The organism is Oerskovia sp. Root918, from assembly GCF_001428945.1.
In the GTDB taxonomy this organism is placed as follows: domain Bacteria; phylum Actinomycetota; class Actinomycetes; order Actinomycetales; family Cellulomonadaceae; genus Oerskovia; species Oerskovia enterophila.
The window spans coordinates 1-115,343 of record NZ_LMJG01000012.1 but is presented as its reverse complement, the minus strand read 5'-3'; the positions used below and the strand labels follow the sequence as shown (position 1 = coordinate 115,343).

The following is a 115,343-nucleotide window of genomic DNA, read 5'->3' as shown; positions in this document are numbered from 1 at the left end:
TCTCGCGATCGCCCAGGCCGTGGTCCAGGCGCACGGCGGAGACATCTCGGTGCGCGGCGCGGGCCCGGCTCCGTCGTCGGGCACGACGTTCGAGGTCCGCCTGCCACGCGGCTGACCTTCCTCGGCGAACATGCGGTTGGCGTCCGCCGAACATGTGGTTGGCGTCCGGAAAGGGACGAAACCGAACGCCAACCGCATGCTCGGCACCCGAGCGAACGGCTCAGAGCGCCGCGTGCGCCTCCTTCTCGGCCTGGTACTCCTCGATCGTCAGCGTCCGCAGCCGCGAGTTGCGGCCCGTCGGGTTGTCGACGTACCCCACGGCCGAGATGTACGGCTCGATCACGTGGATCTTCTGCAGCGGCGTCACGATGAGCAGCTGGAGGCCCAGGCTCTTGAAGAGCTCGAGCGCGAACCGCGTCGACTCGTCCGACCCGCGACCGAACGCCTCGTCGATCACGACGAAGCGGAACGCCTTGGACCGCACCGCGCCCCAGTCGAGCTTGAACTGGTACGCGAGCGAGGCCGCGAGGATCGTGTAGGCGAGCTTCTCCTTCTGGCCACCGGACTTTCCACCCGAGTCGGAGTAGTGCTCGTGCTCGACGTCGTCCTCGCGCGACCGCTCCGACGCCGAGAGCACGAACCAGCTCCGCACGTCGGTCACGCGACGCTTCCACGCCTCGTCGCCCTCGGCCTGGCCCTCGCGCCCACGGAACCGCTCGACGATCGCCTTGACCCGCAGGAACCGCTCCTCCGAGTAGTACGCGACGGTCTCCTCGCCCGTGTCCTCGTCGCGCCTCCCCTCGAGGTCGAGCCCCAGGACCCCGTCGGTGCACGCCCGCAGGTCCGCCCGGAACTCGCGCACCTCGGTGTTGGGCGTGGGCGCCATCTCGAGGCGGATGTACCGGCCGGGGTTGTAGTCGATCGCGCGCAGCGAGTCGTTGATGATCTCGACGCGCTCGCGGATGAGGTCGGCCTGCTTGGACAGCTCGGCGTGGAAGCCCGCGATGTCGCGGATCGTGTTGGTGTTCAAGTAGGTCTTGAAGTCGCCCTCGAAGCGCGGCAGGTCGTCGCGCGTGAGGCGCTCGTGCAGCGCCCGGTACTCGGGCGCCGAGCGCACGTCGTTGTCGAGCTCCGTGGTCTCGACCGGGTACGCGGCCCGGAACGCCGTCATCTGTGCGGCGATGCGCGTGCCGAGCTGCCCCTGCCGGGTCTGGGCCTCCTCGACCTGGCTCGTGAGCCGGGTCCGCAGGGCGGCCTCGACCGCGTCGGGGTCCACGTCGCTGCGCGAGCCGGGCTGCGTGCCGGCCTGCTCGCCGGCCTGTGCTGCGGTCTCGGCGTCGAAGAGCCCGGCGAGCTCCTCGGCCAGCCCCGCATCGGCGGGCCCCTGCTCGGCCAGCACCCGGGCCGAGCGCTCCCGCTGGTCGCGTGCCGTCGCCAGCGCGTGCTGGTCCGCCCCGGCGGCCGAGAGCAGCGCGTCGCGGTCGCTCGCGAGTCCCGCGGCCCGGCGCGACAGGTCGCGGAGCTGGTCGGCGATGCGGCTCAGCTCGGTCGACGCGCCCTCGATGCGCCGCTTCTCGTCGTGCAGCTCGGCGATGGCCCGGACGGGCTCCTCCCAGTCGAGCTCGCGCCACTCGCGGAACACGTCGAGCCGGTTGAGCGCGCCCGAGCGCGAGATCGCGGCGCTCTTCTCGCGCCCGACCTCGTCACGCCGCTCCTCGAGCACCGCGCGACGTCCGGCGACGTCGGTCGCCTGCTCGAGCAGCGCGTCGATCTTGGCCTGGTTGCTCCAGCCGAGCACGTAGCCGCTGCGGTCGCGGACGGAGCGCCGGTCGTCCTTCTCGTGGTGGCTGGCCGAGTGCTTGACCTGCCCCTCGCGCGTCACGGCGCGGGGCACGCGCTGGAAGTCGGCGAGCGTCGCGGCGCACACGTAGTCCGCGCGACGTTCGAGCTCGTCGGTCAGCCAGGCGGCGAGGTCGCCGTCCTTGACCTCGAGGAGGTCAGCGAGCAGCGGCCCGTCCTCGCGGCTCGCGGGCGGGGTCCCGACGCCGCCGCGCACCTTCCGCGTGCGGCCCGCGGCGGGCGCGGGGACGCGGTGGTAGACGAGCCGGGTGCCCAGGTCCTGCGCGTTGATCCAGGCCGAGACCGCGTCGTAGTGCTGGGCGGGCACGAGCAGCGAGAGCGCGAAGCCGCGCAGCACACGCTCGGCCGCGCCCTCCCACTCGGCGTGCTCGGCGCGCACGCCGAGCAGCTCGCCCGCGAAGGGCAGGTCGGCGTCCGTGAGCCCGACGTCGGAGCACAGGCGGGTGCGCAGGTCCAGGCTCGTGCGGGGCAGGTTGGACTCGCGGTCGGCGAGCGAGCGGAGCTCCGCGTTGATCTCGCGGGCCTCCGCCTCGACCGCGCGCAACTCGGCCGCGACCTCCCCCGCGCGGCCCTCGATCTCCCCCAGGGCGTCCTGCGCGTCCGACTGCAGCGCGCCCGTGCGCTCGCGCAGCGCCGCGAACTCGTCGCGCGACGCGACCGGCTCGAGGCCTGCCGCGGCCAGGTAGCGCGCGTACTCGTCGGCCTTGGCCCGACGCTCGGCGCGCTCGACCTCGCGGCGCGCGACCTCGCCCTCGATCTGCGCGAGGCGGTCGCCGCCGTGCCCGGCCCGCTCGACCTCGAGGCGCTGGCGCTCCGCGTCGAGCAGCGCGAGCTCCTCCTTGAGGCGGTCCAGGCCGTCGGCGCGTGCCGTGATCGACGCCTCGAGCTCTCCGATGCGTGCGTCGAGCGCCTCGACGCGCCGGCCCGCGGTGAACCCGCGCAACGCCTCGCGCTGGGCGACGAGCCCGCGGGCCCGCTCCCCCACGGCGTCGTACGCGTCGGCATCGGCCAGCAGGGGCGCGAGCTGGTCGATCTGCGCGCGGGCCTTGACCACGGCGTCGTGCGCGCTCGTGAGGTCGTCGAAGTGCGCGACGAGCTTCTCGGTCCAGCGGGCCGCGTCGAACGGTTCGAGCATGTGCTCGCGCACGAACTCGTTGAGGTCGCCCACCGACTTCATGGACACCGTCTGGTGGAAGAGCTCCATGGCCTGCTCGGACTCGATGCCCAGCAGGCGCCGGAAGTCGCGCCCGTACTCCGGGAAGTGGTCGCGGATCTGCGCGCCGGACTCGCGCAGTCGACGGCGCAGGACGTTGATGTCCCCGTCGAAGCCCGCGAAGTCGTCGGCGATCGTCATGGGCGAGGTGCTCGTGACGTAGAAGCGCTCGGGCTGCCCCTGCGCGCCGTCCTTGAGCCAGAACACCTGGGCCAGCACGGCGCGCGAGTCGAACCCGCGGTTGGCGAACTCGCCCAGGATGACCGAGTAGGTGTGGCCGCGGCGCAGTCCCACGTGCCGCGAGGCGCCCGTGACCTCGTTGCGCTCGGACTTGTAGTGCCCCGCGACGTAGGAGCGCAGCGTGCGCTCGCGCGTGTCGGCGCCCGCCGCCTTGTTGTAGCTGATGCGGTTCGCAGGGAGCAGGAGCGTCGTGATGGCGTCGACGATGGTCGACTTGCCCGAGCCGATGTCCCCCGTCAGGAGCGCGTTACGCCCCTCGAGCTCGAAGCTCCATGCGTACTTGTCGAACGTCCCCCAGTTGAGGACCTCGAGCCGGTCGAGGCGATACCCCGACCGCTGGTCCAGGTCCGCTGCCGCGTCGTGCAGCTCGACCGCGCTGAACAGTGCCTCGGCCATCAGGCCTCCTCGTGGGTCGGGCGCTCGGTGCCGAGCATGCGGTTGTCGTCCGATTCAGGCCCGTTCTCGACGCCAACCGCATGCTCGGCGGACGTCAACCGCATGGTCGGCGCAGCCCCCGTGCCAGCACCTGCCGCAGCCTGTCCGCCCGCGGGTGCTCCGCCGTCGGGCAGGAGCGCTCCCCCGTCGCGCGACGCGAGCTCGGCCGCGTACTCCGCGAGGCGCGCGTCGAAGTCCGCGAGCCACTGGCCGTCGACGAACGCCTTGAGGATGCGGCGCACCTCGTACGTGTCCGGGGTGTCCGGCACGGGGCGCAGGAAGCCCAGCTCGACCACGCGGCGCACGTTGGCCTCGACGCGGTCGCGCGCGCGGGCCTCGTTGCTCGACTCGGGCAGGAACACGCGGACCAGGTCCACGATCTCGTCGCGCGTCAGGACCAGGCGGGTGTCACCGCCCTCGGAGTCGAACTGCGCGAGCCGCTTGCGCAGCAGCGCGAGCAGCAGGCTCACGTCGAACGACAGCTCGCGCCGCGCGACGAGGCGCGGGATGAACGTGCCGTCGCCCTCGTCCTCGGGCTGCGCACGCAGGTACGCGTACCCCTCGGACTCGTCGATCACGATCTCGAGGCCGAGCGTCGCGACGAAGTCCCGCGCCTGCGCCTCGAGCGCGAGCAGGTCGCGCCACGTGCGCGTGCCGGCCTCCCGGTAGACGACGCCCTTGACGAGCGAGGTCACGACGAGCGACAGCTCGGGGCTCTGGCCGCCGGTCTGCCCGGGGCGTTCGGTCCGGACGGGCTGCTGGCTCACGGGGTTCCCTCCTGAGGAGACGGCTGGGGAGACGGCTGGACTGTCGGTGCGGGCGGAACGGGCGGGTCCTGCGCGAGCGACCGGGCCACGGCCCCCGCGAGGTCCTTGGCCCCTGTGCGGGCGAAGGTCACACGTGGCACGCGCGCGACCCGGACGCGCGGGCCGGCGGGCCGCTCGTCGACCGCGACGACCTCGACGCCGCCCGCCACCGGCAGGTCCGGCACGTGGTCGTCGACGACCCACCGCACCTCGTCCGTGTGCGCCGGGTCGTGCACCACGTCGAAGCGCGGGTCGTCGAGCGACAGGTACGTCACGAGCTCCGCGAGGCCCTGCTCGAGCGCGTTCTCCTCGACGAGCTGCGCGAGCGAGACCTGGCCCCGACGGCGCAGCGCGTCCCGGACCGTCCGGCTCAGACGCTCGGGATCCACGTGGACCTGCGTGAACAGGGCCGACGCGTCGAAGTCCGCGACCCCCGCGGTCACGCCCTCGCTCGCGAGGGGCTCCTGGTGCTGGGGCCGGTAGAGCGGGCGCTCGGTCGGCAGGTGCACGTCGACCGAGGTCGAGTCCATGGTCGTCGCGAGCGGCCCGGTGTCCGCGGCGCCCAGGCGCAGCCGGTCGGGGGCGTCGCGCAGCGCGAGGGCGCGCGACTCGATGCTGCGCAGGATGTCGATCACGCGACGGTTCTCGAGCCACACCTGGTCGTCGAGGAACCGGCGCAGCTGCTCGGACAGTACGCGCACGGTCGACTGCGTGCGCTCGCCCGCGTCGAGCCAGTCGTAGTGGATGCGGCGCAGACGTCGCCCGGCCGCGCGGCCCGTGATGCCAGGGGCCGCCTCGTCGTCGTCCCCGACCTGCTCCTCGAGCGCAGGCAGGGCCTGGACCTTCTCGACGAGCCCGGCGAACTCCTCCTGACGCTGGCGGTCCAGGAGGAAGTCGTAGAACGCGTGGAAGCTGCGACCCTGGTCCGAATCGGCGATCGCCGAGCGGCTCCCGACGACCGCGTCCAGCAGGTCACCCTTGGCGCCGTCCCAGCCCGTGATGCGCTCGCGCATCTCGCGGTCGAGCGTGCGGAAGTTCGCCTCGACCTCGCGGAAGTCCGCCAGCAGGTCCGCGGCCGTGCCCGTGAGCTGCTGATAGCGGTCGCGCTGGGCGGCCGCGTCGAGCAGCGAGAGCTGGCCCGCTCGCACGCGCTCGATCTCCTCGTCGATCCGCGCCCGACGCGCCTCGAGCTCGCGCAGGCGCGCGTCGGCGTCGGACTCGGTGCCGACCGTGAGCTGGCGCAGCAGCTCGAAGACCGTGTTGAGGCGCGACTCGGTGCCCACGAAGCTGCGCTCGCGCAGCGCCGAGACCCACCCGACGGCCTTCTCGACGGCCGGGGTCGCGTCGTAGTGCGCCTCCTCCGAGCCCGTCGGGTAGAACTTCCGCAGCCAGCCCTGCTCGGGCGCCGACCAGTGGTCGAGGTAGGCCTTGGGCGAGCGCGGGTAGCGGCGGGCCTCGGTCGGGTGGTCCGCGGGCACCCCAGGTGCGTGGGCATCGCGGGCGTGGGTATCGCGTGCGTCGGTATCGCGTGCGTGGGCATCGTCCGGCCCGACGGCGTCGCTCGCCGCGGCGGGCTCGTCGCCCTCCGCGACGGGTCGGGGCCGCGCGCGGGCGGGCCGGTCCGGTCCGTCGATCGCGTAGAGCGCGTCGTCGAGGAGCGAGACCAGCTCGGCCTCCCCGATCGAGCGGACGTTCTGCTCGACGAAGACCGTGCCGAGGAAGCTCAGGGCGAGCGGTGCGTTGTCCGAGCGCAGGAGGCGCCAGGCCGGGGTGCGCCGCAAGGCGTCGATGTCGTCGTGCTGCACTCAGGCCCTCTCGCGTGTCTGTGGTTCGTGCTGCGTGCTGGGTCGTGCTGCGGTCGTGCTGTGCGATGGACCGGCGCCGGTCACGGGTCCGGTCCGAGGGCCCGTACCCAGACGCCCGCCGGTCCGGTCGAACCCGTCCCAGCGGTTACCCCCGCGGTCCCGCCGCACGCTCGGCACGTGCCGTGCACCCCACCTGCCGCACCGAGCATCCTAGGCGCCGGGTCCCACGTTCCCGGGATCGGCACGGCCACCCAGCGCCCCCGGTGCTCACCGGCCCCGTCCCTCCCTCGAACGATGTACGCGCGGCGAGCGAAGATCGGCGACGTGGGCGACGCCGTCGGGCAGCGTCCCGACCAGCATGGACACCATGCCCACCCTCCTGGAGACCCCGCTCGTCCTGCTGATCCTCGCGTGCGAGATCGGCTTCTGGGTCGTGCTCGCCGCGGGTCTGATCGCCCGGTACGTGCTGCACCACCGTCGGCTCAGCACGATCCTGCTGGTCAGCGTGCCCCTGATCGACCTGCTGCTCGTGAGCGTGTCGATCGCGGACGTCGCGGGCGGGTCGCCGCCCGAGGCCGTGCACGGGCTCGCGGCCGTCTACCTGGGGTTCACGGTGGCGTTCGGGCACTCGATCGTCCGGTGGGCCGACGCTCGCGCCGCGTACCACCTCGGTGGTGGACCGAAGCCCGTCAAGCCGCCGAAGGACGGCCTCGCGGGGCTCGTCCACGAGACGAAAGAGCTCGGCAAGGCAGCGGTCGCCGCGGCGATCGCGCTCGGCGTGATCGCGACCATGTCGACCGTCGCCGGGACCGGGCTCATGGCTCCGGCCCAGTGGCCGGGCGACCCGCTGTGGGTGTGGGCGCTGCGCGTCGCGGTCGTGCTCGGCGCATGGGTCGTGCTCGGGCCCGTCTGGGTGCTGCTGGGGTTCGGAGGCGGGTCCCGGCAGACGCAGGACTCGCGGCCCGCGCACGCCGACCGGGTGGCTCCGGCGGACCCTCCCGTCGGGTCGGCGGCTCCGACGGCTCCCTGGGGCCGCTAGCCGTCGGAGGGTACGAACGGCGCGAACGGCGGGCGGTCGCCGAACCGGTCGAACGCGCCGAGGTAGCGCGACCCCCACGAGACACGGGTGATCTCGCCGAGCCCGAACCACCTCGGAGCCGCTTCCCAGCGCCCGGCCGTGTCGATGAACCGCAGCCCCAGGCCCTCGTCCGTCAGGATCCCCACGGCTCCAGGGAAGTACTCGCCGGGAGACTCTGCCTCGGCGTGCACGGCGAGCAGGCGGCTCGTGCGGGCGACCGACCGCACGACGTCCTCGACGGACGTGAGGTCGACGGCGAGGTCCGGGCGCGGGAGCGGCCAGGACCCGAGCCCCGCAGCAGCGCGCTCGACGAAGCGCTGGTTCGCGCGTCGCAACCGGCGGACCTTCGTGACGTCCTCGGTCCGGATCACCTCGTAGCCGTCGGCGTGAGCCCAGTCCGCCAGCGACCCGACGAGCGTCCACACCCCCGTCGCGAGCACCACACCGTCCAGGAGGCCGGTGTCGGGGCCCAGGGTGCGGCGGTGGATCGTGACGACGGCGCCGGTCGTGCGGGCCTCGTCGAGCGAGAGGGTGCGAGACATGGCCGGAGCGTAGCGCCTGAGGACTCCGACTCAGGACTGGATTTCCGTCCTGGTCGTCGAGAGCGGGACGGCTGCGCGATGTGGTCGAGGCGACGCTGGTCGAGCATGCGGTTGACGTCTGCCGAGCATGCGGTTGAGGTCCGTTCCGAGCGGGATCCTGACGACAACCGCATGCTCGGCCGAGAGCCTCGAGCCCGACGTCAACCGTCCAACCAGTCCTTCGCAGCCGCCAGCAGCTCCGCGTCGTCGAGCGAGGCGTCGAGCCGCAGCCGGGGGCCGGACCAGTCCGCGAGCGCCCGGGCGCGCGCGGCGAGCGAGTCCCAGCCTGGCTCGGGCAGCGCCGGGTAGCGCGAGCCTCGGGCCACGAGACGCTCGCGGTGCAGCCGCTCGTCCGCGAGGTAGACCTCGACGAACCAGAGACGGGACGCGGTCCGCGCGGCGAGGTCGATCCACTGCTGCCGGGCTGCGGGGTGGTCGTTGACCGCGTCGACGATGACCGCGTTGCCCAGGAGCAGGTTCTCCTGGGCGACCGACTCGACGGCGAGGTACGCACCCAGGCCCGTGACGTCGTCGTGCACCGCTCCTGCGCGCAGGAACGCGTCCTCGACGGGGTCGACGCTGAGCATCACCGCGCCCAGGTCGCGCGCGAGCAGGCGCGCAAGTCGGCTCTTACCGGTTCCGGGCAGTCCAGCCATGGCGATCAGCACGATCGCGAGGATAGGCCTGTCATGTTTCGGGACGGGGTCGAACGTCGGAACGGAGTCGAACATGTGGTTGCCGTCCAGGTGACCATGTTCACTGCCGGCGGTGCGGCTCCCGCGCGTCGCGAGCCTGGATGACGACGACCGCACGCTGGGCACCGAGCCCTGCCGAACACGAGGTTCCGCCCGGTCGAGCACGAGGTTGTGGTCGCTGTCACCGGGACAACGACCGCAACCTCGTGCTCGACCGCTGCCAGGTGGCACACCCACGACGGACCGCGAGGTCTCAGCCGCCCTAGGCCGCGACCTCGGCGTCGCTGCGCAGGATGCAGAACTCGTTGCCCTCGGGGTCCGCGAGCGTGAACCATCCCGAGCCGTCGGGACGGCGGTGGTCGGCGAGCTGCGAGGCTCCCAGGCCGAGGAGCCTCTCGGTCTCCTGCTCACGGGTCCCGTCGACGGGGCGCAGGTCGAGGTGGAGCCGGTTCTTGAGCTCCTTGCCCTCGGGCACCTCGATGAACAGCAGGCGCCCACGGCTCTCCGCGGGTGCGTCGCCGCCGGCCGGCGGGAAGATCATGCACTCCTCGTGGCCGGGCAGGTTGGGGTCGTCGGGGTCCTCGACATATCCGAGGACCCCGCTCCACCAGACCGACCGGGCGTAGGCGTCGCGGGCGTCGATCGTCGTGTGCTGGATGCGAGAGGTCATGGCCTCAACCTAGGGACGTCGCGTCCCGGTCGCAGCAGGTTTTCCGGAGCGCCGTCGCCGAGCACGGGGTTGCGCGCGGTCGACCACAGGGTTGCGATCACCAAGGTCCGGACAACGACCGCAACCTCGTGCTCGGCACCCCACGCCCCCACGGCACCGGGACGGCACCGACCACGCCCCGGACCTCACGGCACCAGGAAGCCGTCCCGCACGAGTCCCCGCACCGCAGGCAGCAGCTCGCCCGCGAGCTCCCCGGCCGGCACCTCGAACAGCGACGCGATGGCCCCGATCAGCTGCCCCACGGTCAGCTCGCCATCGCTCGCTCCCACGAGCGCCGCCAGCCCGGTCGACGCCTGGATCCCGCGGCCCAGGCCGTCGCCCTGCCGGACGATCACGACGTTCGGGTCCTCGGCGCCGGGCGTCAGGTAGCGCTCCTCGGTCACGTCGGGCGCCACGGACAGCCGCGACGACGCGAGCGCGGCGTCGTCGCGCGCCTCGAGCCAGTCGTGGGCCGCGAGCGAGGCCGCGAGGTGCCCGCCGAGCGGCTGGCGCACCGACCCCGTGTGCTCCTCGAGGCGGCGCAGGCTCACGCCGCGGCCCGCGGCGGGCTTGCGGAGCGTCACGATCCCGAACCCCACGGCCTCGACGTCGCGCGTCGCGAAGTCGTCGAGCCACGCCTCGTACGACGCGGCCCAGGCCCCGGGCTCGCGCTCGGGGGTCGTGCCGCCGTCGCGGATCCACGTCTCGGCGTACTCGGCCGGGTCGAGGACCTCGCGCTGGATGATCCAGCCGTCGAGCCCGGCCTCCTCGAGCCAGGCCCCGACGCGCTCGGTCCACGGCTCGCCCCGCCGGTGCTCCCAGTTGCCGAGCATCTGCGCGACGCCGCCCGATGCGAGCACGTCCCCGACGCCCACGATCAGGTCGCGCACCAGGTCGTCGCCCGCACGGCCGCCGTCGCGGTACTCGTACTCGGGAATGGTGCTGCTCGTCCCGCCCGGCACACCGCGGGGCGTGATGACGAACGGCGGGTTGGAGACCACGAGGTCGAACGCCTCGCCCGCGACGGGGTCGAGCATCGAGCCCTCGCGCAGGTCCAGGCGCACGCCGTCGAGGGCCGCGTTGAACTCGGCGAACCGCAGCGCACGCCGGGAGATGTCGGTCGCGACGACCGACTGTGCATGCCGCGAGGCGTGCAGCGCCTGGATGCCGCAGCCCGTCCCGAGGTCGAGCACCCGTCCCACGGGCGTGCGCATGGTCACCTGCGCGAGCGTGATCGAGGCCCCGCCCGCGCCGAGCACGTGGTCGCCCGCGAGGCGTCGCCCGGTCGCGAGCTCGCCCAGGTCCGAGGCCAACCACCAGGTGACCGGGCCCGCCGCGTCGGCCGCGGCGTAGGGGCGCAGGTCCGCCAGGGCGCGCACGCCGTCGTCGGGCCCGTTGCCGGCCGCGGCCACGAGGCCGAGGCGAGCGGCGCCGTCGGTCCCCACCCCGGGCAGGGCCGCGTCGAGGTCCGCGCGGCGGACCTCGAGGCCCAGCAGGAAGAGCGCGGCGAGCACGGCCCGCGGGTCCTTCCGGCCCGACGACGTCGCCCCCGTCGCGTTGTCGAGCGCGGCCCGGGCGACACGCAGCGCGGGCACGGCCTGCTCGCGGTGCAGGGCTGCCGCAGCGAGCGGACCGAGGAAGTCCTCGACGCCGTCGACCGTGTAGCCGGCCGCCTCGAGGTCGGTGCGCAGGAGCGGCAGGAGGCGTGGGTCGATAGTGGGTTCACCGAGGGACATGCGCCTATCCTCCCCCGGTGAACCGGCGCGGCGCGCGACCGCACGGGAGGACGACGAAGGGGCGGTCCCGCAGCGCGAGCTGCGGGACCGCCCCTCCGGGACAGCCGGACGTCAGGCCGTGCAGTTCTCGGTCGTCCACTTCTGGACGTTGTCGGCGGCCGCCTGGAAGTCGGTCGACTGGAGCGAGTCGGAGAGCTCGGTGGCCTTCTCCATGTAGTCGTCGGCCGTGGGGTCGAGCTCGGAGAGCTCCGTGAGCGTGTCCCCCATCTTCTCGAAGCCCTCGGTCAGCGTGGTCCAGTCGGCCGCGATGGCCTCGGGGGCCTTGGCGGCCTTGAGCTCGGTGACGAGCTTGTCGAACGCCTCGCCCGCGGCCGCGGGGTCGCTCGCGTCGACGTCGTTCATCGAGTCCTCGAAGCCCTCGCCCGTCTCGCAGAAGGCCTTGACGTCGGCGTCGCCGCTGCAGGCCGCGAGGGAGAAGGTCAGCAGGACGGCGGTCGCGAGGCCGCCGACGGTCTTGGTCACGTTCTTTCGGTTGGTCATGCACACCATCCTGGAGCATTCCTGTGAGGATTGCCGACGAGATGGCGCCTCGCGGGGACTTCTCCCCATCGGATTCACCCGGTGCAGGTCGTGTCCAGGTACGTCGTCACACGTCCCGAGGCCGCCGTCATGGCGTCCGTGTCGAGGTCCTTGCCCGCGTCGTCGAGCGCGCCGACGATGGACTTCGCGGAGTCGATGTCGGCCTTGGACAGCGCCTCGGCCGCGGTCGCGACATAGGACGTGACGGTCTTCCAGTCGCCCGCGATCTCTGCCGGCGGCTCGACGCTCGTGAGCGCGACGCGCGCGTTCTCGAAGCCGGTCACCAGGGTGCGCGGGTGCTCGACGCTCATCGACACCTGGGCCGTGTTGGCGGCGGCCCAGGCCGCCTCGGTCGTGGCGCAGAACGACGTGTCGACGGCCGGGTCCGCCTCTCCGCCCGCGGCTGCGCCGGCCTCCGCGTCGGCGTCTGCGGCCGAGGCGGCATCGGTCGCTGCGTCGACGGCCGCGCTGTCCTCGGCCGCCGAGGACTCGGTCGCAGCGGGCTTCGGCGACTGCTCGGCCGGGTCGGCGTCGCCGCCCCCCGAGCACGCCCCCAGGGCGAGGAGCGCGACGACGGCGAGCGCCGCCGTCGGGCGCAGGAACGAGTTGCTCATGCGTCCATCATCCTTGCTCGGGGCCGTCCTCCGAAACTCCCTGGTCACAGCGGCGACGCCCACGACACGGGTCCCGAGGGCGCGGACCCGGCACCCGAGCGGACGCCCCGTCACCGCGCGCACGGCGCCGCCGCGCCGGAATGTGCCTTTTCTCCCTAGGATGGGCCGGTGAGTGCGACACAGCGAGGACCGGTCGACCGGCCCGACGACGGTCGAGGCAGCGAGGGCCACCCTTCGGGTGCCCCCACGCCCCCGCCCGCCCCCGTGCCACCGCTGCGACGGCGCACCGAGGCGCGCACGCCCGTCCAGGACCGGAGCAACCTTCGCCAGCGGGCCATGGTCGAGGCCGCGGCCCGCCTGCTCATCGCCGAGGGGTTCCCCGCGGTGACCCACCGCCGCGTCGCGAAGGCCGCCGGGGTGCCGCAGGGTTCGGCCTCCTACTACTTCCCGTCGAGCTCGTCGCTCGTGACCGCCGCGGTCGCGGCCGCCGAGGAGCTCCGAGGCACCGCGGCCGCCGAGCGGGCCGAGGCCCTCCCCCGGCGCGAACGCTCGACGACCCGCACGGCTCGCCTGCTCATCGAGACGTTCTACGCGCCCTCGGTCGACGACTCGGTCGTCGACGTCCGGCTCGACCCCATGCTGACCGCGATGCGCGACCCCGCGCTCCGGCCCATCATGCGCGCCTCGCGCCCGCGCCTCCTGGCCGCCCTGCGGACCGTCCTCGACGCGAGCGGGTACGAGCACGTGACCGACGTGGACCTCCTGGGCCACTTCGTCGACGCGTCGCTCATGTCCGCGGCCTCCGACGGCACCGAGCAGGTCCTGGACCGGGCCACCGCGACCACGGCGAGGCTGCTCGAGCACTGGCGCTGAGGTCGGTCGGGGGCCGGGACCGCTCCCCGGCGGCCCGGCCGCCCGACCCGAGCCTCAGCTCGTCACAGCCCGCGCAGCAGCGCCCGGTAGAACACGACCCCGCGCCCGAGCGCGTCGATCGTCACGTGCTCGTCGACGCCGTGGATCGACTCGCGCTGCTCGCGCGTCATCGCGAACGGGCTGAACCGGTAGACGTGCTCGGAGATCTCGCAGAAGTGCCGCGAGTCGGAGGCGCCGAGCATGACGTAGGGCGTCACGACCGCGTCCGGGTACGCGGCGCCGATCGACCCGCGGACCAGCGCGAACTGCTCGCCGTCGGTCGGGGACACGGGCGAGGGGTCCTCGCCCGAGACCACGCGCAGCTCGACCGTGGGGTCGTCGATCACGCGGCGGAGGCGCTCGACGACCGACGCGACCGTCTCGCCCGTCGCGATCCGCACGTTCGCGTTGGCCCTCGCGGACGCCGCGAGCACGTTGGCACCGGGGCTGCCCTGGAGCTGGGTGATCGCGACGGTCGTGCGGACCATGGCGTTGGTCTCGGGGCTCACGTTCCCCAAGACCCGCGCGAGCGCGGGGCGGAGCTGGCGGGCGCTCGCGAACAGCAGCCGGAGCCCGAACGGCGAGTGGCGCCCGAGCGTGTCGATCATCTCGAGCGTCGGCTCGGGCAGGTGCGGGGGGAACGGGTGGGCGTCGATGCGCGTGATCGCGCGTGCGAGCCGGGCCGTGGCGCCGCCGCGCACGGGCGTCGAGGCGTGCCCACCGAGCGACTGCGTGCTGATCTCGAGGTCGAGGATGCCCTTCTCCGCGACGCCGACGACGGCCGTGGGCGCGGTCACGCCCGGGAACGCCCCCTCGACCACGGCCCCGCCCTCGTCGACCACGAGCCACGGGCTGATCTTGCGCTCTCGCAGCACGGCCACGGCCGCGCGCGCCGCGTCCCCGGCGGTCTCCTCGTTGTGCCCGAACGACAGGTAGACGTCGCGGTCGGGCGTGAAGCGCTGGCCCAGCAGCGACTCGACCGCCTCCAGGAGCACGACGAGCGACCCCTTGTCGTCGAGCGTGCCGCGCCCCCACACCGCGCCGTCGCGGATCGCGCCGGAGAACGGGTCGCCCGACCAGTCCTCGGCCTCGACGGGCACGACGTCGTAGTGCGCCATGAGCACCGCGGGGGCAGCCGGGGCCGCGCCCTGCCGGCCGCGCCACCTGAAGAGCAGGCCGTGGCCCGCGACGCGCTCGAGCGTGAGCCGCTCGTGCACGCGCGGGTAGAGCTCGGCGAGCCGTTCGACGAACGCCTCGAGGACCGCGGGGTCCTCGTCGCCGGGCACGCGCGAGGACACGGTCGGGATGCGCACGAGCGCGCTCAGGCGCTCGGCCGTCCCGACGGCGTAGCTCGCCGGGTCGTCGCGCGCCCCCTCGTCCTGGGGTCGGGTCGCGCGGGCCCCGCTGCCCACGAACCGGCCCGTGCGCTCGTCCTGGCCCTGCGGGGTGAACCGCGCGGCCCGGGCGACCCCGGCCCCGACCAGGGCGACCACCCCGGCGGTGAGGGCGCCCGCGACGGCGCGTGCCGCCGTCGGGCCCTGTCCTGTGCTCCTGCTGCTCACTGCTGCGCCTCCTGGACGACGACGGGTGCTTGCTGGGGGGTGAGGGGCTGGGTGGGGTCGACGGGCTGGGCCTCGGCGTCCGCGAACGCGAGCCGCGGGACGAACGCGAGCACCACGGCCGCCACGACCGCCGTGACCCCGCAGATCGTCCAGACGATCATGTAGCCGCTGAGCGAACCGGCCGTGGCCTCGGACCCGTCGAGGGTCGCGTGCGTGCCCGAGATCAGGGCGAGCGCGAACACGCACGACGCGAACGTGCCGCCGATGGTCTTGGTCGTGTTCGTCAGGCCCGTCGCGACGGCCGTGCGCCCCACCGGGGCCGCGGCCGCGGCAGCCGCCGGCAGGGCCGCCACGAGCGCCCCCGAGCCCAGCCCCGCGACGACCATGTTCGTCAGCAGGTTCGCGGTGGTCTCGTGGAACGGCAGGAAGAGCAGGTAGCCGACCGCGACGAGCGACGCCGCGAGGATCAGCGTGCGCCGGGGCGTGAGCAGACGGGTGATGCGCGAGAACGCGAGCGCCCCCAGCAGGCACGAGACCACGTACCCGCCCACGAGCAGCGAGACCGTCATGGACGACGCGCCCAGACCGTAGCCGTAGACCTCCGGGTCGGTGCGCGCGAACGTCGACAGCGGGCCCTGAGCACCCAGGATGCTGACGCCGAACAGGGCCGCGGTGACCATGATGGGCCACATGGTCGGGCGGCGCAGGACCCGCAGGTCGACGAGCGGGTCGGCCTGGCGCAGCTCGTAGCGGCCCAGGGGCCACAGCGACGCGACCCCCGCCACGACGAGCGCCCACGCCCACCAGGTGCCCAGGCCGTTGGTGCGCATGAACGTGAGCCCCGCGCTGACGAGCAGCAGGGTCAGGCTCAGCAGGACCACGCCACCGCGGTCGAGCGTGCCCTCGCCCTTCTCGGGCGACTCGGGGATACGGAACCACACCACGAAGAACACGGCCGTCACGGCCGCGGCGGGGATGCTCAGGGCCAGCCAGAGCCGGTCCTGGGCCAGCGCGCCCGCCTGCCCGCCGGCCAGCGCCCCGACGATCGCGCCCGCCTGGAGCGCGGCCACGATCACGCCGGTCGCCCGGCGGGTCAGCGACGGGCCGTCCGCACGGCCGCGCGAGCGCGCGTAGATGAGCGCGACCTGGAGCGGCAGCCACACGACGTAGAACCCCTGGAGGGACCACGCCACGAGGAACACCCAGAAGGTCGGGGAGAACGCCACGGCCCACGAGGCCGCGGCCGTCAGGGCCGTCGTGACGAGCAGCATCCGGCGGTAGCCGTGGATGTCGCCGAGCTTGGCGAAGACCGGCACGACCATGGCCGAGAGCAGGAGCTGGGCCGCCTCGAACCAGTTGACGTCGGCGTCGTGGATGTTCAGGTGGCGGGCGATGTCCGTCAGGAGCGGGGTGTAGAAGCCCTGGAGGATGCCGCTCGTGAACTCGACGAAGAACAGGTAGCCGACGATCCCGCCCGCGATCCCGCCGACCTTGAGCGCCGTGCCGTTGACGGCCCTGTCCACGCGTCCTGGAACGCCTCGCACCATGTTCGCCTCCGCAGGGCCGGGTGGGACCGGCCTGTACCTGGCCCGCCGTTGGACCGCTCGGCAGGATACTAGGTACTTCACGTTTCACGTAGATGTCGAGGTCGGGGCCCCGGCCGGCCGTCCGCTAACCTGGCGAGCCACGTCCGAACCACGTTCACCAAGGGGCCCTCGTGCGACGACCACCTCGACGGGCAGGCGCCCTCGTCACGGCCCTGTGCCTCGTGCTCGTCGCCGGCGGCTGCGCGGTCAACGCGGGCAGCGCCAAGGCCGACGCCTTCGAGCGCCACTTCGAAGACGTCCCCGACGTCGCGGCGGCCTCCGCGGGCGGCACCAACGACCTCCCGTTCGTGGGCAGCGCGACGGCCACGGTCGAGATCGCGCCCGGGACCTCGCGCGAGCGCGTCGCCGAGATCGTGCACCTGGTCGGCGAGTACCAGCACGACCACTCGGGCGTCGTGTCGACCGTCGAGTTCGACGGCTCGTCGATCGCCGTGGCGGACAAGGCCGCGACCAACGACGCGGACCTCGCCCTCGTCCACACGCTCGTCGACACACCCGAGGTCGGGACCGTCCGGCTCCTGGCCCGCGAGACCGTGGTCACCGCGGCGCCCGGCGTCTCGTTCACGACGCTCCTCGAGGACCTCCTGCGTGCCGACGGCCCGTACCCGGCGCTGCCGGACGTCGAGCTGTCGGTCCTGGACAGCTCCGGCACGCTCGAGGTCGTCTCGGAGGACGGGACGGTCCCCGTCGAGTCCCTCGCCGCGTTCCACGCGATCGCGGCCACGTTCCCTCCGGTCGGAGCCGAGATCTCGGCCGACCGGCTGCGCGTGCGCGTCGCCCACGACGCCGACCGCCTCGCGGCACGCGACCTCGCCCTGGCCGCGGCGCCGTCGGTCGCAGAGGGGCTCCGGGTCGACGGCGGGAACGTCGAGCGGTTCGGTGCGTCCGAGGAGACGGACGCGACGGCCGACCTGATCGTCCTCGCGCTCGACGGCCGACCCGGCATCGAGTGGATCAAGGCCTACGGGGACGAGGTCGTCGTGACCGTCGACTCGCTCGAGACCGCGCAGAGCGTCGCCGGAGGGCTCACCGCGCTCGCGGGGGGCACCACGGTGCGCATCGTCTCGCCCGGCACCTGGGCCGACGAGGGCGGCGAGTCCGGGTACACCGGTCCCTCGTTCGACGTCATGGCCCACCAGGGCGAACCCACGCTCCTCTCGGTCGACCAGGTCGCCACGCTGTTCTCCGAGCACCCCCTGCTGGACGAGGTCGAGTCAGGTGCCGCCCGACTGGTCCTCGACATCGACGAGGCGACCACGAGGGACCGCGCAGCTCTCGCGACCGCCGTCGCCCCCCTCGTCGCGCCCGGTACCGACGTCTCCGTGAGGTCGGGCTCGCTGTGGTTCAGCTTCGTCGCAGGTCAGCCGCTCGCCGACGAGCACCTCGACGACCGCGGTGAACGGCGCGCGGCACAGGACTTCGTCGACGCCTGGGACGCCGCGGCCCGCTGAGTCGCGCGGGCGACGCCTGCCGCCCGGACACGCGCGAGGCCCGGGTGAGGTGCCCCCGGCGGTGCGCGCCGCCGTCGGGCACCTCACGCCAGCGGCGGCCCGACCGTCGACCCGCGCACCACGAGGCGCGGCGCGAGCACCTCGTGCCGGTCCTCGACGCGACCGCCCAGCCGTTCGAGCAGCAGCTCGACCGCGAGCCCCCCCATGCGCCCGCGCGGCTGGTGGACGCTCGTGAGGCGGGGGCGGGCGCGCCGGGCGAGCGCCGAGTCGTCGTACCCGACGACCGCGAGCTCCTCGGGCACGCGCAGGCCCTGGTCGTGCGCGCGGTCCAGGAGGTCGAACGCCTCGACGTCGTTGCGCGCGAACACGCCCCCGTAGCCGTCCGCGACGAGTTCGGCGACCGCCACGTCGGGGCCGACGACGCGGATCTCCTCGGCCAGGCCGTGACGGCGCATGGCCGCCTCGTACCCGACCCGGCGCGCGAGGCCCGCCGGGCGGGCGCTCCCGCTCACGTGCGCGATCCGCGAGCGTCCGAGGCCCACGAGGTGGTCGACCGCGAGCGCCGCGCCCCGGGCGTCGTCGTTGGTCACGGTGTCGACGCCGTCGACCGCGCCGAGCGGGCGTCCGACCATGACGACGGGCGCGCGGCGGGCCGCGGCACGCAGGTGCTCCTCCTCGAGCCAGGAGCTGATGACGACGAGCCCGTCGACGTTGAGGCCCAGCAGGGTGTCGAGGTGGCGCGCGAGGTGCCCGCGGTCGCGCGACCCGTGGACGAGCAGCACCGAGAAGCCCGCGGTGCCGGCAGCCTCCTCGACCCCTGTCACGATCTCGGTGTGGTACGGGTTGTCGAGGCTCGACAGGACGGCCCCGATGAGCATGGTCCGCCCCTGCTTGAGGCTGCGCGCGAGGGCGTTGGAGCGGTAGCCGAGGTCGTCGGCCGCGCGCCGGATGCGTTCGCGCGTGCGTTCGCTGACGCCCGGGTCACCGCGCAGGGCGAGCGAGACGAGCGACTTGGAGACGCCTGCGTGGGCGGCGACGTCGAGGAGGGTCGGGCGGGGGTTCACGGGTCCATTCTCCCCTCTCGCCGGCCCGGAACTGGAACGTTCCAGGAGTTCGAGCGTGGTTCGCCTCCCGGACACCGGACGGACGCCGGGCCGTCGCTTCCCGTACCTACCGTCCCACTGTGACCACGACCGATCTCACCCGCCCCGCGCCGCTCCCCGGCGCCACCTCCCGCCTCACGCCGCCCGGCCTGGGCGTGCGCCCCGACGCGCTGCTCCTCGACTTCGGCGGCGTGATCTTCCAGACGACCAAGCGCCCCGAGGGCTATGGCGAGCTCGCGACCCACCTCAGCGAGGTGCTCGGGCGCGCGGGCCACCGCTTCTCCCCCGAGACGCTCGAACCCGTGCTGCGCGGCGGCGTCAAGGCGCTCAAGGACTGGAAGAACGCGTCGAGCCGACGCCTCGCGCCGCTCGAGCTGGACCATCGGACCATCTGGCACGACTTCCTCGCCTCGCCCTTGCCCCTGGCCGCGCGCGAGGTCCTTGCGGGCAGCGCGGGCACGCTCCTCGCCCGCCTGACCGCGACCCTGAGCGAGCACACCGTGCGCCCCGGGATCCCCGAGCTGCTCGCGACCGCGGACGAGCTCGGCGTCCCGGTCGGGATCGTGTCCAACGCGCACTCGGGCCGCGCGCACCGCTCGCTCCTGGCCGCGCACGGCCTCGACGAGGCGTTCGGCGTGCAGGTCTACTCGGACGAGGTCGGCCTCCGCAAGCCCCACCCCGGCATCATCGCGATGGCGGCCCGCGCGCTCCGCACGACGCCCGAGCGGACCTGGTACGTGGGCGACACGCTCGACCGCGACGTGGTCGCCGGTCGCCGCGCCGGCGTCGGGGCCGTGATCCTCACGCGCCACCACAGCGACGTCCCGCCCTACCCCGTGACCGACACGGCGGACGCCGTGCTCGACACCCCCGAGGGCATCGGGGACCTGCTGCGTGCCGCGGACCGTCCTGCGACGCCTCTCGCGGACTCCGCGTCAGCGGTGCTCGGGGGCCCCGAGGCGCCCGTGAGCGCGGGACGCCCGTCGGCCCTCCTGCTGGACCACGGGGGCGTCGTCGTGACCTCGGTGCCCGACGACGCAGCGCGCCTCGCGTTCGCCCGTCACCTCTCGCAGCGGCTCGCGGTCGCGGGACACGACCTCTCGCCCGAGGAGGCCGCGGGCGCCGTGGCCGGTGCCCGCGTGCGGCACCGCGCCTGGAAGGACCGGCACGAGGGGGCGCCCGCCGGTCGTGCGGCCGGGCTCGTCGAGGACGTCGAGGAGATCGACGCGACGACGTTCTGGGTCGACCTGGTCGGCCCGGCCCTGGCCCACCTCGGGGACGGGATCGAGGACTGGCTGCGCGCCGAGGCCCACGCGCTCGTGCTCGAGTACGCGCGCTCCAAGAGCGTGGCGACCCTGCGCCCAGGGGTGCGCGAGGTGCTCGAGGCCGCCCGAGCGGGCGGCGTCCCCGTCGCGATCGTGTCCAACACGGTCTGCGGGCGCGCGGTCCGCGAGGAGCTCGAGGCGTTCGGGATCGACCACCTCGTGGGCGTGCACGTCTACTCGGACGAGCTCGGCTACCGCAAGCCCGACCCGGTCACGGCCCGCACGGCCCTGACCGCGCTCGACGCCGACCCCCGGGCCGCCTGGTTCGTCGGGGACAAGCCTCACCGCGACGTCCTGGCCGCGCGCGGCGCGGGCGTCGGGACCGTCGTGCTCGTGCGGGGCGGGTCGAGCAACGACGCGACCCTCGACTCGGCCGACGGCGCCCTCACGCCCGACCACGTGATCGACGAGGTCGGGGACCTCCTGGCTCTCTGGGCACCCGCTTCTCCCGTGGCGCCTGCAGCGCACCTGCCGCACGACCGCTGACCGCCGCACCCCGCGCTCTCTTCTCCCACCGCCACCCGCTCCTCACCACCGACCGCCCCAGGAAGGCACACCATGAACGGCTCCGCGAGCTCGACCGCCCCGGCCCGTCAGTCCCCGCCCACCTCGTCCCCCCGGAAGCCGACCACGCCCGTGAGCGCGCTGCGCCGCCGCCTGCACGACCCGGACGGCATCAGCAGCTCCCAGAAGCTCATGATCCTCGTGCTCTCGATGACGCTGTTCGGGGTCTCCGACATCGTCACCGGGATCGTGCCGAGCATCGAGGTCGGCCCGTTCGAGCTCGAGGTCGCGTACTTCGCGTTCATCCCCGTGGTCCTCGCCGCGCTGTTCTGCCCCTTGTGGGTCGCGATCGGTGCACCGCTCGGCGAGATGGTCTTCTCCGACATGCTCCTGGGCGACTTCGGCGGGCTCGGCGAGCTCGAGGGCTTCCTCCAGCTCCTGCTGGGCATCTACGTCGCGGGCTGCATCGTGCGCGACCCGCGCAACCGCCGCCAGCTCTTCGCCGCGGCGCTCGCCCTGGTCTCGATCGACAAGATCTCCTCGGGCCTCATCGACCTCGCCAAGGTCGGGATCGGGATCGACCCGGAGACGCTCGAGGAGTCGGACGGGCTCTTCCAGGCCGTGCTGGTGTCCGAGTCGATCGAGCTCGTCATGGCGCTGCTCATCACGGGTGTCCTGTTCGGCGCCCTGCCGGCCATGTGGCTCGCGCCGCGCCTGTACGGGAAGATCGAGCCGCTCATGGGCCTGCGTCCGCGCGACCCCCAGAACCCGCCGCGGCTCGTCGGTCCGCGCGGCACCCCGTTCTGGCTCATCGGAGTCCTGGCCCTGCTCGGGGCCGTGGCGATCGGCGTGGTCTCCCAGTGGGAGGAGTTCGTGGGCCGCGAGGGCGGCATCATGACGCTCGGCGCCTTCCAGCCCGACTTCGTCGACGAGTACGGCACCGCCTACCTCTGGGTGGCCCTCACGGTGGCCGCCCTGGCGGTCGCCGGGGCGTGCGTGCTGGTCGCGGTCCTGCGTGCCCGACGGCGCCGCGACGCAGGTGCGCCGCTCACCTCGTCCTCGCAGCAGCAGACGGCGGACCGGGGCGAGGCCTGATGCCCGCGCCGGCCATGGCGATCGAGGTCCGCGGGCTCACGTTCCGCTACCCGGGCGCCGAGGTGGACACGCTGCGCGGGGTCGACCTGCGGATCGAGGCGGGCGACTTCGTCGCCGTGGTCGGCGGCAACGGGTCCGGCAAGACGACGCTGTGCAAGACGTTCAACGGCCTGGTGCCGCACTTCTGGTCCGGAGACCTCACGGGCTCGGTCCACGTCCTGGGCCAGGACACGGCCGAGGTCGGGGTCGCCGAGCTCTCGCACAGCGTCGGGTACGTCTTCCAGGACTTCGGGAACCAGCTCGTGCGCCCCACGGTGCGCGACGACGTCTCGTTCGCGCCCGTGAACTTCGGTCTGACCGACTGGGAGGAACGCACCACGACCGCGCTCGAGACCCTCGACATCACGTCGCTGGCCGACCGGTTCACCTGGCAGCTCTCGGGTGGCCAGCAGCACCTCACGGCCATCGCGGGGGCGATCGCCCTGACCCCCTCGGTGCTCGTGGTCGACGAGCCAGTGGCCGAGGTCGACCCCCACCGCGCCCAGGAGATCTACGAGCACCTGTCGCGCCTCAACCGGGAGCTCGGCATCACGATCGTCGTGGTCGAGCACCACGCCGAGTTCGTGGCCCGCTACGCCCGGTCCGTGGTCCTCATGGCCGACGGGCTCCCCCGCTGGCACCTGCCCGTGGCCGACGCCCTGGCCCGGACCGAGGACCTCGAGGCCGCGAACATCCCCGTGCCCCAGGTCACCGCGGTCGCGCGGGCCTTCGAGCCGCACGGCCCCGTGCCGTCCACGGTCCCCGCGGCGATCGGATGGCTGCGGGAGCGACGGCTCGCCGAGCCGGCTCCGGGGTCGACCGCCGGATCGGCCGCGGCCCGGGGCGGGACGGCGGACGGCCAGGTCTCCGACGGGACCGCGACCGCTGTTCCGGGCCCGGCCGCCGACATGAGGGCTCCCGCCCTGCCCGGCTCCCGTCGCGGCTCGGTCATCGCCCGCGTCGAGCGGGTCACCCGGGCGTACCGCACGCTCGCCGGACCCCGGTCGGTCGTGATCGACGGGCTCGACCTCGATCTGCACGAGGGCGAGCGCGTAGCCCTGGTCGGATCGAACGGTGCCGGGAAGTCGACCCTCCTCAAGCTCCTGTCGGGGCTGGACGTCCCGGACGCCGGCAGCGTGAGCGTCGACGGGACCGACACCCGGACCGTCTCGGCCGCCGAGCTCGCCGACACGGTCTGCTACCTGTGCCAGCGCCCCGAGGAGATGTTCCTCAAGGACTCCGTCCGGGCCGACGTCGCGATGCACCCGGCCGGACGCCGCGTGCCCGGGACCGCAGCGCTCGTGACCGAGGTCCTCGACCGCGTCGACCTGACCTCGCTCGCCGACCGTGACGGGCGGCTGCTGTCCGGCGGCCAGCAACGGCGGGCGACGCTCGCCGTCGGGCTCGCGATGCGGCCCCGCCTGCTGCTGCTCGACGAACCCACGTCGAGCCTCGACCTGCGCAGCCGTGACGACGTGATCGACATGCTCGCGGCGCTCGCCGAGCACATCCGCTGCACCGTGATCGCGACCCACGACATGCACCTGGTCGCCGAGTGGGCCGACCGGGTGATCGTCCTCGACCAGGGGCAGGTCATCGCCGACACCGACCCCCAGACCCTGTTCTCCCGGCAGGACCTCCTGCGACGGGCCCGGCTCGTGCCGCCGCAGGTCGTCCAGCTCGGCGCTGCCCTCGGCCTGGCCCCCGTGCCGCTCTCGGTGCCCGAGCTCGTGGCCCGGCTGAACCTGCGCCCCACGGCCGCCGACTCGACCGCACGCACCAACGGGAGGCTCTCGTGAGCAGCACCACCAGCGTCTCGACCGCGCTGTCCGCGGACGTTCCCCCGCGCTCGGCCCCGCGCGGCGGCTCCCCCGCACCGGTGGGTGACGGGCACTCGCGGCCCTCGCGACTGCGCCGGGCCGACAGCGAGCGCCTGTCGCTCGAGTGGATCAAGCTCGAGCTCATGCGCGTCGCCTACGCGACGCGCGGCGGGTTCCTCGCCCGGCGCGACCCCCGCGCGGTGCTCTTCTGGTACGCGCTGTGCGGGCTCGCGCCGTGGTTCACGTACGACCTGACGGTGCTCGCGATCCTGTTCGTGATCGCGGCGGGCACCGCGCTCGCGGCGAGGATCGGGCCGCTCCTGCTCGGGGTCTTCGCGCTCGGGATCGCGGGACAGTGCCTCTACCTGCTGGCGCTCGTCTGGTTCCTCCAGGGCGACGCGACCGCGATCCAGGGGCTCGCGGTCATCACGCTCAAGCTCGGCACGGTCTCGCTCGTGAGCATGGCCGCGTTCGTCTCGCTCGACCCCGAGAAGCTCTCGGACGCGCTCCTGGCGCTGCGTGCCCCCGCGATGCTGGGGTTCGGGGTCAGCTACGGCTACCGGATGCTGCCGCTGCTGATCGACGAGTTCCACACGATCGTCGACGGGCACCGCCTGCGCGGGCCGCGCGCGACCAGGCACGGCCTGCTCGGCTGGCGCACCGCGCGGCGGGTCTCGCTCATCGTCGTCGAGTCGTTCTACCCGCTCATGCTCAACACGGCCAAGCGGACGCGGACCACGGTCGAAGCCCTCGAGACCAAGGGGTTCACGACCGAGCGGCGCGACGACGCCGGTCGCCGCATCCGCCTCGCGCACCTGACGTTCGGGGCCGGGGACGTCGCGCTGCTCGCGACGTCGCTCGTCGTCGTGGTCGCGGCGTTCGCGGTGGGCACGGCCTGGCCGGTGCTGGGCTGAGCCGGTGAGCCGGTGGTCGCCGGCCTGAGCCGCTGAGCCGAAGGTCGGCCCGAGCCACCGACGGCCCTGCCAGCCTCCTCGGCGCCAGGTACGCGCAGCACGCTCTCCAGACCGGCCTTGTTGTCAGAAGTGGGCCGGGCGACAGCCCGGCCCACTTCTGACAGCTCGTCGGTGAACGAACCTCAGCTCGTCCGTACCGCCTGCGGCTCCTCCGACATCTGCTCGCGGTCGACGCGCGCCGCACGCAGCCTCGAGAGGATGACCGCCCCGAACGCGATGCCCGCCGCAACCACCGCGATGCCGATGCGCAGCGTGTGGTTGGCGTCCTCGGGGACGCTCAGGAGCACGACAGCGGGGGCGATGAGCACCGAGACCAGGTTCATGACCTTGAGCAGCGGGTTGATCGCCGGCCCGGCCGTGTCCTTGAACGGGTCGCCCACGGTGTCGCCGACGACGGTCGCCTCGTGCGCCGGGGACCCCTTGCCGCCGTACGCACCGTCCTCGACGATCTTCTTCGCGTTGTCCCACGCCCCGCCGGAGTTCGCCAGGAAGACCGCCATGAGCACGCCCGCGCCGATGGCCCCCGCGAGGAAGCCCGCGAGCGGGCCCACCCCCAGGCCGAAGCCCACGGCGATGGGCGCGAACGCGGCCAGCAGGCCGGGCGTCGCGAGCTCGCGCAACGAGTCACGCGTGCAGATGTCGACGACCTTGCCGTACTCGGGCCGCTCGTCGTACGTCATGATCCCGGGGTGCTCGCGGAACTGGCGACGCACCTCGTAGACGATCGCACCGGCCGCCCGGGTCACGGCGTCGATCGCGAGGCCCGAGAACAGGAACACGGTCGCCGCCCCGAGGATCACGCCGACCAGGGTGATGGGCGAGATGATCGAGTAGTCGAGCATCGAGACCACGAGCCCGCCCGCCGGGTTCGTGATGTCCGCGAGCGCTCCGCCCACCGCGTCCGCGTAGGACCCGAACAGCGCGGTCGCCGCGAGGACCGCGGTCGCGATCGCGATGCCCTTGGTGATGGCCTTGGTCGTGTTGCCCACGGCGTCGAGGTCGGTGAGGATCTGCGCGGCCTCCGGGTCGCCGTCGCCCGCCTCGCCGACGGACATCTCGTAGATCCCCTGCGCGTTGTCGGAGACCGGTCCGAACGTGTCCATCGCGACGATCACGCCCACGGTCGTCAGGAGCCCGCAGCCCGCGAGCGCGATGAGGAACAGCGACAACCAGACCGAGCCGCCCGCGATGAGGAAGACGCCGCAGATCGCGGCAGCGATGATGCCCGCGGTGTACACCGCGGACTCGAACCCGACCCCGATGCCGGACAGGACGACCGTGGCCGCCCCCGTGCGCGAGGTGGCGGCGACGTGGAGGGTGGGCTTCGACGTCGTGCCCGTGAAGTAGCCCGTGACCCACAGGATGATGCCCGCCAGGACCACGCCGATGAGGACCGCGAGCGCCGCGACCACGCGCGGGTCGCTCGTGACGTCGCCCAGGTCCGCGGTGCCCGACAGCTCCGAGAACGACGACGGCAGGTACGCGAACGCCGCGACGCCCGCCAGGACCGCACCGAGCAGCGCCGAGAGGTAGAACCCGCGGTAGATGGCCCGCAGGCCGTTCTCCTCGCCGCGGATTCGCGTGATGAACACGCCCAGCACCGCGACGAACGCGCCGATCGCCGTGACGATCAGCGGGAAGACGAGCCCCTGCTCGCCCATCGCGGCCTTGCCCAGGATGAGGGCCGCGACGAGCATGACGGCGTAGGACTCGAACAGGTCCGCGGCCATGCCCGCGCAGTCCCCCACGTTGTCGCCCACGTTGTCCGCGATGGTCGCCGCGTTGCGCGGGTCATCCTCGGGGATCCCCTGCTCGACCTTGCCCACCAGGTCGGCACCGACGTCCGCCGCCTTGGTGAAGATCCCGCCACCCACGCGCATGAACATCGCGAGCAGAGCAGCCCCGAACCCGAACCCCTCGAGCACAGCCGGCGCGTCCCCTCGGTACAGCAGGACGACCCCTGCCGCACCGAGCAGCCCTAAACCCACGACGGACATCCCCACCACGCCTCCGGTGCGGAAGGCCACGCGGGCCCCCTCAGCACGGCCGCCGGGTCTGGTCGCGGCCGACGCGACGCGCACGTTCGCGCGCACCGCGAGCCACATCCCCAGGTAGCCGATGCACGCCGAGAATCCGGCCCCCACGAGGAACGCGACCGACCGACCGACCTTGATGCCTGCGTCCCCCGGCAGCAGGAACAGGAGACCGAACACGATCACCGCGAACAGGGCGAGCGTGCGGAACTGCCGGTTGAGGTAGGCCGACGCACCTTCCTGGATCGCTTGCGCGATGTCCTGCATCTTCGCGGTCCCCTCAGGTGCCGCGAGGACCTGGCGTCTGAGCACGAAGGCGAAGACCAGCGCGGCGAGCCCGATGGCCCCGATCACCGCGACGATCGTGAGACTGGTGGAGCTGAGCGTGAGCATCCGTCCTCCTTGACGACTGCTGGACCGGGGTCACCGGCTGGCCTCCGGCACCCCCGGAGGATGCGCCCGAGTCTAGCCATGTGTGGCGCACGTCACGCGACGTCGTGCAGGTCTTCACGAGCGAGCACCCCAACGATCCGGCGCGGTCGCCCGTCATGATCAGTGACACCACCCACCACGGGTGGTCCGGTACACGACGAAGGGGGACCGGTGGCCACCTGGGACGACGAGCTCGCCGCGCTGACAGCACAGCGCGGGCAAGCGCTCACGGGGTACGCCTACCTGCTCTGCGGGAACAGGCGCGATGCGGAGGACGTGGTGCAGGACGCACTCGTCAAGGTCTTCTCACGGCTTCGCGGAAGGGGCCCGACGGCGCCTCGACAGACCGCGTCCACGTCACCCGCGGGCGAGACGAGACTCTTCACGCTCGACGACGCATCCGGCAGCGAGGGCGACCGCCCCGTTGCGCACCTCGAGGGGTACGTACGACGAGCGATCCTCACGCTCTACCTCGACGGCTACCGCCGGCGACGGAGCTGGCTCGGGCTGCGGCACCTCGTCGGGCAGCGAGAGACCGTCCCCGGGCCGGAGGCACCTGCGTCCGCCCGCGCGGACACGGCCAAGGCGCTCGCGGGACTGACGCCGCGGCAGCGCGCGTGCGTCGTGCTCCGGTACTACGAGGACCTGACCGTGCCCCGCATCGCCGAGGAGCTCGGGTGCGCCGAGGGGACCGTCAAGCGGCACCTGTCCGACGCGATGGCCGTGATGCAGCAGGCCCTCGGGGCCGTCGCCGCACCGACGCCCGTCACAGGGACACCGGCGCCCGCCGGACCGGCCGGACCGGCCGGTCCGGCCAGGAAGGCGGAGTCGAAGGCGGTTCCGGTCTCGCTGACCGGCGCGAACGCACCCACGGCACCGGCGCAGGCCCTGCCGACCCCAGCAGCGACGAACGGGAGGAACACCCAGTGAGCGCCACCGACCACAGATCCTCGAACCACGACGACGAGCTGAGCCGCGCCCTGCGCGACCTGGTCGACGACGCGTCCCTCCCCGGGCTCGACACCCACCTCGACGTCGTCCGCGGACGGACGCGACGCCGTCGGGCAGCGAAGAAGGTCGCCCTCGGGGCGACGACGCTGTGCGTCGCCGGGGCGCTCGGCGTCGCGGCGATCGCGCTCCCGCAGGACGTGCGGCCCGAGCCGATCGCACCGGCGGAGTCCCCGTCGCCGACTCCCTCGGTCTCACCTGAGCCGATCCCCACGTTCCCCGCCGGGATCGACGCCGCGGCGCTCGCATGCCTGCAGCCCGCCCCGACCCCGACGGGCGACGACCTGCCCGCCCACCTGAGCGTCGGGGTGCCGGACCTCACGGTGCAGACCGCCGGCTCCGCGACCGCACCGACCCTCCTGCGGTTCGACGGCGACGCACGCCTCCGGTACGCCGACTCGGCGACGGGCGCGTACGTGGTCGCCCAGGGCGGGGTCATCGTCAGCTCGGCGCTCCCTGCTGCCGAGACGACAGGTGAGGCCACGCCGGCCCCCGGCTCCTCGGCGGCCTGGGAGCTCGACCTCGCGTCGTCCGCGTCGTGCGACCCGACCAGCACGCAGCCGTCGCCGCTCCCGGCGGGTGACTACGAGGTGTTCGCGCTGCACCGGTTCCCGCTCACGGGCTACTCGGCCCTCCAAGCGGACGGGACCTGGGGCGAGGAGACGACCGGGGCGCTGTTCGACGGGTGGCTCGTCGCCGACCCGGTCCCGCTGACCATCGCTCCCGAGCCGGACCCTGTAGAGGTCCGGGACGCGCTCGTCGATGACACGTCCATGGTGTTCGAGACCCTTCGCGGAGCCTCGAGCACGGGTGCACCAGTCACGGTCGACCTCACCTTCGAGTCCGTGATCGACCCGATCGCCCAACTAGTCGACAAGGGCAACGGGAACCGGACGCTTACCGTGCTGAGAAACTCCGATGTCGCCCCTCGAGAACGGACAACGAGCGACGACGGCTGGAAGGTGGAGGTTCACGGCGGCACCGTCTTCGCCGAAGCCGAGATCTTCTCACGCCTCGTCGGGAGCTACGCGGTCACCATGACCAGCTCGGCGGGGGTCCCGACGTTCGTCCTCGACGTACTGGATGGTGGGACGCCGAACATCGCACCGGCGACGGCCGACCGGGAGGTATGCAAGGCCTTCAAGACCGACGGCAACACCACGTCGAGCGTGTACGACGCCTTCCTCGCGGACCTCTACACACTCGCAGCCGACCTACGCCCCGCGAGCTCGTCGCCGATCCACAAGGAGATCCGGTCCCGTTGGATCGATGCTCCTCGCTTCTGGTGGGCTTTGCAGTCCCACGAGGTACTCGTCCGGAACGATGGAGCTGCAGGGGACTTCGTGAACACCGCGTGCGGGGAGTACTGGGGGTAGCCGCACCAGGAGCCCGACAGCGGCACCTCCCGCGCCCAGCCACGCACGAGGCCCCGTCCAACTCCTGGTGAGCGGGCCTCGTGCGTGAGGCCCGGCCCTGCGTGCCGAGATCGTCTGGCGCCCGACCCCAACGTCTTGTCGGTGTGGCTCGTTGAGAGCGGTGACACGGCACGCAGATCGATGCAGGAGGACTTCATGGCCCGTTGGGAGCAGGTGCTGGACCAGATCGTCCGCACCCGTCGGAGAGCGCTCGTGGGGTACGCGTACCTCTTGTGCGGCGACCTGCGGGAAGCGGAGGACCTCGTCCAGGAGGGGCTCGTGCGCACGTTCCGACGGGGCCGCGCCGCGACCGACTTCCAGCTCGCCGAGAGCTATGTCCGCAAGGCGATCCTCACGACCTACCTCGACGGCTATCGCCGCCGACGCCACTGGGAGGGCATCCGCCACCTGTTCGGCGAAACCGGCAGCCCGGACACCCCGTCCGCGACCGACGCCCGCCTTGACGTGCAGAAGGCGCTCATGACGCTCTCCCCCCGGGAACGCGCATGCGTGGTCCTGCGCTTCTACTCCGACCTCACCGTCCGCCAGGTCGCCGACCAGCTGTCGCTCAGCGAGGGCGCGGTCAAGCGCTACCTCAGCGACGCCAACCGCAAGCTCGCATCGCACCTCGGCCCCATCGACACCCCGTCCGACGACCTCGACGTCACTCCTCTGGGAGGAGCCCGATGAACGACAAGCACCTGCCCCCGCTGCACCTGGACGCCGCCTTCTCCGACATCGCCGCGAGCGCGGCCGGGTCCGCATCCGACGGAACGGCCGGCGCCCTCCAGGTGCACCGCCTGGTCAAGAGGTCCCGTCGCCAGCGCGCGGCCGCTCTCGGCTCCGCCAGCTTCCTCGTGCTGGGAGCCGCTGGACTCGGACTCTCCGGCCTCCTCTCCCCCGCGCCCGTCGAGATCCTGCCCGCACTGCCGGTCCCGGACCCGCCGTCGGAGGTCGTCGAGCCTCTCGACGGATCGTTCGCCCCCGCCTGCGGGGAAGACCTCTCCGACCTCCGCCCGACGACGACACCCCTGACGCTCGGCCCGGCAGCCCTGGGCTCGGCCGGCGCGTTCGACGTCGTCAATACCGGTGACGTGCGCCGCACCGTCGCATCGACGGGCTACGTCGCCCTCTACCTTCTCGACGCCGAAGGTAGGGTCACGTCGGCCCCGTCGATGGTCGAGCCCATGCAGGTCCTCGACCTCGACCCCGGGGAGGCGGGCCCACTTGCTCCCGCAGGGATCGGGGCATGCGGCGACGGGGACGCCCCAGCTGCCGGGACCTACTCCGCTGTCGGCCTGCTCACGGCGGATGTCACCACGGGCGAGGACACGGCACGGGGCACGATCGTCGGCGGCCCCTGGGAGATCACCATCGACGACACCGGCATGCTCACGAGCATCGCCGGACGCACGGCCAGCGAACCTCCGGACGAGACCCCGACGACCCCCGCACCACCAGAGGCCCCGGTGGCTGGGTCCGTCAACCCGGGCGGCTTCCCGTCGCCGACGTTCACCTTCCCCCCAGGTCCCGCTCGGACCGATTGACGACTCGTGCTCAGCCCCTGCCCTCACCCCTGACAAGGCGGACGCGCTCGCCCGGCTGACCTTCGACCAGCCACGTGTGACGATGCAAAGCGGTTCCACCGCCACCGTCGGCATCACACTCGCCGCAGTTCCCAACGCTCGTGTCGACTACGACGACTTCGACGGGATCATCACCTGGTCCATCGCTCAGGACGGAAAGATCGTCGCTCACGGTGACTCGTACCACGATCGCCCCGGCGAGGGGCGACTCGACGAACAGAAGACACGCCAGGACGACTTCGAGATCACGGCTCGGTCGTGCGCCTCGGCGGACGGCAAGGAGCTCCCCTACGGTGAGGTCGGCGCGAACCTCCCTCCGGGGGACTACCAGCTGTACGCGCTCAGGTCCTACACGGTGCAGTCGTACGCGCTCCGTCTCCAGGACGGCACCTGGGGAGCAGTCAACGACTCCTCCTCGCTGAGGCCGCCATGGTTCTACAGCTGGGGGCTCATCACCGCTCCCATGCCCGTGACGATCACGTAGGCGCACTGTCGAGACCTCGTCCACCCGAGCTCGACGCTCCGCCCGTGACCCAGCCCACCCTCCGGGAGCGGGGTCACGGGCCGTCCAGTGTTGGTGAACGGGCCGAGGTCTCGTGGGTGCCGACCCGTGGTGACGACGCGATCGTCGGCGTCTGCGGCAGCTGGTGGGGCTAGGGGTTCTCGTCGTTCACCGGCCCCGCTCGCTCGGAGAGATCCTCTGGTGGCCGAGCGGGGCCGGAGGCATGTCTCACCTCTCGCAACTCCCGCTCCTGCGCTTGAATGGGTGCACCGCCGGCCTCAAGGAGCACGTATGCCCCGCTCGACCTCCCTCTCCCGCACCTCCGCCCCTCCCTGGGCGGAGGCGGTCGCGTCCTGGACGGGCAGGATCGTGCAGGCCGTCGCGTTCTGGCTCGTGCTGGCGCTGATCCTGCTCCTGTTCGCCCCGGGGTTCGTGCGGACCGTGAGCGACTGGCTCGCGGTGCTCAACCTCCCGACGTACCCGAGCGTGTTCTCGGTGGTCCTGGTCGGTGTGATCGCGAGCGGGCTCCTGCGCAGGCAACGGGCGGCCCTGTGGTTCGTGGTCCTCCTGTGGCAGCTCCCGGTCGCGGTGCTGGGGCTCGCGGTCGGGCTGCTGTGGGTGTTCGACGACGACAAGCAGGCCCTGCGCTCCGACGGCCTGGTCCTCTCGCCTCTGGAGATCGCGTCCTGGGTCGTCGCGGTCGTCGCGGTCGTCCTGCTCATCGCGGCCCGCTCGGCGTTCCCCGCCAAGGTCAGCAAGGGAGCCTGGTGGCGCGCGATCCTCGTGCTCGTCGTCGGCGTCGGGCTCTCGGCACTCATCACCCTCCTCCTCCTGGAGGTCGTCCCCAACACCCTGCACGGGATCCGCAACCGGGTGAACTGGAGCCTGTCGGTCGCGACGGGCCTCGCACCCAGCGACTACCCGCTGCACGCGGACGGCACGGGTCCCGCGTGGCTCGCGCTCGTCGCGGGCCTGATCTCGGCCCTGGCGCTCGTCCTCGCGATCGCGGTCTTCATGCGGTCGGCACCCCACGACGCCAAGGTCGAGGCCGCGGACGAGCTCGCGGTGCGCAAGCTGCTGCTCGAGCACCCGAGCGACGACTCGCTCGAGTACTTCGCGACGCGCTGGGACCGCAGCGCGGTCTTCTCGCAGGACCAGCGCGCGGCGATCTCCTACCGGGTCATCTCGGGCGTGTGCCTCGCCGCGGGGGACCCGATCGGCGACAAGGCGAGCTGGCCCGACGCGATCGAGCAGTGGCGCGCGCACGCCCGCCGGTTCGGCTGGGTCCCCGCGGTGCTCTCGACGAGCGAGCTCGGCGCCAAGGCCTTCCAGGCCGTGGACCTGCACCCGATCGCGCTGGGCGACGAGGCCATCATCAACACGCGCACGTTCAACCTCGACGGCCCGGCCATGCGATCCGTCCGCCACGCGGTCGCGCGCCCCGAGCGCGAGGGCTACCGGGTCCTTGTCCGCCGCCAGGCGGAGATCGCCCCCGACGAGCTCGCGAAGCTGGTCGCCGTGGCCGACGAGTGGCGGCACGGCGAGGAGCGCGGCTTCTCCATGTCGTTGAGCCGCCTCGGGGACCCTGCGGACCCGCGCGAGATGATCGTCTCGGCCCATGACGCCGACGGGAACCCGCGCGGCCTCCTGTCGTTCGTGCCGTGGGGGCGCCGCGGCCTGTCGCTCGACGTCATGCGCCGCCACCCGCAGGCCGTCAGCGGCGTCACCGAGTTCATGGTCACCGAGCTCGTGGCCGCGGGCCGCGGCATGGGGATCGACCGCATCTCGATGAACTTCGCGATGTTCCGCGGGTCGTTCGAGCAGGGTGCCCGCATCGGGGCGACCCCGGTCCAGCGCTTCAACCGCCGGGTGCTGCTGATCGCGTCACGGTTCTGGCAGCTCGACTCGCTCTACAAGTCGAATGAGAAGTACCTGCCGGACTGGAAGCCCCGCCTGCTCTGCTACCAGAACGCGGGCCAGCTCACACAGGTGATCTTCGCGGTCGGGCAGGCCGAGGGCTTCCTGCCGAACACCCCGAACCTCCTCCACCGCCGCGACCGCTCCCCGGACCTGCACCGGCCCGAGATCTCCGCGGCGTTCGCCGATGCCGTGCGCGCCCAGGAGACCGCACTGCTCACGGTCTCGGCGCCCACGCGCCGCCTGACCGAGCAGCAGGCCACGCGCCACGCCAAGCTCGGCGTCCTGCGGGCCGCGGGCATGGAGCCCTACCCGGTCTCGGTCCCCCGGACCGTCTCGATCGGCGAGGCCGTGCGCCGGGGCGCCCACGTGCCCGACGGCGGCGCACCGGCCGGGGCGAGCACCTCACCGGGCGACGTGGCCCCCGGGGGCGACCTGTCCGTCGTCGGGCGCGTGGTGCGGCTGCGCGACCACGGCGGCGTGATCTTCGCCGACCTGCGCGAGGGCACAGACGAGATCCAGGTGATGTTCACCGCGGACCGACCGGGCCCGGACCTCGCGCTGTGGCGCCGGGCCGTCGACCTGGGCGACCAGGTGAGCGTCACGGGCGACCTCACCCGCAGCCGGCGCGGCGAGCTCTCGCTGCACGGCACCGCCTGGTGCATGGCCTCCAAGGCCCTGACCTCCCCTCCCGACAAGCACCGCGGGCTCGCCGACGCCGAGGCCAAGGTCCGGCTCAAGCACATGGAGCTCGCCCTCGACACCCGCACGGCCCAGGTCCTGCGCGGACGCAGCGCGGCCGTGAAGTCGCTCCGCGACTCGCTCGCCGCGCGCGAGTTCATCGAGGTCGAGACCCCGATCCTGCAGCGCGTGCACGGCGGGGCCAACGCCCGCCCCTTCACGACGCACATCAACGCGTACGACGTGGACCTGTACCTGCGCATCGCCCCCGAGCTGTTCCTCAAGCGGCTCGCGATCGGCGGGGTCGGCAAGGTCTTCGAGCTGGGCCGCAACTTCCGCAACGAGGGCGCCGACGCGACCCACAACCCCGAGTTCACGTCGCTCGAGGCCTACCAGGCGTACGGCGACTACACCTCGATGCGCGTCCTCACGCGCGACCTCATCATCGAGGCAGCGGTCGCGGTGCACGGCGAGCCGATCTCGCGCCGGGCCGACGGGACAGTCGTCCGGCTCGACGGCGAGTGGCCCGTCCACACCGTGCACGGGGCCGTGTCCCGGGCCGTGGGCCAGGAGGTCACGCCGGACACCCCGCTCCAGACGCTCCAGGCGATCTGCGAGGAGAAGGGCGTCCACTGGACCCCGACCATGACCCACGGCGCGATCGTCACCGAGCTCTACGACGCGTTCGTCGAGGGGCAGACCGTCGAGCCCACGTTCTACACGGACTTCCCGCTCGAGACCTCGCCGTTGACGCGCACGCACCGCCGCGACCCGCGGCTCGCGGAACGGTGGGACCTCGTGGCGTTCGGCGCCGAGCTGGGCACCGCGTACTCCGAGCTCATCGACCCCGTGGACCAGCGCGAGCGCCTCACGCAGCAGTCCCTGCTGGCCGCCGCGGGCGACCCGGAGGCCATGGAGGTCGACGAGGAGTTCCTGTCCGCCCTGGAGTTCGCGATGCCCCCCACGGGCGGGCTCGGGATCGGGGTGGACCGCGTCTACATGATGCTCATCGGGGCGAGCATCCGCGAGACGCTCGCGTTCCCGTTCGTCCGGCCGTCGGGTCGCGGCTGAGCCGGACCTCGGCACCGTCCCCGAGGCGGTCGGGCAGATCGAGCTGCCCGACCGCCTCGGCTTCAGCGGCCCTGGGGCGACTCACGCACCACGTCGGAGTCTCGTACCGATCACCATGCCGAGCGGCAGCGAGACCAGTGCCACCCCGACGACGAACGGCGCCCCGGACCCTGCCGCGGCGAACGCACCGCCCCCAGCACCGAAGGCCAGCACGAGGGCCGCCATCGGTGCGGCAGTGCGGGCTCCGGACGCGCGCTGCCGCTTGAGATGGTCGAGGAGCACCCCGGCCCCCGCTCCGAACACCACGGCGAACAGGTACAGCATCGTCGTCCTCGCTCCCGAGCCGTCCGTCGGCTTCGGGCCAACCTTCACGTATCGGACGCGGTCGGGCCAGCCCAGCGTCCCGACGAGCAATCCTCCGCACGAGTTTTCCGCACCACCGTGCGGAGAGTTCGGCACGGGGTGTGGATGGCGTCACACGGAGCGATAACGAACGGGTAACGTAGGCGGCGATCGGGCGCAGCACGGACGGCAACGACCACTGGCTCCCGCACCACGGCAGTCAGCAGAGTCCTCCCCCGGGAGGTCGTCCAGAGCACAGGAGTCACGTCAGGTGGAAACGTCCGCACCGGTCCAGCAGCGCCCGCACGGCGCAGCGCCGACCCCCACGCGGCGTCAACGTCAGGCCGAGCTCCGCGCGCGAGAGCTCGCCGCGGCCGGGGTCGACGGACGCGCCCACGCAGACACCCTGCACGTCGAGCACCGCCACACCGCATCCCGCCCAGCGACGTTCGCGGTTCCTCAGGTCGCCGTCGCACCTCACGTGCCGGCCCGCGTCGAGGCCCCGTTCTCCGCGCCCGCACCGTTGACGAGCACGCACGCTGCTCCCGCACCGGCACGCCGGGCCACCGCCCTCCAGGCGCTCCCCCCGGTCGCCGCCACGACTCCTGCCGCCGCGGCCCGCGCCATGGCTCCCGTCGAGGCCCCTGTCGCAGCCCAGCCCGCGACCCCTCGCGTCTCCCCCTTCCCGCCCACGGGCATCCAGCGTGCCGCCGAGCCCGTCGCGCCGCTGCAGACCCCCTCGGGCGAGATCCCGGTCGTCCTGGTCCCGGCGCCGACCCCCCTGCGCTCTGCCCCCACGCCCGTCGTCGCCACCCCGCCCGCACCGTTCGTCGCCACCGGCTTCAGCGCGGCCACGACGGACGAGCACCCGTTCGCCCCCCTCACGCGGCGCGAGCGCAAGGCCGGCGGACCGGCCACGGGTCCCACCCCGGTCGTCGCCTCGGCGATGCCCACGCGCGGCCCCCTGTTCGGCTCCAAGTTCGTGGCCCGCGCCGCGACGGGCGCTGCCTTCGTGGGCGCTCTGGCGTGCGTCCCCCTGGTCCTCCCCGGCACCGCCTCGGGAGACTTCGCCCCGGGCGGCTTACGGACGGACCTCGCGGACGACGAGGCCGGCGACGCGACGACCGGGCTCGCCCAGCAGGAGGCCGACGTCGAGGAGCAGCTCCTCAGCCAGGCACAGGACCTGCTCACCCGCGCCGACGGCCCGGCGGCTGAACGCGCCACGAGCCCGCAGGACCTCGCGGACGCGAAGGCCGAGCTGGCCGCGCTCACCGAGTCCCTGATCGCCGAGCGTGCTCAGGGCACGGACCGCGCCTCACGGTCGAGCGAGCGCACGGCCCTGACGACGGAGACCGCGGCAGAGGTCGGCACCGAGGCAGTCGCTCCCGCGACCAGCGAGGACGTCGCCCGCGCGGCGAACCGTGTCGCGGTCCTGCTCCAGGACTTCGGCGAGACCGGCGCGTCGGGCGTCACGCCGGCACCGGCGACTCCCGCCGAGCTCGCTGCCGAGCGCCGCGTGCGCGCCGCGACCCTGCTCGCCCAGTGCGGGTCCACGAACTACGCGAACGGCAAGATCCCGGCCTCGGCACTGACGACGCTCTCGTTCGCGCGGAGCCACATGCTGCGCTGCGACGCAGCGGCGATGCTCGAGGAGCTGTCCGCGGCCTACCAGCAGCGCTTCGGCGAGCCGATCGGCCTCACCGACTCGTACCGCTCGTACGCCAGCCAGGTCTCGACCCGCGCCGCCAAGCCCGGCCTCGCTGCGGTCCCCGGCACGTCGAACCACGGATGGGGCCTGGCGATCGACCTGACCTCACCCGCCTCGAACCCCGGCTCGGCCCAGTACAAGTGGCTGCGCGCCAACGCGCCGCTCTACGGCTGGGACAACCCGCCGTGGGCCCGCAGCAACGGGTCCAAGCCCGAGCCGTGGCACTTCGAGTACGCGTCCGGCTGGTAGCGCACGCTCAGCGGAACTCTGCCTCCACGACGGGAGCCACCGCCCCGTCGGGTACCTCCCCACGCAGCACCTGCGCGACGACGTCGGGACGGGTGAGCGGGAACATGTGTCCCTCGCCCCGCAGCCCGTAGACCTCCGCGCCCAGGCGCGCGCCGAGCTCACGCTCGTCCCGCAGGAACGCGCCCTGCCCACGCCGCCCCCAGCCGACGAGCTGGACGGGGCGTACCGCGAGCCGTCGCATCGCCCCCGCGTCGCGCGCGAAGAGCGCGGTGACCCGTTCTGCCTGCGCCCAGCTCTGCTCGTACTGCCCGGTGAGCAGGCGCCACGCCTCGGGCGTGCCGTAGCGGCGGACGGCCTCGTCGTCGGGCAAGGGGTCGGGGCGGTGCGTCGCGTCGTACCAGGCCCGACGGCGCAGCGCGGGTCCCCGCCTCGTGACCGCCCCGCAGCGCGAGAGCAGGAGCCCGCTCGTGTGGACGACACGCTCGGCGAGGAGCGTGAGCCCCACGGGCGCGGGCCGCTCGGGACGGCGCGGGAGGAACGGGGTCGTGGGGTCGAGCAGCAGCACGGCCCCGAGCTCCTCGGGGTGGGTCAGCGCCCACTCGATCGCGGCCAGACCGCCCACGCTGTGCCCCACGAGCCCGACGCTGCCCGGCGCCTGGTCGTCCGCCAGCCCGAGCTCGGCACGGATCGCCGCGACGGGGGCCGTGACGGCGGTGTCCCAGGAGTCGAGCACCCGGACCGTCGCGTCCGGGAACTGCTCGCGCACCACCCGGGCGACGGGTTCCATGTCCGAGGGAGCGAGCAGGAGACCGGGGAGGACGACCCAGGTCGTGGGTGCCGGTGTGGTGATCGCCGAAGCCATGCGCCACAGTCCATCACGGCTCGCTGTGCGACGCCGGTGAGCGCGCTGTGCGGTCCTGGGGAACGTCTGTCTCCGGTGCACCGCGGTGTGGCTGGCGCAGCGTCAGGACCTGCACGGCCAGCACGAGCACCACGGAGAACGCGACGATCTGGACGCGCTGCACGATCCCGGTCCCCACGGGGAGCGGGCTGCCGAACAGGCCGATCGTGCCGGTCACGACCCCCAGGAGCGGTCCCAGCGCGCCCGCGAGGCGCGCAGAGACGCCGAGGAGGGTGCGCCGTCGGGCGCGAGCGAGCCACACGACCCCCGCGCTCGCGACGAACGAGCTGACGCCCGAGGCCACGCTCGAGAAGGTGTGGGCCTGATGAGCGAGGCTGAGCTCACCAGCCTCCTCACGTGCGGCGCAGTCGCCCACCGAGAGCGCGCAGTCGAGCGGCAGCAGCGCGTCCGCCACGGTCGCGAGGCCGAACACGACGAAGGCCCAGAACGTCACCTTCTGCACGAGCGTCGCGGCCGGGGCGCCCGCTCGGCGGGCGAGCCGGTACGCCGTCCCCAGGAGGGCGAGGCCGCCGACCACGAGGGCGCCCGCGGCCACGTCGGTGGACCGGAACAGGGGCGAGGTGGCTTGGTCGAGCGCCGCGAGCTCGGACAGGTACGACCGCGCGGGGTCGAGGGGCCAGCCCGCGGCCGCCTCGACGACGACCCCCAGGTAGAGGACCCCCGCGAGGGTCAGCAGGACCTGCGCTGCCGTGACGAGCCGGGTGCCGGGGCGGCGCGGGTCGGACCCGCCGGCGGAAGGCTCCGAGCTCATGCGACGAGTGCCTCGACGCCCGCGACGATGCGCTCGATCCCGAAGTCGAGCTCGGCCTCGGGCGAGTACGCCGACTGCTGCGCCTCGCCGACAGTCGCCCCGACGCGTCCCGCGACCGTGAACGTGCTCATCGCGCTGATGCGTTCGAGCAGCGGGGCGTTCGCGGCCCACCACTCGTCGTCGGTCTGGCCGCTCGCCTCGTGCGCGGCGCGGGCCGCACGAGCGCGCCGGGCCGCGGTCGTCGCCTGTCCCACGACGAGCGTCACGGTCGCGTCCATCGCGACGTCGTCGAGGCCGACGCCCTCGATCGCGCGGAGCTCGACGTCGTACTTGCGCGTCTCCCCCGGCCCCAGGACGGGGCGCGCGAGGTCGATGTCGAGCAGCCACGGGTGGGCCGCGAAGAGGTCCCAGTTGGCTCGCGCCACGGAGCGCAGCCGGTCCTGCCAGGTCGCTCCCGGCGCGTGCCCCTGGGGGTAGAGGTCGCCGTAGGCGCGGTCGACCACGAGGTCGACGAGGTCGTCCTTGTTCTGCACGTAGGTGTAGAGCGACATGGTCCCGATGCCCAGCGCGGCCGCGACCTTGCGCATCGAGAGCCCCGTGAGCGCCCCGTCCTCGTCCGCGAGCCCGACGGCGGCGCGCGCCACCTCGTCGGGCGTCCGGGACTGCTGGGGCCCCCGTGCGCCGCGGTCGGCGTGCAGGCCCCAGAGCAGGGCGAGGGTCCGCGCGGGGTCGCGCGGCGTCGCGGCGGGTGCGGGGCTGGGCGTCGGGGTCGGCACGGGCTGCCTCCTCGGTCGGGGTCGGGGATCATCGAGGAGTGCCCGACGTTCACCCGAACTGTCGGGAATGATCTGCGTACATCGTACGTTGATCGGCTCGGGAAACGTCGACGGACGGCGTACCAGGAAGGCCTCGTGACCCTCGCAGCACGCACCTCGGCCGGAGCCGGACCTGGCGAGTCCGGCGAGCACGGCACCGGCAGTGCTGGCAGCCCTGCCGCCTGGGCGCGCTGGGACACGGAGACCGTCGACGGGCTGCTCGACGCGTGGGCCTCGGGCGACGCGTCGCCCTCCGAGGTGTTCTGGGGCGCGGTGTGCGCCGAGGCCCTGAGCCACGTCGCGGCAGGGCACCTGGTGCCCGTGGTCGGGGCGGCCTCCCCCGAGTCGGCGGGAACTGAGGGGTCGGCGGGGGCTGAGGGGTCGGCGGGCTCTGCCGGGACCGCTGGCGCGCCACGCTCGGCCCGGTGGAGGCTCGGACCGCTCGACGGCCCCTCGCTCGACCGTGTGCACGCGCTCGCCGGCGCCATACCGCTCGACGAACGAGGGGCGGGCCCGAGGAGTGACGCGGACGCACGGACCGCCCTGGTCCGGGCCGCCATGGATGCCGTGGCGGACGCCCTCGTCCGGGAGGCCGGAGCGAGCATCGAAGTGCCTCGCGGGGTGGCCCGCGGCCTGGTCGCGGCGCCGGGAGCCGGCGCGCCCCCGGTTCCCGACCACCTCACGGACTGGGCGCACGACGCCGCCGCGCTCCTCGACCCACGGGTGGCCGTGAGCCTGCGGCTCGAGCCGCTCGTGCGCCGCGCGACCGATGCAGGTGCTGCCGAGGGCGACGGGTCTCCGGCCGACGGCGACCGCCACGAGGACCTGGCCACGTGCGACTGGCTCGCGACCGTGATCGTCCGCGGACCCACCGGGACCCGCCCCGCCGCGGACCTGTGGGCGTCGGCCCGGACCGGCGAGGGAGCACGCGAGGCCCAGGAGGCGATCGGTGACGTCCTGGTCCGGCTGCGCGCGGGAGCGGTGGCCTGGCCCCCGCTCGACGGGCTGCTCGACCAGGCAGTCCCGGGCTCGCTCGTGCTCGCCCCGGCCGACGTACGCGAGCTTCTCGCCGAGGGCTCCGCGTCGCTGGCGACGACCGGGATCGCGGTCGAGTGGCCCGCCCACCTCGCGGGTCAGGTGCGGTCCGTCGCGGTCTTCTCCCCGACCGAGGTCCCCGGTGACGCCCCGGACGAGGAGCGCCGAGCCCTTCCCGCACTGCTCGGCTCCCCCGGCCACGGTCGTCCGCGGTCCGGCTCGCCGTCACCCATGACGCTCACGCACGAGCTGACGCTCGACGGCGTGCGGCTCACCGCGGACGAGCGCGAGCACCTGGCGCGCGTCCACGCGGAGGGGCGCTCCGCCGTCGTGCAGCTCCGTGGGCGCTGGGTCCTCGCGGATCCCGCCGCGGCCACGGCCGCGACGCGGCGCTCGCCCCAGCCCGTCTCCGCGCTCGACGCCGTCGCGGCCGCGCTCACCGGCGTCGCCCGCGTGGGCGACCACGAGCTCACCGTGACCCCGACGCCCTGGCTCGACCGGCTGCGCGCCGAGCTCGAGGACCCGTCCCCGGCGCGTGACGTCGTCGCGCCCGAGGGGCTCCACGCGTCGCTGCGCGACTACCAGCTCGACGGCCTGCGCTGGCTCGCACGCCTGACGGGGCTGGGCCTGGGCGCGTGCCTCGCGGACGACATGGGCCTCGGCAAGACCGTCACGCTCATCGCGCTGCACCTGCACCGCGCTCGCCCCCGGCCCGACGACGCCGCCGCTCCCACCGGGGAGGCGGCGGGCGCCGGGCCCACCCTGGTGGTGTGCCCGGCCTCGCTCCTGGGCAACTGGGAGCAGGAGATCCGCCGGTTCGCGCCCGGCGTCGCGGTGCGGCGCTTCCACGGCACGTCGCGCGACCTGCGCGGGGTCACCGACGGGTTCGTGCTCACGACGTACGGGACGGTCCTGTCGGACTCCTCGCAGGCCGACCCGGTGCTCGCGGCGCACCGCTGGGGGCTCGTCGTCGCGGACGAGGCCCAGCACGTCAAGAACCCGGGCTCGGGCACCGCGAAGGCGCTGCGGACGATCCCCGCGGAAGCGCGCGTGGCCCTGTCCGGGACGCCCGTCGAGAACAACCTCACCGAGCTGTGGGCCGTCATGGACTGGCTCGTCCCCGGCCTGCTGGGTTCGCGCGGGCAGTTCCGGCGCCGGTGGGCCGACCCGATCGAGCAGACCCGCGACCCCGTGCTGGCCGAGAGGCTGTCCCGGCTGGTCCGACCGTTCCTGCTGCGGCGACGCAAGTCCGACCCCGGGATCGCGCCCGAGCTGCCGCCCAAGACCGTGACCGACCAGGTCGTGCCGTTCACGGCCGAGCAGGTGGGGCTCTACGAGGGCGCCGTGCGGTCGGCGCTCGAGGAGATCGACCGGGCCGAGGGCATGGGGCGGCGCGCCATGATCGGTGGGCTGCTCACGCACCTCAAGCAGATCTGCAACCACCCCGCCCAGTACCTGCACGAGGACGAACCACGGCTGTCCGGGCGATCCGGCAAGCTCGACGCGTTCACCGAGCTCGTCGCGACCGTCCGGGCCGAGGAGGGCGCGATCCTCGTGTTCACGCAGTACGTCGCGATGGCCCGGCTCCTCGAGTCCTACCTCGCGCGTCGTGGCGTCCCGACCATGCTGCTGCACGGCGGGACCCCCGTGGCCCAGCGCGAGCAGATGGTCGCCCGGTTCCAGGCCACCGAGGAGATGCCGCCCGTGTTCCTGCTCTCGCTCAAGGCCGCGGGCACCGGGCTCAACCTCACGCGGGCCGACCACGTGATCCACTACGACCGCTGGTGGAACCCGGCCGTCGAGGAGCAGGCCACCGACCGGGCGTACCGGATCGGCCAGACCCGGCCCGTCCAGGTGCACCGCCTGACCAGCGAGGGAACCATCGAGGAGCACATCGCCCGCATGATCGAGTCCAAGCGCGAGCTCGCCGACGCGGTCCTGGCGCCGGGCGGTGTCGAGGGCGCGATCTCCGAGCTCAGCACGGCCGACCTGGCCGAGCTGGTGTCGTGGCGGGGAGCCGACGGCGGCGAGCGATCGTCCGCCGCCGGCGAGAGGGGGCGCTCATGAGCGCCGTGGGCTTCCCCGCCTTCCCTCCGACCGGTACCGCGACCCAGGGCGCCGTCCGCCGGGGGCAGTCCTGGTGGGCGCGCTCCTGGGTGCGCGCCATGGAGGAGTTCGCGCTCGACGCAGGCCCGCTCAAGAAGGGACGCGCCTACGCGCGCACCGGTCGGGTCGGGCCGATCACAGTCAGCCCCGGCGCGGTCCAGGCGCGCGTACAAGATGATGACGGGGAGATGTACCACACGGTCGTCTCGCTCGAACCGTTGTCCGACGACGAGTGGGACAGGTTCCTCGAAGCCCTCGCCTCGCGGTCCGGGCGGCTCGCTGCCCTGCTCGCCGGGGAGATGCCGCGCGACGTCGTCGCTGCGGCCCTCGACGCCGACGTCACGCTGCTCCCCGGGATCGGCGACCTCGAACCCGCGTGCGACTGCCCCACCTGGGACCTGCCCTGCCTGCACGCGGCGGCGCTCAGCTATCAGGCGGGCTGGCTGCTCGACGCCGACCCGTTCGTGCTCTTCCTGCTGCGCGGACGCTCGCGCGAGCAGGTGCTCGACGCGCTGCGGGGGATGTCGACACCGGGCGACCTCACGGCGGGCGACCTCACGTCACGCACCGCCACGAGCGGCCCCACCGGAACCGGCGGCGAGGGCACGGCCGACCACCCGTCGCCCGACCCGGGCGACGACCCGGCGAGCGACGCGGGGACGGGAGCGACGCCGTCGGGCCCCCGTGTCCTGGGCGAGCTGCCCCCGCCGCCCGACGTCCCCGAACCGCCCGCGGCAGCCGACCTGCTCCCCGGCGTCCCGGACCGGACCCCCGACGGGACCCCTGTCGACGTCGCGGGACTGCGAGCCGTGCTCGCCGCGGCGGCCCTCGCCGCCGCCGAGCGGCTCACGGCTCTGGACCGCTGACGGCCCAGGTCTCAGGCGCGCTCGAGCAGGACCATGACCTCGTAGTGCGAGGTCTGCGGGAACATGTCGAGCACCCGCCCTCGCACGGGGCGGAGCGACGGCATGGTCGCGAGGTCGCGGGCCAGCGACTCGGCGTTGCAGCTGGAGTAGACGACCTGCTGCACGGTCGAGGACTCGAGCCAGCCCGCGAGCTCCGCGCCGATCCCCCGCCGCGGCGGGTTCACGATCACCAGGTCGGGGACCCGCTCGGCCGCGAGGGCGAACGCCGTGGCGTCGCCGGCCCGGAACGTCACGTCGTCGAACCCGGCCTGCGCGGCGCTGCGCTCGGCGCTCACGATCGCCTCACGGCTCGACTCGATCCCGACCACCTCACGTCCCGGTGCCGCACAGTGCAGCGCGAACCCGCCGACGCCGCAGTACAGGTCCCAGACGCTCGACGGCGCGGCCTCGTCGACCCACTCGCGCCCCTGCCTGTACAGCGCCGCGGCGACCTCGGTGTTGGTCTGGAAGAAGCTCTGCTGGCGCAGGTGCATCTCGATGCCGTTGACCCGCATGGTCAGGGTGTCGGCCTCGGTGAGCAGGATCTCCTGGTCGCCCTCGAGCGCCGCCTTGTGCTCGGGCAGGATGTTGGCCGACACCACGCGCGCCTGCGGCAGCGCGTCGAGCAGGCTCGGCAGGTGCTTGCGCAGGCGCGACACCGGCTCCTGCGACCGGAGCACGAAACGCACCATGAGCTCGCGGTCGGGCGACTGCGTGACCAGCACGTTCTTGAGCTCACCGCGCCGCGTCGTCACGTCGTACGGCGTGAGGGCCGCGCGCGTGACGAACGCCGCGAGGACGGGGAAGACGGCCTGGAGGTCGGCCGGGTACAGGCCGCAGTCCTGGAGGTCGACGCCACGCCCGCCCGCGTCGAGGATTCCGAGCGTCGGGTGCTCGACCGTGCCGCCCACGACCATCTTGGCCTTGTTGCGGAAGCCGGACTCCTGGCTCGGGAACGGGCGGTCCCACCGTAGCCCCTCGTGCGCCGCGAGGAGGTCGCCCGCGTGCCGCTGCTTGTCGGCGAGCTGCGCGGCGTAGCCCTGCCCCATGAGGGTGCACGAACGGCACTCGTGGGCGTCGAAGTGGGGGCACTGCATTCCCCCGAGTCTACGGGGCGGGCCTCACGGACAGGCCCAGCGTGCGGGCCGGGAACGTGCGGGCCGGGACGCGCGGGCCGGGAACGTGCGGGCCGGGACGCGCGGGCCGGGGACGTCCGCTACCGGCGGCTCGTGCCGATCACCACGGTCGCGCCGAGGTCGTCGTCGGTCACGGTCCGGGCGACGAGCCCGGCCCGCTCGAAGAGCCCGACGGCGACAGGAGCCTGGCGCGCACTGGTCTCGATCAGGAGGTGACCGCCCGGGGCGAGCCAGGCCGCGGCGTCGGCGGCGACCCGTCGGTGCACGTCGAGCCCGTCGGCGCCCCCGTCGAGCGCGACCCGGGCCTCGTGCAGCCGGGCCTCGGGGGGCATGGTCCCGATCGCTTCGGTCGGGACGTACGGGGCGTTGACGACGAGCACGTCGACCCGTCCTCGCAGCTGGTCGGGGAGGGCGTCGTACAAGTCGCCCTCATGGACCTGTCCATGAAGGTTCCGGCGCGCGCAGCGCACGGCCGCGGGGTCGATGTCAGCGGCGTGCAGGTCGATGCCGGGACGGGCTGCGCGCAGCACCGCCCCGAGAGCACCCGTGCCGCAGCACAGGTCCACGACCGTCGCGCCCTCCCCCGTGATCTCCACGGCGGAGGACGCGAGGAGCTCCGAACGCCTGCGGGGCACGAACACCGTGGGCTCGACGAGGATGCGCAGGCCGCAGAACTCGGCCCAGCCGAGGACCTGCTCGAGCGGGAGCCCCGAGACCCGGCGCGAGACCATGTCGTCGAGCTCGGCGGGGGAGGTCGCGGCGGCGACGATCAGGTCTGCCTCGTCCTCGGCGAACACGCAGCCTGCGGCGCGGAGGGTGAGCACGATGTCCGACGGGGTCATGGGGAGACACACGCTACTACCCGGTGGGCAGGGCGCGCGGGCGGATAATGGACCTGTGCCCGACGCCGCAGCCCCCGTCCCCGCCCGCCCCGCCTCTCCCGTGGTCGCCACCCCGCGGGGTCCGTCCCCGCAGGCCCGCACCCATGCCGAGGACCTCGCCCGGTTCGTCGAGGCCTCGCCCTCGTCGTTCCACGCGGCCCACGAGGTCGCCCGCCGCGCGGTCGAGGCGGGCTTCACGCTGCTCGACGAGGCCGACGCCTGGCCGCTCGCGAGCGCGGAGGGGCGCTACGTGGTCGTGCGTGACGGTGCCGTCATCGCGTGGGCAACGCCCGCGGGGGCGAGCGCCACGACGCCCTTCGCGATCCTCGGCGCGCACACCGACTCCCCCGGCTTCAAGCTCAAGCCCAAGCCGACCACGGGCCGCGAGGGCTGGTGGCAGGCGGGCGTCGAGGTGTACGGCGGTCCCCTGCTCAACTCGTGGCTCGACCGCGAGCTCGAGCTCGCCGGGCGCCTCGTGACGCTCGACGGCCGCAGCCACCTGGTCCGCACCGGCCCCCTGCTGCGCATCCCCCAGCTCGCGATCCACCTCGACCGGAGTGCGAACGAGGGTCTGACGCTCGACAAGCAGCGCCACACCCAGCCCGTGTGGGGTCTCGGCGCGCTCGGCGCCCCCGACGCGGACCTGCTCGCGCTGCTCGCCGAGCACGCGGGCGTGCGAGCCGCGGACGTCGGCGGGTACGACCTGGTCGTGGCCGACACCCAGGCCCCGCGGATCTTCGGGGCGCACGAGGAGCTGCTCGCCTCGGGACGGCTCGACAACCTGCTGTCGGTACATGCCGGGCTCACGGCGCTGCTCGAGGTGGCGGCGGAGGCGCCTGGAGCGTCCACGGGGGCCGGTCGTCGTGGGCGGCACGAGGCGCCCGTCGCCGTGCTCGCGGCGTTCGACCACGAGGAGATCGGCAGCGAGACCCGATCGGGGGCCAGTGGCCCGTTCCTCGCCGACGTGCTCTCGCGCATCAGCGCCGGCTTCGGCGCGAGCGAGGAGGACCGGCACCGTGCGCTCGCGGGGTCGCTGTGCGTGTCGAGCGACGTCGGCCACTCGGTCCACCCCAACTACCCCGAGCGCCACGACCCGGCCAACCGACCGCTGGCCGGCGGCGGTCCCATCCTCAAGATCAACGCCAACCAGCGGTACGCGACCGACGCCCACGGCGCGGCAGCCTGGGCCGCGGCCTGCGCGGCAGCCGGCGTGCCGAGCCAGGAGTTCGTCTCGGAGAACACCGTGCCCTGCGGGTCGACGATCGGTCCGCTCACCGCGACCCGGCTCGGGATCCGGACGGTCGACGTGGGCGCGCCCATCCTCTCGATGCACTCGGCGCGCGAGCTGACGGCCGTCGCGGACCCGTACTACCTGTCGCGGGCGATCGGGCAGGTGTTCGCGGGCTGAGGGCGGAGGACGCGCGCCGCGGCACTACCTGAGTCGCCGAGGTAGAACGTTCTGCGCGAGGTAGAACCCCTCGCGTACTACGTCGCGCAGGTCGTTCTACCTCGCGGTCCTGGGCAGCAGCGCCCGCGCGACGGTTCGGCCCGGCACGCCCCAGGTGGGAGACTCGGAGACGTGCCCAGCCCGTCGCGAACCCCGGAACCGGACGCCGCGTCGGCCAGCCCGTCGAACGGCTCCTCGAGGTCCGGCGCCCCGGACGCTCGCGACAGCACCAGCACCGGTCTGCCGACCGTGTCCGACCGCCCCGGCGCCCTGCTCGACGTCCTGCTCGCGGGCGGCCGCCGCGCCGACCGGCTGACGCACGTCGAGCACCTGCCAGGACGCCCCGGGCAGCACGCCGACTGGCCCGGCTGGGCCGACGCCTCGCTCGTGGCGGGCTACCGCTCGTTGGGCGTGGAGCGACCGTGGGCGCACCAGGTCGAGGCGGCCGAGGCCGCCTGGTCCGGACGGCACGTCGCGCTCGCGACCTCGACCGGCTCGGGCAAGTCGCTCGCGTTCTGGTTGCCCGCGCTCACCGCGGTGCGCGCGGACCGCGCGGCCGAGACCCTGGCCCCCGGCCGGATCGAGAGCGCCCGGACGCGCGGCACGGTCCTCTACCTGAGCCCCACCAAGGCTCTCGCGGCCGACCAGGTCGACGGCCTCCAGCGCCTCCTCGACGCGTCACGCGCGAACGACGTCAAGGTCTCGACGTGCGACGGCGACACCTCGTTCGAGGAGCGCAAGTGGGTCCAGGAGTACGCCGACGTCGTACTGACCAACCCCGACTTCCTGCACTTCGCGCTCATGCCCAACCACCGGCGCTGGACCCGGTTCCTGCGCAACCTGCGCTACGTCGTCGTCGACGAGGGGCACTCGTACCGGGGGGTGTTCGGGGCGCACGTGGCGCTCGTGCTGCGACGCCTCGCCCGGCTCTCGGCGCACTACGCGCCCGCGCCACCGGCGGGGTCGTCAGAACCACGCCGGGGTATGGACCGGCCCGCTTCTGACACCGGGTCCGCGCGGGGCCTCACGTTCGTCGTCGCCTCGGCCACCACGGCCGACCCTGCGGCGAGCGCCGGCCGGCTCATCGGGGTCCCGTCCGAGCAGATCGTCACGGTCGACACCGACACGAGCCCCGCGGGCCGCAAGACGTTCGCGCTCTGGCAGCCCCCCGAGGTCCTGGGCTACGAGGCCGCGCAGGCCCGCGCCGCGGCAGCGAACGACCCGGCGGCAGATGCGGCCCTCGCGGAGTCCTTGCTGATCGACCCCACGGCCCACGACGAGCTGGGCCTGACGAGCGACCCCGACGAGCCCGCGACGCCCGGCGACTCGCCCGAGCGCCCACGCCGGTCGGCCACGGCCGAGGCAGCGGACCTCCTGGCCGACCTCACGGCAGCAGGCGCCCGGACCCTCGCGTTCACGCGCTCGCGCCGTGGGGCCGAGGCCGTCGCGACCCAGACCCAGGACCACCTGCGCGTCGTCTCGCCGCAGCTCGCACGCCGGGTCGCGGCCTACCGCGGCGGCTACCTGCCCGAGGAGCGCCGGGCGCTCGAGCAGGCCCTGCGCAGCGGCGCGATCCGGGGCCTCGCGACGACCAACGCGCTCGAGCTGGGCGTCGACATCTCGGGCCTCGACGCGGTCCTCATCGCGGGCTGGCCGGGCACGCGCATGTCGGTCTGGCAGCAGGCGGGGCGCGCGGGGCGCGCGGGAGCCGACGGCCTGGTCGCGTTCGTCGCGCGCGAGGACCCGCTCGACACCTACCTCGTGCACCACCCCGAGGCGATCTTCGCGGCCCCGCTCGAGGCCACGGTGTTCGATCCCGCCAACCCGTACGTCCTCGCGCCGCACCTGTGCGCGGCGGCCGCCGAGGTCCCGCTCAGGCAGTCCGACCTCGCCGTGTTCGGCGACCCCGCCGCGGTGACCGAGCTCCTGGGTGTGCTGGTCGCGCGAGGTGCGCTGCGCCGTCGGGCGTCCGGGTGGTACTGGACCCATGCCCAGTCCGCCGCCGCCATGACCGACCTGCGCGGCTCGGGCGGCTCGCCCGTGCGCGTGGTCGAGGCCGGCACGGGGCGCCTCCTCGGCACGGTCGACGCGGCCTCGGCCGACGGCTCGGTGCACGACGGCGCGGTCTACGTGCACCAGGGCGTGAGCTACGTCGTGGAGACGCTCGACCTGCGCGACGGCGTCGCGCTCGTCGCGCGCCGGGACGTCGACTTCGGGACGTGGTCGCGCTCGGTCACGGAGATCGCTATCCACGGGATCCGCGACGAGGAGGAGAGCGAGGCCCCGGCCCCGGTCGGGTCCGCCCCGTCCGGCGACGGCCCGACGGCGGAGCCCGCCCCGGGCGACGAGCCGTCCGTCCCGCGGGGCTCGGCCCCGAACGACGCCGCGCACCCCGCGATCCAGCGCTGGTGGGGGCCGATCGGCTGGGGGTTCGGGCCGGTCGAGGTCACGAGCCAGGTCGTGAGCTTCCAGCGCCGTCGCCTGCCGGACCTGCAGATCCTGGGCACCGAACCGCTCGACCTGCCCGAGCACACGCTCCCGACGACCGCCGTGTGGTGGACGGTCCCGGCCGAGGTCCTCGAGGCCGCGGGCATCGACGCCGAGACGGCACCGGGTGCGCTGCACGCGGCCGAGCACGCGTCGATCGGTCTCCTGCCGTTGCTCGCGACGTGCGACCGCTGGGACCTGGGCGGGGTCTCGACCGCGATGCACGTCGACACCGAGCAGGCGACGGTGTTCGTGTACGACGCGTACCCCGGCGGCGCGGGCTTCGCCGAGCGCGGCTTCCACCTGGGCGCGACGTGGCTGCGCGCGACCCGGGCCGCGATCTCGCGCTGCCCGTGCACGGACGGCTGCCCCGCGTGCGTGCAGTCGCCCAAGTGCGGCAACTTCAACAACCCGCTCGACAAGGCTGCGGCGGTCCGGCTGCTCGACGCGGTGCTCGCGTACGCGCCTGCGTGACCTGGGCCTGGGCCCGAGCCCGAGCCCGAGCCGTGCGACGAGTGCGTGATTCGGCTGCGACTCGGCGGGCGTGCCGCAGCCGAATCACGCACTCGACGTCACCGATCGTCGGCGCCTCTCACCGCGCCGACGCCGGTCCCGCCCGTGCGGCGGCCCGCGCCGTCCCGAGCGCCCCGGCCCATCCCGTTGCCTCGCGGGTGACGTCGACCCTGACCACGCCGTCGCCCTGCTCGACGCACGCCGCGACCACGGCGCCGTTGCGCTCCGCGGTCTCGTGCGCCGTCGGGCACGCGTCCCAGCCTCCCTGGAGGGCTGTCGCCCCGGCGACGGCCGCGAGGTCCGCTGCCGTCTGAGCCTGCCCTCGCGCGCCCTGCGCGGACGACAGGGCCGCGAGCGCGAGACCCAGGACGAGCGAGACCGCGATCAGGCCGAGCGCGAGCACGGTCCCCGACCCCTGGTCGGCGGGCCTCACGGTTCGTCCCACGCGACCGCAGCCCCGCGCGCCTGGAGCGGCGAGCTCGACAGCCAACCGCCGACCACGGGCTTGGCGACCCGCACCTCGACCCACGGGTGGCCGCGGGAGACGGTCACCGTGGCGTCTGCCCCGGCCACCTGCCCGACGACGGCGCGCACCACCGCGTCGTCCTCACCGATCGCGACGGCCCGGGCAGCGGCGCGAGCGGCGTCGGCGGCCTGAAGCTGTGCGTTCGCCGCCGCGGCGAGCGTGAGGACGGCCACCAGGACGAGGACGACCGCGGGCAGCGCCAGGGCGAGCTCGGCGGTCACGGTGCCGCCCTCACGGTCCGGGGACCTCCACCCGGGCCGACGCCACGACCGCCCCCGCGTCCCCCGCTGCGACGTCGCCGCCCGCGACGCCCCCGCCCTGCCGGCCGCCACGCTCACCCGATCGACAGGGCGCGCTGGATGATGCCGAGCAGCATCTCGCGCACCTCGCCGCTCTTGAGGATCGCGATGAGCAGGCCCGCGAACCCGACGGCCGCGATGGTCGCCACCGCGTACTCGGCGGTCGCGAGACCGGCCTCCGGGTCCTCGCCGCGGACGCGGACGAGCAGCCCCGCTCCGGTCGCTCTCGCCCGATACATGGTCTTCATGGGTGCCTCCTGGCTCTCGTGACCCACCTGTCGTGGGCCGTGCCGCCCACTGTGGCGAGCCCGCGTCCCGCCCCGCTCGCACAGCAGGCGACGTTGTGGAACACGCCCCCACGAGGCGTCCTGTGCATACCCCGCATCGCCGGGGCGCCGTCGTGACCTCGCGCGGCTCGGCGGCGCCCCCTCGAAGCTAGGCCCCCTGCTGCTCCAGCCAGGTGAGGATCGCTCGGTTGGTCTCGTCCGGCAGCTCTTGCTGGATCCAGTGACCGCAGTCCAGGGTGACCACCTCGACCTGAGGGACGAACTCGGCCAGCCGCTCGGACCTCGCGACCGGGTCACGGTCGCCGTAGATCATGAGCACGGGCTGCTGGATGATCGGATCCACGTCCGCCAGCAGGCGCCAGTTGCGGTCCAGGTTCCGGTACCAGTTGATGCTGCCCGTGAAACCGGTCGACTCGAAGGCGGACACGAAGACGGCCAGCTCGCTGTCGCTCATGACGGGCTCACCGAGCGGCGTCTGCGCTCTGGCGAGGTTCGCCATCGCCATGCCGGGCTGAGGTTCGCTGGGGGGCTCGTTCTTCCGGTACAGGTTGCGAAGGAACTGGGAGGTGTTCGCATCGAGCACGGCGTCCGCGACGCCTGGCTGTCGGTTGAAGTGGACGAAGTCGAAGTCACCGCCCAGCACCTCTTCCATGACCTCGATCCAGGGCCGCTCTCCGCGCTCCTGATACGGCAGGCTCAGGTTGATCACTCCGTTGACCCGGTGCGGATGCAGCAGCGTCAGTCCCCAGACGACGAAGGCACCCCAGTCGTGACCGATGAAGGTGGCGTCGTCGTATCCGTAGTGGTCGAGCAGCGCCACCAGGTCGCCTGACAGGTGTTCGACGTCGTACGCCGTCACCTCGGCCGGACGGGACGAGCCGCCGTAGCCTCGCTGGTTCGGGACGATGACGTGGTAGCCCGCCTCGACGAGGGCGGGCACCTGGTGACGCCAGGAGTAGGCGTGCTCCGGCCAGCCGTGGCACAGCACGACGGGTCGTCCTGCGTTGTGCCGGCCGGCTTCGAAGACCTCGAGCTCCACACCGTTGACCGGGACGAGGGTCGACTCGGGGAAGTCGCTGGGGTCGGGCATCGTGGTTTCTCTCCATCGGGCACCGGGACTTGTCGATGAGTTCATGTCGCCATCGTGCGACCCGTACCGGTCAACCCGTGTCCTGTTCTCCGCGCGCCTCCCGCGGCCACCGGCGAAACTGGTCGCGAGCGGCTGTCGATTCCGTCGGTGGTCACGCGTCATCGAGATGAAGGACCAACCACCCACTCACCTGGAGGAATCATGAGCACCGAGTACGCAGTCCTCATCCACGCCCCGGAAGACGGCACGCCCGCCATGCGCCCGGACCTGGCCGAGGAGATCATGGCCCAGCACGAGGAGTTCACGCGCCGCGTCGAGGTGGAGGGCCACCGGATCTCGGGCGGTGTCGAGCTCGAGGCAGCCGGGACGGCAACCCTGGTGCGCCCGGGGGTCGGGACGACCGAGGGCCCGTTCACCGAGCTCGCCGAGCAGATCGGCGGCATCTACCTGGTCGTGAGCGACGACCTGCCGGGGCTCGTGACGATCATCGACGAGGTCTTCGCGGGCGACGGCTGCACGTACGAGATCCGCCCCACGGTGGATCACGGCGGGGCAGACGCCGCCGCCGTGACCACGCCCGCAGGGGCGGAGGCCTGAGCCGTGAAGGTCATGTTCCTGCTGTACGGGGACGAGCAGGTCTGGGCTGCTGCCTCCGCGGAGGAACGTTCGCGGTTCATGGCGCAGCACGACGAGTTCGCCGCGTTCCTCAGGAAACGCGGGAGCATCGTGGCCGCGGAGGCGCTCAGCACGGTCGCCGCGGCCACGACGGTCCGCAGCCGGGAGGGCACGGTGACCGTGACCGAGGGTCCGCTCGCCGAGCTCGCCGAGCAGCTCGGCGGCTTCTACGTCGCGGTGCTGCCGAGCATCGACACCGCGATCGAGGCCGTCGCTCTCCTGCCGCAGTACACGGTCGAGCTGCGTCCGGTCGTGGACGTGGACGACCTGTGACCTCGTCGCCGGTCGCGCGCCCGTGACGCTCGTCGACGACGCGCTCACCTCGGCGTGGCGCGAGCACTGGGCGCGGTTGCTCGCGATGCTCGTCGCGCGCTACCGCCGTCCCGACCTCGCGGAGGACGCGCTCGCGGACGCGTTCGCGGCTGCGGCGAGGACGTGGCCCGTCGACGGCGTGCCGGACTCCCCCGCCGCCTGGCTGCGCACCGCGGCCGGGCGGCGCGTGCTCGACCGCTTGCGCGCCGAGGCGGTCGCTGTCCAGAAGGAGCCGCTCATGATCGTCGAGGCGCGGTCCGCGGCGGAGGCGACGGACGGTAAACCGGGCGTGGGCGACGACGGCGCTCACCTGCCCGACGACCGGCTCCGCCTCGTCTTCTCGTGCTGCCACCCGGCGTTGTCGGTCGAGTCGCGCGCGGCGTTGACCCTGCGGTTCGTCGCGGGCCTGCCCGTGCCGGACATCGCGCGGCTCTTCCTGGTCCAGGACACGACCATGGCGGCGCGCCTGACACGGGCGAAGAAGCGCCTGGTCGCCGCGGGCATCCCGTTCGAGGTGCCGCCGCCCGAGCGCCTGGACGACCGCCTCGACGACGTCGCCTCTGTCGTCTACCTGACCTTCACCGCGGGGTACGCGCCGGGCACGGGGCCCGACGTGCTGCGGGTGGCCCTGGCCGGCGAGGCGATCCGCCTGGCGCGCCTGCTCGACGAGCTCCTGCCTGGGCGTCCCGTGGTGCGGTCGCTGCTCGCCCTCCTGGTGCTCCAGCACTCGCGTCGTGACGCGCGCGTGGCTGCGGACGGGACGCTCGTGCTGCTGACGGACCAGGACAGGTCGCGGTGGCACGGCGACGAGATCGCGTCGGGTCTCGCGCTGCTCGCCTCCGTGCCCGACGGCGTCACTGGCCTCGCGCACGAGTACCGCCTCCAGGCGTCGATCGCCGCCGCGCACGCGGTCGCGGGACGCGCAACCGACACGGACTGGGGCGGGATCGCCGACCTGTACGCCGAGCTGGAGACGGCGACGGGCTCACCCATGGTCCGGCTCGCCCGGTCGGTCGCGGTCGCGGAGTCCGAGGGGCCGACCGCCGGGCTCGCGCTGATCGACGGCTTCGAAGGGATCGACGAGTCCCTCCGGACGAACCATCGGCTGCCGGCGACCCGGGCCGAGCTGCTGGCGCGGGCGGGCCGGCCCGCCGAGGCCGTGGCGTCGTTCGAGGAGGCGATCGGCCGGTGCGGGAACGCGGCCGAGCGAGAGCATCTGACGCGGCGGCTCGCGGAGGTCCGTGAGGACTTGCTCGGCTAGCTCGTGCGGACGCACCTTGTGACCCTGTGGCCCTGTGGCCCTGTGGCCCTGTGGCCCTGTGGCCCTGTGGCCCTGTGGCCCTGTGGCCCTGTGGCCCTGTGGCCCTGTGGCCCTGTCTGTGGCCCTGTGGAAAGCCTGAGCCATGGCCTGCTGACCGGCCACCATGGATCAGTAGCGTCCGATCAGCAGCATCGCTGAACCTCGTCCGTGCGGCTGGCTGCCTCAGAGACTCCACGAGTTCAGGACATCGCGACGTGCCGTCCAGGGCGATGCACGAGCGCTCCCAGATGTTGCGACGAGCGCTGTTCGCTCAGCGAAACCATGGCCCGCTCGTCGAACACCACTCCCGATTCCCACACACCTCTGCGAGGCACACATGCTCCCCCAGCCGACCAGCCCCGCGCGTCCGACGAGCCCGACGAGCCCGCCTTGGCCCCTCGACGATCGCTCCTTGCCCGCCGCCTACGGGGTACCACTCAGCCGGGTCGCTGCCGGTGCGGTCCGGCTCGAGTCCGCACGGCGCGACATCAGCCAAGAGGACCTCGCCGAGCTGCTCGGCCGGTCACGGAGCGCGATCTCGCAGCGCTTCACGGGCAAGGTCGCGTGGTCGCTCGACGACCTCGGCGCCATCGCCGCGGCATTCGGCTGTCCCGTCGACGACCTCCTCGACGACGGCTCGCAGCGTGGGCGCCGCTGACTCCCGCGGCGTCGAGTCACCGCGCTACCAACCCCTGCCCTCTGCCCCAACCGCCACCGCCCGGCCAGACCCGCACCGCACCGCACCAGCCCACGTCGCCAGGCATCACCCCTCACTGGGCAGCGCACCAGCCCTTGCCCCCAGGCCTCGCCCATCGCTCAGCTCCTCGCCGCCAGCCCTCACCCTCCACCGAGCACCCCACCGCCCAAAGACAGCAGCACGGGCAGCAGCCCGATGAGCACGAACGCCGGCAGGAAGCACACGCCCAGCGGCAGGACCAGGTGCACCGCGAGCCTCGCAGCGGCCTGCCGTGCAGCCGCCTGCTGGTCACGCCGGAGCTGCTCGCCCGCCACGCGCAGCGACTCCCCCGGCGCGGCCCCCTGCTCCCAGGCCGGGGCCAGCGCCGCGCGCACCACGTCCAGCCGCGCCGGTGACCCGGACCAGGCCTCGGCCCATCCTGCCCCGAGCACGACCGCAGCCCCGGCACGGTGGAGGGCGACGCCGTCGGGCCCTCCGACCGCCTGCCCCACAGCCTCGAGCGCGCGCGGGACGCTCGTCCCCGCTCGGACCGCCGCCCCGAGCAGCTCGAGCAGGACACCGATCTCGACCGGTCCGCCCGTCGCCGGCTCTCGCCCCGGAGCCGTCGCGACCGCCAGGTCGCCGAGCCGAGCCCGGACCCCTGCCCGCGCGACGCACCACGGGCTCGCGGCGACCAGGAACCCGCACGACAACGCCGCCACGAGCGGCCAGTCGACGCTCACGGAGGCAACCCCGCCGCCCTGGCCCGCGCGACCAGTCGACCCGACCACCGGCGCCCCACCAGGAGCAGCACCCCGCCGGCCAGCAGACCCGCCGATCCCACCCCGCCACCGAGCGCGGTCGCCACCGGATCGACCCCGAGGACCGCGCCGAGCAGCACCCCGACGGCGGGCAGCCACAGCAGCACGCGCGCCGTCGCCTGCGGGCCCGCGAGCGACGCCTCCCGGTCGGCTCGCGCCTCGGACTCCGCGGACAGCGCCTGCGCGATCGACTCGAGGACTGCGCCGAGAGGCGCCCCCACGTCGGCCGCCAACCGGCTCGCCGCGACGACCGCCGCGACCTGCCCCGGCGCCTCGCCCGAGCCACGAGCACCCACGACTGCGAGCAGGTCGGGCGCATCGGGGACGCCCCGGGAGTCCACCCGCACGCCGGCAGCCGTCGCCCACGCGGCCCCGGGCGCGCTCCCCGAGCGCACGAGCGACGCGACGTGGGACACGAGCAGACGCACCGAGCGTCCAGCGACCGTCCGTCGCCCGAGAGCCCGCGCGACCAGCCCCGATCCCTTCCCGCCCGCCGAGGGCCCCACCCCCAGACCGTCCGTCACGTCCGCGGCGCGACGCCCCGCAGGAACGACCGCCACCCAGACCACGCCGGCGACCGTGAGCGCGACCGCGAGGTCGCCGGTCACGCCCCGCCCCACCGGTCGGCGAACGCGTCCCAGCCCTCGGTGGCGACCGGTTCCCGCACGCCGTCCCACGTCGCGACGGGCTCGACCACCAGCTCGCCCCGCGCGTCGCGCCGCACGACCCCGATCTCTGCCAGGTACCGCACCCGCCCGGACCGCCGCAGGTGCAGCACCACGTCGAGCGCCCCCGCGGCCTGGGCGGCCACGGCCTCGCGCGTCATCCCTGCCAGCGCGGCGAGAGCCTCGAGCCGCGCGGGGACGACCGACGCGGAGTTGGCGTGGATCGTGGCCAGGCCGCCGTCGTGCCCCGTGTTGAGGGCCATGAGGACCTCGCGGACCTCGGCGCCGCGGCACTCGCCCAGGACGATCCGGTCGGGGCGCATGCGCAGCGCGTTGCGGACCAGGTCCGCCAGGTCGACCGCCCCCGCGCCCTCGACGTTGGGGCGCCGCGCGGTCAGGGGGACGACGTGCGGGTGGTCGGGCACGAGCTCGCGCGCCTCCTCGACGCACACGACACGCTCGTGCCCCGGCACGAGGGACAGCAGCGCGGCGAGCAACGTCGTCTTACCGGTCCCCGTGCCTCCCGAGACCAGCATGTTGGCGCGCGCGGCCACGAGGCGCCGCAGCACCGGGGCCCACGGTGCGGGCAGCGCACCCGAGCCCACGAGCTCGTCGAGCGTGAAGGCCCGCGAGCGCAGGACGCGCAGCGAGATCACGGCTCCGGACTCGCACACGGGAGCGATCGCGGCGTGCAGCCGGGTGCCGTCGGGCAGGCGCGCGTCCACGAGCGGGCTCGCGTCGTCGAGCCGCTGACCGCCCGCGGCCGCAAGCCGGACCGCGAGCGCCCGCACCTGGGCCGCGCTCCCCAGGTGCACGGGCGCACGTTCGAGGCCCACCCCTCGGTCGACCCAGACCTCGGCAGGCGAGTTGACCAGGACGTCGGTGACCTCGGGGTCCTCGAGCAAGGGCTGGAGGGGTCCGGCCCCGTACAGCTCGGCGCGTGCGCGCCGGGTCAGGTCGCTCAGCGCGTCGCTGCCGAGCACGCGCCCCGAGCCGCGCAGCGCCGCCCGGAGCTCGGTGTCGTCGGCAGGGGCCCCGCCGACGACCCGACCACGCACCTCGGCCAGCAGACCGTCGTCGATCGGGCTCATGCCACGGCCGGGGTCCTGGCGAGCGTCCCGGCGGTGACGAGCGCGCCGAGCTCACGTCCTGCGCGCCCCAGGGGGCGCCGCGCACCGACGGGTGGGCCCTGCCCGCGGTCGACGCGCGCCGCGAGGGTCCGGTCCCACCCCACGACGCACGCGAGCGGCAGCCCGACGACGTCGCTCACCTCCCACGGGTCGAGCCGCCCGGGAGCCGGTCGCCGCGCGACGAGGCGCATCGACCGGTCGGCTCCTGAGCGGCGCGCGAGCGCGACGGCCGCGACGGCGCCCGCGACCGCCGGCAGCTCGAGCGGGGTCACGAGGAAGAGCGCGTCGCACGCCCCGACGAGCGCCGCGTGCTCGGCGTCCGCTCCCGCTCCGGCCGCCGCTCCCGTGCTCAGGTCAGCACCTCCGCCCGCTCCCGCAGCGAGCACCGCGCGCGGCAGGTCGAGGACCAGCACGTCGCACGCGTCCGCGAGGGCCGAGCACACGTCGACGACCACGCCCTGGTCGAGGACGGCCGGGTCGGCGCGGTGCGCGCTGAGCACCGGCACCGCGCACCAGGTCGGCAGCAGACCCACGAGCGCCCGGCCGTCCACCTCGCCCCGGGCGTCACGGAGGTCCGCCCAGCGCGGACCCTCCCGGTGGTCGATCCCGAGGAGCACGTCGATCCCTCCGCCCCGCGTCGCGAGGTCCACCAGGACCGGTCGCCGCCCGGCTCGCCGGAGCCCGTCCGCGAGCGCCGCGGCCAGGGTGCTCGCCCCGGCTCCACCGCACGCCCCGATGACTCCCACCACGACCGCTTCTTCCCGTCCCATGGCTCCCCCTCCCGTCGACGCGGGCGCGGAGGCGGTCGTCAGCCCGCCGGGCGGGCCGCGGCCCTCTCCGCGCCGGCCCGTCCGCACGGGCCGACCACCATCCTGGGGCGAGACGAGCGGGCGTGGGGGCTGCGCCGTCGGGCCTGTGGACGACCGCACCCGCCGCGCCCCTGTGGACGAGCCTGCCGTCAGTGCGCCAGCGCGAGGTACTGGTGCGCGTACGCGATCGCCATCCCGCCCTCGCCCACCCCCGCCGCGACGCGCTTGACCGATCCCGAGCGCACGTCGCCGATCGCGAAGACCCCCGGGGCGCTCGTCTCCAGGGCGAACGGCCGACGCTCGACGGTCCACTGCGGCGCGGCCGCGGCCTCGGCCCCGGTGAGGACGAACCCGTGCGAGTCGCGCGCGACCTCCAAGGGCAGCCAGCCCGTGACGGCGTCCGCGCCGATCATCACGAACACGACCGAGAGCGCGCGGCGGGCGCTCTCCCCCGTCCGCGCGTCGAGCACGTCGAGGGACTCGAGGCCCTCGTCGCCGTGCAGGTCGACGATCTGCGCGCGGGTCTCGACCTGGATACCGGGGTTGGCCCCGATCTGGTCGATCAGGTAGCGCGACATGCTCGCGCCGAGCGACTCCCCGCGCACGAGCATCGTGACGGACCGGGCGTGCCGCGAGAAGAAGATCGCCGCCTGCCCCGCCGAGTTCCCCGCGCCGACGATGCAGACGTCCTGCCCCTGGGCGAGCGCGGCGTCGCTGCGCGCGGCCCCGTAGTACAGCCCGTTGCCCAGGTAGCGGTCAACGGCCGGCAGGGCGAGCGTGCGCCACTCGACCCCCGTCGCGACGATCACGACCTGCGCCCCGAGCGCGTCGCCGCCGTCGAGCACGACCCGGTGCGAGCCCGGGTCGATCGACTCGACCGTGCGCGTCACGACGATCTCGGCGCCCAGCCGCTGCGCCTGGGTCAGCGCCCGGCTCGCGAGGTCGTCCCCCGAGATGCCGTAGGGGAACCCCGTGTAGTTCTCGATCCGGGTCGAGGTCCCCGCCTGCCCGCCCGGGGCCAGGCTCTCGACGACGAGCGTGCGCAGGCCCTCGGCCGCAGCGTTGACCGCCGCGGTCAGCCCCGCGGGCCCGCCGCCGAGGATCACGACGTCGTAGTCCGTCTCGGTGGGCTCCACGGCCAGGCCGACCGCGTGCGCGACCTCGCGCATCACCGGGGCGACGAGCCGCGAACCGTCGCGCAGCTCGAGGACCGGGTGGGCAGGCTCGGCCCCCGCCGGGTGCTCGGCGGGCGCCTCCAGCACGACCCGGTCGAACGGCACGTGGTTGCGCGTGAGGAACGTCGCCAGGTCCCGGACCCCCGCGTCGAGCCGGGGCCCGATCACGTGCGCCTCGGCCACGGGCTTCTCCGACGCGTGCGCCTGGAGCGCGTCGAGGTAGCTGCGCGCGAGCGTCGCGACGTGCGCGGGGACGGCCGGGGCCATGGCCGCGAGTCCGTAGAAGACGGTCGCGTCGAGCTTCATGATGCGCGTGGCCTCGGTCGCGCGGCCGCTCGCCGGGAAGCTCGTGCTGAGCGTCATGGGCACCTCGCCGAAGAACATGCCGGGGGTCCGCACCCCGATCACGCGCTCGTCCCCGTTGATCATCTTGGTGATCTCCGCACGTCCCTCGATCACGACGAAGAACGCGCGCTCGTCGCCCTCGTGCGCGAAGTACTCGCCCGGCAGGAGCCGGATGTCCTCGACCGCACCGACGAGGAACTCGAGCGGCTCCGGGGGGAGGGGCTCGAAGATCGAGATGGCGCGGAGCTCGTCGAGCATGATCATGCGTGCCTCCCACGGGGCTGGGCCACGGTCCGTCCGGGCCGAACGTACCGCGCGGGCGGCACGTCGACATCCCGTCGGGCGGCGCACCCCCGGCACGCCGCGCGGAGCCGCAGCACGACGACGATGCCGAACCGGGACATCTCGTGCGCTCGCCGGATAGGCTCACCGGGTGACCCAGCCCCAGGACTCACCGCAGACCGGTCCGCGCAGCGCGCCTCAGGCGCCTCCCCGTCCAGGTGCCGGCGAGACCCGCCCGCGCAAGGTCGCCGCGTTCTTCGACCTGGACAAGACGATCATCGCGACCTCGTCGACCGCCGCGTTCTCCAAGCCGTTCTACGCGGGCGGGCTCATCAGCCGCGGCGACGTGCTGCGCAGTGCGTACGCGCACTTCCTCTACATGGTCGGCGGCGCGGACGCGGACCAGACCGAGCGCATGCGCGCGCACCTCAGCTCGCTCGTGACGGGGTGGGACGTGCGCACGGTCTCGCAGATCGTCGAGGAGACGCTGCACGAGTACATCGACCCGGTCGTCTACGCCGAGGCCGTCGAGCTCATCGTGAGCCACCACGACCGGGGGCACGACGTCGTGATCGTCTCGGCCTCGGGCTCCGAGGTCGTCGAGCCCATCGCCGCGGTGCTCGGCGCGGACCACTACGTCGCGACGCGCATGGAGATCGTCGACGGCCGCTACACCGGCGAGATCGACTTCTACGCGTACGGCGAGAACAAGGCCCTCGCGATCCGCGAGCTGGCCGAGGCCAACGGCTACGACCTCGACGCGTCCTACGCCTACTCGGACTCGATCACGGACGCGCCCATGCTCGCGGAGGTCGGCCACGGGTTCGCGGTCAACCCCGACCGGACGCTGCGCCGCCTCGCGGGCGAGAGCGGCTGGGGCACGCTCACCTTCGTGCGCCCCGTCACGCTGCGCACCCAGCTCGCGCCGCCTCGGAGCGCGGTCGTGGTCGGCGGGGCCGTAGCGGTCGCGGTCGTGGGCTGGCTCGTGTGGCGCGCGGTGCGCAAGCGCTCGGGGCGTTCCGGGTAGCACCGCCCCGGACCTCCGGACGGCCCCGCACGCGGCCTGTTCGAACCCGCGGGGTCCCCGTTGTCCGGCTCCTCCCGGCTCGGGATCGAACACCCCGTGGAGGTTCCCCCGTTCTCCCTGCCACCCCTTGCGCGGCGCCCCGGACCGGCGTATCACTGAGGGACAACAGCATCAGGGACGGGCGGAACCCACGCGCGAGAAGTCCACGCATAGGACTGGCTGACCGGGCTCGCCCCGTTGCAGCACCTACCCTCGCAGCACGCTTGTTAACCCCCGTCCCGCTGGCGAGCACGGCGTCCCTCCGGGGGCGCCGTTCCCGTGTCCGGGCCACCATCCACACCGCGACCGGTCCGAAGGCAGACACCGAAGCGACGAGTCTCCACCCCTCCATGACCACTACAGCGCTCATTGCACTGTATAGTGGGCACTCCACTGGCCATAAGGAGAACACGCATGGCTCGCGCCTCACGCCGCACCGAACGAGACCTTCGGGCCTTCGGGGAGAACGTGCGCGGGTGGCGCAAGGTGCTCGGCCTCACCGCCGAGGCCGTCGCCGAACGGGCAGGCATCACGCGGACGACGCTTCGCAGCATCGAGACGGGAGAAGGCAGCGTCCGCCTCGAGAACGCCTTCGCCGTCCTCCGGATCCTCGGCCAAGCGGAGTCGGTCATCCTGGCGACCGACCCGCACACGTCCGAGCTCGGACGCCTTCGGGCCACGCAAGGGCTCCCCCAGCGCGTCCGATCCCGCGGGCCGGCGACTCCATGAGCACCGCGGTCTTCGTCGCCGTTCCCGACGGCCGGACGGTCCACGCGGGAGAGCTCGACCTCACCTTCAGCTCTGCGGGTGTCCTGCTCTCCTCGCGGTTCACCTACGCGGCCGCCTACCTCGCAGATCCCACCTCCTACGACCTGTGCCCGGAGATGCCTCGCGGCACGCGTGCCGTGGTCTCGGGCCCCCATCGACCTCTCCTCGGCGCGTTCGCCGACAGCCAGCCGGACACCTGGGGCCGCCGCCTGATATATGCCGCTGAGGCTCGTGAAGCCACCGAGGCGGGGCGGTCGGCACGCACCATGACCGAGCTCGACTTCCTGCTCAGCGTCCCCGACTCCTCTCGACTGGGCGCGCTCCGCCTGTCGACCGATGCCGGGCGGACGTTCGTGGCCACGACACGGACGGGCCTGCCCACGTTGGCCGACCTCGACGCCCTCACCAGTGCCGCTGCGAACGTCGAGCGACACCAGGCGAACAGGAGCGACCTCGACCTGTTGCTGGCCGCGGGCACGTCGATGGGCGGAGCACGGCCCAAGGCGACGGTGCGCGACGAGACCGGCGAGCTCTGGATGGCCAAGCTTCCCGAGCGGGACGACCGGTGGGACGTCCTCGGCTGGGAGTACGTGACCCTCCAGCTCGCGAACGCCGCTGGGATCAACACGCCGACCGCTGCCCTCAGGCGACTCTCCGCCGACCGGAGCATCATGCTGACGCGCCGGTTCGACCGGACGGAGGCCGGTCGCAGGATCGGCTATCTCAGCGCCGACAGCATCACAGAAAAAGGCCCGCACGAGACGATCGACTACACGTGGCTCGCTGAGAGCATCGCCGACCACAGCGACCGCCCTCGCCGAGACCTGGCCGAGCTGTTCCGCCGAGTCGCCTTCACTCTGCTGGTGCGCAATGTCGACGACCACATGAAGAATCATGGCGTGCTTCGCACAGCCGGTGGATGGACGCTCTCACCGCTGTTCGATGTCAACCCCCACCCCGTGCACCAGGCGATCCAGTCCACACCGCTGACGAGTTCCGACAGCGGCGTCGAGCGCGACATCCGCATGCTGGTCGACAGTGCGGACTCGTACGACCTGAGCACCGCGGACGCACGACGGATCGTCGGCGAGGTCGAACACGCGACGTCGATGTGGCGCTCCTTCGCCGCCCTGGCAGACCTCGATCTCGAAGCCGTCGAGTTCATGGCGGGCGCTTTCGAGGGCCCGAACCGTGAGCACGCACGCGCGCTCGCGGACGGTGGATCAGCTCAGCCACCGCACCAACGCCCACGCGCAGGGGGGAGAGACGAGCAGGGCCGGTTCTCCCCTGCATCCAGTTCCTGACCATCTCGTCACCGGTTCGCCCGCTCGCGCGCACCAGCACCGTGCGCCCGCCGAATACGCTGACCACATGACCTCAGCGCCGAGCGTTTCCTCGTCCATCACCGTCCGCCTCCAGGTCGAGGCCAGACCCACCGCGGTCAGCGAGCTCACGACGGCGATCGAGCAGTCGGGCGGGATCGTCTCGGCCCTGGACGTCACGGCCTCGGGCCACGAGCGCATCACGGTCGACGTCACGGTCGCGACGCGCGGCGAGTCGCACGCCGAGGAGATCGTCGCGGCGCTGCGCGCCCTGCACGGCGTGACGGTGGACCGGGTCTCGGACCGCACGTTCCTGCTGCACCTGGGCGGCAAGCTCCAGATCGAGTCCAAGGTCCCCATCCGCAACCGCGACGACCTGTCGATGATCTACACCCCGGGCGTCGCGCGGGTCTGCGAGGCCATCGCCGCGCACCCCGAGGACGCCCGACGCCTGACCATCAAGCGCAACACGATCGCGGTCGTCACGGACGGGTCGGCCGTCCTGGGCCTCGGCGACATCGGGCCGCTCGCGTCGCTGCCCGTCATGGAGGGCAAGGCCGCCCTCTTCAAGCGGTTCGCGGACATCGACGCGTTCCCCATCGCCCTGGACACGCAGGACGTCGACGAGATCGTGCGCACGGTCAAGGCCATCGCGCCGGTGTTCGCGGGCATCAACCTCGAGGACATCTCGGCGCCGCGCTGCTTCGAGATCGAGCGCCGCCTGCGCGCCGAGCTGAGTATCCCGGTGTTCCACGACGACCAGCACGGCACCGCGATCGTCGCGCTCGCGGCCCTGACGAACGCGCTCAAGGTCGTGGGCAAGGACCTGGCCGAGGTGCGGATCGTGCTGTCGGGGGCGGGGGCCGCGGGGACGGCGGTCCTCAAGCTGCTCCTGGCCGCGGGCGCGCACGACGTCGTGGTCGCCGACGTCGACGGCGTGATCCACCCCGACCGCCCGGGCCTGTCCCCCGCGCTCGCCTGGACGGCGATCAGCACCAACCCGCGCCGCGTGAGCGGCACGCTCGTCGAGGCCCTCGCCGGGGCCGACGTCTTCATCGGGGTCTCGGCCCCCGACATCCTCACGGGCGACGACATCGCGACCATGGCACCCGACTCGATCGTGTTCGCCATGGCCAACCCCACGCCCGAGGTGGACCCGGTCGACGCCGCGCAGCACGCCGCGATCGTCGGCACGGGCCGCAGCGACTTCGCCAACCAGATCAACAACGTGCTCGCGTTCCCCGGGGTGTTCCGCGGGCTGCTCGACGCGCAGTCGCACAAGATCACCGACACCATGCTGCTCGCGGCGGCACGGGCCCTCGCCTCGACGATCCACGAGGACCAGCTCAACGCGACCTACATCGTGCCGAGCGTGTTCAACCCCGAGGTCACGACGGTCGTGGCCGCCGCCGTCGAGGCCGCGGCCCGCGCGGAGGAGGCCGCCGCGTCCGCCGTCTGAGCGACGCCCGGCCCGCCGGAACCCCTCGACGAGGCGAGGTGCCCGACGGCGCCGCGCACCGTCGTCGGGCAGGGCACCTCTCCCCCGGTCGCCCCGCCCGGGCGGGGACCGCTCAGTGCTGGGCCGGCTCCCGCCGCAGGTCCGCGAGCGCGCTGACCTGCGAGCAGCACGCCGCGAGCAGCTCCTCGTCGTGACTGATGAGCAGGACCCCCACGCCCTGGGCCGCGGCCTCGGCCTCGACGAGGCGCACGAGCGTCGCCGTGGTCGCGGCGTCGAGCATCGCGGTCGCCTCGTCGCAGATCAGGTAGCGCGGCTCCTGCGCGAGAGCCCGGGCAAGGCAGGCCCGCTGGAGCTGGCCGTCGGAGACCTGGTAGGGCCTGCGCGTGAGCAGGTCGGGGGTCAGGCCCACGCGCGCCGCGACCCCCTCGACGTCGACCGGGCGACGGGCGACCTCGGCGGGCTGCGCGATGATCGAGCGGAGCGTCAGGCGCGGGTCGGTCGAGGCGCGCGGCGACTGGAAGAGCATCGCGACCGTGCCTCGCAGGTCCCCCTGGACCGCGAACCGGGTGCCCGTCGCGACCTGGTCGTCGATGCTCACGGTCCCCGCGCGCGGCGCGTCGAGCAGCGCCAGGACCCGGGCGAGGGTGGTCTTGCCCGTGCCCGAAGGGCCCGAGAGCCCCACGATCGTGCCCGCCGGGACGCTGATCGAGACGTCGGTCAGGACCGGGGGCTTGCGGCGGTAGCCCGCCACGACGCCGCGCGCCTCGAGGCTCATCAGGCCACCTCGCGCAGCGTGCGGTAGGCGCGGTCGCCGACCTGGACCAAGGCCGTCGGGCCGCCCGACTGCCGGGTCTCGGGGCGGCGCAGGTGGTAGACGCAGTCGTCGGGCAGGTCCGTGAGCTGCGGCGGCGAGCCCGGCAACGGGTGCAGCCCGCGCGAGGGCAGCGCACCCAGGAGGTCGCGCGTGTAGTCGTGCCACGGGTCGTCGAACACCTCGGCCGCGGGCCCCGTCTCCATGAGGCGCGAGGCGTACATGACCGCGAGCCGGTCGGCCACGCCCGTGCGGACCAGGGACGCGAGGTCGTGCGTGATGAGCAGGACCGCCGCGCCGTCGTCGGCGCACTCGCGCAGCAGCCCCAGGATCCGGTCGGTCAGGGCGCGGTCGAGGCTCGCCGTGGGCTCGTCCGCGACGATCACCGAGGGGTCGCCCGCGAGCGCCCCCGCGACGGCCACGCGCTGGGCCATGCCGCCCGAGAGCTCGTGCGGGTAGCAGTCCAGCGCCGAGGGATCGAGGCCCACGCGCTCGGCCAGCTCGTCGCTCGTGCGCACCGAGCCGAGCGTCGCGATCGTCTCCTCGAGCTGCGAGCGCGCGGTGCGCACGGGCGTGAGGTGCGTGGCCGCGGACTGCGGGACGAGCGCGGCGTGCAGGCCCCGGAAGGGTTCGCCCGCGAACACGTCGAGAGCCCCCTGCGGGGTCGTGACCGTGATCGAGCCGGTACGGCGCGCGCCCGCCGGGAGCTGGTCCATGACGGCCGACGCCAGGATCGACTTGCCGCAGCCCGACTCGCCCACGAGGGCCGTGACCGTGCCGCGTGGGACGTCGAGGCTCACGTCGCTCGCGGCGTGCACGACCGAGCCGTTCGGCAGGGGCAGGCGGACGGTCAGGTTCTCGACGCGCAGGCCCGCCGTGCTCATAGTCTCAGCTCCGAGGGTTGGGGTGGGGTGATGACCTTGCGCAGCGCCTGGCCCGCGAACGCGACCGCGAGCGTCACGACCACGAGCACGGCTGCCGGGAAGACGAGGGTCCACCACCCGCCCAGGAGCAGCGAGCTGCGCGCCTCCTCGAGGAGCGTGCCGAGGCTGGGCTCGTGCGGCGGGAGACCGAAGCCCAGGAAGGACAGCGTGGACTCGTGCCACACCGCGTGCGGTAGCAGCAGGACGACCGCGATCATGGCCTGCGGCGCGGTCGCGGGGACCAGGTGGCGCACCGCGACCTGCCGGCGGCTCGCGCCCGCGAGGACGGCCGCGTCGATGAACGGGCGCTGGCGCAGGCTGAGGATCTCCGAGCGGATGATGCGCGCGACCTGCGTCCAGTGGGTCAAGGCGATCGACAGGATGATCGCGAGGAGGCTGCCGCGGAACATCGCCACGATCACGATCCCGAGCAGCAGGTGCGGCAGCGCGTTGACCGCGTCGGTGCTGCGCATGATGATCCGGTCCGGCCACCCGCCCCAGAACCCGGCCGCGGTACCGACCACGACCCCGATCACGGTCGCGAGCAGCGCGCACAGGAGCGCCACGACGAGCGAGGTCCGGATGCCCGACGCGATGCGCACGAACAGGTCGCGCCCGGCCGAGTCGGTGCCGAACAGGTGCTCCGCCGACGGCGCCTGGCGGGCCTGCGCGAAGTCCGTGACCCGGTCGTCGACCCCCGCGATCCACGGGACCAGGACCGCGTAGAGCACCACGACCGCCAGGACCGAGCCCGCGATCACCAGGTTGCGCCTAGCCATCGGTGCTCACCCGGGGGTCCATCAGGGCCACGACCACGTCCGCGAGGAGCGAGCCGACCATGACCACGACCGTCGTCCCGATCGTCAGGAACGCCAGGAGCGCCATGTCGAGGTCGCGGGCCGACGTGACGATCGCCCCCGCCACGCCTGGCCAGCTGAAGACCTCCTCGACCAGGACCGCGCCCACGACCAGCTCGGGCAGCCGGACGCCCACGATGTTGACGAACGGCGCGAGCGAGGTCGGCACGATGTGGCGGCGCGTGATGGTCGGCGTCGGGATGCCGCGCGAGACCGCACCGGCCACGAAGTCCTCGCCCTTCGACGTCACGACCGACTCGCGCACCGCGAGCAGCAGCCACGGCACCTGCGAGATCGCGAGGACCACGACCGGCAGGACCAGGTGGCGCAGCACGCCCCCGACCGTGGGGTCCGCTCCCCCGTCCGTGAGCCCCGCCGCGGGCAGCCACCCCAGCGCGAGCGCGAACACCGCGATCGCCGCGAGCGACATGACGAACGGCGGCAGTCCCTGCACCACGACGCACAGCGCCGTGACGCCCCGGTCCAGGATCCCGCCGCTGCGCACGCCCGCCGCGATCCCCAGCGCGAGCGCGACCACGACCGCGAGCGCGAGCGCGGCCCCCGCGAGCAGCAGCGTCCACGGCAGGCGCTCGGCGATGACCTGAGCGACGGGCTGGTTGAACGACCGAGACAGCCCCAGGTCCCCTCCGAACAGGTCCTGCACCCATCCCCAGTACGTCGAGTACCAGGGCCGGTCGAACCCGAGCTGCTCCGAGATGATCGCCTTGTCGGCGTCGCTCGTGGTCATGTACCGGGACCCGAGGTACCCGACCAGGGGGTCGAACGGCGAGTACTTGGCCGCCGCGAACAGCCCTGCGGAGACCGCGGCCGTGACCGGCACGATGAAGAGCAGGCGGCGCCCCACCATGGCCCAGATGTCGCGGTGGCGCCCGCGGCGCAGGTCACGCACCGAGGGTGCGTCGTCGGGCGCGGGGCGGGAGGCGCCGTCGGGCACCGTGCCTGCCTGCCCGGCGTCCTGCCCGGGGCGCCCGGCGGGGCGCTCCTCGCGCCCCGCCTGGACCGTGGTCATCAGTCCCGCGTCCAGGACTGCAGCGACCACCACGGACCCCACGTCACGCCGTGCGCGTGCGGCTCGAGGACGGGCCCCGACATGGACCAGCCCGCGTCCTTCGAGACGTACGTGTGGTCGAGGAACACGAGGTACACGTACCCCGGGTCGTCGATGTACGCGTCCTGGACCTCGCGGTAGGCCGCGTCGCGCTCGGCCTGGTCGAGGCTGCGCCGCCCGACCTCGAGCGCCGCGTCGACGGTCGCGTCCTGGTAGTCGCTCGGGTTGTCGTAGATGCTGCCGACGTCGGGCTGGACGAACACCGAGCTCAGGGCGCCGTACGCCTGCGTGTCGGGGTCGAACGGCTCGTCGCCGCCGCCCAGGAGCGTCGAGTCGGTGTTGATGCGCGGGTCGATCCGGTCCCAGGACAGCGCCTCGAGGTTCACCTCGACGCCCACCGCGAGCGCGTCGGACGCGAAGGCCTGCGCGAGGTCGCGGCGGACCGTGTCGACCGAGTTGTACATGAGCGCGATCTGCGCGCGCTGCCCGTCCTTGACCCGGATCCCGTCCTCTCCCTCGACCCAGCCCGCGTCCGTCAGGATCTGCTGGGCCTGCGCCGGGTCGTACGCGAAGACCGCACCGGGCTCGTACGCGTCGCCGTAGACCTCGGGGATGGGCGTCGCGGCCAGGCGGCCGTGCCCGCCCAGGACGTTGTCGATCATCGACTGCCGGTTCGCGGCCAGGTTGAGCGCCATGCGGACCGCGGGGTCGCCCGCGACGGGGTTGTCGGTGGGGAGCGAGAGGCCGCGCCAGTCGGCCGAGGTGTGCGCCGTGACCGTCATGCCGTCCTTGCCCTCGAACGTGTTCGCGAGCAGCGGCGGCAGGTTCGTGCCATCGATCTCGCCCGAGGCCATGCGCTGCGCGCGCGTGTTGTCGTCGGGGACGTAGAGGAGCGTGAGCTTCTTGACCTCGGGCGCGCCGTCCCAGTAGTCCTCGTTGGCCTCGAGGACCGCGCGGTCCGGGGACAGGTCCACGAGCGTGTAGGGCCCGGTCCCGATCGGTGCGGTGTTGAGCGTGGACTCGGCCGCGAGGCCCGGCGTCGCGACGGCCTCCGAGGGCACCACGCCGATGAGCATCTTCGTCAGGAGCGGCGCGTACGAGTACGCGAGGTGGAACTCGACCGTGTCGTCGCCGGTCTGGACGACCTCCTCGATCATGTCGAACGACGACCTGGCCTCGGACGCGGACGCCGGGTCGAGGATCGCCTCGTACGTCGCGACCACGTCCTCGGGGCCGAACGTGCTGCCGTCGGAGAACGTCACGTCGGGACGGATCTTCACGGTCCACACGGTCGCGTCGTCGTTGGCCGTGGGGAGCTCGGCGGCGAGCGCGGGCTCGAACCCCGGCATCCCCTCGCCTCCCGTCAGGCGGACCAGGCCGTCGTACATCTTGGCCTCGCCCGCGGCCCCGAAGCCCGCGACGGGGTTGTACCCGCCGAGCTCGTAGCCGTCGGCGAGCACGATGCCGTCGGTGCCCCCGTCCGCCGCGTCAGCCCCCGCGGCGCTCGCGCCGTCGGCGCTCCCGCCCGGTGCCGTGCAGGCCGTGAGGACCAGGATGCCGCTCAGGGCGATCACCGGAAGAACAGGACGTACTGCTCGAGATCGCGCCACGACGTTCCTTTCGCAGCGAGCAGCGGAGTGCTCACCTGGTCAGTAGTTCGGGTTCCGGCCATCGTGGCACTGCTGCGACGTTGTCGCATGAGCAAGCGGGCCCGACGACGTCGCCCACCTTTTTGTCAGCACCCTCGCCCATTTCGAGAACCAGTGACGCGGGTCACCCGATGGGGTCTAGACTCGCCCAGTCGGGGCAGGACAGGCCCCGTCGCTCGACGTGTCTCGCACCCCTTGCGGCCGCTCGCAGGCCGCGGGGATCTCACGTCATGAGCCCCGCACCAGAGTCGATGCGCACCGGAGGTAAGAGTGCCTGAGAATGTGACCGCCACCGAGAACCAGGTCGACGGGCAGCCCGAGTCCACGGGACTGGAGAACCTCCTCCACGAGGAGCGCAGCTTCCCGCCCAGCCCCGAGTTCGCCGCCCAGGCCAACGCCCAGCCGGCGCTGTACGAGGAGGCCGCAGCCGACCGTCTCGCATTCTGGGCACGCCAGGCCACCGAGCTCGTGTCGTGGAAGACACCGTTCACCGAGACGCTCGACTGGTCGAACGCACCCGTCGCGCGCTGGTTCGGCGACGGCACGCTCAACGCCGCCTACAACGCCGTGGACCGCCACGTCGAGGCCGGCAACGGCGACCGCGTCGCGATCCACTTCGAGGGCGAGCCCGGTGACACCCGCACCGTCACGTACGCGGACCTGCAGCGCGAGGTCTCGCGCGCGGCCAACGCGCTGAGCGCGCTCGGCGTGACCACGGGCGACCGCGTCGTCATCTACCTGCCCATGATCGTCGAGGCCGTCGTCGCCATGCTGGCCTGCGCGCGCATCGGGGCCCCGCACTCGGTGGTGTTCGGCGGGTTCTCTGCCGACGCGCTGCGCAGCCGCATCGCCGACGCCGAGGCCAAGGTCGTCATCACGGCCGACGGCGGCTACCGCCGCGGGTCCGCGTCGGCCCTCAAGCCCGCGGTCGACGAGGCCCTCGCCGCCAAGGAGGGCGCCGAGGCCACCACGGTCGAGCACGTCCTGGTGGTGCGCCGCACCGAGCAGGACGTCGAGTGGACCCAGGGTCGCGACATCTGGTGGCACGACGCCCTCGAGGCCGCCGACGTCCAGCACACCCCCGTGTGGGTCGAGGCCGAGCACCCGCTCTTCATCCTCTACACGTCCGGCACCACCGGGAAGCCCAAGGGCATCCTGCACACGACGGGCGGCTACCTGACGCAGGCCGCGTACACGCACAAGAACGTGTTCGACCTCAAGGCCGAGTCCGACGTCTACTGGTGCACCGCGGACATCGGCTGGGTCACGGGCCACTCCTACGTGACCTACGGCCCGCTGCTCAACGGCGCGACCCAGGTCATCTACGAGGGCACGCCCGACTCCCCGCACCAGGGCCGCTGGTGGGAGATCATCGAGAAGTACAAGGTCTCGATCTTCTACACGGCGCCCACCGCGATCCGCGCCTGCATGAAGTGGGGCGAGGAGATCCCGAACAAGTTCGACCTCACGAGCCTGCGCGTCCTGGGGTCGGTCGGGGAGTCCATCAACCCCGAGGCGTGGATGTGGTACCGCCGCGTCATCGGCGGCGACAAGGCCCCGATCGTCGACACCTGGTGGCAGACCGAGACGGGCGCGATCATGATCTCGCCGCTGCCGGGCGTCACGGCGACCAAGCCGGGCTCGGCGCAGGTTCCGCTGCCGGGCATCGTCGCGGACGTCGTCGACGACAACGCGCGGCCGGTGCCCGACGGCGGCGGGGGCTACCTCGTCCTCTCGGAGCCGTGGCCCTCCATGCTGCGCGGCATCTGGGGAGACCTCGAGCGCTTCAAGGACACCTACTGGTCCCGGTTCCCGGGCATCTACTTCGCGGGCGACGGCGCCAAGAAGGACGAGGACGGCGACATCTGGCTGCTCGGGCGCGTCGACGACGTCATGAACGTCTCGGGTCACCGCCTGTCGACCACGGAGATCGAGTCCGCGCTGGTCTCGAACCCGCTCGTGGCCGAGGCCGCTGTCGTGGGCGCCACGGACGAGCTGACCGGCCAGGCCGTCGTCGCGTTCGTCATCCTGCGCAGCGAGCACGCGGCCCGCGCGGCAGACCCGGAGGGTGCCGCGGCCGTCGAGCTCGAGCTGCGCAACCACGTGGCCAAGGAGATCGGGCCCATCGCGAAGCCCCGCAAGATCCTCGTGGTCCCCGAGCTGCCCAAGACGCGCTCGGGCAAGATCATGCGCCGCCTGCTGCGCGACGTCGCCGAGAACCGCACGGTCGGGGACGCGACGACGCTCGCGGACTCGTCCGTCATGACGCTCATCGCGTCGGGGCTGGCGAAGCCGGCGGGCTCGGAGGACTGAGCCCGGCCCGGCGCGCCGAGCTGGTCGGCGCGCCGGGCACACCGGGGCAGGAGGACTGATGCGCCTCGACCGAGGGCACCTCACGTGGTGCGCTCCGCCGTCGGGGACCTGGCGGGCCGATGAGTTGTCAGAACCACACCGGGCCATTCCCCGGCCACGTTCTGACAACTCGGCCCCGCCCACGAGGCGCGCTCACCGCACGTGGTGCGCTCCGCCGTCGGGCCTCGTGGCCTCGCCCGCGGGCCTCGACGCGAGCGCCCTACGCCGGCTCGGCCGCCTCGTCCTTCGACGGCCCGACGCCGTCGCTCGCCTCCCCCGACTCGGCCGCCTCGTTCGCGGGGCTCGTCGCGAGGACCACGCAGCCCGCGAGCGCGACGAGAGCCGCGACGGCGACCGCCGGGTCCCAGCCCGAGCGGATCGTGTCCCCGAGCACCGCGATGCCGACAGCCCCCGGGACCACGACCTCGACGACCGACAGGATCGCGGCGTTCGTCCCGACCTTGCCGCGCTCGAGCGAGCGCAGGTACGCGAGCGCCCCCACGACCCCGAACAGCACGATCGCGATCGCGAGCGGCTGGAAGATCGTGTCCCAGATGTCCCCCGACGCGTGCGCGCCTCGCGCCGCGACGGCCGCCCCCGAGTAGCCGAGGGCCCCGATCACGGCGAGCAGCACCGGCGTCCCGGCCTTGTAGAAGATCAGCGCGACGACCGCGAGACCCGCGGCGACCCCGATGAGCACGGGCGTGAACCAGTCGGGCGGCACGGGCGCGGGCTGCTCCCCGCCCGCGATCCCCAGCACCACGAGCGCGGCCACGATGGCCGTCATGGCCGCGACGTCGATCCGCCGCATGGGCACCGACAGGAACACCCTCGCGAGCAGGACCGTCACGACGAGCGAGCTCGCGAGCACGGCCTGGACCACGAACAGGGGCAGGTGGTCGAGCGCGACGAGCGAGAACAGCCACGCGACGAGGTCGACAGTGAACGCGAGGATCACGAGCGGCTGCCGCACCACGGCGAGCCCCTGCGCGCGGCGGGCCGCGACGGCCTGCATGACGGTACTGACGCCGTAGCCGATCGCGGCGGCGACGGCGGCGAGCAGGCTGAGGAACACGGGGCCTCCTGAAGGTCGACCCCCAGTCTTCCCGCGCAGTGCGCGCTGCGCGCGGTGACGAGCCGTCGGATCGGACGTGACCTCGGACTCACACCCTCCGACACGGGGAGAGTCCCTGCCGTTCACGGGGCCGAAACGCACCGTGGCTACCGTGACGGCCATGCGGATCGAACCCCTCACCTTCCCCGCGCCCGGTGGTGGCGCACTCGTCTCCTCGAACGCCCGCGGCGGGACCGCCGGGACCACGGTCCGGTCGGGTCGCCCGGGTGTCCCCGGCCGACCGAGCCCGGCAGCAGCACCGGCCGCCGGCCTCTCGCTCCTCGACAGCCTCGCCGCGCGGACGGCCGACCTGTCGTGCCTCGCGGACGTTCTCATCGACTGCGTCCAGGGCGGCGCGAGCGTCGGCTGGGTCAAGGCCCCGACCAAGGAGCAGGCGACGGCGTGGTGGTCGGCGTTCCTGGCGGACCCGGACCACCGGACGTGGGTCGGGCGTGACGACGCGGGTCGGATCGTGGCGACCGCGTCGCTCGCCCTGACGTCCAAGGCCAACGGCGCCCACCGCGCAGAGGTCGTCAAGCTCCTGGTCCACCGCCAGGCGCGCGGCAACAAGTTCGCGCCGGGGCTCATGGCCACGATCGAGCGCTTCGCGAAGGCCGAGCGGCTCTCGCTCCTGACGCTCGACACCGAGACGGGCAGCCTCGCCGAGTCGCTGTACCGCAGGTGGGGCTGGTCCGAGGTCGGCGCCATCCCGGGGTTCGCCAAGGTCGCGGGCGGCGCGCTCGTGTCGACGACGATCTTCTACAAGCAGCTCGGCGCACGCTGACGGGTCCTGTCAGGACCGGGGAGCCCTCGGGTTCCGGCTCGTCCTGACGCGACGTGCCCACCGCACGGCCGACCACGCACGTCAGGACGAGCGACGCCTCTGCACCACGCTGGTCCTGACCGCCCGGGGCAAGGGCGCCCCGAGCACCTCCCTGCCGCGCTCACGACATCCCCGCGGTTCCGGAGTCCCGGAGTCCCGGACGACCTGGCCCCCGACGCGCAGCGCCTCAGACCGCGATGCGCGGCGCGCGCAGGAGCCGCCCCGCGACCAGCACGAGGTAGGCGACGAGCAGCACCGCGGCGCCCCACGCGAGCGCGCCGTACGACGAGACCGCGATGACGATCCCCGCGAGCACCCCACCGAGCGCGCCGCCGAGGTTCATCGCGAAGTCCGAGAGCCCCTGGACCTGGGTCCGGTCCGCCGCGGGGGTCGCGTCGATGAGCAGCGCCGAGCCGGCGACGAGCCCGCACGACCAGCCCACGCCCAGCAGCACGAGCCCGACCGTGAGCCGCGCCGAGTCGTCGCTCGGCGCGCCCGCGACGACCACGGCCGACGCGAGCAGGATCATCCCGCCCACCGCGAGGACGCGCGCGTGCCCGATCCGGTCCGCAGCCCACCCGATGACCGGGCTGAGCACGTACATGCCGGCGATGTGCGCGCTGATGACGATCCCGATGACCTGGAGGCTCGCGCCCCCGTGCCCCATGTGCACGGGGGTCATGGACATGAGCCCGACCATCACGAGGTGGCTCACGACGATCGCGACGAGCGCGAGCTGCGCCGTGGCCGACGCGCGGATCACGGCCCACCCGGCCGCGAGCCCGGCGCGGAAGCCGGGGCGCGCGGGGGTCGGCGCGGCGACCATGTCCGCCTCGGGCGGTGCGTCCACGGTGCCCGACGGCGCAGCCTCCCCGGCAGCGTCGGCACCGGTCGCGGGCGTCCCGGCACGGGCGGCGGCCCCCTCGGACGAGCTCGCGGCGGCCCGCGCTGCCGCCACGTGCAGCGGGTCGGGGCGCAGCAGGAGCCAGACGGACGCGGCGGCCGCGGCGAACGCCAGGGCTGCGACGAGCAGCGGGGCTGCCGACGTGCCGTGCGTGCCGTGCTCCCCGACCGGGCCGGGCAAGAGTCCGAGCTTCTCGGTCGCTCCCGCGAGGTTCGGGCCGAGCACCGAACCGATCGTCGTCGCCCAGATCACGACCGACAGGTCGGTCGCCCGGCGTGCGGGCCGGGCCAGGTCGGTCGCGGTGAACCGCGAGGCGAGGCCCGTCGCGGAGCCCGCGCCGAACAGCAGCATGCCGGCGAGCAGCAGCGGCCACGTCTGGAGCAGGGTCGCGGTCGCTGCGAGGGCCGCTCCGAGGAGGGCGACGACGTATCCGGACGTGAGCGACCGCCGTCGGCCGTGGCGCTCGGCGAGGCGCGAGAGCGGGAGCGCGACGATCGCGGCCCCCACGACGGCCGTGGTCTGCGCGAGGCCGGCGATCGCGTCGGAGCCCGAGAGCTCGGACGCGATGAGCGAGCTCACCGAGATGCCGGTCGCGACCCCGATCCCGCCGAAGACCTGGCTCGCCGCGAGGACCGTGACGGTCCGTCGCTGGATGCGGTCGACGGGGACGTCGGCCGGGGGGCCGGTCGGTCCACCCGCCGAGGCCCCGGCGGGGAGGTCGTCGGGTCCGGGGAGGCTTTCAGGAGTCACCCCGGAAGCGTATCGGCGCCCTCACCCTCGCTGAGTTGTCAGAACCACACCGGGGTATCCCCCGGCTCACTTCTGACACCCGATCCTTGTTGTCAGAACCACACCGGGGTATCCCCCGGGTCACTTCTGACAACCACTCTCCTCGAACGACCAGATCTCGAGGGCAAGGCACGAGGGTCCGCCGGCGCAGGCAGGCTCACGCCGGCCCCGGCACCACCGACCCACTCGGTTCCACCGGCACCACCAGCCGACTCGGCCCCCTCGTCGCCGCACCGTCGAGCACCCGCAGCACCGACCGCACCGCCTCCCGGCCGGCCCGGTTCGCCCCGATCGTCGACGCGCTCGGCCCGTACCCGACGAGCTGGACGCGGGGGTCGGCGACCACGGTCGGCCCGTCCATGACGATCCCGCCGCCAGGCCCACGCAGCCCCAACGGCCCGAGGTGGTCGAGCGCGGCCCGGAAGCCCGTGGCCCACAGGATCACGTCCACGCCCTGGTGCGTCACGCCGTCGGGACGGACTCCCGGGTCCCACGCGACGCCGTCGGGCACCACGCGCGAGAACATGGGCAGGCGCCGCAGGACGCCCGAGGCGATCCCCGCCTCGTACACAGGCGTGAGCGGCAGGCCCGTGACGGACACGACGCTCTCCGGCGCGAGGCCCGCGCGCGTGCGCTCGTCGACGAGCGCGACCGCGTCGCGCCCCCGGTCCTCGTCGAACGGACCGCCGACCCACACGGGCTCGCGGCGCGTGACCCACGTGGTCGAGGCCGCGTGCGGCGCGATCTGGAGCAGGAACTGCGTCGCGGACGCACCGCCGCCGACCACGACCACTCGCCGGCCCGCGAAGTCCTCGGCCGCACCGAAGTCGTGCGTGTGCAGCTGCCTGCCCGCGAAGGACTCGCGCCCCGGGTACCAGGGCCAGAACGGCTTGGTCCACGTCCCCGTCGCGTTCACGAGCGTCCGCGCGCGCCAGGTCACGGGTCCGTCGCGCGTGGTCGCCTCGACCAGCAGCGCGCCCGACCCGGGATCGTCGCGCACCTCGCGCACGCCGACGGGCCGCAGCACGCGCAGGTCGTTGAGCTGCTCGTACGCCCCGAAGTACCGCCCGACGGCGGTGCTCGCGCTCTCGCGCGGGTCGCCCGGGTCCAGGGCCAGGCCGGGCAGGTCGTGCACCGCGTGCGTCTGCGCCATGGTGAGCGACGGCCAGCGGAACTGCCACGCGCCACCCGGCGCGGGCGCCCCGTCGAGCACCACGAAGGTGCGCTGGTCCCCCGGGGAGGCTCCGTCGTCGGGCCCGGCCGACGGGAGCCCGTCGAGGCCGAGCGGCACGAAGCCCCGCCGCCGCAGGTGGTAGGCGGCCGAGAGCCCGGCCTGCCCCGCGCCCACCACGAGGACGTCGACGTCGACGGGCTGGGCCGCCGGCGACGACTGCACGCGCTGGGACTGCTCGACGGGCTGAGGCTGCTCGAAGGGCAGTGCCGGAAGCGCCGGTGCGGACGAGGTGCTCACACCCGTACCAACCGCGCGGGCCGCGGGACTCATCCGGCCCGTGACCGTGACGCGCCGCACAGCGCAGCGACGGGCATGGGGACACGTCGTGAACGTCCGTGAACGTCCCGTGCACCTTGGCGGCCACCTGGGCGTTCGCCCGGTGGAACCTGTGCGCGGCGGGCACCCTGGGAGGGTGAGCCCGTTCCACGTCCTTCCCGGCGCAGCCCTGCCGGGTGCGTCCTTGCTGGCCGGCGCGGCCCCGTTGCCCGAGCCCGACACCGCCCCGACCCTGCCGCCCGCCGTGCTGCGCGAGCTCGCGGGACGCAGCGACTGGGTGTCGTCCTGGTGGACGGCCGGGCTGCTCGCGGCCGCTGCGGTCCTGGTCGCCGCGCTCGTGGTGCGGGACCGGCGGCGTCGGGCGTCGCGCAACACCGTCGACACCGAGGACGACGGCGGCGGACGCGCGGACGCCGGTGACGGTGACAGCGCGAGGCCCGGCCGCCGCGGCGCGTGGCGCGCCTGGGCCGGGACGGTCGCGTCGGGGCTCCTCGTGGTCCTGTCCGTGACGGTCGCGGTCAACGCGTACGCGGGCTACATCCCCAACGCCGCGGCGTTCCGCACCACGATGGCGGGCTGGGGGATCGTCGACCCACCGCCGAGCCATCGTGACAAGCCCTCGGAGCGCGCGGGCTCGTCGGCGACCGGCTCGGTGACCTCGACGCCGCTGCCGGCCCCGGACCTGCGGATGGCCGACGGCACCACGTGGGTCTACACGCCGCCGGGCTTCGACCCGTCGGCCCCGACCCGCTACCCCGTCGTCTACCTGTTCCACGGCAGCCCCGGCCAACCGAGCGACTGGTTCGCGGCGGCAGACAGCGCCAACGTCATGGACACGCTGCTCGAGGCGCAGCTCGTCCAGCCCATGATCCTCGTCGCGGTCGACGTCAACGGGACCGGCCCCTCACCGCGCGACACCGAGTGCCTGGACTCGACGACGGGCGGCGCGCAGGTCGAGACCTACGTGACCGACGTCGTGATCCCGTGGGTCGACAAGAGCTTCCCGACGGTCCCGGACCGGGACCACCGAGCGATCGGCGGGGCGTCGTCGGGCGGGTTCTGCGCGCTCAACCTGGGCCTGCGCCACCTCGACACGTTCAGCGCGATCATGGCCCTCGAGCCCTACGGCGACCCGGGCGACGGCGGGCGCGCGATGCTCGCGACGCAGGAGGAGTTCGACGCGAACTCGCCCAGCCACTACCTCCCGACCATGGACTTCACCGCGCCCGTCGCGGTCTTCCTCGACGGCGGGACCGAGGCCCCGCGGTTCGACCGCGAGGCCAACCGCCGGCTCGCCGCCGCGCTCACCGCACGGGGTCAGACCGTCGGGCTGCGCGAGGAGCCCGGCCAGGGACACACGTGGGCCATGGTCCACGCGGGCCTGCCGTACGGGCTGGAGTTCGTCTCGGAGCACCTCGCGCAGCCGTGAGCGACCGGACCCGATGAGTCGTCAGAACCAGCACGGGTTATGGCCCGCCCTGGTTCTGACGACTGAGTCGGTGACCGTGCGCCCGTCGTGATGGGATGGAGCCATGCACTCCCCCCTCGAGATCGGCCCGCTCGACCCGGCCACCGCGGACGAGGTCCGCGCCCTGGCCGCCGCCGCGCACGAGTCCGACGGCGTCGCTCCCCTCTCCGAGCAGCCGCTCCTGCGCCTCGGCGTCGACGACGAGGACCTCACGCACGTCGTCACGTACGACGACGCGGGAACCGTCACGGGGTACGCGCAGATCGACCGCGGGGGCGACGTCGCGAGCGCCGAGCTCGTGGTGCACCCGGCCGCGCGCCGCCGTCGGACCGGCCGCATGCTGCTGCGCACCGCGCAGCGCGACGCGACCCTGCCCGCCCGCTCGGGCGAGCCCGGCCAGCACGGCCGCGCGCTGCACGTGTGGGCGCACGGCGACCTGCCCGCTGCGCGCGCGTTCGCGGCCGACGCGGGGCTCGTCGTGGTGCGCGAGCTGTGGAAGATGGGCCTCGACCTGCGCTCCGGCACGTGGGAGCGCCCCGAGGTCCCCGCGGGCCTGCGGCTGCGCACGTTCCGCCCCGGGCCCGACGACGCAGCGTGGCTCCGCGTCAACGCGCGCGCGTTCGCGCATCACCCCGAGCAGGGCCGCCTGGCCCAGGCAGACCTCGACGCCCGGGTCGCCGAGGACTGGTTCGACCCCGAGGGCTTCTTCCTGCTCGAGCGCGAGGACGGCTCGCTCGCCGGGTTCCTGTGGACCAAGGTGCCGACGGACCCGTCCGTGTCACCTGCCGGGGCGACGCGCGAGGGCGAGATCTACGTCGTCGGCGTCGACCCCGACGCCCAGGGCCAGGGACTCGGGAAGGTGCTGACCGCCGTCGGGCTCGCGCACCTCGCGGGCCGGGGCCTCGAGCGCGCGGTCCTCTACGTCGACGGCGACAACGCCGCCGCGACCCGCACCTACCTCGGAGCGGGCTTCGGCAAGGACACCGTGGACGTGCAGTACGGCCCGCCGACTGTGCATCCCGTCACCCAAAGTTCACCGAGTGATGCCACCATGAAGCCATGACCGACTCCACCGTCCGTCCCGGCGTCCGGACCCCCGCGCGCCCGGACCAGCAGCCGGAGGCTCCTCGCGACGCCCGTCCCCGGCCCGCCCTCGACCCCGAGCTCGCGGCGCACATCGCCGAGCACATCGCCGAGGAGGAGCCCGTCACCGGGACCGTCGACCTGGAGGTGCTCAGTGCCGAGCCCCTGCCCGCCGACCGCTTCGCCGACCGCGAGCTGAGCTGGCTCGCGTTCAACCAGCGCGTGCTCGAGCTCGCCGAGGACGACAACCAGCCCCTGCTGGAGCGCGTGCGCTACCTCGCGATCTTCGCGTCGAACCTCGACGAGTTCTTCATGGTCCGGGTCGCCGGCCTCAAGCGACGCATCGCGACCGGGCTCGCCGTCACGGCCGCCTCCGGGCTCACCCCGCGCCAGGTGCTCGACGCGATCAGCGAGCGCGCGCACGAGCTCATGGCCCGCCACGCCGCGGTGTTCGCCGACCAGGTGCAGCCCGCGCTCGCGACCGAGGGCATCTCGCTGCTGCGCTGGGAGGAGCTCGACACGCGCGAGCAGGAGCGCCTGCACAAGTTCTTCCGCAAGCAGATCTTCCCCGTGCTCACGCCCCTGGCCGTGGACCCCGCGCACCCCTTCCCGTACATCTCGGGGCTCTCGCTCAACCTCGCCGTCGTCGTGGTCAACCCGACGACGGGCAAGGAGCACTTCGCGCGCGTCAAGGTGCCGCCGCTGCTGCCGCGCTTCATCGCGGTCGACTCGCGGGGCCGCCCGTCCGCACCCAGCACGCAGGCCGCAGACCCCGACAAGGGCCCCACGTCGTTCGTGCCGCTCGAGGACGTCATCTCCCAGCACCTCGACCACCTCTTCCCGGGCATGGAGGTGCGCGAGCACCACACGTTCCGCGTGACCCGCAACGAGGACGTCGAGGTCGAGGAGGACGACGCCGAGAACCTCCTCCAGGCCATGGAGAAGGAGCTGCTGCGTCGGCGGTTCGGGCCGCCCGTGCGCCTCGAGATCGCGGACGGGATCAGCCCCCGCATCCGCCAGCTGCTCGTGCGCGAGCTCGACGTCGCGGACGACGAGGTCTACAAGCTGCCCGCGCCGCTCGACTTCACGGGCCTCAACCTCATCGCCGACCTGGACCGCGCCGACCTGCACTACCCGCGGTTCGTGCCGACCACGCACCGCTTCCTCGCCGAGGTGGAGAGCGCCAACCCGACCGACGTGTTCGCGGCGATCCGCGAGCGCGACATCCTGCTGCACCACCCGTACGACTCGTTCTCGACCTCGGTCCAGACGTTCCTCCAGCAGGCCGCCGCGGACCCCAACGTGCTCGCGATCAAGCAGACGCTGTACCGGACGTCGGGCGACTCGCCGATCGTCGACGCCCTGATCGACGCGGCCGAGGCCGGCAAGCAGGTCCTCGCGCTCGTCGAGATCAAGGCACGCTTCGACGAGCAGGCCAACATCTCCTGGGCGCGCAAGCTCGAGCAGGCGGGCGTGCACGTCGTGTACGGGATCGTCGGCCTCAAGACGCACTGCAAGCTCTCGCTCGTGGTCCGCCAGGAGCCCGAGGGGCTCGTGCGCTACTGCCACGTCGGCACGGGCAACTACAACCCCAAGACCGCGCGCCTCTACACGGACCTCGGGCTGCTGACCGCGGACCCCGAGGTCGGCCAGGACCTCACGCGCCTGTTCAACCAGCTGAGCGGCTACGCGCCCCAGTCGAGGTTCCACCGCCTGCTCGTCGCGCCCCGCTCGGTGCGCTCGGGCCTCGTCGAACGGATCGAGCGCGAGGCCGTCGCGGCCCGCGAAGGCCGCGAGGCGTGGGTCAAGTTCAAGGTCAACTCGGTCGTCGACGAGACCATCATCGACGCCCTCTACCGGGCATCGCAGGCCGGCGTGAAGGTCGATCTCGTGGTCCGCGGGATCTGCGCGATCCGCCCCGGGGTGCCGGGGCTCAGCGAGAACATCCGGGTGCGGTCCATCCTGGGACGGTTCCTCGAGCACTCGCGCATCTTCGCGTTCGCCAACTCGGGCGGCCCGGCCATCGCCGACGGTCTCGAGTCCGGCCCCGAGGTCTTCATCGGGTCGGCCGACCTCATGCACCGCAACCTCGACCGGCGCGTGGAGACGCTCGTGCGCCTCGTCGACCCCGACCAGATCACGAACCTGCTCGACCTCATCGACATCTCGATGGACAGCGGCACCGCGTCGTGGCACCTGCAGGCGGACGGGACGTGGGTGCGGCACGCGACCGGACCCGACGGCCCGTTGACCGACATCCAGTCCACCCTCATCACCCGACAACGCCGTCGTCTGGGCATGGGTCAATGAGCTCTCCGTCCTCGTTCGCCCCGCTCGTGGACACCCTCGGCCCCACCCACGTCCCGCACGCCCCCGTGATCGAGTCGGCCGGCGGGCTCGTGTGGCGCGTGCGCGACGGCGAGCTGCAGGTACGGCTCGTGCACCGGCCCCGCTACGACGACTGGTCGTGGCCCAAGGGCAAGCTCGACCCGGGCGAGACGTTCCAGACCGCAGCCGTGCGCGAGGTGGCCGAGGAGACCGGCAAGCCCGTGATCCTCGGTGTCCCGCTGCCCGGCCTGCAGTACCTGACGCCCGAGGGCCGGGTGAAGCGCGTGCACTACTGGGCCGCGCAGCAGGCCAAGCGCGTGCGCGACGCCGGACCGCTCGCCGCGCGCGCCCCCGTGCCTCCCGTGTCGCCCGAGGAGATCGACGCGACCGAGTGGCTCGGTGTCGAGGAGGCTGCGCGCCGTGTGACGCGCAAGGCCGACCGCGGGCCGCTCGCCGCCCTCGTCGAGGAGTACACGCACGGTCGCCTCTCGACCCGTGTGGTCGTGATCGCCCGGCACGGCAAGGCCGTGACCCGGGCCGCGTGGCACGGGGCCGAGCAGGACCGGCCGCTCACGCCCGCGGGCCACGCTCAGTCCGTCGCACTGGTCCCGGTGCTGGCTGCCTACGGGGTCAACACCGTGGTCACGAGCCGGTGGGACCGGTGCGCGCAGACGATCGCGCCCTACGCGCAGGCGGCCGGGCTCGACACGATCTCGATCGACCACCTGTCCGAGGCCCAGCACGAGCGGTCGCCCTCGCGCGTCGCCCGCACGGTGCGGGAGCTGCTCGAGTCCGAGCGGTCGACCGTGCTCTGCACGCACAGGCCCGTGCTGCCCACGGTGCTCGACGTCCTGGGGCAGCACTCGCGCCGCCCCGTGGCGAACGCCCTGCCGACCCGGGACCCCTTCCTGGAGCCGGGCGAGATGCTCGTGGCGCACGTCGCGGACACGCCCAAGGGGCCGAGGGTCCTCGCGGCGGAGAAGGTCGCGCCGCCGCTGCATTGAGGCGGGCCGGTGGTGGTGAGCTCGGTCGCCGTGGCGAAGCCTGGAGGACCTGGGGCGTGGGCTCGCTCTGACGCCTCTGGACTTGGGGCTCGGGAGCTCGGGGACCCATCGATTCGAAGCCGCAGGCGCTCGGGGACCCGGGAGCTCATCGATTCGAAGGCGCAGGCGCTCGGGGGCTCGGTGGGCTGGGTGGGCTGGGCTCGGAGGCTGGGGTCGAGACCCAAGCACCTGTGACAGCCACCGCTTTGTTGTCAGAACTGAGCCGGGCCATACCCCGGGGAAACTCTGACAACCGGCGGCGACGGAAGCGCACCATCCGACGGCGTGCACCGCGCACTCCCAGCGCCCTCTGTCCACAGATGACGGTGGCCCTCTGACGCCCGACGTCGCGGACACCAAGAATCCCCGTCATGAGCGGAACGTCGGACGCGTTGGAGTCAGTCCCGGGCCTGCACCGGATCAACCACTACCAGGAGGGAGTGGTGACCCGGACGCAGCTGCGGGGGTTGGGCGTCTCCTGGGACCACGTGAGGGCACAGCTGGCAGCGAGACGGTGGACGCTCGCAACCCGCGACGTCGTGCTGCTTCACAACGGCCCTGTCACCGAGCCGGCCCGGCGGTGGATCGCGGTGCTGAGCGCACAGGGGACGGTCGCCATCGGCTCGTGGTCCGCACTGTCGATGCGCGGGCTGACGGGCTGGACTCGGCCGGGGATCCACATCGTCGTCGCTCGTGGGGCGCGGCCCCCACGCGTCCCCGCCGTCGTCGTCCACGAGTCTCGCCGTCCGGCGCCCGAGGACATCCGCCCGTTCCTCGGCCTCCCCGTCCACACAGCACAGCGTGCCGCGGTCGACGCAGCCGCGTGGCAGCGCCACCCACGCACCGCTGTCGGACTGCTCGCCGCCACGGTGCAGCAAGGGCTGGCCACGACCGACGAGCTCTTCGAACAGCTCGATCGGGTGGGTGCCGTCCGCTTCCGGAGCATCATGCGCACCTCGCTCGTCGACATCGCCGGCGGCTCGCAGTCCTTGGCCGAGATCGACTTCATCAGGTTCTGCCGCGAACGCGACCTGCCCGCCCCTGAACGACAGGCGCGACGCAAGGACTCGCAGGGACGCCAGCGCTACCTCGACGCCGAGTGGCGGCTCCGTGACGGGCGTCGGTTGGTCGTCGAGGTCGACGGGATCGGCCACAGCGACCCGGACCGTTGGTACGAGGACCTGTTGCGCACGGCCGAGCTCGACGCGAGCAGGCGGGACATCGTCGTCCGGGTCCCCGCTGGTGCCGTCCGGCTGGAGCCGGACCGGGTCTACGACATCCTCCGGCACCATCTCGGGTCGGCAACGCAGGAGACTTCCGGGTAGTTGTCAGAAGCGCACCCGGGTATCCCCCGGCTCAGTTCTGACAACCAAGCAGAGCACGTCGGTCAGGCCCCATCACCAACAAAGCTGTCAGAAGCACACCCGGGTATCCCCCGGCTCACTTCTGACAACAGATCCCCCCGGATAGAGCAGGACCAGCGTGACCTCACGGTCACGCTGGTCCTGGCGACACGCACGGGCGAGGCGGAGCCTCAGAGCAGGATCGGCGACAGGATCCAGTACATGATCGCGGCCACGAGCGCGGCTGCCGGGATGGTCAGGACCCACGCGATACCGATGTTCTTGGCCACGCCCCAGCGCACCGCGGACAGGCGCTTGGTCGCGCCGACGCCCATGATCGCGGACGTGATGGTGTGCGTCGTGGAGACCGGTGCGTGCAGCGCGAACGCGTTGACGTAGAGCACGATCGCGGAGACCGACTCGGCGACGAAACCGCGCGCCGGGTCGAGCTCGATGATCTTGCGACCCAGGGTCCGCATGATGCGCCAGCCACCCGAGTACGTCCCGGCCGAGATCGCGGCCGCAGCGGCGAGCTTGACCCACAGCGGGATGCCCTCGTCGGGGCTGGCCCAGCCGACGGTCAGGAGAGCCATGAAGATGACGCCCATGGTCTTCTGCGCGTCCTGCAGGCCGTGGCCCAGGGCCATGGCCGCGGCGGACACGGTCTGCGCGAGGCGGAAGCGGCGCGTCGTCTTGGAGGGGGCCGCGCGGCGGAACGCCCACAGCAGACCGACCATGACGATGAACGCGAGGCCGAAGCCGACGATCGGGGAGAAGATCATCGGCAGGACGACCTTGTCGACGATCGAGGCGCCGTAGATCGCGAGGCCGCCCGCGAGGCCGGCGCCCACGAGGCCACCGATCAGCGCGTGCGTCGAGGACGACGGCAGCCCGAACCACCACGTGATGAGGTTCCAGACGATGGCCCCGACCAGGGCGCACAGCACCACGACCAGGGCGGTGTGCGACGGCACGTCCTGGAGGTCGACGATCGAGGTCGCGATGGTCTCTGCGACCTCGGTGCCGAGCAGGGCGCCGGTGAAGTTCATGACCGCGGCCATGAGCAGAGCAGCGCGCGGGGTGAGCGCGCGCGTCGAGACGGATGTCGCGATCGCGTTGGCCGCGTCGTGGAATCCGTTCGTGTAGTCGAAGCTCAGCGCGAGCGCGACGACGAGGACGACAAGAGCGAATTCCACGGAGCTCAGGACTCCTTGAGCGCGATGGTCTCGACGGTGTTCGCGACCTTCTCGAACGCGTCGGCGGCCTGCTCGAGGATCTCGACGACCTCCTTGAGCTTGATCAGGAGGATCGGGTCGGCGACGTTGTCGAAGAGCTCGGCGAGGAGCTTGCGGTGGATCTTGTCGGCCTGGTTCTCGAGGCGGTTGACCTCGACCCAGTACTCGGCGAGGTCGTTGAGCGAGCGCAGGCGCGGCATGGCCTCGGCGGTCAGCTCGGCGGCGCGCTGGAGGACCTGGACCTGCTCGGAGACGCGCGCGGGCAGCTCGTCGATCTTGTACAGGACGATGAGGTCCGCGGCCTCCTCCATGTAGTCCATGCAGTCGTCGAGCGCGGAGGCGAGGCCGTAGATGTCGTCGCGGTCGAACGGCGTGACGAACGTCTGGTTGAGGCGTCGCATGATCGTGTGCGTCGCGTCGTCAGCCAGGTGCTCGGTCTCTGCCAGCTTCTTGGCGAGCTCCTTGCGGGTGGGCCGGTCTGCGCCGAGCAGCTCGGCGAGAAGGTTTGCCCCGGTGACCAGGTGCTGCGCGGAGTCAGCGAGAAGGTCGAAGAACGAGGTATCGCGCGGGGTGAGGCGCAAGCGCACGGGAGGCTCCGAAAGGGCTGGACGCTGGTGGGGTTTTCACAGGCGAGATGACGACCGCTCAGAGCGATCGCCACCCGGATGTCACAGGTGTTCTGTTGGAAGGTGACGCTGTGGTGAGGAGCGCTCGAGGTGCGCGTTAACGCATCCCTAACGCCCGTCAAATGTAACCGAACTGTCGCCTGAACGTTCAATCGCTCGGGCGGCCTGACGGCAGCCCCCAGGAGCCCTGTCAAGGCAGGGCGGAAGGGTGCTCACGTCGTGGTGGGGGGCGACGCCGGGCCGGGAGCGCCTGTCGGCGCGAAGGCCGCTCGAAGCGGCTGATGTTGGAGCCCGGGGCTACCGCGACCCGACGTCGTCGTTCATCCTACGCCCGCTCGGCCGGAGCCTCCGAACCGGCTGGTGACGGCACCGCGCGAGCCCCGTCGCACCGCCCGCGGGGCGTCCGGGCGAAGCCTCGGCGGCCTCGCGAGCACGCGCGCCGCGCGTGCCCCGGCCGGAACCGCCCGCGCACCCGACGGCGCAGCGTCAGTCGAGCCTGTCGGCCCGCCAGAGCGCGGCGGCGTGCTCGAGCTCCTCGGCCGTGCGCAGCAGCGACGAGGCGCCGCGCGTCATGCGCAGCGCGGAGCCCGGGTCGGCGACCTCGCGCGTGTCGGCGTCGAACGCGGCGCCCGTGGCGAGGATGCGGCAGAACGCGGCGGCTCGTTCGAGGGCCACGGCGAGGTCGCCCGCGAACACGCCCGAGAGCACGGCGTCGGCGAGCTCGCGCACGTCCTGAGGCCCGGGCGGGCTCGCGACGCCGGCGACGACCTCCTGGACGGGGGCCGCGTCGACGCCGAGCCGGTAACGCAGGGTCACCGTCTCGGGGTCGCGACGCACCCACTCGCGCAGGACGTACAGGCGCCAGAGCGCGCCGGGCAGGGTCGCGGGGGCCGAGTCGGCCCAGAGGCCCGAGACGACGTCCAGCCCTTCGGTCTCGACGAGGCGGATGAGCCGGTCGACGACCTCGGGGTCCTCGGACGCGCGGGCGCCGTGCACGATCGCGGCGGCGGTCGTGTGGGCGATCTGGTCGCGCAGCGCGGGATCGATCTCCCCGGGCAGCTCCTCGGCGTCGCGCGGGTCGAGCATCGCGGGGCGGCGCGGGCGGTGGGTGGGGGTCGGTTGTTCGCTCACCTCTCGATCGTACGCACGGGGCCCGACGGCGGGGCTCGCGCACGTGCGCACGTCGCCACGACGGCGCCCACCACGTCCCCAAAAGATGCCCCCTGCAACTATTGCCCTCAGCAACCACCACGGAGTATCGTTGCTTGCAGCAACTAAGGAGCCCTCTCGCGTGTCCCTCTCCACCAGCCCGTCGCTCGACGCCCCCCTCGACGACGCAGCACCCCCCACCACCTCCCCGACCTCGCCCCTCGACGTCCCCGTCATGGAGCTCACGGTCGCGCTCGAGGAGCTCAACCGCGCCCAGCGCGAGGTCTCGGCCCGCCTGTCGCGCGAGCTCGACTTCCCCCGGGCCTCGCTCGGAGCGCTCCGGCTGCTCCAGCGCTGCGGTCCGCTCCAGGTCACCGAGCTCGCGCACCACCTGCGGGTCGACCTGTCGGTCGCGAGCCGCCAGGTGACGCACCTCGTCGAGGCGGGCCTCGTCGAGCGCACCGCCTGCGACGACGACCGCCGCGCCCGCAGCGTGACCCTCACGCCCGCGGGCCACGCCAAGGTCGAGGAGACGTTCGACCTGCTCATGAGGCGCACGGCCGAGACCTTCGTGGGCTGGACGCCCGAGGACCTCCGGGAGGCGATCCGTCACCTGGAGCGCCTCACCGACGCGCTCTCGCGCACCTGACCACTCCCCCGGGCGACCTGCCCACCCGGCCCGACCTCCGCCGTCGGGCCTTGCCACGACGTTTCGACGAAGAAGCACGACCTATGAATGTGAGACCTGTATGAGCGCAACCACCACCATGACCCGGAAGCAGGTGCTGGAGTCGTTGTCCGGCATCCTGCTCGGGATGTTCGTCTCGATCCTCGCGACCTCCGTGGTCTCGAGCTCGCTCCCCAAGATCATCAGCGACCTCGAAGGGTCGCAGTCGTCGTTCACCTGGGTCGTCACCGCGACCCTGCTGACGACCACCATCTCCACGCCCATCTGGGGCAAGCTCGCCGACCTGACGAACCGCAAGGTCCTCATCCAGGTCGCGCTGATCATCTCCGTGGTCGCGGCCGCCCTCGCGGGGCTGTCGCAGAACGTCGGCACGCTCATCGCGTTCCGCGCCCTCCAGGGCATCGGCGCCGGTGGCCTCATGGCCCTGGCCATGGTCCTCATCTCGGACATCATCTCGCCGCGCGAGCGCGGCAAGTACATGGGCCTCATGGGCGCGATCATGGCCGTGAGCCAGATCGGCGGGCCTCTCCTCGGCGGTGTCCTCACGGACACCGTGAGCTGGCGCCTCAACTTCTTCGTGGGCCTGCCGTTCGCGATCGCCGCGATCGTCGTGCTCCAGCGCACGCTGCACCTGCCGCCCATCCCCCGCCGCATCGTCACGATCGACTACTGGGGCGCGCTGCTCATCAGCGTGGGCGTCTCGACCCTGCTGCTGTGGGTCACGTTCGCGGGCAACAACTTCGAGTGGGTCTCGTGGCAGAGCGCCGTCATGGTCGTCGGCTCGGTCCTCGCGCTGGTCGCGGCCGTCCTGGTCGAGAAGAGCGCGGTCGAGCCCATCATCCCGCTGCACCTGTTCAAAAACCGCACGTTCGTCCTTGCGGTCCTCGCGAGCGTCGCGGTCGGCGTCGCGATGTTCGGCACCGCGGTCTTCCTCAGCCAGTACATGCAGGTCGCGCGCGGCAAGACCGCGACCGAGTCCGGGCTGCTGACCATCCCGATGATCGTCGGGACCTTCGTCGCCTCGACGCTCATCGGCCAGCTCATCACGCGCACCGGACGCTACAAGTCGTTCATGGTCGCGGGCGGCGTGTTCCTCGTCGCGTCGCTGTTCGCGCTGTCGACGATCGACTACCACACGAGCTTCGTGCTCATCAGCGTGTACCTGTTCTTCCTGGGCGCGAGCATGGGCATGCTCATGCAGAACCTCGTGCTCGCGGTCCAGAACACCCTGGACGTCTCCGAGATGGGCGCGGGCACCTCGACCGTCGCGTTCTTCCGCACCCTGGGCGGCGCGATCGGCGTCTCGGTCCTGGGCGCGGTCCTCGCGAGCAAGGTCACGACCTCGATCCAGGACGGCCTGGCCAAGATGGGCGTGCCGACCGACGCGACGGGCGGCACCGTGCCCGACGTCAGCACCCTGCCCGCCCCCATGCGTGACCTCGTCGAGCGTTCGTACGGCGACGGGATCGCGGACATCTTCCTCGTGGCAGTGCCGCTCGCGGTCATCGGTCTGGTCTGCGTGCTGTTCCTCAAGGAGGTGCCGCTCGGCACCAAGTCGGGGCTCGACGAGCGCCTCGAGCGTGAGCTCGCGGCCGGTCTGCCGGACCTGACCGACGAGATCGAGCAGGAGCACGAGGGCGACTTCGACGCCGAGCAGGCGGTCCTCGCGGGGGCCCGCGACGGCGCCACGGCCGGGGGCAGCGCCTCGCGCTGACCGCCCACCTGCCGGAACTCACCCGGGGCCGTCGTGGATGCTTGTTCCACGGCGGCCCCGCTGCACGCCATGATGGGGCCGTGACCTCGACCTCGCCGACCGACCAGCCGGAGCCGACTGTGTCCTCAACGCCCACCCCCTCTCCCAGCGACGAGTCGCCCCTGTTCGCGCTCGAGCGCGAGCTGCGCGTCCTGACCCGCCGCGCGGGGTCGTCCGCGAACGCGATGGCCAAGCGCATCCACCCCGACCTCGACGCGAGCGCGTACCCGCTGCTCGCGCACATCGCCGTGAACCCGGGCGTCCGGGGGTCGGACCTCGCGCAGCAGTTCGGCGTGGGGCGCGCGACCATCTCGCGCCAGCTCGCCCGGCTCGAGTCCGTGGGGATGGTGTGCCGCGAGGTGGACCCCGACGACTCCCGCGGCCAGATCATCACCCTCACCGAGGAGGGCGCGACGCTGCTGCGGACGACGCACGAGCGCCGCGTCGACTCGATCTCGCAGGCGCTGAGCGACTGGTCCCCCGACGACGTCGCGGCCCTCGCGGGCCTGCTGCACCGCTACTCGGAGGACGTCGTGCGCTGGCAGGCGACGCGCTGAGATGACGGGCCCGTCGGACGCGTCGCCGGCAGCGCGGCGGGGGTCCGCGCCGCGTGCTGCCCGACGGCGCAGCCGCCCTCGCGTCCTGGCCGTCCTCACGGCCGTGGTCGCCCTGGGCCTCGTGGTGACGACGCAGGTCCCCGACCCCGTCGGTGACGTGGTCGGGGACCTGCTGTACGCGGTCGCGGTCTACGCGGCGCTCGTGCTCGTGGCTCCTCGGGTGCGACCGTGGGTCGCGGGGGCCGTGGTGCTCACGTGGTGCTGGCTCGTCGAGGCCCTCCAGGCGACGCCCGTGGTGGGTGCCGTGCTGGACGTCGTGCCTGCGGCCGCGTGGGTGCTCGGGAGCACGTTCAGCGCGCGCGACCTGCTGCTCTACCTGCTGGGCGTACTGCTCGCGGTCGGGTTCGACGTGCTCGCGGACGCCAGAGCGGGCGTGGCCCGGGGGTCACGCCCGCTCTGACACGCGGTGGCCGGGACGGCTCAGGCCTCGGCGTCCTCGAACGTCAGGCTGAGGCTGTTCATGCAGAACCGGTCGCCCGTCGGGGTCTGGGGCGCGTCGTCGAACACGTGCCCCAGGTGCGAGCCGCAGCTCGCGCACCGCACCTCGGTACGGACCATGCCGTGGCTGCGGTCCTGGATGAGCTCGACCGCGTCCGACTCCTTGGGCGCGTAGAAGCTCGGCCACCCGCAGTGCGAGTCGAACTTGGTCTCCGAACGGAACAGCTCGTGGCCGCACGCCCGGCACCGGTAGATGCCCTCGCGCTTCTCGTCCAGGAGCTCGCCCGTCCAGGGGCGCTCGGTGCCAGCCTGCCGCAGCACCGCGTACTCGTCGGGGGCCAGCTCCTCGCGCCACTGGGTCTCGGGCTTGGCGACCGGGTACACCTTCTGCGAGAACAGGTTGCCGGTCGTGTCGTGGGTCTCGTTGGTCATGCTCCACCTCCGACAGCGACAACCGTCACCGGTCCTCAGGTGTTCCCGTGGTGCGACGAGCCCGACCACAGCGACGGCGGAGTGGGGCCGGGCCCGTCGCGGCGTGGTCCGCGACGGGACGCAGAAGGCCCCGGCGGCGATCCGAGGATCACCGCCGGGGCCCTGCTCGGTCGTTCAGCACGGCCGGCGAGAAGCTCCCGCCGGCCGGTCAGCGAAGGACCAGGCCGTTCAGCGAAGGGTCAGTACGACGACGACGAGTACACCGTCGCCGAGCCGCCACCGCGCTGCGCGCGACCGCGGCCGCCACGACGACGAGCCTGCGCACCGGCGCCGCCCTCGCCGCCCTGTGCCGACTGGCCGCGACCACCCTGGGCGCGCTGCGCCGTCGGGCCTGCGGACTTGGCCGGGGCCGACGTCCGCGTCGCACGCGTCCCGCCGTTGCGCGACGGCGTGCCACGACGGGCCTGCGTCTGCGGCGGCGTGATGTCCGCGGGGCGCACGTACTCGGCGACGTCGCCGACGAGCGACGTGATCGCCGCGTCACCCGGGGCCACCGACTGCGGCTGCGCCGTGATCTTCGCCTTGCGGGTCAGGTCCTTCACGTCGCTGCGCTGCTCGGGGAGCATGACGGTCACGACGACGCCCTCGGAACCGGCGCGAGCCGTACGGCCCGAGCGGTGGAGGTACGCCTTGTGCTCGGCCGGCGGGTCGACGTGGACGACCAGCTCGATCTCGTCGACGTGGATGCCGCGCGCCGCGATGTCGGTCGCGACGAGCACGCGGACCGAACCGTTCGAGAACGCCTCGAGGTTGCGCTCGCGCGCGCCCTGACCGAGGTTTCCGTGCAGGTCGACCGACGGGATGCCCTGGGCCGTGAGCTGCTTCGCGAGCTTCTTGGCCTGGTGCTTGGTGCGCGTGAACAGGACACGACGACCCGTGCCCGACGCGAGCTGCTGCACGACGTCCTTCTTCGCGTCCGCGTCACGGACCGCGAAGATGTGGTGCGTCATGTTGGAGACGGGCGACTCGGCCGAGTCCACCGAGTGGCTCACCGGGTTGCTCAGGTACCGCTTGACGAGCTGGTCCACGCCGTTGTCGAGCGTCGCGGAGAACAGCAGGCGCTGGCCGCGCGTCGGGGTCTTGTCCATGATGCGCTTGACGCCGGGCAGGAAGCCCAGGTCGGCCATGTGGTCGGCCTCGTCGAGGACCGTGATCTCGATGCCGTCGAGCGACAGGACACGCTGGTTGAGCAGGTCCTCGAGGCGCCCCGGGCAGGCGATGACGATGTCGACGCCCGCGTTGAGCGCGCTGACCTGGCGGCTCTGCGCGACGCCACCGAAGATGGTCGTCGTGTTCAGGCCGAGGGCCTTCGCGAGCGGCTCCATGACGGCGTTGATCTGGTTCGCGAGCTCACGCGTCGGGCACAGGACCAGGGCGCGGGGCCGGCGGGCAGCGCGGCGCGTGTCCGACTGGGACAGGCGCGTGACGACCGGCAGCGAGAACGCGAGGGTCTTGCCCGAGCCCGTGCGGCCACGGCCCAGGACGTCGCGGCCCTTGAGCGTGTCCGGGAGCGAGGCGACCTGGATGGGGAACGGCGACTCGATGCCCTGGCTGGAGAGCTCGCGGACCACCGTGGTCGGGATCCCGAAGTCCGCGAAGGTCGTGCCCTCGGGGACGACGGTCGGGACCGACGAGCGCACGGCAGCAGGACGCTGCTCACGCTGCTCACGAGGAGCCCGCTGCTCACGGTTGCCGCCGGCGGGGCGGCCCTGGCCGGCGCCGCGGCCGTCGCGCGAGTCGCGCTCACGGACGGGGCGACCGTCGCGGGTCACCTTGGCGGGACGCGAGTCACGGCTGTCACGCTCGTCGCGGGCCGGGCGGGCCCGGTCGTCGCGAGCCGGGCGGTTGATGTCGCGGGACTGCTGTCCCTGCGACTGGTTGGTGCGGGGGGCTGCGGCGTTCGGGCGCACGGCAGCACGAATGGGGTTGTTCAAGGGTTTGCCTCTCGGGCGTAGGGTCGGGGTTCGCCGCAAGAAATCCAGGGAACTCCACGACGCTGGGCGCGCAGAGATGCGCAGCCACGAACCTGATCCTCTCATGACTGGAGCGTGCGTGCGTCGATGGTGATCGACGTCTCCACATCCCTCACCGGACTCTCACCTCCCCACGGCCCCGTCCGTACCTCTCACCCACCGCACATGTGACCGTGGTGGAATGTCGCCCGTGGACTTCATGAGCTCAGTGGGCGACGTCATCGGTCAGATCTGGTCGGCCGCCACCACGCCGGTGCCCGCGCCGGCCTCCGCGATCGTGCTCTCGATGTCGCTCGCGGCCCTGATCGTCGTGGTCTTCACGCCCGTGTGGCGCGTCGCGCGGCACGTCGTGACGATCGCGCACGAGGGTGCGCACGCCCTGGCGGCACTCCTCACGGGCCGGCGCCTGAGCGGCATCCGCCTGCACTCCGACACGTCGGGCCTCACGGTCTCGTACGGCAAGCCACGCGGGTTCGGCATGGTCCTCACGGCCTTCATGGGGTACGTCGGCCCGGGCCTCGTGGGCCTCGGGGCGGCCGCGCTGCTCAGGGCGGGCTACGCCGTCGGGCTGCTGTGGCTCCTCGTGCTGCTGCTGACCCTCATGCTCCTGCAGATCCGCAACTGGTTCGGGCTGTGGTCCGTGCTCGTGAGCGGCGTCGCGCTCGTGCTCGTGTCCTGGGCCGCGACCCCGCCCGTGCAGAGCGCGGTCGCGTACGCCGTCACGTGGTTCCTGCTGCTGGGGGCCGTGCGCCCCGTCCTCGAGCTGCAGGTCTCGCGCAGCCGCGGCAAGGCCCGTCAGTCCGACGCCGACATGCTCGCGCGCCTCACGGGCATCCCGGGGATCGTGTGGGTCGGCGTGTTCCTGCTCGTGACGGTCGGCGCAGCGGCGCTGGGCGGCTACTGGATCGTGTCGCCCGTGGGGGCGTGATCGGTCGGGCAAGCACCGACCCTGGCCGTCGTCAGCACGAGACGTACGGGACCGAACCAGGCCCGCAGTGGTAGGGCTCGACGTCCGGGGCGACGTCCCGGTAGCCGCTCTCGAGCACGGTCATGCGGTGGGCGAGCGTGCCGTCGGCGTATGTCCGTGATTCCAGGAGCGTGCCGTCGCTCGGGTCGAGGAGCAGTACCTCCCGCTCTCCGACCTCCTGCGTGAAGTCCGCTTCGATGCCCGTCGCCGGACGACCGGCGGAGTCCGTCATCGCCCCGAGCAGCTCGGTGCCCGGGGCGGCAGCGAGGACCTGCCAGAGCGCGCGGCGGAGATCAGGAGAGGCCGGGCTCTCCAGCAGGAGTCCCACCACCTGCTTCCACAGGTCCCACTCGTCTCCGTGCCCCGAGGGCGCAAGCCCCTCGGAGAGGCGCCGCTCGAGCGCCCGGGGCTCGGTGGGCAGCTCGGCCAGCTCGTCCCACGTGATCGACTCACCGTTCCCGAACGTGGACGTCTCGCCGTCCTCGTTGAGGTCCATGACCCGCGCGAGGCTCGGGTCGAAGGTGTCCTTGCCGTCGGAGAAGGCCATGAAGGAGACACCCCCCTCGTCACGCAGCACCGCGTCGTCCCTCGACGACCAGATCTCGCGTTCGTAGGGGAACGAATACGGGTCCTCGGCCTGGGAGCGGACGTACAGGTACTCCCCGCTGGGGGGTTGCTGCTTGGCGGCGTTCTCCGCCGCCTCCAGCAGCACCTGTTCCGCAGAGGCCGGTGTCGTGGCGACCAGGGCCACCGCGACGGACGTGAGCAGCGCCGCGACGACGGTCGCCCATCGGCGCAGCATCGACGCGGACCGACGTCGCTGGCCCTGGTGCGGGGTCGTGACGATCCGGTGCAGGGCCGCTTCCGACCGAGCCGACTCCTCCGGGGTCAGGGGGACGACGTGGACCGGGTTCGCGGCCGCGAGCCGCTGCAGGACCGGGTCGTCCAAGGGGTCTGTCATGACGGTCTCCCTTCGGTGAGCGTGGGCATCGAGCGGTCGTCCGGGTGGGGCTGCGGTGGGGGGCCCGAGCGTGCGCCCGGGTCCGGCCGAGGCTCGGGGACGGACCTCGCGCTCGAGGCGGGCTCGTGCTCGACCGCGTCGAGCGACCGTCGCAGGCGTCGGCGTGCTCGGGTGAGGCGCATCGAAAAGGCGGCGCGCGAGCAACCCAGGACCCGAGCGGCCTCGGCCGAGGTGAGCCCGTCCCAGGAGACGAGCGAGAGGACCTCCCGGTCCGTGTCGTCGAGGAGGGCCCAGGCGCGGCGGAGGTCGATCGACATGTCCGCGAGCGCCCCGTCGTCGGCCACCGGCCCACGTTCTCCGCTCACCCGGAGCTCGAGGCGCCGTCGCCGGTCCGTGGCACGGTGACCGTTCGCCAGGATGTTGCGGGCCACCCCGAACAGCCACGGCCGCATCTCCTCGGCCGGGACGCGACCCCAGCTGCGCCACGCCACGGCGTAGACCTCCGACGCGAGGTCCTCCGCGTCGTCGTCGACCCGCCGGCGGAGGTAGGCCAGGACGTGCGGGTAGGTCTCTCGGTACATGCCGGCAAAGGCCGCTTCGACGGCGCTGTCGCGGCTCACGTCACGACCGTACGGCATCGGCGGGCTCGATCCTGCCGGCGGCGATCGCGGGTGGGAGTCCGCCGAGGAGCCCGAAGACGAGCGCGCCGGCGAGGGGTACGAGCAGGAGGCGCTCGTCGAACATCGGCTGCCACCGGGCGGCCGCGGTCACCACCATGATCGCCACGAAACCGACTGCGAGACCGACGACCGCGCCGAGGACGGCGAGCGCGGTGCACTCCCCCACGACGAGCGTGACGAGCTCGCTCCGTCGTGCACCGAACGCCCGTCGCACGCCGAGCTCGGCCGTGCGGGAGCTCACGCTCAGGAGGTTGACGAAGACGACACCGACCAGCCCTGCGAGCGCGGCCACGACGGCGAGCACCTGCAGCGAGGCCGAGACCCTGTCCTGGAGCTCTCCGCGGAACGCGTTCGGTTCGAGCACCGGGTGGATGGTCATCCGGGTGGTCTGGAACGGATCGGCAAGGTCGTGGAGGCGGTCCGCGACGTTCCGCGCGGCACCCGGGACCGTCTCGACGAACAGCTCGCTCGAGAGCGACGCCGCCAGGTCGCCGGTCGCCCCCGGGCCGACGAAGGCCGATCCGGTCGCCGTGCCGGACCTCGACGCGGTGACCAGCCCGACGACCCGGAACGGTTCGCCCTGGACCGTGATCTCGGGGCTCACGTCCAGCTGTGCGACACCGAGCCGTCGGGCGAGGTCCGTGCCCAGCAGCACCTCGCCCTCGGCGAGGACGCGGTCGTCGCCGGGAGCCCACGTCACGGCGGTGTCGGTGATCGGCCCCGGGGCCTCGTCGACCTCGACGAGGTCGACCGTCAGGGCCGCGAGCGCCCCGTTCGCGACGGGGATCCCCGTGCGGTACCGCCAGTGCTCGACTCCGGTCACGCCGGGGAACTCGGCGACGGCGTCGACCCGGACGGGCCATCGGGCGTCCGAGGTCCCGTCCGCGGCCAGCGCCGCGGTGACCTGCGTCGCCCGTTGCGCGTCGAAGAGCTCGGTCACCTGTCCTGACGCGCTCTGCGCGAGCCCCAGCGCCGTGACGGCCAGGGCGACCGCGACCGCGGACGCGAGGGTGCCGCTCGCGGTCCGCCCGGCGTTGGACGTGATGCCCTGCGCCACGAACCGCAGGGTGCGCGCCAGGCGCGCGGTGAGCCGGGTCCGCGGCCCGCGACCACGCATCGGCAGGTCTCCCCGGTCCTCGTCCGGCCCGTGGGGCGAGGTCGTGACGTCCGCGCTGTCGGCCACGACGAGGCCGTCGCGCAGGGTGACGACGCGGTCGAGCCGCGCAGCGACGTCGGGCTCGTGCGTGACCACGACGAGCGCCGCTCCACGCTCCGCGGCGCGACGCTTGAGCTCCTCGATGATCTCGAGCGACTGGGCCGAGTCGAGGTTCCCGGTCGGCTCGTCGGCCAGCCACAGGCGGGCCGGTCGGGCGAGGGTCCGTGCGATCGCGACCCTCTGCATCTCCCCACCCGACAGTGTCCGTGCCCGCGCCAGCTCCTTGTGCTCGAGCCCCACCGCGCGCAGCGAGTCGGTGACGACCTGGTCGGCGTCGTCGAGCGACGCGGTCGAGTAGCGCAGACCGAGCAGGACGTTCTCGCGCACGCTCAGGGCGGGGATCAGGTGCGACCGCTGGAAGACGAACCCCAGCTCCGAGGAACGCCACTCCGCCCGCACCCGGTCCTGCGCGGACTCGACGGGGTGCCCGTCGATGAGCACCTCACCCTCGTCGGGGGCGTCGAGCAGCCCCAGCACGTTCAGCAACGTGCTCTTCCCGCTGCCGGAGCGTCCGACGACGGCCACGCGCTCCCCGGGTCCGATGACGAGGTCGACACCGGCCAGCGCAGTGGTCCCGTTCGCATACCTGCGGGCGATCCCCCTCAGCTCGATCAGCGGGCGCCCCACCGATTCGGTCGGACCGAGCAGATCCTTCTCGAGCACGACGTCAACCAACCCGCACCTCCGTCCCCGCACCCAGCACGACACCGGCATCGCCGCCGCCGTCTCCGTCGGCGTCGCCGTCGGCCGCGACGATCGCCGCGACCCCGCCCACGGTCGCCTCGACCTCGACCGCCACCTCGCGAAACGCCGTCCCCTCCCGCACGTACACGTACGTCCGCCCGGCACGTGTCACGACCGCCGCCACGGGCGCGAGCAGCCTCTCCCCGTCCTCCGCTGCCGGGTTGTCGATCGTCAGGACGTAGGAGGAGCCCGCGCGGACGGCGCCCTCGGTGAGCAGGCTGACGGTGACCTCACCCGTCTCCGTCGGCGACAGCGCCGTCACGCGTGCCGTGGCCTCCGCGCCCGAGTCGTCCGTGAACCGAGCGGCGGCATCCACCGCGAGCGCTCCGACCGATCCCTGGGGCAGCGTCGACGTGAGCACGACCTGCCCCGTCCCGAGGGTGAGGAGGCCCGTGTCAGCGGCGATGCCGGTGCCGACCGTCGTGATCCCCTCGACGACGGCGGGCAGCCGAGGCACAGTCAGCACCTCGGACTGCAGGACACCAGGTCCCTTCACGGTGGCCGCAGCACCCCCGCCGGCTGCCGGGACCGCTGTCCCGTCCGACGGCGCCGCGGCACCCGTGCCCGTGGCCGTCGTCTCCGGAGCGCTCGCTCCGGGCGAGGGCGCAGCGGCGGCATCGGGCGCCGCGACGGCGACCTCGGGCGCCGCGTAGCCGGCCGCCCGGTACATCGACCGCACGGCCGCCTGGGTCTGCGGGCCGTACTTCCCGTCGGGCCGGCCCAGTGCATACCCTGCGGCCAGCAACCCCTTCTGCAGGGCCAGGACGTCGTCGCCCTCGTCCCCGGGGCGAATGTCGCGGTAGAGCGCGAAGGCCCCTTCGAGGACGAAGACCGGTCGCCCGTTGACGCGGAACGGGACCGACCCCGGCGACAGCGTGTCGCCGGCGGACCGGTCGACGGACGTCACCACGCCGGTCAGCGCAGCCGGAGGAGTCACCACGACGCTCTGCTGGTTCTGGGCCTCGACGGTCATCGACACCGGACCGTTCAGGTACCCACGGTCCAGCGCGACGACCACGGGCTCGGGGGCCGGGGGCTCGGCGCGGGCCGCCGCCTGCTGAGGCGACTCCATCCTGACCGCGAGCAGCCACGCCCCGACCCCGACGACGACGATCGCCGCGACGGCGAGCACGAGACGTTTCATGCTTCTCTCACCGTTCTGCCCGAGGGCACCGTCTGTCCCATCGCCCGATCAGCCCAGCTCGTTGATGACGGCGTCGATGCGCTTCTGGTACTCGAGGTAGTCGTCACGGGTCGCCTCGAACCCCTCGACGTCTCGTCCGATCGCGGCGAGCTCGCCCTCGACCCGAGCATGGAACACCGCCTCGTCGTACCCCTCTGCCCGGCAGCGCGCATCGATGACGGCCACCTCGCGCTCACGGTCCGACAACGGGACCTCCGTGTCCACGACCATCCCGTCGGCGTTGCCGATCGGACCGGTCACCGACTCCGACGGCATCTCGACCGGGCGCTCCGGCAGGTCGACGACCCCTGCCGGTTCCATGCACGTGCGCCATGCCTGGATCGCCTCCTGGACCCGCGCGTCCCCGTCGACCGCCTCCCAGCCCGCTGCCTCGACCGTGCTCAGGTAGCGGGCCGGGACGGCCCCCAGCCGTTCGTCGGTCCTCTGCCCGCACGCGATCATCGCGTCCTGCATCGCGGAGGTGACCTCGACGCCGTCCGGCACCCCGCTGCCCCGTGCCGGCTCGGACCGCAGGTGCGGGTACCCCCACTGCTGGGCGATCTGCTCGTCGAAGCGCGCCTGGCCCGTGCGCGCGTCGAACAGGGTGGGCTCGCCCCCGGGTTCCGCCGGGCGGTACTCGACGACGCCCTGCAGGCACTCCTGGGCGAGGAGGTCGCGGGCGTACCCGTCCCGCGGGTCGTTGAACTGGGGGACCAGCTCGTACACGGGGGTGAGCGTCGCCGTCGACTCGTCGTAGCCGTAGCGCGAGGTGTCCCCTCCCGGCTCCGGCCCGTCGGCCGCGCCGGCAGCGGAACAGCCCGCGAGGGCAGCGGTCACGAGGAGCCCGGCGATCAGTGCACGAGGTCGCACGAGGCGAGCAGTGGTTCTCATACCCTGCTCATGGCTCGCGGGGCGCGAGGTGCAACACCCGGGTTTTCTGGACGAGCCGGACGGGGCGGCCGGCCGCGACGGGTGACGGGACGCCGGGAGGCCCGGGCGGGCGCACGACGACGGGCCGCCCGCTGCGTGCGGACGGCCCGTCGAGGTGATCGGGTGCGTAGCCCTGCCGGGCCGGGAACCTTCCGAGGAGGAGGGGGTCGGCTCCCGGGACGGGCGGGCCGCGCAGCCGGTCGAGTGCTGGTGCGGGCGGTCAGGCCCCGCAGGTGGTGCCGGGCCGGTCAGGCCTGCGGCGTGAGGACGAACCCGGGCCCCTCGGTCGCACGAGGATCGGTGTCCAGGGTGAGGTTCGCGAGCGCGATCGAGGTGGTCGGCTCGACGAAGACGCGTGCGTCTCCGCTCTCGACGACCGTGTCGTCGGGCAGCGGGCTCGGGACGAGGGCCAGCTCGAAGTCGCCGGACTGCGGCGCCGACTCGGCGATCCGGAGACCGCCACCGTCGGGCACTCCGGCCCGCGTGGTGAGGTCCTGGACTGCATCGCGGGCGTTGTCGGTCAGGGTGAGCATGAGAGCTCCTCTCGGTTGCCTGGGGACGCACGGGACGCCTTGCGGCGATCCCTCGGCGTGCGCCTTTCGGTTGCCTCCAACCAAACAAGGATCGGCCGCGATCGCAAGGTCGCAGGCCGATCCACGGCGTGTCTCTCACCCAGTGGGATCGGGCGCGACAGGCGCACGCGAGGCACGTAGGGTCCGCGCACGCAGGGGCGTGGTTGGGCTTCTGCTGAGTGCGGAGCAGTTGTCGCGGATCGCGTCGTCTCGCGACAACTACTCCGCACTCAGCGGTGGCGTCGGTGGGAGCATGGCCGCGTGACCGCTCTCCGCTCCCCCGACCACTGGGCCGTCTACAACGCTGCCCAGCCAGGCCGCGCCGCGCGCGAGCTCTGCCAGGAGGTCCTGTCCCTCGCGGGCCCGGGCGCGGGCCGACCGGCGGTCGACCTGGGCTGCGGCGCGGGCGTCGAGACCGCCGCACTGCTGGGCGCCGGGTGGCGCGTCCACGCGCTCGACGGCGAACCGACCGCTCCGCACCTCGTCCGCACCACCACGGGAGGCGAGGAAGGAGCGGGGCTGAGCGTCGCCGTCGTGCCCTTCGCGGAGCTGACCGACCTGCCGCCCGCCGACCTCCTCTACTCCGGGTACGCGCTCCCCTACGCCTCGCCGGGGGACTTCCCGCGCGTCTGGGCCGCGATCCGCCGCTCCCTGCGGCCGGGCGCGTGGTTGGCCGTGAACCTGTTCGGCGTGAACGACTCGTTCGCGGGGACGATCGACGGGACCTTCCTGACGCGCGAGGAGGCCGAGGCTCTCCTCGACGGGCTCGACGTCGTCGCCTTCCGCGAGGAGGACCAGGACGGCCCGTCGTTCAGCGGCCCCAAGCACTGGCACGTCTTCGACGTGATCGCCCGTGCGCCGCGCTGACCAGGGGAGCGCCCACCGCCCGTCGCTCCGGGTGCCCGACGGCGCCGCTCACCGCACGCGGGCACGTCACCGCGTGCGGGGGCTCGGCGCGTAGACTCTCCGCGGGCCTTGGCGCCGCCTCCTGCGAGGCGACGCACGGTGCCCGGGCCTCTAGCTCAATGGCAGAGCTGCGGACTTTTAATCCGTAGGTTGTGGGTTCGAGTCCCACGGGGCCCACCGTCTCGCCCTACCGCACCGGCCGCTTCCCCTCGAAGAACCGGTCCAGGTCGTCGCGCCGCAGCACTCCCTCGCTCCCCCCGGCCGTCAGCTCGACGACGAGCCGCCGCGACATCTCGCGCAACGGCTCGTTCGTGACGCTCGAGTGGTGGCACATGAGGTCGAACGCCTCGTCGGCCGGAAGCCCGTAGATCGCCATGACCGCCCCCTTGGCCTGCTCGATCGTCGAGCGGCTCGCGGACGACGCCCGGATCGCGGCCGTCGCGTCACGCTGGGCGAGCTCGCGCTGCGTCGTCGTGAGGTCGAGGAAGTAGCCCGAGACGTGCGTCGTCTCGCCCGTCCGGCGGTCGACCCGCCCGCGCCCGACCACGCCGAGGGTCCGCGTCCGCCCGTGCGCGTCGACGATGCGGTGCACGGAGCTGAAGGGCTCGCCGGTCGCCGCGGCGACGAGCAGCACCTCCTCGACACGTGCGCGATCCTCGGGGTGCTTGTGCGCGAGCATCAAGGCCGTGGTGGGCATCACGTCGCCAGGGCGGAAGCCGTGCATCGCGTACAGCTCGTCCGACCACCACCAGGACTGGTCCGACAGGTCGAGGACGAACTGGCCGACGGGCTGTGGTGCGCCGCGCAGCAGTGCCTCGGCGAGCGTGGGATCGAATCGTCGAGCCGGGTTGTACGAAGTGGTCAAGTAGGCCCCCAAGGCATGGGAAAGGAGCGGGCCTACTTCCAGACTCCTCGGTGATCCTAGCCCGGTTCCGACCTCTCACCTGCGAGGACGGTCGCTCGAGGTGCTCGGGCGCCACACCGTGCCGAGGCGTGCCGCACAGCCCACGCACGACGAAGCCCCCGTCGGCCAGGGGCCGAACGGGGGCTTCGTGGAACGTTAGGTGGTGGCGCGATGCAGGGGGTACTTCGCGCCACCGAGGAAGACATTACCCCCTCCTCACGAGGGTTGACGAATCCCTCTCGCCTGGCGGTCGAAGGGAGGCAGTCCTTCCGTTTTCAACCAGTCCGCACACCCTTCGCGACCGCGCTCGACACCACGGCGTCACCGTCTCGCGCGACGGATCGGCCGCGCCGAGCATGCTCCCTGCCCGGCCCGCGGGGTCTCGCCGCCGCGCAGGCACCATCCCGCCCCGTGACCATCGCCTGCACGGTTTCCCGGTCGCCGGTTAAGGTTCGTGCGGGGCCGTATAGACGTGTCGCAAATCCCTCTATATCGGATTCTTCTTCCGATTGCGGGCACCCCTGACCTGTGTGCAGAGTGGTGCGATGGTATGGGTTTCTGTCGGCCTGGTCCTCGTGGTGCTCGGCGTCTCGCTCGCCGCTCGCGCCGCGTGGTCGGTCCGCTCGGGTGAGCAGCGCGGGCGCGCGAGCAACGGCGCGCACGGCATGGGGATCGCGCTGGGCGCGGGCCTGGCCTTCTGGGGATCCGTCGTCCTGATCGTCGCCCTGCTCGCTGACCGGGCGTGAAAAGACCGGCGCCCCTGCCGACCACCTGCCAGACTCGCCGCATGACCCGCACCTTCGACGACCTCGTCTCCGAGGCGGCATCCGTCCCGGTCGACGGATGGGACTTCTCCTGGCTCGACGGACGCGCGACCGAGCAGCGCCCCTCGTGGGGCTACGCCCGCTCGATGGGCGAGCGCATGCGCACCGCGAGCGCCGCGCTCGACCTGCAGACGGGCGGCGGTGAGGTCCTCGCGAGCGTCCCGCACCTTCCCCGGCTGACGGTCGCTACCGAGGGGTGGCCACCCAACGTCGCGAAGGCGACCCGTCTCCTGCACCCGTTGGGGGTCGCGGTCGTCGCGGACGCCGACGAACCACCGCTCCCGTTCGCGGACGAGGCGTTCGACCTCGTCGTGAGCCGGCACCCGGTCCGGCCCTGGTGGGACGAGGTCGCCCGGGTGCTCGCGCCAGGCGGGACGTACTTCGCGCAGCACGTCGGCCCGTACAGCGTGTTCGAGCTCGTGGAGCTCTTCCTGGGCCCGCAGCCCGAGGAGGTCCGCAACGGTCGCCACCCCGACGACGATCGCGCGGCCGCCCAGGCGGCAGGTCTGGAGGTCATGGACCTGCGCTTCGAGGAGCTGCGGACCGAGTTCTTCGACGTCGGTGCGGTCGTCTACTTCCTGCGCAAGGTGATCTGGATGGTCCCGGGGTTCACGGTCGAGCAGTACCGCCCCAAGCTCGAGGCCCTGCACGCGCAGATCCAGTCCGCGGGGCCGTTCGTCGCGACGACGACGCGGTTCCTCATCGAGGCCCGCAAGCCCGCCTGAGGCCGGGCCGGGCCGGGCCACCAGACCCACCGCAGTCTCAGCACACCGCGCACCGAGCAGGAGCCCGGACGTGCAGCGGTGTCCCCGTTGACACCTGCCGTCACCAGCTGGGCGCGGTCAGATCCCGAGGCCGCGCGTCAGGTCGCCGAGCGCGGCACGTGCACGCCGCTTGCGGTCCGCAGGGTCGATCGTGCGCTCGTCACCGGGGTTGGCGCGACGGACGGGCTTCCCGCCGGCCTCCGCTGACTCGACGACGCGGGGCATCCTTCCGTTGGCTCCGGCGGAGCGCGTCGCACGGTTGCTCCGGTGCGGGCTGGTCGGGGCGAGGAAGTAGGGGCGTTGTGTGGTCACGGGTTCGTCCTCCAGTCGTCGCAGCCCCGTCGCCGGGGCCTTGCTCCCCTATGCTCGGACTCCCTCGTTTCGTCCGTGTTGCGAACACCGAACGTTGCAGTGTCGTCCGCAGGAACCTGCGGCACACCGACCCCCTACCGACCAGTAGCCTCCTGACATGACGACGCACGAGCGCGAGATCACCGCCCCGGTCGACCTGTGCCTGCCGGACGGGCGCCTGAACCCCGACGCGGTCGGGTGGACGCGCACCCCGCTGCACCGCGCGAACCTGCGCGGCTGGGGACGGACCAAGCGGTGGGAGTACTGGGGCGTCGTGACGCCCACGCACGTGATCGGCGTCGTCGCGTCGTCGATCGACTACGCGGGGGTCCACGGCCTGTACGTCCTCGACCGGGCGACGGGCCAGGAGACCGCGACGGACGTCGTCGTGCCCCTGGCCCGTGGCGTCGTGATGCCGGAGACCAGCGGCGCGGGCCGCGCCGAGGCCCGCGCGAAGAGGCTCGCGATCGTGATCGACCAGGATCCGGGTGGCACGCGGATCCGTGCCGCGTCCCACGACGTGAGCCTCGACCTGTCGATCCCGCTCCCGCCGGGGCACGAGTCGTTGGGGGTCGTCGTCCCGTGGAGCGACCGCCTGTTCCAGTACACGGTCAAGGACGTGGCCCGGCCCGTCTCCGGCTCGCTCACGGTCCACGGCACCCGGCACGAGGTCAGCGCCGACGACTCGTTCGCGGTGCTCGACCACGGCCGGGGCCGCTGGCCCTACGCGATGACCTGGAACTGGGCCGCAGGCAGCGCGCACGGCCGCGGCATCCAGCTCGGTGACAAGTGGACGGACGGCACGGGCTCGACCGAGAACGCCCTGCTCGTGGACGGTCGGCTCCACAAGATCGGCCAGAAGCTCGACTGGCAGTACGACCGCGACGACTGGCTCGCCCCGTGGCGCATCTCGGGCGACGGGGTCGAGGCCGTGTTCACCCCCTTCCACGAGAAGGTCGCCCGCACCGAGATGGTCGTCGTGGGCACCGAGACGCACCAGTGCTTCGGCACGTGGTCGGGCCACGCGCGCACCGACGAGGGCGTGTGGGTGGACCTGGAGGGTCTGGTCGGCTGGGCGGAAGAGGCGCAGCAGCGCTGGTAGGGCCCGACGGCGCCGCTCGCCTCGAGGCGTGGACGCCCCTCGGGCGTCGCGCGGCCGGGTGCCAGACTGCGGTCATGGCGACCGTCCACGACGAGATCACTCCCCGGCTCTCCCGCTTCGTGCTGTCCCAGCCCGTGTTCTTCGTGGGCACGGCACCTCTCGCGGGCGACGGGCACGTCAACGTCTCCCCCAAGGGCATGGGTGGCACGTTCGTGGTGCTCGACCCGCACCGGGTCGCGTACCTGGACTACACGGGCTCGGGCGCCGAGGCCGCGGCGCACCTGCAGGAGAACGGGCGCATCGTCGTCATGTTCTGCGCGTTCGAGGGACCGCCGAACATCGTGCGCTTCCACGGGCGGGGCCGCTACGTCCTCGCCCGGACGCCCGAGTTCGACGAGCTGCGCCCGCTGTTCGCCAAGGAGCGCGAGTCCGGGCAGCGCGGCATCGTCGTGGTCGAGGTGGACCGGGTCTCGGACTCGTGCGGGTACTCGGTGCCGTTCATGGACTTCGTCGGCGACCGCGACCTCCTGGACCGCGCCCACGACCGGCGAGACCCGGAGTACTTCGACGCGTACTGGCACAAAAAGAACGCGACCAGCATCGACGGGCTGCCCGGGGTGGACATCTCTCCGGTGCCCTGAGCACACCGGACGCCGGCGCGCCCGGTGACGCACGTCCCCGGATTCAGGGTTCAGCGGTTGCTGACCCCGAGCGCCCTGCCGACGGTCGAGTCGTCATCCAGGACGCGGAGCAGGCAGGCGGCGAGGTCGCCGCGGGGGATGGACCCGAATCCCTTGGCGCCCTCGGTCAGCTCCCGCGCCGTCCAGTCACCGGTCGTCGGGCCGTTCGTCAGGCCGGCCGGTCTGACGATCGTCCAGTCGAGATCCGAACGCACGACGACCGACTCCTGCTCGTCGTGGTCGGCCAGCGCCGAGGCAAGGACGACCCGCGTCAGGACCCGGACGAGCGCGGGCATCTGCGCTGCCGAGCCACCTGCCCCCAAGGAGGACTGCACGACGAGCCGGCGCACTCCCGCTTCCTGCATCGCCGCCACGACGACCCGCGTGACCGCAGACCGTTGACGAGAGGTCCCCTTGGCGCCGCCCACGGTCACCACGACGGCGTCCGCCCCGGCGACCGCTCGGGCAGCCACTTCTGGATCGCCGGCGTCCCCCGTCAGGGTCTCGACCCCCGGGGTGACGGCGCCGCCGCTCCGCGACAGGACCGTGACCTCGTGTCCCTCTCCCTGTGCGAGCGAAGCCAGGCGAGCCCCCGTGCCCCTCGATCCACCGACGATGACGATCTTCACGGACTTCTCATTTCGTCGCGGTGCACCCTGCTGTCCGCGGAAGTGTATCTCCGTGCAGGTGGAGCCCGGAGGGGCGCTCGGGCACTCGTCCCGGCCTGGTGCGACCACCCGGTGGACGCGCCCCGCAGGGACGAGAGCATCAGGGCGCACCGTCACGTCGCGTCGAGGTACGCCCGCCCGCGCGGCGAGATGCGGTACCCCACGGGCAGGCTCTCGGTGAGCCCGAGCTCCTTGAGGCGCCGGACCCGGACCTTGAAGTAGTCGCGCTCGACGCCGATCGACGCCGCGAGGTCGCGCGCCACGACCTCGGGCTGCGCGACGATCAGCTCCAGGTAGGACCGGGTCCACGGCTCGGGCGCCGCGCGGTCCATGCGCGCGAGCCGTGTGCGCAGCCCCTCGACCTCCTCGGCCGACAGGTCGGCCTCCTGGCGCAGCGCGATGCGCGGGTCCTCCCCCACGCGCCGCAGACCGATCCGGTACAGGTCGCCCTCGCCCTTCGCTGCGACCCAGGCGAGCGCCGCCTCGGCCGAGCGGAAGCCCGCGGCGCGCGCGTCGTCGTCGGGCAGGACGGGGACCCCTCCCGCCTCCGGGACCCGGTCGATCGACGTGACCTCCACGACCCCGATCCGCGTCCTCATCCGCCCGCCCGCGCGCACGCGCGGCGCGAGCCAGCGGCGGTACGCGAGGGACACCGTGCCGTCCTCGAGCCCGCTGAGCGTCTGCCGGGTCAGCAGCATCCCCTCAGCGTACGAAGCGCCGGGCGAAGCGGCACCACGTCGAGCAGCGGGCAGGCACCGAGCCGTCGGGTCACCCGAGCCGCAGCCCGGCGTTGACCGACCGCACCAGGTCGGCCGGGAGCTTCGCGACCTCGCGGTCGTAGGTCAGCAACCCGTTGAGCTCGTCCTCGACGTCCGAGAGCTGGGTGTAGACCGTCGCGGAGAGCCCTCGCGGGATCGCGGGCACGATCTGGTCGCGGTGCAGCGCCTCGAACGCCTCCCCGAGCGCCGCGGCGTCCCGGAAGCGCTTGTACCCGGCCTCGCTCTCGCTGAAGTCGTGCCCTTCGACCCGAAGGTTGTAGCCCCCGTACTCCGAGAGGACGAGCACTCTGCTGTCGCGCCGCCATCGAGGGACCCGGAACGAGCGGAAGTAGATGTGCAGGCTGCGCAGGTCCCCCGCACGCTGGTCGTGCCAGCCGCTCGCGTGGTCCACCGAACGCGTGGGATCGAGCGCCGTGACGCGGGCTGCGACCTTGGCCGCGTCGAACTGTCCCCAGCCCTCGTTGAACGGCACCCAGACCGCAAGGCTCACGACGTTGCGCAGGTGCTCGACCGTGGCGTCGACCTCGCGGAGGAACTCGGCACGCCCGTCGGGGTCCGTGCGTGAGAACAGCCCGTGGTAGCGGTCGGAGAACCACAGAGGGACGACGGCGTGCGGGACGGTCGCGATGGACCGGTACCGCTCGCCCCCGTTGACCATGTCCTGCCACACGAGGATCCCGAGCCGGTCGCAGTGGTGGTACCAGCGCAGCGGCTCGATCTTGATGTGCTTGCGCAGCATCGTGAACCCGAGGTCCTTCATGGTCGCGATGTCGTGGACCATGGCCTCGTCCGACGGTGCCGTGAGCAGCCCGTCCGACCAGTACCCCTGGTCCAGGACGCCCGCGTGGAAGTAGGGCTCGCCGTTGAGCAGCAGGCGCGGCACGCCCCGCTCGTCCCGCCCGACTCCGAACGACCGCATGCCGGCGTAGCTGCGCACCTCGTCGTCGCCGAGCGTCACGCGCACGTCGTACAGGTGCGGGTCCTCGGGGGTCCACAGGTGGGCGTCCGGGATCGGCACGCGGGCGAGCGTCCCCGCGGGTGCTTCGACCTGCCCGACGAGCGCTCCGCCGTCGTGCACCTGGATGCGCGCCACGGGCGCGTCCGGCCCGACGGCGCCGCTCGCCCCCGCGGGCATCCCGCCCGCGTACACGGTCACCTCGAGGCAGCCGCCCGGGAGGTCCGGGACGAGCACGAGCCGGTCGACGTGCAGCGCCGGGACGGCCTCGACCCACACGGTCTGCCAGATGCCCGACTGGGCGGTGTACCAGATGCCGCCGCGGTCGAGCTTCTGCTTGCCGCGCGCGTGGTAACCCATGTCGCTCACGTCGGTGACCTCGACGAGCAGCTCGTGCGGCTCGTCGAGGGAGCCGGCGAACGCCTCCGTGACGTCGCACGCGAACGGCAGGAACCCGCCCGTGTGACGGCCCACCTCGACGCCGTCGACCAGGACGCGGCACGACTGGTCGACCGCCCCGAAGTGCAGGAAGACCCGCCCGTCGCGCGGGACGAAGCCCTCGGGGAGCGAGACGGTGCGCCGGTACCAGAGCGCCTCGTACGGCTGGAGCTGTCGCCCCACGCCCGACAGCACCGACTCGGGCGAGAACGGTACGACGATCTCGCCGTCGAACACCTGGGGGGCCGCACCGCCCAACGACCCCTCGGGGCCGGCCGCCTGCCCGGTGAACGCGTAGTCCCACACCCCGTTGAGGTTGAGGTAGCTGTCGCGCGCGAGCTGAGGACGGGGGTACTCGGGCAGGGGGGCGTGCCGATCGAGGGCGGCGGCCCACCGAGTGGGCCGGAGGATGCTCATGCAGCGGGTTCCTTGCGACGGAGAAGCGTGACGGGGACGAGGATCAGGAGTAGCACGACGGCGGCCGCGACGAAGATCAGGGGGCTCGGGACCTGCTTGACGACCCCGAGCTCGGAGTAGGTCTCCGCGGCCCCCCTGATCACGGCCGCACCGATGAAGGGTCCGACCAGCATGGGGACGAGGATCGCGAAGACCATGCGCAGACCTTGGACGTGGCCCGCGCGGTCCGGGGGCGAGTAGTCGCGGACCAGCGCCCCGATCGGGGTGAGGACCAGCATGAACCCCGACATCATGACGAGCCCGGCCAGGATCGCGGGCACCATGCCTCGCGCGAACGCCATGAGGACGAGTCCCGTCCCGTAGACCGCGACCGCAGGCAGGAGGAAGCGGACCTTGCCGACCCGGTCGACGATCCGCCCACCGATCACGCTCACGACCGAGGCGCCGAGCAGCACCACGGCCAGGACGATCGCGTACCCGTCGATCCGCAGGGACCGCTGGAGGTAGATGATCAGGTACGGCAGGAACACCTGGGTCGAGATCCCCCAGATCGTCCATGCCGACAGCGCGAGGTACAGGCCCGGGTTCTCGCGGACCGCCGAGGGCCGCAGGCCGTGGACCACCGAGCGCAGGTACCCGTCCTCCTGGCGGACCGTGAGCTCGCGGTCCCGGACGAGGAACCACGACACGACCCCCACGACCACGATGATCGCCCCCACGAGGACGAAGAACCCGCGCCACTGCCCGGCTCGCGTCATGCCGTCGAACGCCCCGAACACCACGAGCATCGACAGCAGCGGCATGACCGCGAGCACCGACTCGACCCGGCCCCGGTTCGCCGGCTCGGTCGAGTCGGTCACCCAGGCCTGGAACGCCGCGTCGTTGGCCCCCGAGCCGAACAACGACATGACCGCGTCGAGCGCGACGACCGCGACCGCCGCCACGACCACGGCGTTCGCCGCCGGAACCAGCCCCGAGACCGTGTCGGGGCTCAGGAACCCGAACGCGGCCGTCGTGATGCCCCACAGGACGTATCCGGCCGCGATGAACACGCGGCGGCGTCCGACCCTGTCGGAGAGCGCGCCGACCAGGAGCGTCGCGAGGGTCGCGGCGACCGCACTCACGGCGACCATGGTCGCGATGACGTTCGGGTCGTCCGTGATGGTGTCGTAGACGAACACGTTGAGGTACATGTTCTCGACGGTCCAGGCGAGCTGCCCGACGAAGCCGAGGAGGACGAGGGACGTCCAGGTGCGGGCCCCCAGGGCCCCGGTGCGCGTCATTGCCACGCACGGATCGTAGTCCTCCTCGCGGGGCCGCATGCCGATCGACGGGTCGAGCGTCCCTACGCCCCGAGCACCGGTCGGCGCGCGACCGTCAGCACGTGCGTGTCGGGCCACTCGACGTGCTCGCCCGTCGTGGCGTCGGTCAACGACGCCACGGGCGCGAACGAGTGCTCGACGAGCCACTCGTTGCGCCACGCCCCGCTCTCGGGCCCCAGCTCGAAGCCCGCGCCCGTCAGCAGCCCGGTCCACGCGTCGCCGTCCAGGTCGCAGAACCGCTCGTGGCACTCGGACAGCCAGTTGTCGGCGTAGTCCTTGGTCGTGAGGAACTCCATGGCGTCGCGCAGCGTGAGGCGGAACGTCCCGGGCAGGACCTCCTCGACCGTGAACGACGCACCCGACAGGCGGGGGAAGTCGTGCGCGAACTGGCGCATCCGCGAGGCCGTCGACAGCCTGCGGACGTGCGCGGCGACGTCGGGCCGCGCCCACGCGTCGAGGTCCGTCACGACGCCCGGGCGCGAGCCGTCGTCGTCGCGGAGCGTGAGGTGCACCGCGCGGTCGCCGTCAGCGGGACCGCACACGTCGCTGTTGATCCACACCCCGCCCGGGCGGGTGTGGGCGAGCACGCGGCGAGCGAACCGCTCGACGTCGGGCACGCCGTCGCCGTACGAGGAGATCTCGTGCGTGAGCGCGATCGTGACGGTCGTGTCGACGCTGCGCTCGGGCATGACCTCACCGCGCAGGATGTTGGCCTGCACGAACCACACGTTCGGGTTCGCGAACACGCCCTGCGTCTTCTTGTGCTCGGCCTCGGCCACGAGGTGGCGCGCGACGTCGACACCGAACAGGTCCGACTCGTGCAGGCGCGGCTCGGCCGCGACCAGCTCGAGCAGGCCGCCCGTCGCGCACCCGATGTCGACGATCCGCCCCGGGAGCACGTACGGGCGCACCTGCTCCCACTTGCGGCGCGAGGCGTCCTCGAACGCCGCGGCGTACGTCCGGTAGTCGCGGGTCGCGGTCAGGTCGCCGTCGCCCGAGACGACGGGGTCGGCGAAGACCTGGACGATCTGCGCCTCGAGGCCGTAGCGCCGGAAGAAGCCCGGCACGGCCGGGTGGGCGACGTCGGTCCACGTCGGGTCACCCGCCGCGAGGCGCCCGACGGCGTCCCACGGGCGGGCAGGCACGTCACCCAGCGCGTCCGTCGCGTCGAGCTCGACGCCCACGACCCGGTAGCCGAGCTCCCGGTAGGCCGCGATGACCGCGGGGGTCGAGCAGGCCACGACCGTCTCGCGAGGGTCGAGCGTCACGGTGTGCCCCGTCGCGGTCTGGACCGTGGTCGTGACGAGGTGCGCGAAGCGCGCGTGCGGGGCCACGTCCGGGACCGGCACGACGAGGCTCGGCAGGTGCTCGACCGCCGTGACGTGCTCGATGAGTGCCTCGCGCCGGTGCCCCGGCACCGGGTTGCGGCGCGTGCCCGCGTGGTTCGCGGACGTCACGGCCCACACGACCACGGCGTCGGGCGAGCACCGGACGCGCTCGCCGTCGAGGTCGCTGACGAGGCCGGCCCGCAACGCCCGGAGGTAGTCCACCTGGAAGCGGGTCACGAGGTGGTGGCGCCCCGGGAACAGGACATGACGGATCAGCTGGTCGTGAGGCACCCGGGTACCTTCGCGCGAGAGCGGGGTGCGGGGCAAGCGGAGCGTCCCCCACCGGACCCGACCGCGCTCCGGTACCGACGTTCCCCTCGTCAGCGTCCCCGTTCCGTGCCATCGTGGAAAGAGGCGCCGACGACGCCTCCCCCGCTGCGCACGACCTGGACAAGGAGCACCCGATGGTCTCGACGACGAACGCATTCAGCAGCTTCTCGGTGAACGACCTGGACGCCGCGCGGGCGTTCTACGCGGACGTCGTGGGGGTCGAGGTCGACCAGACGCCCATGGGCCTGGACCTGCACCTGGGCTCGGGCGGGCACGTGTTCGTCTACCCCAAGACGAACCACGTCGCGGCGTCGTTCACGGTCCTGAACTTCGGGGTCGACGACGTCGACGCCGCGGTCGACGAGCTCGTCGCCAAGGGTGTGGAGTTCGAGCGCTACGTGGGGTTCGACCAGGACGCCAAGGGCATCGCGCGCGGTCCGGAGGGCCCGGCGATCGCCTGGTTCAAGGACCCGGCGCGCAACGTCCTGGCGATCCTGAGCAACCCGTGAGCACCGCGGTGGCGTCGCACGAGCACCTCCTGGCGGCGCACGGCGACGCGATCGGGGCGTTCGACCACCTGGTCCGGCGGGTCCAGGACGACCAGTGGGACCTGCCCACGCCCGACGACGACTGGACCGTCCGCGACCTCGTCAACCACCTGGTCTCGGAGCAGCTCTGGGCGCCCGAGCTGCTCGCGGGCCGGACGGTCGCGGACGTGGGCCCGGTCTTCGACGGCGACGTCCTGGGCGACGACCCTATCGACGCGTGGATCGATGCCTCGACGCAGTCGCGCGAGGCGTTCCTCGCCCCCGGCGCCCTGGACCGCGTGGTGCACCTGTCGTACGGCGACGCCCCGGCGACCGAGTACGCGCACCAGATGACGTTCGACCTCACGGTCCACGCATGGGACCTGGCCCAGGGGCTGGGCGTCGACGCGGACCTGGGCCCCCAGCTCGTGTCGTTCGTGCTGGGCTACGCCCAGCGCCGCAAGGGCATGTTCGCGGCGAGCCGCCTGTTCGCGGGCCCCGTCCCCGTGCCCGACGACGCGCCCGAGCTCACGAGGCTGCTCGCACTCGCGGGTCGCCGGGGCTGACCTCCCGGTCCAGCGCCCTCGAGGAGCCGGACCGGTGGCTCCCCGGACACCACGATCCCCGCAGCTCCCTGGACCTCAGGGCGTTGCGGGGATCGTCAGAACCCGCCGGTGGGCGGAGCGTCGTGCGTGGTGCGCGGGTCAGGCCGTGGTGCGCGGGTCACGCCGTGGCGTCGTCCTCGCGGCGTGCGATGCGGATCATGTCCTCGCGCGGCACGACCTTGATGCGCTCACGGCCGTGCGGCTCGCCCTGCGCGCGCTCGTAGGCGTCCAGGACCTCCCAGTCGGACCACTGGACCAGGTGCACGCCCCGCTCGGTCAAGAACTCGACGACCGCGCCCGGGTCCGGTTGGGTGGCCGTGCGCGAGTCGGCGAGGTCCTCGACGAGGTGGCGGACGGTCTCCGAGGCGTCGGACTTGGTGTGCCCGATCAACCCGACCGGGCCGCGCTTGATCCAGCCCGTGGCATACACCCCGCTTGATCCAGCCCGTGGCATACACCCC

The 115,343-nt window shown here is 73.2% G+C and carries 100 protein-coding genes, 1 tRNA gene and 1 pseudogene (1 of these 102 running past the window's edge); 47 read left to right on the top strand and 55 right to left on the bottom strand.

Going from position 1 to position 115,343, the window contains the following annotated elements; translation table 11 throughout:
• On the top strand, positions 1-115 hold the 3' end of the coding sequence (locus ASE27_RS20895) for a cell wall metabolism sensor histidine kinase WalK (protein WP_235535406.1). Its footprint begins 1,712 nt before the window's first position; 115 of the gene's 1,827 nt are visible here — the last part of the coding sequence; the start codon falls outside the window, past its left edge; its stop codon occupies positions 113-115.
• Positions 116-220: 105 nt separating this feature from the next.
• Here ASE27_RS20895 and ASE27_RS09980 read toward each other — a convergent pair whose 3' ends face one another.
• Genes ASE27_RS09980 through ASE27_RS09970 form a run of 3 tightly spaced genes read right to left on the bottom strand, consistent with a single transcriptional unit; the run spans position 221 to position 6,359 of the window.
• A complete protein-coding gene (locus ASE27_RS09980) occupies positions 221-3,709 on the bottom strand; it encodes an ATP-binding protein (protein WP_056649330.1) in 3,489 nt (1,162 codons plus the stop codon).
• Positions 3,709-4,515 (bottom strand): DUF4194 domain-containing protein, encoded by an 807-nt coding sequence (locus ASE27_RS09975; RefSeq protein ID WP_082608773.1) that lies wholly within the window; start codon positions 4,513-4,515, stop codon positions 3,709-3,711. The genes ASE27_RS09980 and ASE27_RS09975 overlap by 1 nt, the downstream gene beginning before the upstream one ends.
• Positions 4,512-6,359 carry a DUF3375 domain-containing protein gene (locus tag ASE27_RS09970; protein ID WP_157257522.1) on the bottom strand — a complete coding sequence of 616 codons (1,848 nt, stop codon included), beginning with the start codon at positions 6,357-6,359 and terminating at the stop codon, positions 4,512-4,514. The genes ASE27_RS09975 and ASE27_RS09970 overlap by 4 nt, the downstream gene beginning before the upstream one ends.
• Positions 6,360-6,726: 367 nt before the next feature.
• On the opposite strand from ASE27_RS09970, the gene ASE27_RS09965 reads away from it, so the two are divergent.
• Positions 6,727-7,398 carry a hypothetical protein gene (locus ASE27_RS09965; RefSeq protein WP_200955929.1) on the top strand — a complete coding sequence of 224 codons (672 nt, stop codon included), beginning with the start codon at positions 6,727-6,729 and terminating at the stop codon, positions 7,396-7,398.
• Here ASE27_RS09965 and ASE27_RS09960 read toward each other — a convergent pair.
• From ASE27_RS09960 to ASE27_RS09935, 6 genes are all read right to left on the bottom strand, one after another.
• Positions 7,395-7,979 (bottom strand): hypothetical protein, encoded by a 585-nt coding sequence (locus ASE27_RS09960; RefSeq protein ID WP_056649327.1) that lies wholly within the window; start codon positions 7,977-7,979, stop codon positions 7,395-7,397. The two genes, ASE27_RS09965 and ASE27_RS09960, sit on opposite strands and share 4 nt — an antisense overlap.
• Positions 7,980-8,179: 200 nt before the next feature.
• The gene (locus tag ASE27_RS09955; protein ID WP_056649928.1) at positions 8,180-8,686 is read right to left on the bottom strand and encodes an AAA family ATPase; all 507 of its coding nucleotides are present in this window, start codon (positions 8,684-8,686) and stop codon (positions 8,180-8,182) included.
• 289 nt (positions 8,687-8,975) lie between these two features.
• On the bottom strand, positions 8,976-9,383 hold the full coding sequence (locus ASE27_RS09950; RefSeq protein WP_056649322.1) for a VOC family protein: 408 nt from the start codon (positions 9,381-9,383) through the stop codon (positions 8,976-8,978).
• Positions 9,384-9,568: 185 nt separating this feature from the next.
• Complete coding sequence (locus tag ASE27_RS09945; RefSeq protein WP_056649319.1) at positions 9,569-11,158, bottom strand: methyltransferase; 1,590 nt, start codon at positions 11,156-11,158, stop codon at positions 9,569-9,571.
• Between the two features lie 111 nt (positions 11,159-11,269).
• Positions 11,270-11,698: a hypothetical protein gene (locus tag ASE27_RS09940; protein WP_056649316.1), complete on the bottom strand. Its 429-nt coding sequence runs from the start codon at positions 11,696-11,698 to the stop codon at positions 11,270-11,272.
• A gap of 74 nt (positions 11,699-11,772) precedes the next feature.
• Positions 11,773-12,351, bottom strand: a complete 579-nt coding sequence (locus ASE27_RS09935) for a hypothetical protein (protein ID WP_056649313.1) — start codon at positions 12,349-12,351, stop codon at positions 11,773-11,775.
• 168 nt (positions 12,352-12,519) lie between these two features.
• On the opposite strand from ASE27_RS09935, the gene ASE27_RS09930 reads away from it, so the two are divergent.
• Complete coding sequence (locus ASE27_RS09930) at positions 12,520-13,224, top strand: TetR/AcrR family transcriptional regulator (protein WP_157257520.1); 705 nt, start codon at positions 12,520-12,522, stop codon at positions 13,222-13,224.
• A 62-nt stretch (positions 13,225-13,286) separates the two neighbouring features.
• Here the strand turns inward: ASE27_RS09930 and ASE27_RS09925 are convergent, their stop codons facing one another.
• Together ASE27_RS09925 and ASE27_RS09920 are read right to left on the bottom strand one after the other, a co-directional pair.
• Positions 13,287-14,825 (bottom strand): M20/M25/M40 family metallo-hydrolase, encoded by a 1,539-nt coding sequence (locus tag ASE27_RS09925; RefSeq protein ID WP_235535405.1) that lies wholly within the window; start codon positions 14,823-14,825, stop codon positions 13,287-13,289.
• Entirely contained in the window at positions 14,822-16,348 is a 1,527-nt protein-coding gene (locus ASE27_RS09920) for an MFS transporter (protein ID WP_235535404.1), read from the bottom strand. Before ASE27_RS09920 ends, ASE27_RS09925 begins: the two co-directional genes overlap by 4 nt.
• A 194-nt stretch (positions 16,349-16,542) precedes the next feature.
• Between ASE27_RS09920 and ASE27_RS09915 the strand changes: the two genes are divergently transcribed.
• Positions 16,543-17,883, top strand: a complete 1,341-nt coding sequence (locus tag ASE27_RS09915; protein ID WP_157257518.1) for a hypothetical protein — start codon at positions 16,543-16,545, stop codon at positions 17,881-17,883.
• A gap of 83 nt (positions 17,884-17,966) precedes the next feature.
• Here the strand turns inward: ASE27_RS09915 and ASE27_RS09910 are convergent, their stop codons facing one another.
• Positions 17,967-18,947 carry a LacI family DNA-binding transcriptional regulator gene (locus ASE27_RS09910; RefSeq protein WP_056649303.1) on the bottom strand — a complete coding sequence of 327 codons (981 nt, stop codon included), beginning with the start codon at positions 18,945-18,947 and terminating at the stop codon, positions 17,967-17,969.
• Positions 18,948-19,066: 119 nt separating this feature from the next.
• On the opposite strand from ASE27_RS09910, the gene ASE27_RS09905 reads away from it, so the two are divergent.
• From ASE27_RS09905 to ASE27_RS09890, 4 genes are all read left to right on the top strand, one after another.
• The gene (locus ASE27_RS09905) at positions 19,067-20,797 is read left to right on the top strand and encodes an HAD family hydrolase (protein ID WP_082608770.1); all 1,731 of its coding nucleotides are present in this window, start codon (positions 19,067-19,069) and stop codon (positions 20,795-20,797) included.
• Between the two features lie 72 nt (positions 20,798-20,869).
• Positions 20,870-21,910 carry a hypothetical protein gene (locus ASE27_RS09900; RefSeq protein WP_056649299.1) on the top strand — a complete coding sequence of 347 codons (1,041 nt, stop codon included), beginning with the start codon at positions 20,870-20,872 and terminating at the stop codon, positions 21,908-21,910.
• Positions 21,910-23,748: an ABC transporter ATP-binding protein gene (locus tag ASE27_RS09895; RefSeq protein ID WP_056649296.1), complete on the top strand. Its 1,839-nt coding sequence runs from the start codon at positions 21,910-21,912 to the stop codon at positions 23,746-23,748. Before ASE27_RS09900 ends, ASE27_RS09895 begins: the two co-directional genes overlap by 1 nt.
• Complete coding sequence (locus ASE27_RS09890; RefSeq protein WP_235534304.1) at positions 23,745-24,683, top strand: energy-coupling factor transporter transmembrane protein EcfT; 939 nt, start codon at positions 23,745-23,747, stop codon at positions 24,681-24,683. Before ASE27_RS09895 ends, ASE27_RS09890 begins: the two co-directional genes overlap by 4 nt.
• 182 nt (positions 24,684-24,865) lie before the next feature.
• On the opposite strand, the gene ASE27_RS09885 is transcribed toward ASE27_RS09890, so the two are convergent.
• Positions 24,866-27,169 (bottom strand): sodium-translocating pyrophosphatase, encoded by a 2,304-nt coding sequence (locus ASE27_RS09885; RefSeq protein WP_056649293.1) that lies wholly within the window; start codon positions 27,167-27,169, stop codon positions 24,866-24,868.
• 210 nt (positions 27,170-27,379) lie between these two features.
• On the opposite strand from ASE27_RS09885, the gene ASE27_RS09880 reads away from it, so the two are divergent.
• From ASE27_RS09880 to lysX, 6 genes are all read left to right on the top strand, one after another.
• A complete protein-coding gene (locus ASE27_RS09880; RefSeq protein ID WP_082608769.1) occupies positions 27,380-28,138 on the top strand; it encodes an RNA polymerase sigma factor in 759 nt (252 codons plus the stop codon).
• Positions 28,135-29,592 carry a hypothetical protein gene (locus ASE27_RS09875; RefSeq protein WP_056649291.1) on the top strand — a complete coding sequence of 486 codons (1,458 nt, stop codon included), beginning with the start codon at positions 28,135-28,137 and terminating at the stop codon, positions 29,590-29,592. The genes ASE27_RS09880 and ASE27_RS09875 overlap by 4 nt, the downstream gene beginning before the upstream one ends.
• 195 nt (positions 29,593-29,787) lie before the next feature.
• Complete coding sequence (locus ASE27_RS09870) at positions 29,788-30,321, top strand: sigma-70 family RNA polymerase sigma factor (protein ID WP_056649916.1); 534 nt, start codon at positions 29,788-29,790, stop codon at positions 30,319-30,321.
• Positions 30,318-31,178, top strand: coding sequence for a hypothetical protein (locus ASE27_RS09865; protein WP_056649289.1), 861 nt, complete (start codon positions 30,318-30,320; stop codon positions 31,176-31,178). The genes ASE27_RS09870 and ASE27_RS09865 overlap by 4 nt, the downstream gene beginning before the upstream one ends.
• Positions 31,179-31,260: 82 nt before the next feature.
• Positions 31,261-31,701 carry a hypothetical protein gene (locus ASE27_RS09860; RefSeq protein WP_056649286.1) on the top strand — a complete coding sequence of 147 codons (441 nt, stop codon included), beginning with the start codon at positions 31,261-31,263 and terminating at the stop codon, positions 31,699-31,701.
• 309 nt (positions 31,702-32,010) lie between these two features.
• Positions 32,011-35,388: a bifunctional lysylphosphatidylglycerol synthetase/lysine--tRNA ligase LysX gene (lysX, locus tag ASE27_RS09855; protein ID WP_056649283.1), complete on the top strand. Its 3,378-nt coding sequence runs from the start codon at positions 32,011-32,013 to the stop codon at positions 35,386-35,388.
• A gap of 81 nt (positions 35,389-35,469) precedes the next feature.
• Here the strand turns inward: lysX and ASE27_RS09850 are convergent, their stop codons facing one another.
• A complete protein-coding gene (locus ASE27_RS09850; protein WP_157257516.1) occupies positions 35,470-35,712 on the bottom strand; it encodes a hypothetical protein in 243 nt (80 codons plus the stop codon).
• A 289-nt stretch (positions 35,713-36,001) separates the two neighbouring features.
• Between ASE27_RS09850 and ASE27_RS20890 the strand changes: the two genes are divergently transcribed.
• Entirely contained in the window at positions 36,002-37,687 is a 1,686-nt protein-coding gene (locus ASE27_RS20890) for a D-alanyl-D-alanine carboxypeptidase family protein (RefSeq protein ID WP_157257514.1), read from the top strand.
• A 7-nt stretch (positions 37,688-37,694) separates the two neighbouring features.
• Here ASE27_RS20890 and ASE27_RS09840 read toward each other — a convergent pair whose 3' ends face one another.
• Genes ASE27_RS09840 through ASE27_RS09830 form a run of 3 tightly spaced genes read right to left on the bottom strand, consistent with a single transcriptional unit; the run spans position 37,695 to position 40,136 of the window.
• On the bottom strand, positions 37,695-38,549 hold the full coding sequence (locus ASE27_RS09840; RefSeq protein WP_056649276.1) for an alpha/beta fold hydrolase: 855 nt from the start codon (positions 38,547-38,549) through the stop codon (positions 37,695-37,697).
• Between the two features lie 13 nt (positions 38,550-38,562).
• Positions 38,563-39,360 carry a DUF998 domain-containing protein gene (locus ASE27_RS09835; protein ID WP_056649272.1) on the bottom strand — a complete coding sequence of 266 codons (798 nt, stop codon included), beginning with the start codon at positions 39,358-39,360 and terminating at the stop codon, positions 38,563-38,565.
• The gene (locus ASE27_RS09830; protein ID WP_056649268.1) at positions 39,357-40,136 is read right to left on the bottom strand and encodes a TetR/AcrR family transcriptional regulator; all 780 of its coding nucleotides are present in this window, start codon (positions 40,134-40,136) and stop codon (positions 39,357-39,359) included. The genes ASE27_RS09835 and ASE27_RS09830 overlap by 4 nt, the downstream gene beginning before the upstream one ends.
• Positions 40,137-40,271: 135 nt before the next feature.
• Here ASE27_RS09830 and ASE27_RS09825 point away from each other — a divergent pair, with 135 nt between their 5' ends.
• Positions 40,272-43,277 carry a DEAD/DEAH box helicase gene (locus ASE27_RS09825; RefSeq protein ID WP_056649265.1) on the top strand — a complete coding sequence of 1,002 codons (3,006 nt, stop codon included), beginning with the start codon at positions 40,272-40,274 and terminating at the stop codon, positions 43,275-43,277.
• Complete coding sequence (locus ASE27_RS09820; RefSeq protein ID WP_157257512.1) at positions 43,274-44,182, top strand: SWIM zinc finger family protein; 909 nt, start codon at positions 43,274-43,276, stop codon at positions 44,180-44,182. The genes ASE27_RS09825 and ASE27_RS09820 overlap by 4 nt, the downstream gene beginning before the upstream one ends.
• Before the next feature lie 11 nt (positions 44,183-44,193).
• Here ASE27_RS09820 and rlmC read toward each other — a convergent pair whose 3' ends face one another.
• Both rlmC and ASE27_RS09810 read right to left on the bottom strand, forming a co-directional pair.
• A complete protein-coding gene (gene rlmC / locus ASE27_RS09815) occupies positions 44,194-45,318 on the bottom strand; it encodes a 23S rRNA (uracil(747)-C(5))-methyltransferase RlmC (protein ID WP_056649259.1) in 1,125 nt (374 codons plus the stop codon).
• Between the two features lie 119 nt (positions 45,319-45,437).
• Entirely contained in the window at positions 45,438-46,199 is a 762-nt protein-coding gene (locus tag ASE27_RS09810; RefSeq protein ID WP_056649257.1) for a putative protein N(5)-glutamine methyltransferase, read from the bottom strand.
• 55 nt (positions 46,200-46,254) lie between these two features.
• Here ASE27_RS09810 and ASE27_RS09805 point away from each other — a divergent pair, with 55 nt between their 5' ends.
• Together ASE27_RS09805 and ASE27_RS09800 are read left to right on the top strand one after the other, a co-directional pair.
• Positions 46,255-47,646 carry a M18 family aminopeptidase gene (locus ASE27_RS09805; RefSeq protein WP_369800577.1) on the top strand — a complete coding sequence of 464 codons (1,392 nt, stop codon included), beginning with the start codon at positions 46,255-46,257 and terminating at the stop codon, positions 47,644-47,646.
• 288 nt (positions 47,647-47,934) lie between these two features.
• Positions 47,935-50,646 (top strand): DEAD/DEAH box helicase, encoded by a 2,712-nt coding sequence (locus tag ASE27_RS09800; RefSeq protein WP_082608824.1) that lies wholly within the window; start codon positions 47,935-47,937, stop codon positions 50,644-50,646.
• 118 nt (positions 50,647-50,764) lie between these two features.
• Here ASE27_RS09800 and ASE27_RS09795 read toward each other — a convergent pair whose 3' ends face one another.
• The 4 genes from ASE27_RS09795 to ASE27_RS09780 all read right to left on the bottom strand — a co-directional run bounded on the left by ASE27_RS09795 (position 50,765) and on the right by ASE27_RS09780 (position 52,836).
• Positions 50,765-51,118: an Rv3654c family TadE-like protein gene (locus ASE27_RS09795; RefSeq protein ID WP_056649255.1), complete on the bottom strand. Its 354-nt coding sequence runs from the start codon at positions 51,116-51,118 to the stop codon at positions 50,765-50,767.
• Complete coding sequence (locus ASE27_RS09790; RefSeq protein ID WP_056649252.1) at positions 51,115-51,432, bottom strand: TadE family type IV pilus minor pilin; 318 nt, start codon at positions 51,430-51,432, stop codon at positions 51,115-51,117. Before ASE27_RS09790 ends, ASE27_RS09795 begins: the two co-directional genes overlap by 4 nt.
• A 113-nt stretch (positions 51,433-51,545) precedes the next feature.
• On the bottom strand, positions 51,546-51,758 hold the full coding sequence (locus tag ASE27_RS09785) for a DUF4244 domain-containing protein (protein ID WP_082608766.1): 213 nt from the start codon (positions 51,756-51,758) through the stop codon (positions 51,546-51,548).
• A gap of 187 nt (positions 51,759-51,945) precedes the next feature.
• On the bottom strand, positions 51,946-52,836 hold the full coding sequence (locus ASE27_RS09780) for an alpha/beta fold hydrolase (protein WP_235535403.1): 891 nt from the start codon (positions 52,834-52,836) through the stop codon (positions 51,946-51,948).
• Positions 52,837-53,088: 252 nt separating this feature from the next.
• Between ASE27_RS09780 and ASE27_RS09775 the strand changes: the two genes are divergently transcribed.
• The 4 genes from ASE27_RS09775 (at position 53,089) to ASE27_RS09760 (ending at position 55,832) form a co-directional block, all read left to right on the top strand.
• Entirely contained in the window at positions 53,089-53,484 is a 396-nt protein-coding gene (locus ASE27_RS09775) for a YciI family protein (RefSeq protein WP_056649246.1), read from the top strand.
• A 12-nt stretch (positions 53,485-53,496) separates the two neighbouring features.
• Positions 53,497-53,835, top strand: a complete 339-nt coding sequence (locus ASE27_RS09770) for a YciI family protein (protein WP_056649903.1) — start codon at positions 53,497-53,499, stop codon at positions 53,833-53,835.
• Positions 53,836-53,857: 22 nt separating this feature from the next.
• Positions 53,858-55,135: an RNA polymerase sigma factor gene (locus ASE27_RS09765; RefSeq protein ID WP_200955928.1), complete on the top strand. Its 1,278-nt coding sequence runs from the start codon at positions 53,858-53,860 to the stop codon at positions 55,133-55,135.
• Positions 55,136-55,586: 451 nt separating this feature from the next.
• Positions 55,587-55,832 (top strand): helix-turn-helix transcriptional regulator, encoded by a 246-nt coding sequence (locus ASE27_RS09760; protein ID WP_056649243.1) that lies wholly within the window; start codon positions 55,587-55,589, stop codon positions 55,830-55,832.
• Between the two features lie 179 nt (positions 55,833-56,011).
• Here ASE27_RS09760 and ASE27_RS09755 read toward each other — a convergent pair whose 3' ends face one another.
• From ASE27_RS09755 to ASE27_RS09735, 5 genes are all read right to left on the bottom strand, one after another.
• On the bottom strand, positions 56,012-56,593 hold the full coding sequence (locus tag ASE27_RS09755; RefSeq protein WP_235535402.1) for a type II secretion system F family protein: 582 nt from the start codon (positions 56,591-56,593) through the stop codon (positions 56,012-56,014).
• Positions 56,590-57,279, bottom strand: a complete 690-nt coding sequence (locus ASE27_RS09750; protein WP_235535401.1) for a hypothetical protein — start codon at positions 57,277-57,279, stop codon at positions 56,590-56,592. Before ASE27_RS09750 ends, ASE27_RS09755 begins: the two co-directional genes overlap by 4 nt.
• Positions 57,276-58,427 (bottom strand): TadA family conjugal transfer-associated ATPase, encoded by a 1,152-nt coding sequence (locus ASE27_RS09745; protein WP_056649234.1) that lies wholly within the window; start codon positions 58,425-58,427, stop codon positions 57,276-57,278. Before ASE27_RS09745 ends, ASE27_RS09750 begins: the two co-directional genes overlap by 4 nt.
• Positions 58,424-59,236 (bottom strand): septum site-determining protein Ssd, encoded by an 813-nt coding sequence (gene ssd, locus ASE27_RS09740; RefSeq protein WP_082608764.1) that lies wholly within the window; start codon positions 59,234-59,236, stop codon positions 58,424-58,426. The genes ASE27_RS09745 and ssd overlap by 4 nt, the downstream gene beginning before the upstream one ends.
• 188 nt (positions 59,237-59,424) lie before the next feature.
• Positions 59,425-61,059 carry a cyclic nucleotide-binding domain-containing thioredoxin-disulfide reductase gene (locus ASE27_RS09735; RefSeq protein ID WP_056649228.1) on the bottom strand — a complete coding sequence of 545 codons (1,635 nt, stop codon included), beginning with the start codon at positions 61,057-61,059 and terminating at the stop codon, positions 59,425-59,427.
• 169 nt (positions 61,060-61,228) lie between these two features.
• Between ASE27_RS09735 and ASE27_RS09730 the strand changes: the two genes are divergently transcribed.
• From ASE27_RS09730 to ASE27_RS09715, 4 genes are all read left to right on the top strand, one after another.
• The gene (locus tag ASE27_RS09730; RefSeq protein ID WP_082608763.1) at positions 61,229-62,104 is read left to right on the top strand and encodes an HAD family phosphatase; all 876 of its coding nucleotides are present in this window, start codon (positions 61,229-61,231) and stop codon (positions 62,102-62,104) included.
• A 453-nt stretch (positions 62,105-62,557) separates the two neighbouring features.
• On the top strand, positions 62,558-62,872 hold the full coding sequence (locus tag ASE27_RS09725; RefSeq protein WP_056649225.1) for a helix-turn-helix transcriptional regulator: 315 nt from the start codon (positions 62,558-62,560) through the stop codon (positions 62,870-62,872).
• Positions 62,869-64,215, top strand: a complete 1,347-nt coding sequence (locus tag ASE27_RS09720) for a type II toxin-antitoxin system HipA family toxin (protein WP_056649223.1) — start codon at positions 62,869-62,871, stop codon at positions 64,213-64,215. The genes ASE27_RS09725 and ASE27_RS09720 overlap by 4 nt, the downstream gene beginning before the upstream one ends.
• 67 nt (positions 64,216-64,282) lie before the next feature.
• Entirely contained in the window at positions 64,283-65,692 is a 1,410-nt protein-coding gene (locus tag ASE27_RS09715) for an NAD-dependent malic enzyme (protein WP_056649219.1), read from the top strand.
• 112 nt (positions 65,693-65,804) lie between these two features.
• Here the strand turns inward: ASE27_RS09715 and ASE27_RS09710 are convergent, their stop codons facing one another.
• Genes ASE27_RS09710 through ASE27_RS09690 form a run of 5 tightly spaced genes read right to left on the bottom strand, consistent with a single transcriptional unit; the run spans position 65,805 to position 70,926 of the window.
• Positions 65,805-66,467, bottom strand: coding sequence for an ABC transporter ATP-binding protein (locus ASE27_RS09710; RefSeq protein ID WP_056649215.1), 663 nt, complete (start codon positions 66,465-66,467; stop codon positions 65,805-65,807).
• Complete coding sequence (locus ASE27_RS09705) at positions 66,467-67,387, bottom strand: ABC transporter ATP-binding protein (RefSeq protein ID WP_056649213.1); 921 nt, start codon at positions 67,385-67,387, stop codon at positions 66,467-66,469. Before ASE27_RS09705 ends, ASE27_RS09710 begins: the two co-directional genes overlap by 1 nt.
• Positions 67,384-68,205: an ABC transporter permease gene (locus tag ASE27_RS09700; RefSeq protein ID WP_056649211.1), complete on the bottom strand. Its 822-nt coding sequence runs from the start codon at positions 68,203-68,205 to the stop codon at positions 67,384-67,386. The genes ASE27_RS09705 and ASE27_RS09700 overlap by 4 nt, the downstream gene beginning before the upstream one ends.
• On the bottom strand, positions 68,198-69,346 hold the full coding sequence (locus ASE27_RS09695; protein WP_235534297.1) for an ABC transporter permease: 1,149 nt from the start codon (positions 69,344-69,346) through the stop codon (positions 68,198-68,200). Before ASE27_RS09695 ends, ASE27_RS09700 begins: the two co-directional genes overlap by 8 nt.
• Positions 69,313-70,926: an ABC transporter substrate-binding protein gene (locus ASE27_RS09690; protein ID WP_200955927.1), complete on the bottom strand. Its 1,614-nt coding sequence runs from the start codon at positions 70,924-70,926 to the stop codon at positions 69,313-69,315. The genes ASE27_RS09695 and ASE27_RS09690 overlap by 34 nt, the downstream gene beginning before the upstream one ends.
• 357 nt (positions 70,927-71,283) lie before the next feature.
• Between ASE27_RS09690 and acs the strand changes: the two genes are divergently transcribed.
• Complete coding sequence (gene acs, locus ASE27_RS09685) at positions 71,284-73,314, top strand: acetate--CoA ligase (protein WP_082608762.1); 2,031 nt, start codon at positions 71,284-71,286, stop codon at positions 73,312-73,314.
• Positions 73,315-73,573: 259 nt separating this feature from the next.
• On the opposite strand, the gene ASE27_RS09680 is transcribed toward acs, so the two are convergent.
• Positions 73,574-74,428, bottom strand: coding sequence for a hypothetical protein (locus ASE27_RS09680; RefSeq protein ID WP_056649205.1), 855 nt, complete (start codon positions 74,426-74,428; stop codon positions 73,574-73,576).
• A gap of 160 nt (positions 74,429-74,588) precedes the next feature.
• Between ASE27_RS09680 and ASE27_RS09675 the strand changes: the two genes are divergently transcribed.
• Complete coding sequence (locus tag ASE27_RS09675; protein ID WP_082608822.1) at positions 74,589-75,251, top strand: GNAT family N-acetyltransferase; 663 nt, start codon at positions 74,589-74,591, stop codon at positions 75,249-75,251.
• Between the two features lie 226 nt (positions 75,252-75,477).
• Here ASE27_RS09675 and ASE27_RS09670 read toward each other — a convergent pair whose 3' ends face one another.
• Both ASE27_RS09670 and ASE27_RS09665 read right to left on the bottom strand, forming a co-directional pair.
• Positions 75,478-76,944 (bottom strand): MFS transporter, encoded by a 1,467-nt coding sequence (locus tag ASE27_RS09670; RefSeq protein ID WP_056649203.1) that lies wholly within the window; start codon positions 76,942-76,944, stop codon positions 75,478-75,480.
• 196 nt (positions 76,945-77,140) lie between these two features.
• Positions 77,141-78,454: an NAD(P)-binding domain-containing protein gene (locus ASE27_RS09665; protein WP_235535400.1), complete on the bottom strand. Its 1,314-nt coding sequence runs from the start codon at positions 78,452-78,454 to the stop codon at positions 77,141-77,143.
• A 175-nt stretch (positions 78,455-78,629) separates the two neighbouring features.
• Between ASE27_RS09665 and ASE27_RS09660 the strand changes: the two genes are divergently transcribed.
• From ASE27_RS09660 to ASE27_RS09640, 5 genes are all read left to right on the top strand, one after another.
• Entirely contained in the window at positions 78,630-79,922 is a 1,293-nt protein-coding gene (locus tag ASE27_RS09660) for an esterase family protein (RefSeq protein ID WP_056649200.1), read from the top strand.
• A 103-nt stretch (positions 79,923-80,025) separates the two neighbouring features.
• Entirely contained in the window at positions 80,026-81,024 is a 999-nt protein-coding gene (mshD, locus tag ASE27_RS09655; protein ID WP_056649197.1) for a mycothiol synthase, read from the top strand.
• Positions 81,021-83,354: an RNA degradosome polyphosphate kinase gene (locus ASE27_RS09650; protein WP_082608761.1), complete on the top strand. Its 2,334-nt coding sequence runs from the start codon at positions 81,021-81,023 to the stop codon at positions 83,352-83,354. Before mshD ends, ASE27_RS09650 begins: the two co-directional genes overlap by 4 nt.
• Positions 83,351-84,376 carry an NUDIX hydrolase gene (locus tag ASE27_RS09645; RefSeq protein WP_082608760.1) on the top strand — a complete coding sequence of 342 codons (1,026 nt, stop codon included), beginning with the start codon at positions 83,351-83,353 and terminating at the stop codon, positions 84,374-84,376. Before ASE27_RS09650 ends, ASE27_RS09645 begins: the two co-directional genes overlap by 4 nt.
• Positions 84,377-84,786: 410 nt before the next feature.
• On the top strand, positions 84,787-85,740 hold the full coding sequence (locus ASE27_RS09640) for a hypothetical protein (RefSeq protein WP_056649194.1): 954 nt from the start codon (positions 84,787-84,789) through the stop codon (positions 85,738-85,740).
• Between the two features lie 209 nt (positions 85,741-85,949).
• Here the strand turns inward: ASE27_RS09640 and ASE27_RS09635 are convergent, their stop codons facing one another.
• The 3 genes from ASE27_RS09635 to ASE27_RS09625 all read right to left on the bottom strand — a co-directional run bounded on the left by ASE27_RS09635 (position 85,950) and on the right by ASE27_RS09625 (position 88,705).
• Positions 85,950-86,954 carry an inorganic phosphate transporter gene (locus ASE27_RS09635; RefSeq protein ID WP_056649191.1) on the bottom strand — a complete coding sequence of 335 codons (1,005 nt, stop codon included), beginning with the start codon at positions 86,952-86,954 and terminating at the stop codon, positions 85,950-85,952.
• A gap of 5 nt (positions 86,955-86,959) precedes the next feature.
• Positions 86,960-87,580: a DUF47 domain-containing protein gene (locus tag ASE27_RS09630; protein ID WP_056649187.1), complete on the bottom strand. Its 621-nt coding sequence runs from the start codon at positions 87,578-87,580 to the stop codon at positions 86,960-86,962.
• Positions 87,581-88,105: 525 nt separating this feature from the next.
• Positions 88,106-88,705, bottom strand: coding sequence for a hypothetical protein (locus ASE27_RS09625; protein ID WP_056649184.1), 600 nt, complete (start codon positions 88,703-88,705; stop codon positions 88,106-88,108).
• Positions 88,706-88,910: 205 nt separating this feature from the next.
• Between ASE27_RS09625 and ASE27_RS09620 the strand changes: the two genes are divergently transcribed.
• From ASE27_RS09620 to ASE27_RS09605, 4 genes are all read left to right on the top strand, one after another.
• Positions 88,911-89,417 carry a MarR family winged helix-turn-helix transcriptional regulator gene (locus ASE27_RS09620; RefSeq protein ID WP_056649178.1) on the top strand — a complete coding sequence of 169 codons (507 nt, stop codon included), beginning with the start codon at positions 88,911-88,913 and terminating at the stop codon, positions 89,415-89,417.
• Between the two features lie 100 nt (positions 89,418-89,517).
• Positions 89,518-91,170 (top strand): MDR family MFS transporter, encoded by a 1,653-nt coding sequence (locus tag ASE27_RS09615; protein ID WP_082608759.1) that lies wholly within the window; start codon positions 89,518-89,520, stop codon positions 91,168-91,170.
• A 119-nt stretch (positions 91,171-91,289) separates the two neighbouring features.
• A complete protein-coding gene (locus ASE27_RS09610) occupies positions 91,290-91,766 on the top strand; it encodes a MarR family winged helix-turn-helix transcriptional regulator (protein WP_056649879.1) in 477 nt (158 codons plus the stop codon).
• Between the two features lies 1 nt (position 91,767).
• Positions 91,768-92,226, top strand: a complete 459-nt coding sequence (locus ASE27_RS09605) for a DUF2809 domain-containing protein (RefSeq protein WP_056649175.1) — start codon at positions 91,768-91,770, stop codon at positions 92,224-92,226.
• 20 nt (positions 92,227-92,246) lie between these two features.
• Here ASE27_RS09605 and msrB read toward each other — a convergent pair whose 3' ends face one another.
• Both msrB and ASE27_RS09595 read right to left on the bottom strand, forming a co-directional pair.
• Positions 92,247-92,696, bottom strand: a complete 450-nt coding sequence (gene msrB, locus ASE27_RS09600) for a peptide-methionine (R)-S-oxide reductase MsrB (RefSeq protein ID WP_056649173.1) — start codon at positions 92,694-92,696, stop codon at positions 92,247-92,249.
• A 239-nt stretch (positions 92,697-92,935) separates the two neighbouring features.
• Complete coding sequence (locus tag ASE27_RS09595; protein ID WP_331709583.1) at positions 92,936-94,327, bottom strand: DEAD/DEAH box helicase; 1,392 nt, start codon at positions 94,325-94,327, stop codon at positions 92,936-92,938.
• A gap of 583 nt (positions 94,328-94,910) precedes the next feature.
• On the opposite strand from ASE27_RS09595, the gene ASE27_RS09590 reads away from it, so the two are divergent.
• On the top strand, positions 94,911-95,657 hold the full coding sequence (locus ASE27_RS09590) for a M50 family metallopeptidase (RefSeq protein ID WP_056649170.1): 747 nt from the start codon (positions 94,911-94,913) through the stop codon (positions 95,655-95,657).
• A 31-nt stretch (positions 95,658-95,688) separates the two neighbouring features.
• On the opposite strand, the gene ASE27_RS09585 is transcribed toward ASE27_RS09590, so the two are convergent.
• From ASE27_RS09585 to ASE27_RS09560, 6 genes are all read right to left on the bottom strand, one after another.
• Positions 95,689-96,657: a CU044_5270 family protein gene (locus ASE27_RS09585; protein ID WP_157257508.1), complete on the bottom strand. Its 969-nt coding sequence runs from the start codon at positions 96,655-96,657 to the stop codon at positions 95,689-95,691.
• Positions 96,654-97,277 carry an RNA polymerase sigma factor gene (locus tag ASE27_RS09580; protein ID WP_197486976.1) on the bottom strand — a complete coding sequence of 208 codons (624 nt, stop codon included), beginning with the start codon at positions 97,275-97,277 and terminating at the stop codon, positions 96,654-96,656. Before ASE27_RS09580 ends, ASE27_RS09585 begins: the two co-directional genes overlap by 4 nt.
• Before the next feature lies 1 nt (position 97,278).
• Positions 97,279-99,216: an ATP-binding cassette domain-containing protein gene (locus ASE27_RS09575; RefSeq protein ID WP_056649158.1), complete on the bottom strand. Its 1,938-nt coding sequence runs from the start codon at positions 99,214-99,216 to the stop codon at positions 97,279-97,281.
• 4 nt (positions 99,217-99,220) lie between these two features.
• Positions 99,221-100,441, bottom strand: a complete 1,221-nt coding sequence (locus tag ASE27_RS09570; RefSeq protein ID WP_082608756.1) for a peptidoglycan-binding domain-containing protein — start codon at positions 100,439-100,441, stop codon at positions 99,221-99,223.
• Between the two features lie 48 nt (positions 100,442-100,489).
• Positions 100,490-101,371, bottom strand: a complete 882-nt coding sequence (locus tag ASE27_RS09565) for a hypothetical protein (protein ID WP_157257506.1) — start codon at positions 101,369-101,371, stop codon at positions 100,490-100,492.
• A gap of 287 nt (positions 101,372-101,658) precedes the next feature.
• Positions 101,659-101,943 carry a Fe-S cluster assembly protein HesB gene (locus ASE27_RS09560; protein ID WP_056649148.1) on the bottom strand — a complete coding sequence of 95 codons (285 nt, stop codon included), beginning with the start codon at positions 101,941-101,943 and terminating at the stop codon, positions 101,659-101,661.
• A 300-nt stretch (positions 101,944-102,243) separates the two neighbouring features.
• On the opposite strand from ASE27_RS09560, the gene ASE27_RS09555 reads away from it, so the two are divergent.
• Both ASE27_RS09555 and ASE27_RS09550 read left to right on the top strand, forming a co-directional pair.
• Positions 102,244-102,849 carry a trans-aconitate 2-methyltransferase gene (locus ASE27_RS09555; RefSeq protein WP_056649145.1) on the top strand — a complete coding sequence of 202 codons (606 nt, stop codon included), beginning with the start codon at positions 102,244-102,246 and terminating at the stop codon, positions 102,847-102,849.
• Positions 102,850-102,993: 144 nt separating this feature from the next.
• Positions 102,994-103,065: transfer RNA gene (locus tag ASE27_RS09550), tRNA-Lys, on the top strand.
• Between the two features lie 10 nt (positions 103,066-103,075).
• Here ASE27_RS09550 and ASE27_RS09545 read toward each other — a convergent pair.
• Entirely contained in the window at positions 103,076-103,753 is a 678-nt protein-coding gene (locus tag ASE27_RS09545) for a PAS and ANTAR domain-containing protein (protein ID WP_157257504.1), read from the bottom strand.
• Between the two features lie 584 nt (positions 103,754-104,337).
• On the opposite strand from ASE27_RS09545, the gene ASE27_RS20225 reads away from it, so the two are divergent.
• On the top strand, positions 104,338-104,538 hold the full coding sequence (locus ASE27_RS20225; protein ID WP_139107900.1) for a hypothetical protein: 201 nt from the start codon (positions 104,338-104,340) through the stop codon (positions 104,536-104,538).
• A gap of 41 nt (positions 104,539-104,579) precedes the next feature.
• Positions 104,580-105,341, top strand: a complete 762-nt coding sequence (locus ASE27_RS09540; protein ID WP_056649139.1) for a class I SAM-dependent methyltransferase — start codon at positions 104,580-104,582, stop codon at positions 105,339-105,341.
• Between the two features lie 117 nt (positions 105,342-105,458).
• Here the strand turns inward: ASE27_RS09540 and ASE27_RS09535 are convergent, their stop codons facing one another.
• A complete protein-coding gene (locus ASE27_RS09535; RefSeq protein ID WP_056649136.1) occupies positions 105,459-105,692 on the bottom strand; it encodes a hypothetical protein in 234 nt (77 codons plus the stop codon).
• Positions 105,693-105,849: 157 nt separating this feature from the next.
• Here ASE27_RS09535 and ASE27_RS09530 point away from each other — a divergent pair, with 157 nt between their 5' ends.
• Together ASE27_RS09530 and ASE27_RS09525 are read left to right on the top strand one after the other, a co-directional pair.
• Complete coding sequence (locus ASE27_RS09530) at positions 105,850-106,833, top strand: DUF2804 domain-containing protein (protein WP_056649135.1); 984 nt, start codon at positions 105,850-105,852, stop codon at positions 106,831-106,833.
• A 74-nt stretch (positions 106,834-106,907) separates the two neighbouring features.
• Complete coding sequence (locus tag ASE27_RS09525; protein ID WP_056649132.1) at positions 106,908-107,474, top strand: pyridoxamine 5'-phosphate oxidase family protein; 567 nt, start codon at positions 106,908-106,910, stop codon at positions 107,472-107,474.
• Between the two features lie 50 nt (positions 107,475-107,524).
• Here the strand turns inward: ASE27_RS09525 and ASE27_RS09520 are convergent, their stop codons facing one another.
• From ASE27_RS09520 to ASE27_RS09500, 5 genes are all read right to left on the bottom strand, one after another.
• Entirely contained in the window at positions 107,525-108,142 is a 618-nt protein-coding gene (locus tag ASE27_RS09520; protein ID WP_056649130.1) for an NAD(P)-dependent oxidoreductase, read from the bottom strand.
• A gap of 152 nt (positions 108,143-108,294) precedes the next feature.
• Entirely contained in the window at positions 108,295-108,879 is a 585-nt protein-coding gene (locus ASE27_RS09515) for a hypothetical protein (protein WP_056649128.1), read from the bottom strand.
• 70 nt (positions 108,880-108,949) lie between these two features.
• Positions 108,950-110,770, bottom strand: coding sequence for a glycoside hydrolase family 2 protein (locus tag ASE27_RS09510; RefSeq protein WP_056649126.1), 1,821 nt, complete (start codon positions 110,768-110,770; stop codon positions 108,950-108,952).
• Positions 110,767-112,053 carry an MFS transporter gene (locus ASE27_RS09505; RefSeq protein WP_082608819.1) on the bottom strand — a complete coding sequence of 429 codons (1,287 nt, stop codon included), beginning with the start codon at positions 112,051-112,053 and terminating at the stop codon, positions 110,767-110,769. Before ASE27_RS09505 ends, ASE27_RS09510 begins: the two co-directional genes overlap by 4 nt.
• Positions 112,054-112,115: 62 nt before the next feature.
• A complete protein-coding gene (locus tag ASE27_RS09500; RefSeq protein ID WP_235534290.1) occupies positions 112,116-113,711 on the bottom strand; it encodes a class I SAM-dependent methyltransferase in 1,596 nt (531 codons plus the stop codon).
• Positions 113,712-113,824: 113 nt separating this feature from the next.
• Here ASE27_RS09500 and ASE27_RS09495 point away from each other — a divergent pair, with 113 nt between their 5' ends.
• Complete coding sequence (locus tag ASE27_RS09495) at positions 113,825-114,259, top strand: VOC family protein (protein WP_322788309.1); 435 nt, start codon at positions 113,825-113,827, stop codon at positions 114,257-114,259.
• Positions 114,256-114,843: a TIGR03086 family metal-binding protein gene (locus ASE27_RS09490; RefSeq protein ID WP_056649116.1), complete on the top strand. Its 588-nt coding sequence runs from the start codon at positions 114,256-114,258 to the stop codon at positions 114,841-114,843. The genes ASE27_RS09495 and ASE27_RS09490 overlap by 4 nt, the downstream gene beginning before the upstream one ends.
• A gap of 157 nt (positions 114,844-115,000) precedes the next feature.
• Here ASE27_RS09490 and ASE27_RS09485 read toward each other — a convergent pair.
• Positions 115,001-115,343: pseudogene (locus ASE27_RS09485) on the bottom strand (pyridine nucleotide-disulfide oxidoreductase); the annotation flags it as partial.

What these genes read in the sequence shown, in the direction of transcription:
- ASE27_RS09980 (WP_056649330.1), bottom strand. Translation starts at nt 3,709, where the DNA reads ATGGCCGAGGCACTGTTCAGCGCGGTCGAGCTGCACGACGCGGCAGCG.
- ASE27_RS09965 (WP_200955929.1), top strand. Translation starts at nt 6,727, where the DNA reads ATGCCCACCCTCCTGGAGACCCCGCTCGTCCTGCTGATCCTCGCGTGC.
- ASE27_RS09960 (WP_056649327.1), bottom strand. Translation starts at nt 7,979, where the DNA reads ATGTCTCGCACCCTCTCGCTCGACGAGGCCCGCACGACCGGCGCCGTC.
- ASE27_RS09950 (WP_056649322.1), bottom strand. Translation starts at nt 9,383, where the DNA reads ATGACCTCTCGCATCCAGCACACGACGATCGACGCCCGCGACGCCTAC.
- ASE27_RS09945 (WP_056649319.1), bottom strand. Translation starts at nt 11,158, where the DNA reads ATGTCCCTCGGTGAACCCACTATCGACCCACGCCTCCTGCCGCTCCTG.
- ASE27_RS09940 (WP_056649316.1), bottom strand. Translation starts at nt 11,698, where the DNA reads ATGACCAACCGAAAGAACGTGACCAAGACCGTCGGCGGCCTCGCGACC.
- ASE27_RS09935 (WP_056649313.1), bottom strand. Translation starts at nt 12,351, where the DNA reads ATGAGCAACTCGTTCCTGCGCCCGACGGCGGCGCTCGCCGTCGTCGCG.
- ASE27_RS09900 (WP_056649299.1), top strand. Translation starts at nt 20,870, where the DNA reads ATGAACGGCTCCGCGAGCTCGACCGCCCCGGCCCGTCAGTCCCCGCCC.
- ASE27_RS09895 (WP_056649296.1), top strand. Translation starts at nt 21,910, where the DNA reads ATGCCCGCGCCGGCCATGGCGATCGAGGTCCGCGGGCTCACGTTCCGC.
- ASE27_RS09885 (WP_056649293.1), bottom strand. Translation starts at nt 27,169, where the DNA reads ATGCTCACGCTCAGCTCCACCAGTCTCACGATCGTCGCGGTGATCGGG.
- ASE27_RS09870 (WP_056649916.1), top strand. Translation starts at nt 29,788, where the DNA reads ATGGCCCGTTGGGAGCAGGTGCTGGACCAGATCGTCCGCACCCGTCGG.
- ASE27_RS09865 (WP_056649289.1), top strand. Translation starts at nt 30,318, where the DNA reads ATGAACGACAAGCACCTGCCCCCGCTGCACCTGGACGCCGCCTTCTCC.
- ASE27_RS09860 (WP_056649286.1), top strand. Translation starts at nt 31,261, where the DNA reads ATGCAAAGCGGTTCCACCGCCACCGTCGGCATCACACTCGCCGCAGTT.
- lysX (WP_056649283.1), top strand. Translation starts at nt 32,011, where the DNA reads ATGCCCCGCTCGACCTCCCTCTCCCGCACCTCCGCCCCTCCCTGGGCG.
- ASE27_RS09850 (WP_157257516.1), bottom strand. Translation starts at nt 35,712, where the DNA reads ATGCTGTACCTGTTCGCCGTGGTGTTCGGAGCGGGGGCCGGGGTGCTC.
- ASE27_RS09840 (WP_056649276.1), bottom strand. Translation starts at nt 38,549, where the DNA reads ATGGCTTCGGCGATCACCACACCGGCACCCACGACCTGGGTCGTCCTC.
- ASE27_RS09835 (WP_056649272.1), bottom strand. Translation starts at nt 39,360, where the DNA reads ATGAGCTCGGAGCCTTCCGCCGGCGGGTCCGACCCGCGCCGCCCCGGC.
- ASE27_RS09820 (WP_157257512.1), top strand. Translation starts at nt 43,274, where the DNA reads ATGAGCGCCGTGGGCTTCCCCGCCTTCCCTCCGACCGGTACCGCGACC.
- rlmC (WP_056649259.1), bottom strand. Translation starts at nt 45,318, where the DNA reads ATGCAGTGCCCCCACTTCGACGCCCACGAGTGCCGTTCGTGCACCCTC.
- ASE27_RS09810 (WP_056649257.1), bottom strand. Translation starts at nt 46,199, where the DNA reads ATGACCCCGTCGGACATCGTGCTCACCCTCCGCGCCGCAGGCTGCGTG.
- ASE27_RS09785 (WP_082608766.1), bottom strand. Translation starts at nt 51,758, where the DNA reads ATGAAGACCATGTATCGGGCGAGAGCGACCGGAGCGGGGCTGCTCGTC.
- ASE27_RS09775 (WP_056649246.1), top strand. Translation starts at nt 53,089, where the DNA reads ATGAGCACCGAGTACGCAGTCCTCATCCACGCCCCGGAAGACGGCACG.
- ASE27_RS09770 (WP_056649903.1), top strand. Translation starts at nt 53,497, where the DNA reads ATGTTCCTGCTGTACGGGGACGAGCAGGTCTGGGCTGCTGCCTCCGCG.
- ASE27_RS09745 (WP_056649234.1), bottom strand. Translation starts at nt 58,427, where the DNA reads ATGAGCCCGATCGACGACGGTCTGCTGGCCGAGGTGCGTGGTCGGGTC.
- ssd (WP_082608764.1), bottom strand. Translation starts at nt 59,236, where the DNA reads ATGGGACGGGAAGAAGCGGTCGTGGTGGGAGTCATCGGGGCGTGCGGT.
- ASE27_RS09735 (WP_056649228.1), bottom strand. Translation starts at nt 61,059, where the DNA reads ATGATCATGCTCGACGAGCTCCGCGCCATCTCGATCTTCGAGCCCCTC.
- ASE27_RS09725 (WP_056649225.1), top strand. Translation starts at nt 62,558, where the DNA reads ATGGCTCGCGCCTCACGCCGCACCGAACGAGACCTTCGGGCCTTCGGG.
- ASE27_RS09720 (WP_056649223.1), top strand. Translation starts at nt 62,869, where the DNA reads ATGAGCACCGCGGTCTTCGTCGCCGTTCCCGACGGCCGGACGGTCCAC.
- ASE27_RS09715 (WP_056649219.1), top strand. Translation starts at nt 64,283, where the DNA reads ATGACCTCAGCGCCGAGCGTTTCCTCGTCCATCACCGTCCGCCTCCAG.
- ASE27_RS09710 (WP_056649215.1), bottom strand. Translation starts at nt 66,467, where the DNA reads ATGAGCCTCGAGGCGCGCGGCGTCGTGGCGGGCTACCGCCGCAAGCCC.
- ASE27_RS09705 (WP_056649213.1), bottom strand. Translation starts at nt 67,387, where the DNA reads ATGAGCACGGCGGGCCTGCGCGTCGAGAACCTGACCGTCCGCCTGCCC.
- ASE27_RS09700 (WP_056649211.1), bottom strand. Translation starts at nt 68,205, where the DNA reads ATGGCTAGGCGCAACCTGGTGATCGCGGGCTCGGTCCTGGCGGTCGTG.
- ASE27_RS09675 (WP_082608822.1), top strand. Translation starts at nt 74,589, where the DNA reads ATGCGGATCGAACCCCTCACCTTCCCCGCGCCCGGTGGTGGCGCACTC.
- mshD (WP_056649197.1), top strand. Translation starts at nt 80,026, where the DNA reads ATGCACTCCCCCCTCGAGATCGGCCCGCTCGACCCGGCCACCGCGGAC.
- ASE27_RS09650 (WP_082608761.1), top strand. Translation starts at nt 81,021, where the DNA reads ATGACCGACTCCACCGTCCGTCCCGGCGTCCGGACCCCCGCGCGCCCG.
- ASE27_RS09645 (WP_082608760.1), top strand. Translation starts at nt 83,351, where the DNA reads ATGAGCTCTCCGTCCTCGTTCGCCCCGCTCGTGGACACCCTCGGCCCC.
- ASE27_RS09640 (WP_056649194.1), top strand. Translation starts at nt 84,787, where the DNA reads ATGAGCGGAACGTCGGACGCGTTGGAGTCAGTCCCGGGCCTGCACCGG.
- ASE27_RS09625 (WP_056649184.1), bottom strand. Translation starts at nt 88,705, where the DNA reads ATGCTCGACCCGCGCGACGCCGAGGAGCTGCCCGGGGAGATCGATCCC.
- ASE27_RS09615 (WP_082608759.1), top strand. Translation starts at nt 89,518, where the DNA reads ATGAGCGCAACCACCACCATGACCCGGAAGCAGGTGCTGGAGTCGTTG.
- ASE27_RS09605 (WP_056649175.1), top strand. Translation starts at nt 91,768, where the DNA reads ATGACGGGCCCGTCGGACGCGTCGCCGGCAGCGCGGCGGGGGTCCGCG.
- msrB (WP_056649173.1), bottom strand. Translation starts at nt 92,696, where the DNA reads ATGACCAACGAGACCCACGACACGACCGGCAACCTGTTCTCGCAGAAG.
- ASE27_RS09590 (WP_056649170.1), top strand. Translation starts at nt 94,911, where the DNA reads ATGTCGCCCGTGGACTTCATGAGCTCAGTGGGCGACGTCATCGGTCAG.
- ASE27_RS09585 (WP_157257508.1), bottom strand. Translation starts at nt 96,657, where the DNA reads ATGACAGACCCCTTGGACGACCCGGTCCTGCAGCGGCTCGCGGCCGCG.
- ASE27_RS09570 (WP_082608756.1), bottom strand. Translation starts at nt 100,441, where the DNA reads ATGAAACGTCTCGTGCTCGCCGTCGCGGCGATCGTCGTCGTCGGGGTC.
- ASE27_RS09565 (WP_157257506.1), bottom strand. Translation starts at nt 101,371, where the DNA reads ATGAGAACCACTGCTCGCCTCGTGCGACCTCGTGCACTGATCGCCGGG.
- ASE27_RS09560 (WP_056649148.1), bottom strand. Translation starts at nt 101,943, where the DNA reads ATGCTCACCCTGACCGACAACGCCCGCGATGCAGTCCAGGACCTCACC.
- ASE27_RS20225 (WP_139107900.1), top strand. Translation starts at nt 104,338, where the DNA reads ATGGTATGGGTTTCTGTCGGCCTGGTCCTCGTGGTGCTCGGCGTCTCG.
- ASE27_RS09540 (WP_056649139.1), top strand. Translation starts at nt 104,580, where the DNA reads ATGACCCGCACCTTCGACGACCTCGTCTCCGAGGCGGCATCCGTCCCG.
- ASE27_RS09530 (WP_056649135.1), top strand. Translation starts at nt 105,850, where the DNA reads ATGACGACGCACGAGCGCGAGATCACCGCCCCGGTCGACCTGTGCCTG.
- ASE27_RS09525 (WP_056649132.1), top strand. Translation starts at nt 106,908, where the DNA reads ATGGCGACCGTCCACGACGAGATCACTCCCCGGCTCTCCCGCTTCGTG.
- ASE27_RS09515 (WP_056649128.1), bottom strand. Translation starts at nt 108,879, where the DNA reads ATGCTGCTGACCCGGCAGACGCTCAGCGGGCTCGAGGACGGCACGGTG.
- ASE27_RS09510 (WP_056649126.1), bottom strand. Translation starts at nt 110,770, where the DNA reads ATGAGCATCCTCCGGCCCACTCGGTGGGCCGCCGCCCTCGATCGGCAC.
- ASE27_RS09505 (WP_082608819.1), bottom strand. Translation starts at nt 112,053, where the DNA reads ATGACGCGCACCGGGGCCCTGGGGGCCCGCACCTGGACGTCCCTCGTC.